This is a genomic window from Achromobacter aloeverae, assembly GCF_004121055.1.
GTDB classification, from domain to species: domain Bacteria; phylum Pseudomonadota; class Gammaproteobacteria; order Burkholderiales; family Burkholderiaceae_B; genus Bordetella_C; species Bordetella_C aloeverae.
The window spans coordinates 169035-280801 of sequence record NZ_PYAL01000003.1; the positions used below are offsets into that span (position 1 = coordinate 169035).

Annotated in this window: 108 protein-coding genes (2 of these 108 cut by a window edge); 50 read left to right on the top strand and 58 right to left on the bottom strand. The window is 66.3% G+C overall.

The features are described from left to right. On the bottom strand, window positions 1–445 hold the 5' portion of the coding sequence (locus C7R54_RS11830; RefSeq protein ID WP_129150643.1) for an Lrp/AsnC family transcriptional regulator. Its footprint begins 50 nt before the window's first position; the window shows 445 of its 495 coding nt (coding positions 1–445); its start codon is at window positions 443–445; its stop codon lies beyond the left edge, outside the window. 158 nt (window positions 446–603) lie between these two features. On the opposite strand from C7R54_RS11830, the gene glmS reads away from it, so the two are divergent. Next, on the top strand, window positions 604–2436 hold the full coding sequence (gene glmS / locus C7R54_RS11835; RefSeq protein WP_129150644.1) for a glutamine--fructose-6-phosphate transaminase (isomerizing): 1833 nt from the start codon (window positions 604–606) through the stop codon (window positions 2434–2436). A gap of 237 nt (window positions 2437–2673) precedes the next feature. On the opposite strand, the gene C7R54_RS11840 is transcribed toward glmS, so the two are convergent. Next, on the bottom strand, window positions 2674–3075 hold the full coding sequence (locus tag C7R54_RS11840) for a GFA family protein (protein ID WP_129150645.1): 402 nt from the start codon (window positions 3073–3075) through the stop codon (window positions 2674–2676). A 344-nt stretch (window positions 3076–3419) separates the two neighbouring features. Between C7R54_RS11840 and C7R54_RS11845 the strand changes: the two genes are divergently transcribed. Then, window positions 3420–3737 carry a helix-turn-helix domain-containing protein gene (locus C7R54_RS11845; RefSeq protein ID WP_129150646.1) on the top strand — a complete coding sequence of 106 codons (318 nt, stop codon included), beginning with the start codon at window positions 3420–3422 and terminating at the stop codon, window positions 3735–3737. Continuing rightward, window positions 3730–4989, top strand: a complete 1260-nt coding sequence (locus C7R54_RS11850) for a type II toxin-antitoxin system HipA family toxin (RefSeq protein WP_129150647.1) — start codon at window positions 3730–3732, stop codon at window positions 4987–4989. The genes C7R54_RS11845 and C7R54_RS11850 overlap by 8 nt, the downstream gene beginning before the upstream one ends. A 123-nt stretch (window positions 4990–5112) precedes the next feature. Here C7R54_RS11850 and C7R54_RS11855 read toward each other — a convergent pair whose 3' ends face one another. Continuing rightward, window positions 5113–6060 (bottom strand): LysR substrate-binding domain-containing protein, encoded by a 948-nt coding sequence (locus C7R54_RS11855; RefSeq protein ID WP_338026158.1) that lies wholly within the window; start codon window positions 6058–6060, stop codon window positions 5113–5115. Between the two features lie 213 nt (window positions 6061–6273). On the opposite strand from C7R54_RS11855, the gene C7R54_RS11860 reads away from it, so the two are divergent. The 3 genes from C7R54_RS11860 (at window position 6274) to C7R54_RS11870 (ending at window position 9307) form a co-directional block, all read left to right on the top strand. Continuing rightward, window positions 6274–7080, top strand: coding sequence for a citryl-CoA lyase (locus C7R54_RS11860; protein ID WP_129150648.1), 807 nt, complete (start codon window positions 6274–6276; stop codon window positions 7078–7080). 25 nt (window positions 7081–7105) lie between these two features. After that, window positions 7106–8257 (top strand): CaiB/BaiF CoA transferase family protein, encoded by a 1152-nt coding sequence (locus tag C7R54_RS11865; RefSeq protein ID WP_129150649.1) that lies wholly within the window; start codon window positions 7106–7108, stop codon window positions 8255–8257. 66 nt (window positions 8258–8323) lie between these two features. Beyond that, window positions 8324–9307, top strand: a complete 984-nt coding sequence (locus C7R54_RS11870) for a Bug family tripartite tricarboxylate transporter substrate binding protein (RefSeq protein WP_129150650.1) — start codon at window positions 8324–8326, stop codon at window positions 9305–9307. Window positions 9308–9359: 52 nt separating this feature from the next. On the opposite strand, the gene puuE is transcribed toward C7R54_RS11870, so the two are convergent. The 4 genes from puuE to C7R54_RS11890 are packed head-to-tail and all read right to left on the bottom strand — an operon-like array spanning window position 9360 to window position 13024. Next, complete coding sequence (gene puuE, locus C7R54_RS11875) at window positions 9360–10283, bottom strand: allantoinase PuuE (protein WP_129150651.1); 924 nt, start codon at window positions 10281–10283, stop codon at window positions 9360–9362. Continuing rightward, window positions 10280–10993 (bottom strand): aspartate/glutamate racemase family protein, encoded by a 714-nt coding sequence (locus C7R54_RS11880; protein ID WP_129150652.1) that lies wholly within the window; start codon window positions 10991–10993, stop codon window positions 10280–10282. The genes puuE and C7R54_RS11880 overlap by 4 nt, the downstream gene beginning before the upstream one ends. Window positions 10994–10998: 5 nt before the next feature. Further along, the gene (locus C7R54_RS11885) at window positions 10999–12057 is read right to left on the bottom strand and encodes an ABC transporter substrate-binding protein (protein ID WP_129150653.1); all 1059 of its coding nucleotides are present in this window, start codon (window positions 12055–12057) and stop codon (window positions 10999–11001) included. Window positions 12058–12103: 46 nt separating this feature from the next. Next, window positions 12104–13024, bottom strand: coding sequence for a polysaccharide deacetylase family protein (locus tag C7R54_RS11890; protein WP_204524322.1), 921 nt, complete (start codon window positions 13022–13024; stop codon window positions 12104–12106). A 371-nt stretch (window positions 13025–13395) separates the two neighbouring features. Between C7R54_RS11890 and C7R54_RS11895 the strand changes: the two genes are divergently transcribed. From C7R54_RS11895 to C7R54_RS11920, 6 genes are read left to right on the top strand one after another with little or no spacing between them, the layout of a single operon-like run. Beyond that, window positions 13396–14466, top strand: coding sequence for an ABC transporter ATP-binding protein (locus C7R54_RS11895; protein WP_129150654.1), 1071 nt, complete (start codon window positions 13396–13398; stop codon window positions 14464–14466). 11 nt (window positions 14467–14477) lie between these two features. Then, complete coding sequence (locus C7R54_RS11900; RefSeq protein ID WP_204524323.1) at window positions 14478–15341, top strand: ABC transporter permease; 864 nt, start codon at window positions 14478–14480, stop codon at window positions 15339–15341. Continuing rightward, complete coding sequence (locus tag C7R54_RS11905) at window positions 15334–16167, top strand: ABC transporter permease (protein ID WP_204524324.1); 834 nt, start codon at window positions 15334–15336, stop codon at window positions 16165–16167. Before C7R54_RS11900 ends, C7R54_RS11905 begins: the two co-directional genes overlap by 8 nt. Further along, window positions 16157–17455 carry a Zn-dependent hydrolase gene (locus tag C7R54_RS11910; RefSeq protein WP_129150655.1) on the top strand — a complete coding sequence of 433 codons (1299 nt, stop codon included), beginning with the start codon at window positions 16157–16159 and terminating at the stop codon, window positions 17453–17455. The genes C7R54_RS11905 and C7R54_RS11910 overlap by 11 nt, the downstream gene beginning before the upstream one ends. Further along, window positions 17442–18206 (top strand): GntR family transcriptional regulator, encoded by a 765-nt coding sequence (locus tag C7R54_RS11915; RefSeq protein WP_129150656.1) that lies wholly within the window; start codon window positions 17442–17444, stop codon window positions 18204–18206. Before C7R54_RS11910 ends, C7R54_RS11915 begins: the two co-directional genes overlap by 14 nt. 47 nt (window positions 18207–18253) lie before the next feature. After that, window positions 18254–18724, top strand: a complete 471-nt coding sequence (locus C7R54_RS11920) for a RidA family protein (protein ID WP_129150657.1) — start codon at window positions 18254–18256, stop codon at window positions 18722–18724. A 90-nt stretch (window positions 18725–18814) separates the two neighbouring features. Here C7R54_RS11920 and C7R54_RS11925 read toward each other — a convergent pair whose 3' ends face one another. The 5 genes from C7R54_RS11925 to C7R54_RS11945 form a co-directional block, all read right to left on the bottom strand. After that, window positions 18815–19741: a LysR family transcriptional regulator gene (locus C7R54_RS11925; protein ID WP_129150658.1), complete on the bottom strand. Its 927-nt coding sequence runs from the start codon at window positions 19739–19741 to the stop codon at window positions 18815–18817. A gap of 55 nt (window positions 19742–19796) precedes the next feature. Next, window positions 19797–20624 (bottom strand): IclR family transcriptional regulator, encoded by an 828-nt coding sequence (locus C7R54_RS11930; RefSeq protein WP_192903644.1) that lies wholly within the window; start codon window positions 20622–20624, stop codon window positions 19797–19799. A gap of 181 nt (window positions 20625–20805) precedes the next feature. Beyond that, complete coding sequence (locus C7R54_RS11935; RefSeq protein ID WP_129150660.1) at window positions 20806–22029, bottom strand: MFS transporter; 1224 nt, start codon at window positions 22027–22029, stop codon at window positions 20806–20808. A gap of 239 nt (window positions 22030–22268) precedes the next feature. Next, a complete protein-coding gene (locus C7R54_RS11940) occupies window positions 22269–23519 on the bottom strand; it encodes a flavin-containing monooxygenase (protein WP_129150661.1) in 1251 nt (416 codons plus the stop codon). 141 nt (window positions 23520–23660) lie between these two features. Beyond that, complete coding sequence (locus C7R54_RS11945; protein WP_129150662.1) at window positions 23661–24014, bottom strand: hypothetical protein; 354 nt, start codon at window positions 24012–24014, stop codon at window positions 23661–23663. On the opposite strand from C7R54_RS11945, the gene C7R54_RS11950 reads away from it, so the two are divergent. The 5 genes from C7R54_RS11950 to C7R54_RS11975 all read left to right on the top strand — a co-directional run bounded on the left by C7R54_RS11950 (window position 24013) and on the right by C7R54_RS11975 (window position 28369). After that, window positions 24013–25134: an ABC transporter ATP-binding protein gene (locus C7R54_RS11950; protein ID WP_129150663.1), complete on the top strand. Its 1122-nt coding sequence runs from the start codon at window positions 24013–24015 to the stop codon at window positions 25132–25134. The two genes, C7R54_RS11945 and C7R54_RS11950, sit on opposite strands and share 2 nt — an antisense overlap. Before the next feature lie 52 nt (window positions 25135–25186). Next, window positions 25187–26185 carry an NAD(P)H-quinone oxidoreductase gene (locus tag C7R54_RS11955; RefSeq protein WP_240039494.1) on the top strand — a complete coding sequence of 333 codons (999 nt, stop codon included), beginning with the start codon at window positions 25187–25189 and terminating at the stop codon, window positions 26183–26185. Between the two features lie 63 nt (window positions 26186–26248). Beyond that, the gene (locus C7R54_RS11960) at window positions 26249–26866 is read left to right on the top strand and encodes a glutathione S-transferase (protein WP_129151041.1); all 618 of its coding nucleotides are present in this window, start codon (window positions 26249–26251) and stop codon (window positions 26864–26866) included. Between the two features lie 12 nt (window positions 26867–26878). Continuing rightward, a complete protein-coding gene (locus tag C7R54_RS11965) occupies window positions 26879–27382 on the top strand; it encodes a type II 3-dehydroquinate dehydratase (protein WP_129150664.1) in 504 nt (167 codons plus the stop codon). A gap of 15 nt (window positions 27383–27397) precedes the next feature. Next, a complete protein-coding gene (locus C7R54_RS11975; RefSeq protein ID WP_129150665.1) occupies window positions 27398–28369 on the top strand; it encodes a 2-hydroxyacid dehydrogenase in 972 nt (323 codons plus the stop codon). Between the two features lie 37 nt (window positions 28370–28406). On the opposite strand, the gene C7R54_RS11980 is transcribed toward C7R54_RS11975, so the two are convergent. The 8 genes from C7R54_RS11980 to C7R54_RS12015 all read right to left on the bottom strand — a co-directional run bounded on the left by C7R54_RS11980 (window position 28407) and on the right by C7R54_RS12015 (window position 35236). Beyond that, window positions 28407–29228: an ABC transporter permease gene (locus tag C7R54_RS11980; protein ID WP_129150666.1), complete on the bottom strand. Its 822-nt coding sequence runs from the start codon at window positions 29226–29228 to the stop codon at window positions 28407–28409. A 1-nt stretch (window position 29229) separates the two neighbouring features. Beyond that, window positions 29230–30084 carry an ABC transporter permease gene (locus C7R54_RS11985; RefSeq protein WP_129150667.1) on the bottom strand — a complete coding sequence of 285 codons (855 nt, stop codon included), beginning with the start codon at window positions 30082–30084 and terminating at the stop codon, window positions 29230–29232. Window positions 30085–30177: 93 nt separating this feature from the next. Further along, window positions 30178–31203, bottom strand: coding sequence for an ABC transporter substrate-binding protein (locus C7R54_RS11990; RefSeq protein ID WP_129150668.1), 1026 nt, complete (start codon window positions 31201–31203; stop codon window positions 30178–30180). 132 nt (window positions 31204–31335) lie between these two features. Further along, the gene (locus tag C7R54_RS11995) at window positions 31336–32121 is read right to left on the bottom strand and encodes an amino acid ABC transporter ATP-binding protein (RefSeq protein WP_129150669.1); all 786 of its coding nucleotides are present in this window, start codon (window positions 32119–32121) and stop codon (window positions 31336–31338) included. Window positions 32122–32163: 42 nt separating this feature from the next. After that, window positions 32164–32853: an ABC transporter permease gene (locus C7R54_RS12000; RefSeq protein WP_129150670.1), complete on the bottom strand. Its 690-nt coding sequence runs from the start codon at window positions 32851–32853 to the stop codon at window positions 32164–32166. Beyond that, window positions 32843–33556: an ABC transporter permease gene (locus C7R54_RS12005; RefSeq protein WP_129150671.1), complete on the bottom strand. Its 714-nt coding sequence runs from the start codon at window positions 33554–33556 to the stop codon at window positions 32843–32845. The genes C7R54_RS12000 and C7R54_RS12005 overlap by 11 nt, the downstream gene beginning before the upstream one ends. 23 nt (window positions 33557–33579) lie before the next feature. Then, window positions 33580–34377, bottom strand: a complete 798-nt coding sequence (locus C7R54_RS12010; RefSeq protein ID WP_129150672.1) for a transporter substrate-binding domain-containing protein — start codon at window positions 34375–34377, stop codon at window positions 33580–33582. 55 nt (window positions 34378–34432) lie between these two features. Then, window positions 34433–35236, bottom strand: a complete 804-nt coding sequence (locus tag C7R54_RS12015) for a maleate cis-trans isomerase family protein (RefSeq protein WP_129150673.1) — start codon at window positions 35234–35236, stop codon at window positions 34433–34435. Window positions 35237–35584: 348 nt separating this feature from the next. Between C7R54_RS12015 and C7R54_RS12020 the strand changes: the two genes are divergently transcribed. The 4 genes from C7R54_RS12020 to argE all read left to right on the top strand — a co-directional run bounded on the left by C7R54_RS12020 (window position 35585) and on the right by argE (window position 39051). After that, window positions 35585–35998 (top strand): RidA family protein, encoded by a 414-nt coding sequence (locus C7R54_RS12020; protein ID WP_129150674.1) that lies wholly within the window; start codon window positions 35585–35587, stop codon window positions 35996–35998. 20 nt (window positions 35999–36018) lie between these two features. Then, the gene (locus tag C7R54_RS12025; protein WP_129150675.1) at window positions 36019–36690 is read left to right on the top strand and encodes a DUF1028 domain-containing protein; all 672 of its coding nucleotides are present in this window, start codon (window positions 36019–36021) and stop codon (window positions 36688–36690) included. Between the two features lie 194 nt (window positions 36691–36884). Further along, window positions 36885–37865, top strand: coding sequence for a LysR substrate-binding domain-containing protein (locus C7R54_RS12030; protein WP_129150676.1), 981 nt, complete (start codon window positions 36885–36887; stop codon window positions 37863–37865). Between the two features lies 1 nt (window position 37866). Then, window positions 37867–39051 carry an acetylornithine deacetylase gene (gene argE, locus C7R54_RS12035; RefSeq protein ID WP_129150677.1) on the top strand — a complete coding sequence of 395 codons (1185 nt, stop codon included), beginning with the start codon at window positions 37867–37869 and terminating at the stop codon, window positions 39049–39051. Window positions 39052–39148: 97 nt separating this feature from the next. Here argE and C7R54_RS12040 read toward each other — a convergent pair whose 3' ends face one another. The 3 genes from C7R54_RS12040 to C7R54_RS12050 are packed head-to-tail and all read right to left on the bottom strand — an operon-like array spanning window position 39149 to window position 41399. Beyond that, window positions 39149–39931 carry an amino acid ABC transporter ATP-binding protein gene (locus C7R54_RS12040; RefSeq protein ID WP_129150678.1) on the bottom strand — a complete coding sequence of 261 codons (783 nt, stop codon included), beginning with the start codon at window positions 39929–39931 and terminating at the stop codon, window positions 39149–39151. Further along, the gene (locus C7R54_RS12045; protein ID WP_129150679.1) at window positions 39928–40608 is read right to left on the bottom strand and encodes an amino acid ABC transporter permease; all 681 of its coding nucleotides are present in this window, start codon (window positions 40606–40608) and stop codon (window positions 39928–39930) included. The genes C7R54_RS12040 and C7R54_RS12045 overlap by 4 nt, the downstream gene beginning before the upstream one ends. An 11-nt stretch (window positions 40609–40619) precedes the next feature. Then, window positions 40620–41399, bottom strand: coding sequence for an amino acid ABC transporter substrate-binding protein (locus C7R54_RS12050; RefSeq protein ID WP_129150680.1), 780 nt, complete (start codon window positions 41397–41399; stop codon window positions 40620–40622). Between the two features lie 159 nt (window positions 41400–41558). Here C7R54_RS12050 and C7R54_RS12055 point away from each other — a divergent pair, with 159 nt between their 5' ends. After that, window positions 41559–42143: a YceI family protein gene (locus C7R54_RS12055; RefSeq protein WP_129150681.1), complete on the top strand. Its 585-nt coding sequence runs from the start codon at window positions 41559–41561 to the stop codon at window positions 42141–42143. Between the two features lie 32 nt (window positions 42144–42175). Next, window positions 42176–43126: a LysR family transcriptional regulator gene (locus C7R54_RS12060; RefSeq protein WP_129150682.1), complete on the top strand. Its 951-nt coding sequence runs from the start codon at window positions 42176–42178 to the stop codon at window positions 43124–43126. Here C7R54_RS12060 and C7R54_RS12065 read toward each other — a convergent pair. From C7R54_RS12065 to C7R54_RS12085, 5 genes are all read right to left on the bottom strand, one after another. After that, window positions 43095–44768 (bottom strand): thiamine pyrophosphate-binding protein, encoded by a 1674-nt coding sequence (locus C7R54_RS12065; protein ID WP_129150683.1) that lies wholly within the window; start codon window positions 44766–44768, stop codon window positions 43095–43097. The genes C7R54_RS12060 and C7R54_RS12065 overlap by 32 nt on opposite strands. A gap of 84 nt (window positions 44769–44852) precedes the next feature. Continuing rightward, window positions 44853–45851: a Bug family tripartite tricarboxylate transporter substrate binding protein gene (locus C7R54_RS12070; protein ID WP_129150684.1), complete on the bottom strand. Its 999-nt coding sequence runs from the start codon at window positions 45849–45851 to the stop codon at window positions 44853–44855. A gap of 184 nt (window positions 45852–46035) precedes the next feature. Next, window positions 46036–47049, bottom strand: a complete 1014-nt coding sequence (locus C7R54_RS12075; RefSeq protein WP_158021194.1) for a D-2-hydroxyacid dehydrogenase — start codon at window positions 47047–47049, stop codon at window positions 46036–46038. A 103-nt stretch (window positions 47050–47152) separates the two neighbouring features. Beyond that, entirely contained in the window at window positions 47153–47959 is an 807-nt protein-coding gene (locus C7R54_RS12080) for a class II aldolase/adducin family protein (RefSeq protein WP_240039495.1), read from the bottom strand. A gap of 32 nt (window positions 47960–47991) precedes the next feature. Continuing rightward, window positions 47992–48957 carry a Bug family tripartite tricarboxylate transporter substrate binding protein gene (locus C7R54_RS12085; RefSeq protein WP_129150686.1) on the bottom strand — a complete coding sequence of 322 codons (966 nt, stop codon included), beginning with the start codon at window positions 48955–48957 and terminating at the stop codon, window positions 47992–47994. Between the two features lie 377 nt (window positions 48958–49334). Here C7R54_RS12085 and C7R54_RS12090 point away from each other — a divergent pair, with 377 nt between their 5' ends. Both C7R54_RS12090 and C7R54_RS12095 read left to right on the top strand, forming a co-directional pair. Further along, a complete protein-coding gene (locus C7R54_RS12090; protein ID WP_129150687.1) occupies window positions 49335–50501 on the top strand; it encodes a GGDEF domain-containing protein in 1167 nt (388 codons plus the stop codon). 196 nt (window positions 50502–50697) lie between these two features. Beyond that, window positions 50698–52344: an ArnT family glycosyltransferase gene (locus tag C7R54_RS12095; protein ID WP_129151043.1), complete on the top strand. Its 1647-nt coding sequence runs from the start codon at window positions 50698–50700 to the stop codon at window positions 52342–52344. Here C7R54_RS12095 and pdxR read toward each other — a convergent pair. Further along, window positions 52298–53899, bottom strand: coding sequence for a MocR-like pyridoxine biosynthesis transcription factor PdxR (gene pdxR, locus C7R54_RS12100; RefSeq protein ID WP_129150688.1), 1602 nt, complete (start codon window positions 53897–53899; stop codon window positions 52298–52300). The genes C7R54_RS12095 and pdxR overlap by 47 nt on opposite strands. 110 nt (window positions 53900–54009) lie before the next feature. On the opposite strand from pdxR, the gene C7R54_RS12105 reads away from it, so the two are divergent. After that, entirely contained in the window at window positions 54010–54666 is a 657-nt protein-coding gene (locus C7R54_RS12105) for an FMN-binding negative transcriptional regulator (protein ID WP_129150689.1), read from the top strand. Between the two features lie 55 nt (window positions 54667–54721). Here C7R54_RS12105 and C7R54_RS12110 read toward each other — a convergent pair whose 3' ends face one another. The 4 genes from C7R54_RS12110 to metC form a co-directional block, all read right to left on the bottom strand. Then, window positions 54722–55585, bottom strand: a complete 864-nt coding sequence (locus tag C7R54_RS12110) for an ABC transporter substrate-binding protein (RefSeq protein WP_129150690.1) — start codon at window positions 55583–55585, stop codon at window positions 54722–54724. Between the two features lie 83 nt (window positions 55586–55668). Then, window positions 55669–56436, bottom strand: a complete 768-nt coding sequence (locus C7R54_RS12115; RefSeq protein WP_129150691.1) for an amino acid ABC transporter ATP-binding protein — start codon at window positions 56434–56436, stop codon at window positions 55669–55671. Next, a complete protein-coding gene (locus C7R54_RS12120) occupies window positions 56433–57083 on the bottom strand; it encodes an amino acid ABC transporter permease (protein ID WP_129150692.1) in 651 nt (216 codons plus the stop codon). Before C7R54_RS12120 ends, C7R54_RS12115 begins: the two co-directional genes overlap by 4 nt. Window positions 57084–57162: 79 nt before the next feature. Continuing rightward, a complete protein-coding gene (gene metC / locus C7R54_RS12125) occupies window positions 57163–58311 on the bottom strand; it encodes a cystathionine beta-lyase (protein ID WP_129150693.1) in 1149 nt (382 codons plus the stop codon). Between the two features lie 107 nt (window positions 58312–58418). Between metC and C7R54_RS12130 the strand changes: the two genes are divergently transcribed. Next, window positions 58419–59339, top strand: coding sequence for a LysR substrate-binding domain-containing protein (locus C7R54_RS12130; RefSeq protein ID WP_129150694.1), 921 nt, complete (start codon window positions 58419–58421; stop codon window positions 59337–59339). Window positions 59340–59350: 11 nt separating this feature from the next. Here C7R54_RS12130 and C7R54_RS12135 read toward each other — a convergent pair whose 3' ends face one another. Genes C7R54_RS12135 through C7R54_RS12145 form a run of 3 tightly spaced genes read right to left on the bottom strand, consistent with a single transcriptional unit; the run spans window position 59351 to window position 61770 of the window. Beyond that, window positions 59351–59635, bottom strand: a complete 285-nt coding sequence (locus tag C7R54_RS12135; RefSeq protein ID WP_129150695.1) for a DUF6587 family protein — start codon at window positions 59633–59635, stop codon at window positions 59351–59353. A gap of 37 nt (window positions 59636–59672) precedes the next feature. Continuing rightward, window positions 59673–61496, bottom strand: coding sequence for a ferrous iron transporter B (feoB, locus tag C7R54_RS12140; RefSeq protein WP_129150696.1), 1824 nt, complete (start codon window positions 61494–61496; stop codon window positions 59673–59675). Beyond that, window positions 61489–61770 carry a FeoA family protein gene (locus C7R54_RS12145; RefSeq protein ID WP_129150697.1) on the bottom strand — a complete coding sequence of 94 codons (282 nt, stop codon included), beginning with the start codon at window positions 61768–61770 and terminating at the stop codon, window positions 61489–61491. The genes feoB and C7R54_RS12145 overlap by 8 nt, the downstream gene beginning before the upstream one ends. A 261-nt stretch (window positions 61771–62031) precedes the next feature. On the opposite strand from C7R54_RS12145, the gene C7R54_RS12150 reads away from it, so the two are divergent. The 3 genes from C7R54_RS12150 to C7R54_RS12160 are packed head-to-tail and all read left to right on the top strand — an operon-like array spanning window position 62032 to window position 64628. Further along, on the top strand, window positions 62032–63444 hold the full coding sequence (locus C7R54_RS12150) for a cytochrome ubiquinol oxidase subunit I (RefSeq protein WP_129150698.1): 1413 nt from the start codon (window positions 62032–62034) through the stop codon (window positions 63442–63444). A gap of 60 nt (window positions 63445–63504) precedes the next feature. Further along, window positions 63505–64509: a cytochrome d ubiquinol oxidase subunit II gene (gene cydB, locus C7R54_RS12155; protein WP_129150699.1), complete on the top strand. Its 1005-nt coding sequence runs from the start codon at window positions 63505–63507 to the stop codon at window positions 64507–64509. Beyond that, a complete protein-coding gene (locus C7R54_RS12160; protein ID WP_129150700.1) occupies window positions 64509–64628 on the top strand; it encodes a DUF2474 family protein in 120 nt (39 codons plus the stop codon). Before cydB (C7R54_RS12155) ends, C7R54_RS12160 begins: the two co-directional genes overlap by 1 nt. A 31-nt stretch (window positions 64629–64659) precedes the next feature. On the opposite strand, the gene C7R54_RS12165 is transcribed toward C7R54_RS12160, so the two are convergent. Continuing rightward, complete coding sequence (locus tag C7R54_RS12165; protein ID WP_240039521.1) at window positions 64660–65859, bottom strand: Zn-dependent hydrolase; 1200 nt, start codon at window positions 65857–65859, stop codon at window positions 64660–64662. Between the two features lie 240 nt (window positions 65860–66099). On the opposite strand from C7R54_RS12165, the gene C7R54_RS12170 reads away from it, so the two are divergent. From C7R54_RS12170 to C7R54_RS12190, 5 genes are all read left to right on the top strand, one after another. After that, window positions 66100–67098: an SDR family oxidoreductase gene (locus C7R54_RS12170; RefSeq protein WP_129150702.1), complete on the top strand. Its 999-nt coding sequence runs from the start codon at window positions 66100–66102 to the stop codon at window positions 67096–67098. Between the two features lie 80 nt (window positions 67099–67178). Next, complete coding sequence (locus C7R54_RS12175) at window positions 67179–67649, top strand: BON domain-containing protein (protein WP_158021195.1); 471 nt, start codon at window positions 67179–67181, stop codon at window positions 67647–67649. 166 nt (window positions 67650–67815) lie between these two features. Continuing rightward, window positions 67816–69930, top strand: a complete 2115-nt coding sequence (locus tag C7R54_RS12180) for a hydantoinase/oxoprolinase family protein (protein WP_129150704.1) — start codon at window positions 67816–67818, stop codon at window positions 69928–69930. Further along, window positions 69927–71576, top strand: coding sequence for a hydantoinase B/oxoprolinase family protein (locus tag C7R54_RS12185; RefSeq protein WP_129150705.1), 1650 nt, complete (start codon window positions 69927–69929; stop codon window positions 71574–71576). Before C7R54_RS12180 ends, C7R54_RS12185 begins: the two co-directional genes overlap by 4 nt. A 78-nt stretch (window positions 71577–71654) precedes the next feature. Next, window positions 71655–72638, top strand: coding sequence for a Bug family tripartite tricarboxylate transporter substrate binding protein (locus C7R54_RS12190; protein WP_129150706.1), 984 nt, complete (start codon window positions 71655–71657; stop codon window positions 72636–72638). Here C7R54_RS12190 and C7R54_RS12195 read toward each other — a convergent pair. After that, window positions 72625–73587, bottom strand: a complete 963-nt coding sequence (locus C7R54_RS12195) for a LysR family transcriptional regulator (RefSeq protein WP_129150707.1) — start codon at window positions 73585–73587, stop codon at window positions 72625–72627. The genes C7R54_RS12190 and C7R54_RS12195 overlap by 14 nt on opposite strands. Before the next feature lie 121 nt (window positions 73588–73708). Between C7R54_RS12195 and C7R54_RS12200 the strand changes: the two genes are divergently transcribed. Beyond that, window positions 73709–74914, top strand: a complete 1206-nt coding sequence (locus C7R54_RS12200) for an aminotransferase class I/II-fold pyridoxal phosphate-dependent enzyme (protein ID WP_129150708.1) — start codon at window positions 73709–73711, stop codon at window positions 74912–74914. Window positions 74915–74976: 62 nt separating this feature from the next. Here C7R54_RS12200 and C7R54_RS12205 read toward each other — a convergent pair whose 3' ends face one another. Together C7R54_RS12205 and C7R54_RS12210 are read right to left on the bottom strand one after the other, a co-directional pair. Next, window positions 74977–75738, bottom strand: a complete 762-nt coding sequence (locus C7R54_RS12205; protein ID WP_129150709.1) for a 3-oxoacyl-ACP reductase — start codon at window positions 75736–75738, stop codon at window positions 74977–74979. Then, a complete protein-coding gene (locus C7R54_RS12210; RefSeq protein ID WP_129150710.1) occupies window positions 75725–76420 on the bottom strand; it encodes a GntR family transcriptional regulator in 696 nt (231 codons plus the stop codon). Before C7R54_RS12210 ends, C7R54_RS12205 begins: the two co-directional genes overlap by 14 nt. 129 nt (window positions 76421–76549) lie before the next feature. On the opposite strand from C7R54_RS12210, the gene C7R54_RS12215 reads away from it, so the two are divergent. From C7R54_RS12215 to serB, 3 genes are all read left to right on the top strand, one after another. After that, window positions 76550–77815 (top strand): glucarate dehydratase family protein, encoded by a 1266-nt coding sequence (locus C7R54_RS12215; RefSeq protein ID WP_129150711.1) that lies wholly within the window; start codon window positions 76550–76552, stop codon window positions 77813–77815. A 58-nt stretch (window positions 77816–77873) separates the two neighbouring features. Continuing rightward, window positions 77874–78944 carry a Bug family tripartite tricarboxylate transporter substrate binding protein gene (locus C7R54_RS12220; RefSeq protein ID WP_129150712.1) on the top strand — a complete coding sequence of 357 codons (1071 nt, stop codon included), beginning with the start codon at window positions 77874–77876 and terminating at the stop codon, window positions 78942–78944. Between the two features lie 79 nt (window positions 78945–79023). Then, on the top strand, window positions 79024–79926 hold the full coding sequence (gene serB / locus C7R54_RS12225) for a phosphoserine phosphatase SerB (RefSeq protein WP_129150713.1): 903 nt from the start codon (window positions 79024–79026) through the stop codon (window positions 79924–79926). 54 nt (window positions 79927–79980) lie between these two features. Here serB and C7R54_RS12230 read toward each other — a convergent pair whose 3' ends face one another. From C7R54_RS12230 to C7R54_RS12290, 13 genes are all read right to left on the bottom strand, one after another. After that, complete coding sequence (locus C7R54_RS12230; protein WP_129150714.1) at window positions 79981–80973, bottom strand: LacI family DNA-binding transcriptional regulator; 993 nt, start codon at window positions 80971–80973, stop codon at window positions 79981–79983. Further along, entirely contained in the window at window positions 80970–83207 is a 2238-nt protein-coding gene (locus C7R54_RS12235; RefSeq protein WP_129150715.1) for a N,N-dimethylformamidase beta subunit family domain-containing protein, read from the bottom strand. The genes C7R54_RS12230 and C7R54_RS12235 overlap by 4 nt, the downstream gene beginning before the upstream one ends. Window positions 83208–83218: 11 nt before the next feature. Next, window positions 83219–83920: an ABC transporter ATP-binding protein gene (locus tag C7R54_RS12240; RefSeq protein WP_129150716.1), complete on the bottom strand. Its 702-nt coding sequence runs from the start codon at window positions 83918–83920 to the stop codon at window positions 83219–83221. Further along, window positions 83917–84732, bottom strand: a complete 816-nt coding sequence (locus C7R54_RS12245; protein WP_158021196.1) for an ABC transporter ATP-binding protein — start codon at window positions 84730–84732, stop codon at window positions 83917–83919. The genes C7R54_RS12240 and C7R54_RS12245 overlap by 4 nt, the downstream gene beginning before the upstream one ends. Further along, window positions 84729–85709 (bottom strand): branched-chain amino acid ABC transporter permease, encoded by a 981-nt coding sequence (locus C7R54_RS12250; RefSeq protein WP_129150717.1) that lies wholly within the window; start codon window positions 85707–85709, stop codon window positions 84729–84731. Before C7R54_RS12250 ends, C7R54_RS12245 begins: the two co-directional genes overlap by 4 nt. Next, the gene (locus C7R54_RS12255) at window positions 85709–86569 is read right to left on the bottom strand and encodes a branched-chain amino acid ABC transporter permease (protein ID WP_129150718.1); all 861 of its coding nucleotides are present in this window, start codon (window positions 86567–86569) and stop codon (window positions 85709–85711) included. The genes C7R54_RS12250 and C7R54_RS12255 overlap by 1 nt, the downstream gene beginning before the upstream one ends. Before the next feature lie 19 nt (window positions 86570–86588). Further along, window positions 86589–87809, bottom strand: a complete 1221-nt coding sequence (locus tag C7R54_RS12260) for an ABC transporter substrate-binding protein (RefSeq protein WP_129150719.1) — start codon at window positions 87807–87809, stop codon at window positions 86589–86591. Window positions 87810–87955: 146 nt separating this feature from the next. Next, a complete protein-coding gene (locus C7R54_RS12265) occupies window positions 87956–89329 on the bottom strand; it encodes an aminotransferase family protein (protein ID WP_129150720.1) in 1374 nt (457 codons plus the stop codon). Window positions 89330–89565: 236 nt separating this feature from the next. Then, complete coding sequence (locus C7R54_RS12270) at window positions 89566–90558, bottom strand: LacI family DNA-binding transcriptional regulator (RefSeq protein ID WP_129150721.1); 993 nt, start codon at window positions 90556–90558, stop codon at window positions 89566–89568. A gap of 188 nt (window positions 90559–90746) precedes the next feature. Further along, window positions 90747–91742, bottom strand: a complete 996-nt coding sequence (locus C7R54_RS12275) for a D-2-hydroxyacid dehydrogenase family protein (RefSeq protein WP_129150722.1) — start codon at window positions 91740–91742, stop codon at window positions 90747–90749. A 71-nt stretch (window positions 91743–91813) separates the two neighbouring features. Beyond that, window positions 91814–93193: an MmgE/PrpD family protein gene (locus C7R54_RS12280; RefSeq protein WP_129150723.1), complete on the bottom strand. Its 1380-nt coding sequence runs from the start codon at window positions 93191–93193 to the stop codon at window positions 91814–91816. A 46-nt stretch (window positions 93194–93239) separates the two neighbouring features. After that, the gene (locus tag C7R54_RS12285; protein ID WP_129150724.1) at window positions 93240–94220 is read right to left on the bottom strand and encodes a Bug family tripartite tricarboxylate transporter substrate binding protein; all 981 of its coding nucleotides are present in this window, start codon (window positions 94218–94220) and stop codon (window positions 93240–93242) included. 93 nt (window positions 94221–94313) lie between these two features. Beyond that, window positions 94314–95012: a GntR family transcriptional regulator gene (locus tag C7R54_RS12290; protein WP_129150725.1), complete on the bottom strand. Its 699-nt coding sequence runs from the start codon at window positions 95010–95012 to the stop codon at window positions 94314–94316. A 323-nt stretch (window positions 95013–95335) separates the two neighbouring features. On the opposite strand from C7R54_RS12290, the gene C7R54_RS12295 reads away from it, so the two are divergent. From C7R54_RS12295 to cydX, 10 genes are all read left to right on the top strand, one after another. Next, on the top strand, window positions 95336–96178 hold the full coding sequence (locus tag C7R54_RS12295; protein ID WP_129150726.1) for an IclR family transcriptional regulator: 843 nt from the start codon (window positions 95336–95338) through the stop codon (window positions 96176–96178). A gap of 87 nt (window positions 96179–96265) precedes the next feature. Further along, window positions 96266–97207 (top strand): dihydrodipicolinate synthase family protein, encoded by a 942-nt coding sequence (locus C7R54_RS12300; protein ID WP_129150727.1) that lies wholly within the window; start codon window positions 96266–96268, stop codon window positions 97205–97207. Window positions 97208–97282: 75 nt separating this feature from the next. Continuing rightward, window positions 97283–98104, top strand: a complete 822-nt coding sequence (locus tag C7R54_RS12305) for an ABC transporter ATP-binding protein (RefSeq protein WP_129150728.1) — start codon at window positions 97283–97285, stop codon at window positions 98102–98104. Continuing rightward, window positions 98101–99060: an ABC transporter permease gene (locus C7R54_RS12310; protein ID WP_204524325.1), complete on the top strand. Its 960-nt coding sequence runs from the start codon at window positions 98101–98103 to the stop codon at window positions 99058–99060. The genes C7R54_RS12305 and C7R54_RS12310 overlap by 4 nt, the downstream gene beginning before the upstream one ends. 119 nt (window positions 99061–99179) lie before the next feature. Next, window positions 99180–100265: an ABC transporter substrate-binding protein gene (locus C7R54_RS12315; RefSeq protein WP_204524326.1), complete on the top strand. Its 1086-nt coding sequence runs from the start codon at window positions 99180–99182 to the stop codon at window positions 100263–100265. Then, window positions 100265–101026, top strand: coding sequence for an SDR family NAD(P)-dependent oxidoreductase (locus C7R54_RS12320; protein WP_129150729.1), 762 nt, complete (start codon window positions 100265–100267; stop codon window positions 101024–101026). Before C7R54_RS12315 ends, C7R54_RS12320 begins: the two co-directional genes overlap by 1 nt. 316 nt (window positions 101027–101342) lie before the next feature. Next, on the top strand, window positions 101343–101576 hold the full coding sequence (gene cydP, locus C7R54_RS12325) for a cytochrome oxidase putative small subunit CydP (protein ID WP_129150730.1): 234 nt from the start codon (window positions 101343–101345) through the stop codon (window positions 101574–101576). Continuing rightward, window positions 101566–103143 carry a cytochrome ubiquinol oxidase subunit I gene (locus tag C7R54_RS12330; protein WP_129150731.1) on the top strand — a complete coding sequence of 526 codons (1578 nt, stop codon included), beginning with the start codon at window positions 101566–101568 and terminating at the stop codon, window positions 103141–103143. The genes cydP and C7R54_RS12330 overlap by 11 nt, the downstream gene beginning before the upstream one ends. A 13-nt stretch (window positions 103144–103156) precedes the next feature. Further along, window positions 103157–104260: a cytochrome d ubiquinol oxidase subunit II gene (gene cydB, locus C7R54_RS12335; protein WP_129151047.1), complete on the top strand. Its 1104-nt coding sequence runs from the start codon at window positions 103157–103159 to the stop codon at window positions 104258–104260. A gap of 22 nt (window positions 104261–104282) precedes the next feature. Then, a complete protein-coding gene (gene cydX, locus C7R54_RS12340; RefSeq protein WP_129150732.1) occupies window positions 104283–104381 on the top strand; it encodes a cytochrome bd-I oxidase subunit CydX in 99 nt (32 codons plus the stop codon). A gap of 31 nt (window positions 104382–104412) precedes the next feature. Here cydX and C7R54_RS12345 read toward each other — a convergent pair whose 3' ends face one another. From C7R54_RS12345 to hemF, 3 genes are read right to left on the bottom strand one after another with little or no spacing between them, the layout of a single operon-like run. Beyond that, window positions 104413–105465, bottom strand: a complete 1053-nt coding sequence (locus tag C7R54_RS12345; protein WP_129150733.1) for an Ldh family oxidoreductase — start codon at window positions 105463–105465, stop codon at window positions 104413–104415. Between the two features lie 10 nt (window positions 105466–105475). Then, window positions 105476–106969 carry a DASS family sodium-coupled anion symporter gene (locus C7R54_RS12350; protein ID WP_129150734.1) on the bottom strand — a complete coding sequence of 498 codons (1494 nt, stop codon included), beginning with the start codon at window positions 106967–106969 and terminating at the stop codon, window positions 105476–105478. 41 nt (window positions 106970–107010) lie between these two features. After that, window positions 107011–108081 (bottom strand): oxygen-dependent coproporphyrinogen oxidase, encoded by a 1071-nt coding sequence (gene hemF / locus C7R54_RS12355; RefSeq protein WP_129150735.1) that lies wholly within the window; start codon window positions 108079–108081, stop codon window positions 107011–107013. A gap of 295 nt (window positions 108082–108376) precedes the next feature. Between hemF and C7R54_RS12360 the strand changes: the two genes are divergently transcribed. Next, entirely contained in the window at window positions 108377–110014 is a 1638-nt protein-coding gene (locus C7R54_RS12360) for an OpgD/OpgG family glucan biosynthesis protein (protein ID WP_129150736.1), read from the top strand. Window positions 110015–110055: 41 nt separating this feature from the next. Here C7R54_RS12360 and C7R54_RS12365 read toward each other — a convergent pair whose 3' ends face one another. Together C7R54_RS12365 and C7R54_RS12370 are read right to left on the bottom strand one after the other, a co-directional pair. Beyond that, on the bottom strand, window positions 110056–111660 hold the full coding sequence (locus C7R54_RS12365; protein WP_129150737.1) for an ATP-binding cassette domain-containing protein: 1605 nt from the start codon (window positions 111658–111660) through the stop codon (window positions 110056–110058). After that, window positions 111657–111767, bottom strand: the final stretch of a protein-coding gene (locus C7R54_RS12370) for an ABC transporter permease (protein ID WP_129150738.1). It continues 1803 nt past the right edge of the window; 111 of the gene's 1914 nt are visible here — the last part of the coding sequence; the start codon falls outside the window, past its right edge; its stop codon occupies window positions 111657–111659. The genes C7R54_RS12365 and C7R54_RS12370 overlap by 4 nt, the downstream gene beginning before the upstream one ends.

Sequence of the window (111767 nt, forward strand, 5' to 3'; positions counted from 1 at the left end):
GCACGGAAAAGAACGTCCGCACGTTGCGCACATTGGCCTGCGCCGTGAATGCCCGATGCACCAGCGCATGGTAGGCGGGCATGTCGCTAACCTGCGCGATCAAGACGAAGTCGGGACCCGGCGAGACCCGGTAGCACTGCAGGATGGCCGCTTCGTCCTGCATCCTGGCTTCGAATTCCGTCATCTTTTCCGCGGCCTGGATGTCCAGCGTGATTTCCACGATCGCCGTCAGGGTGCTGCCCAGGCGGGCGGGGTCCAGGATGGCCACCTGCTTTTCGATCACACCGGTTTCCACCAGCCGTCGCACGCGGCGCAGGCAGGTGGGCGGCGACGCGTGGACCTTCTCGGCCAGCTCCTGGTTGGTGAGGGAGGCGTCGTCCTGCAACTGGGCCAGGATGCGACGGTCGAGGTCATCGAACGGGATCAACGGGGGCGTATCACTCATCGGAAGATAGAAAATTCCATAATTCCCAACGTTTATCGAATAAATTTCGACATAAATTTGTCATTAAATATTAGTTCATCTTTGGCGGAATAAAGAAATCTTATTTCTCGCTCGTCCACCCACAATGGCGCTTGTCTTCAATCTTCCCGGAGCCTGCCATGTGCGGAATCGTCGGTGCCGTCGCCCAGCGCGACATTACTCCTGTCCTGGTCGAGGGCCTGCGCCGTCTTGAATACCGGGGCTACGACTCCTGCGGCGTGGCGGTCTACGCGGATGGCGAACTGCGGCGCACCCGCAGCACCGAGCGCGTTTCCGAACTGGCCGCGCTGATCGACCAGGAACACCTGACAGGCTACACCGGGATTTCCCATACGCGCTGGGCCACCCATGGCGCGCCCGCCACGCACAACGCGCACCCGCATTTCTCGGCCCATGGCCACGACAAGCCGCGCATTGCGCTGGTCCATAACGGCATCATCGAAAACCACGACGAGTTGCGCGCGGAGTTGCAGGCGGCCGGCTATGTTTTCGAAAGCCAGACCGACACCGAGGTCATCGCGCACCTGGTCAACCATCTGTATTCCGGCGATCTGCTAGAAGCCGTGCAGCAGGCCGTGCGGCGCTTGCAGGGCGCGTATGCCATCGCCGTGTTCTGCCGCGACGAGCCGCATCGCGTGGTCGGCGCGCGCCAGGGGTCGCCCCTGGTTGTCGGGCTGGGCAAGAACGAGAACTTCCTGGCGTCGGACGCGCTGGCGCTGGCGGGTACCACGGACCAGATCATCTATCTGGAAGATGGCGACGTAGTGGACCTGCAGTTGTCGCGCGTGTGGATCACCGATCACCAGGGCCGTGCCGTCGAACGCAAGGTCAATACCGTGCAGGTCCACAGCGGCGCCGCCGAGCTGGGGCCCTATCGCCATTTCATGCAGAAGGAAATCTTCGAGCAGCCGCGCGCCGTGGGCGATACCTTGCAGGATATCGAGACCATCACGCCGGAGTTGTTCGGCGACGGCGCCTACAAGATATTCAAGGAGGCGGATTCCCTCTTGATCCTGGCTTGCGGCACCAGCTACTACGCGGGGCTGACGGCCAAGTACTGGATTGAATCGATTGCCAAGATACCGGTGGCGGTGGAGATCGCCAGCGAATATCGCTATCGGGACAGCGTGCCCAATCCGCGTTCGCTGGTGGTGACGATTTCGCAGTCGGGCGAAACGGCCGACACCCTGGCCGCGCTCAAGCATGCGCGCAGTTTGGGCATGACCCATACCCTTACCATCTGCAATGTGGCGACCAGCGCCATGGTGCGGGAGTGCCAGCTGGCCTTCATCACGCGCGCCGGCGTGGAGATAGGCGTGGCTTCGACCAAGGCCTTCACCACCCAGCTGGCGGCGCTGTTCATGTTGACACTGGCGTTGGCGCAGGTACATGGCCGTCTTACCGACGAGGAAGAGGCCGAGCACCTGAAGGCCTTGCGCCACTTGCCCGCCGCCATCAGTTCCGTGCTGGCGCTGGAGCCGCAGATCATCTCTTGGGCCGAGCGTTTCGCGTCCAAGGAAAACGCCCTGTTCCTGGGACGCGGGATGCACTATCCGGTCGCACTGGAAGGTGCGCTGAAGCTGAAGGAAATCAGCTACATCCACGCGGAGGCCTACCCGGCCGGCGAACTCAAGCACGGGCCGCTGGCCCTGGTCACGGACCAGATGCCCGTGGTCACCATTGCCCCCAAGGACGCCTTGCTGGAGAAACTGAAGTCCAACATGCAGGAAGTGCGCGCGCGCGGCGGCGAACTGTATGTCTTCGCGGACGCGGACAGCCAGATCGTGCGCGACCCCGGCATGCATGTGATCCGCATGCCGGAGCACTACGGCAAGCTGTCGCCCATCCTGCATACGGTGCCGCTGCAATTGCTGGCGTACCACACCGCGTGCGCGCGGGGCACGGATGTGGACAAGCCGCGGAACCTGGCGAAGAGCGTGACGGTGGAGTGAGGGGCAAGGCGGCGCGAAAGCGATAAATAAAGTCGGTCGCGCTCCGAAGGCCGAACGTCGCTCGCCAACGTCAGTCAGGTTTCTCCAATATCAGTTTGCCCCTGGGGAGGCCGCATTTTCTGCGGCCGTCTTCGTCTCGGTCTTACGCTGTGTGACCGACAACGCTTCGGCGGCACTTCGTGTGTCCAGGCGTCTGTGCGGAACCGCACACGCCCGCTTGCGGCCCGATGCGGCCACTTACTCGAATTCGTCGTATTGCGGCAGATCGTCAGTTATGGAATACCACGGAGCTTTGGACCCTACAAAGATATGGGCACTGGGACGCATGCTGGGCGTGTCGGCTAGCGTTCCCAACGTTACGTGAACGTATTCGCCGCTCCGGACTACTGAAAAAAGAAGGCTTCCACATTTCCTGCAGCGCAGGTCGTGTGACGCATGCTCATCGCCGAAAATTGACACGTCGTCGTCGCCCCGTGTTATGCGCAATTTGTTGCGCTCTATTCCCGCGAAGGGTTTGAATGCCGAGCCAGTAGAGCGGCGGCAATTCGAGCAGTGGCAGTTCAACGCATAGACGAATTCGTTTTTTACCGAGTATTGGACAGCGCCACACAGGCATCCGCCAGCAAGTAACGGGTTCATGTCGATTTCCTGGACAGAAAGCACATTCGGGAGTTGCGCAGCCTCTAGTGTGTTGCAACGACCGGTTGAATGCACACGCGGCCGACGTGTGGCGTTGAGCTTCCTGACTTTGAAAGTCTCGTAGGTTAAAGAGGGATTGCACTGATCGTCCCCACCCGACTTATCTTCCTTTCAAGAGGACCTGCACACGCAAACCTGAGATAGATAAATCCATTCTATTGTGGATAAATCCCATAAATCCCGAGTTAAACTATGAAATCTCGGAATTAAGTTCTCGACTTGCTAGAAGGGATATTCTATAATCCCTGGCACGACCACGCTTCAAGCTTGGGTAGGTATCCACTATGTTGGACTTAAATTTCAGCAAACCGAGCGAGGTCGTCAAACGACTCTGCCATCGCTTGCGCGCAGAGCGCTTGGCGCTGAACATGACGCAAGCCGACTTGGCAGGGCGTGCCGGCGTTGGCGTCAACACCGTGTCCAACCTGGAAGCCGGGCGCAATGTCGGCTTCGAGAATGTGGTTCGCGTGGCGATGGCCCTCGGCCGAACGAAAGAGCTCGAGGGCCTGTTCCTGCCAAAGCTGGACAGCATCGAGGACATTCGGCGCTATGAAAACAGCGCCAACCGCTTCCGTACAAAGAGAAAGCCCGGTGATGCCTGAGCAAGTGAACGTCTTCTATGAGGGCTGGGGCGAGCGATGGCATTGGGGCACGCTGGTTTCCACGACCGCTCTGACCGGTCGCCCGCTGATCGTGTTTGAGTACAGCAATGAAGCCCGACAAAGGGGCTTGGAACTGTCCTCCTACACGCTGCCGTTGGAAGGGCCCTCGTTACGCCGGGATTTTCCACGCCACCAATTGGGCTTGCCAGGCCCTGTCTACGACGCCTTGCCGGACGGCTGGGGCATGTTGCTGATGGATCGCATGTTCCGGCGCCACAGGCTCTCCCCGGCGCGCATCGGTCCACTGGACCGGCTGGCCTACGTCGGCAGCAATGCGATGGGCGCCATGACCTTTGAACCCGTGGCGCCCGAAGGGCGGGAGCCGGAAGTTCACATCCCGCTGGAACAGCTTGCCGCTGAAGTCCAGGAGGTGCTTCAGGGAGAAGGTGGTGCGTTCCTGCAGACCTTGCTGCTGGTGGGCGGCTCGCCTCAAGGTGCAAGGCCCAAGGCCCTGGTTTATCGCGATCCCGCAAGCGGCGCGTTCACCACCGCCGTCACGCCGGGCTTTGAGGCCTGGCTGGTCAAGTTCCCCGCTGGACAAGAGCATGCCGAGGTGTGCGCCATCGAAATGGCATACGCCCAGTGTTTGCGCATGTGCGGTATCGAGACCCCGGACACGCAGTACTTCAGTCTGCCGAATGGGGCAGCGGCGTTTGCAAGCAAGCGCTTTGACCGCCAGGATGGCCTGCGCATACCCATGCAAAGTCTGGCTGCCTTTACGGGCGCCGATTACCGGTCTCCAGGAGTGTTGGACTACGTCAACTTCTTGCGGGCGACGCAGATGTGTACCAACGATGTGCGACAGATGGCCGTAGCCTACGAGCGCGCGGTTTTCAATGTGGCGTTCAACAACAGGGACGATCACCCCAAGAACTTTGCCTACATCATGTCGCAAGAGGGTCAGTGGAGGCTGGCACCCGCTTACGACGTCACGTTCTGCGAGGGGCCAGGTGGATATCACCAGATGGACGTGATAGGGGAAGCGCTGGCGATTTCGCGGACGCAGATGCTTCGGCTTGCCGAGGAAGCCGAGGTGACGCAGGACGTCGCCGCGAGAATGATAGACCGAATTTGCGATGTGGCCAGCCAGTTTGCAACCATCGCCAATAGCCTACACCCCCAAGCTATTACTCCCGACACCTTGGGCATGATCCAAGGCTGCATTGACCAGAACGTTGCACGACTACGCTGAGGATGCCAGGAGCCTGCGGCCATCGATGAAATTCGACCCTGGTCTTCGTGCATTACAACGAAGCGACTCGGGAAATGCATTGAAGTATCGCTTCATCCCGAGAGACCGGGGCATGTCAGTCAGCTACGGCCCATCCACTTTCCCCTTCGCGACGGCGCGCCGTATCACCGTCGCAAAGTATTTCACGCTCATCGAGCGCGGAATGCCCCGTTGCCACAGCAAGCCAGGCGTGCGTTGCGGCGTGGGATCTTCCAGCGGGAGGAATCGCAGCCCGCTATCCCCCGTGTCCGCACTGGCGCCGATGATCACCGCGATATCCGTACAGCGCGCCAGTTCCAGCATGGCATTGATCGAATTCAACTCGGCGATGATGATGGGTTCGGCACCGGCGGCTTGCAGGCAGTCATCGATCAACTGGCGCGTGGAGAACTGCCGGGAGAAGACCGCGATGCGCGCCCCGTGGAGTTCCGTCATCCTTATCCGGCGCCGATGGGCCAAGGGGTGGTTCGCGCTTACGACCAGACGCATTTCCTCGGTGTAGAGCTGTTCAAACCACAAGTCATGCGCGGGCGCGTCGGGCCGATAGGAAATGCCGAGATCCAGGCTGCCGGCCTGCAGTTGCTCAATGATTTGCAATGCCGGTAGTTCCTCCACCGCCAGCCGCACGGACGGATAGCGCGCCAGGAATTCGGCTATGCAGTTCGGCACCAGGCGAATATTGAAGCTCTGCGTCGTGCCGATACGTATTTCGCCCGAAACGGCCTGCGTCGAATCCCGGATCGCGTGGACCGCCGCGTCGACCTGGCGCAGCGCAGGTCCGATATTCAGCAACAGCGTCTCGCCCGCTTCGGTCATGGATACGCGCTTGCCGATCCGGTCAAACAGCGCCTGCCCCAGTTCCTCTTCCAACTGGCGGATCTGATGCGAGAGCGTGGATTGCGTGACATGCACGCGCTCGGCCGCCTTGGTGAAGCTGAGCGTCTGTGCCAACGCCTCGAAATAGCGCAGATGGCGTAGCTCCATCGCCCCCTCCTGGAAGTTCTGCGATCGATGGAAATCGGCGATAAGCATTGATGGCATCGATCGTTTCCACAGAAATTTACCACTGTTTATTGGGCCAGCGCGTCTCTAGACTGTGCCACCACAGGCGCCGCGTTGCGTGCTTACGCCGAGCCGGCAAGTCCGGGAGAAAAGGATGTTCGAACAGCCTTGCCACGACTTTCGCGCAATGCCGGCGATCGCTGAAGCGATCCGCGCTTCCGTCTACCTTCGCAGGGAGCCCTCATGATCATAGGCAAGGAAACCGTACCCCGCACGGCCATCAGCACGTCCAACTCGGAAACCATCGTGGTTCGAGGCAAGGACCTGAGCAAGGATCTCATCGGCAAGCTGTCCTTCACCGAGTATTTCTACTTCCTCGTGACCGGCCGGCGCCCGAGCGCCGCCCAGACCGCGGTCGTCGACGCCACGCTGGTGGCGATCGCCGATCACGGCCTGGTGCCCAGCGTCCAGGCCAGCCGGATGACGCTCGCCGCGGCGCCCGATGCCATGCAAGGGGCAGTGGCCGCCGGCATCCTGGGCTGCGGCTCCGTCATTCTCGGCGCGTCCGAGAACGCCGGACGCATGCTGGCCGAAATCCGCGGACAGGTGGAACAAGGACGTTCCGACGAGGAAGCGGCCACGGCGGTGGTCCGTGCGTATCGCGAGGCCGGCCGCGCCATTCCCGGCTACGGCCATCCGCAACACAAGGCCCGTGACCCGCGCGTGCAAGCCTTGTTCGAGGTGGCGGCCGCGCAGGGCGCCGATCTGACCTACATCCGGCTGGCCGATGCGGTCGAGCGGATCATTCCCGAGGTCACCGGCAAGCAGCTCAAGCTCAACGTCTCCGCGGCCATTCCCGCTGTGCTGATGGGCGTAGGGTTTCCGTTGGAAGGGTTGCGAGGCGTACCGATCCTGGCGCGCACGGGCGGCCTGATCGCTCATTTGTGCGAGGAGCTGGCGCACGGCATCGGTTTCGCCCTGTCCTACCAGGCGACACGCGAACTGGTCTATACCGGCGAGGTGCCCGATGGGTTCAAGGTCGGGCAGTAAGGCGCCGGCCGTCAGGGAGAGTGGCATGATCGAAGTATTGAAGGGCGTGACGGTGATCGAGCAGGGCACGTTCATTACCGGGCCCGCCGCGGGCATGATGCTGGCGGACCTGGGCGCCGATGTCATCAAGGTGGAGCAGCCCGAAACCGGGGACCCCTTCCGGGCTTTCCGCGGCGGGCTCTATAGCCCCCATTTCCAAACCTACAACCGCAACAAGCGTAGCGTCACGCTCAACCCGAAGCAGCCCGACGATCTCGAATTGTTCGACGACCTGATCCGCGGCGCCGATGTCTACATACAGAATTTCCGTCCCGGCGCGGCCGAACGGCTGGGCGCGGGCGAAGCACGCTTGCGCGAAATCAATCCGCGCCTGATCTATTGCGCGATCAGCGGCTTCGGCGCGACCGGGCCCGCCGCAAGGCGCCCCGCCTACGACACGGTCGCCCAGGCGGCCAGCGGATTCCTCGGCCTGTTGATCAACCCCGGCAATCCGCGCGTGGTCGGGCCCGCCATCGCCGATGCCTTGACGGGGTACTACGCGGCCTACGGCATCCTGGGCGCGCTCTATGAGCGCGAGCGCACGGGCATCGGCCGCAAGGTCGAGGTCTCCATGCTGGAAGCCATGAGCCATTTCAACCTGGATGCGTTCACCCATTACTTCGCGGAAGGCGAGGTCATGGGGCCCTATAGCCGGCCCAGCGTGTCGCAGTCCTACGTGGTGGCCTGCGCCGACGGCAAGTGGATAGCGCTGCACATGTCTTCGCCGGAGAAGTTCTGGCAGGGACTGGCCGACGCCATCGGCTTGCCGGACATGCTGAGGGACGCGCGCTACGCCACCCGGGAAGCGCGCATCCAGAACCAGGAAAACATCATGACCTTGCTCGCGGAGCGCTTCAAGGCGTACCCCCGCGATGAGTGGTGCCGGCGCCTGGAAGCCGAAGACGTTCCCCATGCACCGATGTACGACCCCAGCGAAGCCCTGGAAGATCCCCAGGCCAGGCACCTGCAGATCGCGGTAAAGGGCTCGCACCCGGTGCTGGGCGAATTCACGACCGTTCGCAACCCCGTGTCATTCGATGGCCAGCGACCGTTGAATGTCAGCGCCCCGCCTTTGCTGGGCGAACACAACGAAGTCATCCGTCAGGAACTGGCGGCCCGAGGTTCTCACGTCCGTTAGCCAGACCCGTCGCGGTACGTGCCGGCGTGCCTCGGCGCGGAATAAAAAAGACAACAGGAGACAAACATGAATAAAGCATTCCGGGCGCTGATCGCGCTTATCGTTGCGCTTCATGGTGCCGCACCGGGCCTGGCTCATGCCGCGGGCGACTATCCCGATCATCCGATACGGCTCATCGTCCCCTTTGCAGGGGGCACGTCCACCGATCTCGTGGCCCGCGTCATGGGCGAGGCGATGTCCAGGAAGCTGGGACAACCTGTCATCGTGGAAAATCGACCCGGCGCGGGCGGCAGCATCGGCACGGACTACGTGGCCAAGTCCAGGAAGGATGGTTATGTGCTGAGCCTGGGAACGGTGGGTACGCTGTCGATCAACCCGGCGTTGTACCCCACGCTCTCCTACTCGCCGGCGCGGGACTTCTCCTACCTTGCCATGGCCGGCTATACGCCCACGCTGCTGGTGGTGCGAGCGGACGCGCCGTACAAGACGCTGGCCGATCTGGTCGCCTATGCCAAGGCGCATCCCGACAAGCTGTCATTTGGTTCCGCGGGCAACGGCACTTCCGGCCATCTGGCCGGCGAGCTGCTCAAATCGATGGCCTCGGTCCGGATGACCCATATTCCGTTCAAGGAGGGCGGCCAGGCGCTGGCGGCCGTGTTGGGCGGCCAGGTGGACTTCATGTTCTACCATCCCGCCGCGGTGCTGCCTTATATCAGTAGCGGCAAGATGCGGGCCCTGGCCGCGAGCAGCGCCAGGCGCTCGGAGGCCGCCCCCACCGTCCCGACCCTGGCCGAATCCGGCTATCCCGGCTTCGACCTGACCGCATGGTTCATGCTGGCGGGGCCCGATGGCCTGGACGCCGGAGTCAGGCAAAAGCTGCTCGACACCGCCGCGGACGTGCTCCAGGAAGCCGGGGTGCGCAAGCAGCTGACGGCGCTGGGCCTGGAAGGGACGGGAAGCCTGGGCCCTGGGCAGTTGCAGGGCTTCGTGGACACGGAAACCGCCAAGTGGTCCAAGGTCGTCAAGGATGCGAATGCGCGCGTCGATTGAAGCGAGTCCCGGGCGCAGGCCGGGACGTATGCCCGCAAGCACCGCAGCGCGACTATGCCGCGGGATGCCGTGCCGCCCAGTGGCGCGCGATATCGATGCGGCGGCATATCCATACGCGATCGTGCCGCTGCACGTGATCCAGGAAGCGTTGTAGCGCCAGGAAGCGCCCCGGCCGCCCCAGCAGGCGGCAGTGCATGCCTATGGACATCATCCGGGGCGTTTCGACGCCCTCGGCGTACAGGACATCGAAACTGTCGCGCAGATATTCGTAGAAGTGCGACGCGGTATTGAACCCCTGGGGCGTGGCAAAACGCATGTCGTTGGCGTCCAGCGTGTAGGGCACGATCAGGTGCGGCAAGGAGACGCCGTCGGCGGGCGCCACTCGCGTCCAGAACGGCAAGTCGTCGCCGTAATAATCGCTGTCGTACTCGTAGCCGCCCTGTTCGATCAGCAGGCGCCGCGTGTTGGGGCTGTCGCGGCCGGTGTACCAGCCGAGGGGCCACAGGCCGCCCGTCAGTTCCCGCACGGCAGCCGTACCCAGCCTCATGTGTTCCCGCTCCGTGGCGATGTCGATGTTCTGGTAATGCAGCCAGCGCCAGCCGTGGCAGGCGATTTCGTGGTCCAGTTCGACGCAGGCCCGTGCGACATCGGGGTTGCGTTGCAACGCCAGCGCGACGCCGAAGACCGTCAGCGGCAGGCCGCGCCGCTCGAACTCGCGGAGGATGCGCCACACGCCCACGCGCGAGCCGTATTCGTACAGCGACTCCATGCTCAGGTGGCGCGCGGGATAGCTTTCGGCGCCGACGATTTCGGAGAGAAAGCGCTCCGACCCCGCATCGCCGTCCAGGATCGAACTCTCCGCCCCTTCTTCGTAGTTGAGGACGAACTGCACGGCGACGCGGGCGCCGCCGGGCCAATCCGCCCGCGGCGGCCTGGCGCCGTGGCCTATCAGGTCGCGCGGGTAGGCATCTTTCATCGAGGGGACTCCCGCTCCAGCAGTTCGCGCGCAACCCGCAGCGCGCTTGCGACGCTGTCCAGCACCGTGACCTTGCGATGTCCGGCCACGTTGGCGGGCGCCAGGCCCCCCAGTCCGGCGCCACCGACGATGACGACATCGGCGCCGTCTTCATCCGCGCAAAGTCGCGCCAGCCGGGCGACTTCGCCGCGCATGCGGTTCGGGTCGCCGGCGATGGCGGGATCCTGGGTTTCGAAGGTACGCACGGCGACCAGTTCGCCCTGCGCCGCGTCGCCGCGCAGGGCGTCTTCTTGCGTCGGCCGTGTCCTGATGGCGGCGCGAAACATGTCCGGCAGCAAGCGCTGCCATCCGCCGCCCGCGGTGACCACCGCCCAGCGCCGACCTGCCCGCGCGGCCAGCGTGACGGACGCGCCCAGCAGGTTGACGACCGGCCGGCGCGCCAGCGCCTGCAAGCCGGCGGTATCCAGGTCGGCGAAGCATCCCAGCACCACCGCGTCGAATGCGTCGCCCGCGGCCATGGCGCCTTGCAGGCTCGCCCGCGCGGCCCGCGCGCCGATGGCCATGGCCGCGGCGTCGCCGATATACGGCAGCCCGGTCCGCGCGGTCTCGACAGTCAACCGGTCCGCCGGTCGCAGGCCGGCCGCCGCCACCTCGCGCAGCCGTTCGCTGACGGCGGTGGATGTATTGGGGTTGAGGACGAGCAGGCGCATCGGCATCAGGCGCGGCGGAATTCGCGGTTGAAGCGGTCGATCAGTTCGCGCCGTTGCGCCGCGATCGGCGCCCAGTTCATGCTGCGCGACTTCAGCAGTTCCTCCAGGCTGGGCGCGACTTGCGCGAGGATGCCCGAGAACGGTACATCGCGATTGCTCGGCACGTTGTAGTAAGGCTCCCTGGCCAGTTGGGCCTGCACGTGAGCATCGACCTGGGTGTTGATATAGGCGGCGGCCAGCGCCTTGTTCTTCGACCCCTTCACCAGGTGCGCGATGTTGCTGACGATGCCCCAGCCTTCCTTCGGCCGGGCGATGGCGATGTCGACGCCTCGCGCGCGCAAAGGCTCGACCACGCTCAGGAAGCCTACCGCGATATCGGCCTGGCCCTGCTGGAACAGCGGCCCCACGGCGCCCGGATTGGGCGGTATGGTGGCAAGGTTGGGCTTCAGCGCTTCCATGGCCTTCCAGGCCGGCTCCAGGTCCGTCTCGCTACCGCCATGCATCTTGGCCAGTGCCACCATCCAGGTCGCGCCTATGGTGGTGTCGGGGCCGTTGATCAGGACGCGGCCCTTGTATTCGGGACGCCACAGGTCTTCCCACGACGTGGGCGGCGTCTTCACCGTACGGGGGTTGTACGCAATGCCGAAGACCTGCAGCGCCGCCATGGCGCCGTACCCGTCCTTGCCAACCAGGCCGGGTGGCAGCTTCTGCAGATTCGGCATTTGCGCCACAGGCAGCGGTTCGAGCAGGTCCTGGGCGCGCGCCACGATCTCGGCGGGTTCGTCGATCAGGATGACGTCATAGGGCGGCGCGTTCTTGGCCGCAACCACGCGTGCCAGGGCGTCCACGGCCAATACCGGGCTGATCGTGACGTCGCCCTTGGCTGCCTTCGCGTAGGCGGGGACGATGACGCTGCGCGCGGCTTGCTCCCATGTGCCAGGAAACGTCTGCACCACGATGCGGGTGTCGGACTGCGCGCGCGCCAAACCGGGCAGCGCGCCATAGAGGGCCAGGCCGGACAGACCGGCCATGACGTGACGGCGGGACAAATCGATGTCGTTCATGAGAGCGTTTCCTTGCAATGAGAGGGACTGACGCCAAGGGGGCGCGTTAGCGCGGGGGGAAATGTTCCTGCCAGTAGCGGGCCAGGTCGATGCGGCGCGGCGTCCAGATCCGGTCGCCGTAGCTGTCGAGCATGTCGAGGATGCGGGCAAGGGCGGCGAAGCGGCCGGGACGGCCGACGATGCGCAAGTGCAGGCCGATGTTCAGCAGCTTGGGCGTGCCGCGCCGGCCTTCTTCCAGCAGCACTTCGATGGCGTCGCGCACATAGCCGACCATGTCATCGGCGCGCACGAAGCCATTGGGATGGAAGAACTTCATGTCGTTGCTGTCGAAGGCATAGGGGATGACCAGCAAGGGGCGATCGGCCGCGGGATCCGCCCAATAGGGCAGGTCGTCGTCCAGGCCATTGCTGGTGTACGCGAAGTTTTCGCCGCGCAGCAGTTCACGCGTCCAGGGGCTTTCGCTGCCACGGCAGAAGAAGCCGGCCGGCGCCTGGCCGGTGACCTCCCGCAGCACGGCGACGCAGCGGCGCAGGTCTGCCTGTTCGGCTTCGCGGCTGTCATAGTCCGCGTGCGGCCGCCACCGCCAGCCATGGCAGGCGGCCTCGTGCCCGGCCTGCACGATGCGACGCGCGATGTCCGGCGAACGTTCGACGGCGCGTCCGCACATATAGAAAGTGGCCAGCCGCTTGTGCCGCTCCAAGGCATCCAGGACCCGCCAGATACCGGCGCGCATGCCATAGGCGAACTGCTGCTCCGTGCCCTGGTCCCAGCGGCCGGCGGGCACGACGCTATGGATCTCCGCCACGCGCTCGGCCGCGGCGTCGCCGTCCGCCACGGCCCATTCGGCGCCTTCCTCGAAATTCACGGCCAGCGATACCGCGAGGGCGGCATCGTTGGGAAACCGCGCTCGCGGCGGGTTGCCGCCATAGCCATGCAGGTCGCGATCCATCTCGCGCTTGATCATCATGTGGTCCCAGGTAACTAGAAAGCGCCTATCGCGCGCCGCGCTGCATCCGCGCGGCGGACCGGCGAGCACTTTGTATGCAATACCTATGCCAATTTCGGATCGGGAAAACCCGGCCCAGGCTATCCCTTGATTGGCCCGGCTAAAGGGGGAAAAGAGGGGTCCTAGGCCGGCTAGGCGGTACCGCCGCGGAAAATGCCATGCACATCTGAGTCGCATATGTGCACATTTCCGTGAGCAATGTGCACGATTTCGTGCGTGTGCGAGCCATGATGCGAGCCCTCCGCCGGGAGACGGAGGCCGCTAGAAATGGCATGGATATTGCATTGACTCCCCGCATACGCCCGTCATGGGCCGCACACAAGGACGCACGCATGGTCACCGACCGCGCCTTTCTTCTCCTCGACGACATCCAGGTCCGCTACGGCGATGCGATCGCGGTGGATCGCATCGACCTGGCGATCAACGCCGGCGAATTCGTCGCCCTGTTGGGCCCCAGCGGCTGCGGCAAGACCACCTTGCTGCGGGTGATCGCCGGCTTCATCCGCGCCAATGGCGGCGCCGTCATGCTGGATGGGGTGGACATTTCTACGCTCAGCCCTGAAGACCGGCGCATCGGCATGGTGTTCCAGAACTACGCGCTGTTCCCGCACATGACCGTCGCGGAGAACATCGCCTACGGCCTGCGCTCGCATCGTGCCCCGAAGGCCCTCATCGCATCCAAGGTGCAGGAGATGCTGGAGGTGGTGCGCATGGCCGGTTTCGACAAACGGCTCCCGCGTGCATTGTCCGGGGGCCAGCAGCAACGTGTGGCCCTGGCCCGGGCCCTGGCCATCTCCCCGCGCCTGCTGTTGCTGGACGAGCCGCTGGGCGCGTTGGACAAGAACCTGCGCGAGGAAATGCAGGCCGAGCTTTTGCGTATCCAGCGTGAACTGGGCATTACCACCATCATGGTCACGCACGACCAGGAAGAGGCCATGAGCATGGCGGACCGCATCGCCATCCTCAATCGCGGCCAGGTCGTCCAGTTCGGCACCGCCACCGAAATCTACGACGCACCCAGCACGGCGTTCGTCAGCGGCTTCGTCGGCAACTCGACATTCCTGGATGGGCTGCTGGGGCGGGGCGACGGCGATCAGTGGACGCTGCGCACGTCCGGCGGGGTGGAGCTGCGCTTCCTGTCCGCCGGCCCTTGCAGGCGCGCGGGGGCCGCCCGCATCGCGCTGCGTCCGGAACAGATGGAGCTATGCGATGACGGCGTCGCCGCCGTCGTGCGCTACGCCAGGCCCATGGGCCCCAGCACGCGCGTGGGCGTCAGCCTGGAGGACGGCACCGAACTGCAGTTGTCCGCGCCGCGCGATCACGGCGCGGACAGCCTGCCGGCGGGCGCCCGCGTGCGCGTGCGCATCAAACCGCAAGCACATTGCCCGGTATTCCTGCCATGACGAGCGCTGCCATGTCCATGCCGTCCCACGCGGCCAGGCGCGTTCGCCCGGATACGGGCGTCATGCTGGCCTTGCCCCTGCTTCTGTACTTCGTTGTCTTCGTGCTGGCGCCGCAGGTAGTGCTGCTGGTGATGAGCGTGCGCGGCCAGGACGGCGTGCTGACAGCGGCGAACTTCATGCGCGCATTGTCCGATCCCATGACCTATGGCGTGTTGTTCGGCACGCTGCGGCTGGGCGCCTATGCCACGGCGGCGACGGTCCTGACGGGATTCCCCTACGCCCTCGCCATGGCAATGGCAGGGCCCCGCCTGCGTTCGGGCATGCTGCTGCTCGTCATCCTGCCGCTGCTGGTCAGCGCCGTCGTACGCACCTTCGGATGGCTGGTGACCCTGGGCAACCAAGGGCCGGTCAATGCGCTGCTTCTGTCGCTGGGCGTGATCGATCATCCGATACGGATCCTGTTTACCGAGTACGCGGTGGTGATCGGCCTGACCCAGATAGAGCTGCCCATGATGGTGCTCGCGCTGTACACCGTGCTATCGCGCGTCGATCCCAGCCTGATGCTGGCTTCGCGGTCCCTGGGCGCTGGCCACTGGCGCACCTTCCTGCGCGTCCTGCTGCCGCTCAGCGTACCCGGACTGATCGGCGGTTCGGCATTGGTGTTCGCCTCGGCCGTGGGCGCCTTCGTCTCCCAGACCATCCTGGGGGGAGGTGGCTTGTTGTATATGCCCATGTATATCTACCAGCAGTCCATTCTGTCCCAGGATTGGGGATACGCGGCGGCGCTGGCCGTCATCCTGATGGTCACGGTAAGCGCCATCATCTTCGCTGGCACGGTGCTCGCGCGGCGGTCGCAAGGATACATCCATGGCTGAAATCACCAACGGGATGCGCCTGCGTCGCCGCATCGACGCAGGCACCTGGCGGCTGACCTTCGGCGCCACGGTGGCGCTGGCCCTGCTGTTGCTGCTGGTGCCGACCTTCATTGCGCTGGCCGCATCGTTCAATGGGGGAGAATCGCTGCGCTTCCCGCCGCGCGACCTGTCATTGCGCTGGTACCAGGCCCTGTGGAACGAATCCGACGATATCTGGACCGCGTTCGGGATCAGCTTGCGGGTGTCGTCCCTGGCCACGCTGGGCGCCACGCTGCTGGCGACGCCGGCCGCGCTTTACCTCGCGCGCCAGCAGACGGCGCGGGCGCGCGCCTTGGAAACGCTGTTCCAGTCGCCGATGATGCTGCCCGGGATCAGCCTGGGGCTGGCGATGCTGGTGTGGCTGCAGATGATAGGCGTGCCGCTCTCCTACTGGAGCCTGGTGATCGGCCATATGGCAATCGCCACCCCATACATCGTCCGCACCGCGCTGATAGGCTTCGGGCAGATCGATCCCAGCCTGCTGGAAGCCTCGCGCAGCCTAGGAGCCGGCGGCCTGCGGACGTTCGTGCGAGTCACGCTGCCGCTGGCCTTGCCCGCGGTGCTGGCGGGCGGGTTCATCGCCTTCATGTTCTCGTTCGACAATGTGCCGATATCGCTGTTCCTGTCCGACGCGCGCAGCGAGGTATTGCCCATCCGCTTGTGGAACCTGATAGAGAACCTGCTGGACGTGCGCGCCGCCGCTGTCGCCGGCGCCCTGATCGTCTTCACCATAGTCTTCGCCCTAGTGATGGAACGGGTGCTTGGAGTGTCACGCTATGTCCGTTGAATCCGCCGATCCGCTACATGCGGACCTGGAAGCAGAAACCGCGCTCGCCGCGCAATTGTTCGATGCCTTGCGCGCCGGCTCGCGCAGCAGCCTCGGCGTGACGCGAGCCTCGTACGGCGAGGGAGAGCAGATGGCGCATGACCTGATGCGTGCGCTGGGCCGGCGCCTTGAGCTGGAGGAGCGCATCGACGCCGCCGGCAATCTTTACCTTACCCTGCCGGGCGCGGACCGCGGCCTGCCTGCCATCATGACCGGATCGCACCTCGACTCCGTGCCGGACGGCGGTAATTACGATGGCGCGGCGGGCGTGGTCGCCGGCATGGCCATGCTGGCGCGATGGCGCCGCGCGGGGCGCCGTCCCCGGCGTGACCTTACGGTGATGGGAGTGCGCGCCGAGGAGTTGTCGTGGTTTCCCGCGCCGTATATCGGTAGCCGGGCGGCCTGGGGCCTGCTCGATGCCGAGGCCCTGGACACGTGCGTGCGGCCCGACACCGGCCGCACGCTGGCGCGGCATATGGCCGAGGCCGGCTTCGACCCCGACAGCGTTCGCCGTGGCGTGCCGCAGCTATGCGCCGCCGATATCGAATGCTTCCTCGAACTGCACATCGAACAGGGGCCCTTGCTGGTGCAAGAGCGGATTCCCGTGGGCGTGGTGACAGGCATCCGCGGCAATCTTCGCTACAAGAATTGCCATGTGCGGGGACAATACGGTCATGCGGGCGCCGAGCCGCGCCGGTCCAGGCGCGACGCGGTGCTGGCGGCCGCCGAATTCCTTGGCCGGCTGGAAGCGATGTGGCTGGACCATGAATCGCGCGGCCTGGACCTGGTCTGCACCGTGGGGCAGTGCTACACGGACGCCAAGGTGCACACGATGACCAAGATCCCCGGCGAGTTGTGGTTCACCATGGACATCCGCAGCCAGGACAACGACCTGCTGATGCAAGTGGATCGGGCCCTGCGTGAAATTGCGCGCGACATCGGCGACCGGCGCGGCGTGCAAATCGACCTGGGCGCGTATACCAATGCGCTTCCCGGCCCGATCGCGCCCGCGCACCGCGAGCGCCTGGCCCGGCTCGCGCGCGAGTGCGGCATTGCGCATGTGCAAATGGCCAGCGGCGCGGGCCACGATTCGGCGGTCTTCGGCATCAGCGGGGTGCCGACGGCCATGATATTCGTGCGTAACGAAAATGGCAGTCATAATCCGGACGAGGCCATGGATATCGCGGACTTCGCGCAAGGCCTGAAGCTGCTGGTCGCGGCCGTGGAGGATATCGATGCAAGTCACTGAAGGCCCCAAATCCGGGGCCGGCGACACCGACGAGGCTGTCTACAACCTGATCCGGCGGGCTATTTTTTCCGGCTTGTTGCGTCCAGGGCTGAAGTTGCAGGAGCCCGCCATTGCGCGCTTGCTCAACGTCAGCCGCGAACGCGTGCGCAAGGCCTTGCAACGCCTGACCCACGAGAAGTGGCTGGACGCCGTGCCCAATCGCGGCACGTTCATTCCGGTGCCCACCGTCGAGGAGCTGCATGCCATCTACGATGCACGCAAGATCCTGGAACTGGGCGTCACGCGCCAGGTTGCCACGCGCAGCCGCATGCTGGCGGTGGACCGCCTGGCCGCGCATGTCGCGCGAGAGCAGGAGGCCGCCCGGCGCGACGATCGCAGCCTGGCGTTCAGGCTCTCGGCCGAATTCCATTTCCTGCTGGTCGAACTGACAGGCAATGCCTACCTGGTCGACATGCATCGCGGGTTGATGCAGCGATCGTCGCTGCACTTTTCGCTGTTCGCGCCGGCCGCGCTGCATGAGTGCACTTCGCACAATTGCGCGGGACCGCATGAGCACGCGCGCATCATGCAGGCCATCGTCGACGGCAATGCCGCGCGCGCCGAGAAATTGATGATTCGTCATCTGGATGAACTGGAGACCCTGCTGGCGCTGCGCCGCCAGAAATTCGACTTCCTCGAGATCGACGAGGCGTTCGCGCGCCTGATGCAACAGGACCGTGAGCGCGACGCACAGCTACTCGCCGGCGCCTAGCAGGGGCCGGTTTCGTTCCTCTCCCCACCTCCTTGCCCATCAATGCCATGACCCTGTCCATCGCCGAACGCATGCGTGAACTCGCCATCGAATTACCGGACCTGCCCAAGCCTGGTGGCAGCTATGTGCCCTTCCGCCGCCATGGCGACCTCGTGTACCTTGCGGGACAGACCAGCTCGCGCGACGGCAAGGCGGTCTACAGCGGTCCCCTTCAGGGGCCGGATGACATCGAACGCGGTTATGCCGCCGCGCGCTTGTGCGCGGTGAACTTGCTGGCCGCCCTGGCGCAGGCGTGCGAAGGCAACCTGGATCGCGTCGATGGGTGCCTGAAGGTCAATGGCTACGTGCTGGCGGCTCCCGGCTTCGACGCCGTGCCGGCCGTGGTCAACGGGGCCTCGGACCTGTTGGTCGAGCTTTTCGGAGACGCGGGGCGACATGCGCGAACGGCGGTGGGCGTGGCGGTGCTTCCGCGCAACACAACGGTCGAGGTCGAGGCGATCTTCACGCTGAAGCGTTGAAGCGTTGGAGCGTTGGAGCATTGGAGCGCTAAAGCGTTGGGCGCCGGAGTGGGCGCGGAGGCCGGGTCGGCCCATCTGGTACGGCGGGCGTCATGCCGACCGATCGCCAAACTTTCTCACGCTTATGGCGCTTCCGCGCCGTGGGCGGCGCGGAGCCGGGACCAGTTCGGAGAGAAATTCGATGAACGCGCGCACCTTCGCGGCATGCCAGCGCTGCTTGGACGTCGCCAGGTAGAAGGGCCTGGCCGGCAGCGACCAATCCGGATAGGCCTGCACCAAGGTCCCCGACGCCAGGTCCTGGCGTGCGAAGATGTCCAGGACATAGCCCAGGCCGGCGCCTTGCCGGGCAGCGATCAGCACGGCTTCGCTGCTGTTGAAATGCAGTGGCCCCCGAGGTTGGATCTCCAGCGCCTCCGTGCCTTTTCGCAGTTGCCATGCGTAAGACGACCGGCGGTCCTTGGGCAAGGTTCCCAGGCACAACGCGGGGTCCACGTCTCGGGGATGAGACGGAAGGGCACGCGCGGTCTGCCTGGTGCAGCAAATGATGTGATTCGCTTCGAAGTAGGGCCGCGCGATCAGCGTTTCGTTCTCGACCTGTTCCATGCGAATGGCGACATCGATGCCCCGTTCGGCCAGGTCGTGCGGTTCGTTGGTCAGCGTGAGCACGACTTCGATGTTCGGGTATCGCTTCGAGAATAGCGGCAAGGCCGGAGCCAGCACCACATGGCCGAAGGTGATGGGCGACTCGACATGCAGCGGACCCGCAAGGGCGCCGACACGATGCCGCACCTCGTCTTCCGCGGCCATATGCGCGGCGAGCAGCGCCTTGCTCCGTATGAGATAGAGCTCGCCCTCTTCCGTCAGCCGCAATTTCCTTGTGCCCCGGACGATGAGTGGAACGCCCAGGTACTTTTCCAGGTTCCTGACGCTGATGGTCACCGTCGCATTGGCCAGGTTCAGCGACTCCGCGCCCCGGGAAAAACTGCCGCACTCCGCCACCCGCACAAAAACCTGCATTGCCGCCAGCGTATCGATCTCACACCCCGCGTGGATTTTCCTTAAGCCCGCCAGCTCAGGCGGCCGGCGGATAGTCGCCGGCGTATCCGAGCAGGCGAGACAACTCGCCGCCGGCCTGGCGGACGAGCGATTCGTATTCTTCCGCGTGGTCCGCCGCGTGCGCCTCGGGCGCCGAGACGGAAATGCCCGCGCACACCGTGGCGCTGGCGTCGACGACGGGCGCGGCGACCGAATACACGCCTTGGTCCATGCCGTTGACGCTGACGGCGATTCCCGTCTTGCGGATTTTCCTGAGCGCCTTGTCCAGATGCTCGCGGGTCATGATGGTGCCCGTCGCATGGCGGGTGTAGACCACTTCCGCGTAGAACTTTTCCAGCGCCTTGGCTTGCATGAAGGCAAGCAGCACCTGCCCGCTGGCCGAGCACTGCAGCGGTTTCGCCGCGCCGGCATTGATCGTGAAGCGCAGCGGATTGACCCCCTCGATGACCGACGAGTAGATCACGTCGGCGCCGTTGGGCGCGAGCGTGCCCAGGATGACGGTCTGCCCGCATTTGGACGCCAGCCATTGCAGGGTCTGGTGCGCACGTCCGCCGAAATCGTAGTTCAGCATGATGGCCTTGCCCAGCTCGCGGGCCGCCGGGCCCAGCTGGTAGGCGCCCTTGACGACCTCGACGTAGCCGCAGAGCTCCAGGGAACGCAGCAGCCGGAAGACGCTGGTCTTGGGCAGGCGCAGGTCCGCGGCCAGCGCGGCCAATGTCGCGCCGCTGGCCGTGGAGGCCAGCGTGTGCAGGAGCTGGACCGTGCGCACGGGCGAGCGCGTGGCGCCGGCCGCGGCCAGGTCGGCTGGGTCGATGGAGGCGCTGTCGGAGGCAAGGTTGTTCACGCGGTTTCTCGACTCGCTTCGGGAAGAGGAAAGTCCGGCATAGGGGCTGTGCGTATTATCCAATAATCCCCGGCGGGGAATGCGACGCTCCAGGGGACCCTGCGAAGCCAGGATAATGCGATAGCGCCCGCGCGGACCGGCCATGCGCCATCATCGCCGTCGCAAGGCCAGCCTGGATTCTTCAGCCGCGATTCTCCTTGAACAGCCACGCCACCATGGCCAGCACGCCGAACAGCGCGGCGCTGAGGAAAACGATGGGCCGGTAGCCCAGCGTGGGAAGCAGCGCGCCCGCCAGCAGCGGCGGAAAGAACGAGAGTCCCCGCCCCACCTGCAAGGCGGACGAAACGCCGGTCGCGCGTACCGCCACCGGAAACGATTCGCTGAACAGGACACCGAAGACCGCGGCCCCGTTCGATCCGGCAAAGAGAATGAAGAACGGTACCCACACATTCCAGCCGCCCAGCAGCAGGCTGTCCCAGTTCGCGGCCAGCCACACGCCGCCCACGCAGGCGCATGTCGCCAGGAGGGACAATGTGAAGCGTCGTCCCACGCGATCGCTCAGGCAGGCGCCCACGGCGCAGCCAAAGGCGCCCGCGATGGCGGTGAATACCAGCCAGGTGGATGCGCCGGCGATGGTGGACCCCTTGCTGACCAGGTAGGTCGGGAGAAAGCTCGCGACACCGTAGTAGGCGAAGAACTGGAGACCGGCCGCAAGGACGCACAGCAGCCACGTCTTGATCAACTTGTCCTTGAACAGGGTGTCGACCATCGTTGCGGCTCGTTCGTCGCGGACGCCCTGCCGGGCCAGCCACGCCTCCGATTCCGGCGTATGCCGCCGCACCCAAAGCGCGAACAACACCGGCAGGCCTGAGAGGAAGAAGGTCCACCGCCAGCCGATGTGCGGCATCAGGTGGCCGCCCACGAGCGCGCCCAGCAGTATTCCCACGTAGATGCCGCCATACAGGAAGGCGCTATAGAAGCCGCGATGGGCCTTGTCTATCGTTTCGGTGACCAAGGTCTGGCCCACGCCATACTCCCCGCCGATGCCGAAGCCGGATATCGCGGTGAGGACCAGCATCACTTCGTAGTTCGGCGCCAGCGACCGCGCCATCGTGCCCAGGGAGAAGAGCAGGATGGTGTACATCAGCACCCGCTTGCGTCCTATCTTGTCCGCCAGGTAGCCAAAGAACACCCCGCCCGCCGCCAGGAAGCCGAGCTGAACCGAGAACAGCAAGCCGACCTGCGCGGAGCTCAGCTGGAAGTCCTTGGCCAGCGGCACGACCAGGATGGTCATGAGGAAGACTTCGTAGTAATCGAAGATCCACCCTATCAGCGCCCCAAGGAAAGCCCCCCGTTGCGACGCGTTCAGGCGCCGCGGCGGCGCACCCGCGATGGCGTGGCTCATCGTCTTGCCCCCGCGGACAGGGCAGCGACGATGCCGCCCTTCACTGGACGCGCCGCGCTTGCGCTGCTCGCGTCGCGAGACCTGCCTGGACCTGGCACCATCGATGTCTCCTCCTCGTTCCTATATTGGAATGTGATTCCTATAATGGAATAAACGATAGAGGTCTTTGGCCAGGGATACAACCAGTGGTTTACCCCTAGCCGGCCCGGGCCGGCATGGCGGCGCGCGCTAGCGAGGCATCATTCCTTCCGGTACGCCAGGTAGTCCAGGTGGATGCCGATGTGGTCGGCGATGTACCTGGCGTCATGCCATACGCCCCAGATGAAGGACGAGGACCGGTTGGTGAGGTTGGGCAGGCCCAGGAAATAAATGCCTTTCTCGGCGGAAATTCCCCGCTTGTGTATCGGATAGCCCTTGTCGTCGAAGGTGTCGGCTTCTATCCAGCTGAAGTCGACCTTGAAGCCCGTCGCCCACAGGATGGTCTTGACGCCGGCCTTGGCGAGATCGAGCTCCAGGATGGGGTGCGTGAGGCATTCCGGATCGTCCAGCAGCTTCCACGCATCGGGCTCGGGCGGCAGGTCCAGGCTGTTCTGTTCGATATAGGCATCGGCCTCGCGCAGGACTTCGAAATAGTCCTCGTCGCCTTGCTTGATGTCGCGCGCCAGGTTGTCCTCGAAGCGCATCGCGCCGTTTTCATAGGACTTGGTGATGCCGACCAGGATGATGCCCTCATGGGCGAGGCGCCTGAAGTCCACGGTCTTGCCGTTGTCGTATCCGCTTACGGCGAAGGCCACGTGTTCCCGCTTCGGTTTCTTCTTGACCTCGTCCCACATGCCCAGCGTGCCCAGCCACCAGCAATAGTCGCGCTGGCGGTAGGCGCGCGGCGGGCGGTAGTGTTCGCCGACGGACAGATAGACCTTGCGGCCCGCCTGGCGCAGTTCCTCCGCGATCTGCGAGCCGGACGCGCCGGCGCCGACCACCAGCACCGCGCCGTCCGCCAACTGGCCGGGATTCTTGTAGGCGGAGGAATGCAGTTGCTGGATGCCGGCGCTTTCCGGGACGACCCTCGGATAGCTGGGCACCTGGAAGGGGCCCGTGGCCGCCACCACATGCAAGGCTTCGATGGCGCCGGCGGACGTCGTGATCGTGAAGCCTGGGCGCTTGTGGTTGCGCTTGACCCGCAGGACTTCGACGCCAGTCCGGACCGGGGCCTTGATCAGCTTCGCATAATCCTCGAAATACCGGGCCATGCGCTCCTTCGGCGGAAAGACGTCGGGGCCGACATCGTCGAACTTCAGTCCAGGAAAGCGATCATGCCAGGCCGGGCCATTGGCCACCAGCGAGTCCCAGCGCTCCGAACGCCAACGTTCGGCGATGCGCTTGCGCTCCAGCACGATATGCGGGATCCCCATCGCGCCGAGGTGTTCGCTCATGGCGATGCCGGCCTGGCCGGCGCCGATCACCAAGGTATTGGTCTTTTCAATTGACATTTCAAGATCCTGAAGAGTATGGGGGCCTGACGTGTCCCGAGCCCGACGTGAAGCATCGCAATGGATGAAGTGGATAGGCATAGAGACCGTAAGCACCATCCAGGCGCATGGCGCTTGCGATGCCACGCAGTGTGCGGCAGTTCATGCGATTTGATAACTTCGTTTTTCGGACGGCTGACTTAGGAAAAAGTAAATGGCCTGAAGGCCGGCGCCAGGCCGATGCAGGCGCCGCGTGAGACGGGCTGAATGCCACGACGGCGCGGTATCGAGGGCACGGTGTCGACGGCGGTATCCGCTTTCGTTTTTCCGATGGCCGGCATCGGGATCGACAACGCACCGCATCCGGGCCTTTGCCTTATTCTTGACGGCATCCATCGCGGATGAGGCGCGCCGCAGCGGCGCTTCATCACCTTGGCCTGTCTTGCCGGTCGTCGGAGCATGCATGCCGAAAACAGGCATACGGGAAAACTGCAACCCGTCGAGTCCAACAGCCATGCGGAATCACCCTTACTCGTCCGAGCGCTCCAGCGCCGTCAGCCTGGAGCGCGTGGTAAAGAGATATCGTGATCTCACCGTCCTGCACGAGGTGTCCCTCAAGGTCGAACAGGGCGAATTCCTGACCTTGCTGGGACCATCGGGCTGCGGCAAGACCACCTTGCTGAATCTCATCGCCGGTTTCGCCGACGCGGACCAGGGCGAAATTTTCATAGACGGCAAGCCGGTCACCACGCTGCCCCCGTACCAGCGCCAGATCGGCATCGTCTTCCAGAACTACGCGCTGTTTCCCCACATGACCGTGGAGCGCAATATCGGCTACGGCTTGCGCATGCGCCGGGTGCCCGCCGCAGAAATCGCGCAGCGCGTCAAGGACGCGATGGCCCTGGTGAAGCTGGACGGCCTGGGCGATCGCAAGCCCCGCGAACTGTCCGGCGGCCAGCAGCAGCGCGTCGCCCTCGCCCGCGCCCTCGTCATCCGGCCCAAGGTCCTGCTGCTGGACGAGCCTTTTTCCGCGCTGGACAAGGGCCTGCGCGGCGCCATGCAGGTCGAGATCCGCGAGATCCAGCGTGATCTGGGCGTGACCACCATCTTCGTCACGCACGACCAGGGCGAGGCCCTGAGCATGTCGGACCGCATCGCGGTGATGAACCACGGCGTCATCAAGCAGATCGCCACGCCCGACATCCTCTATCGCAATCCGCAAGATCCCTTCGTGGCTTCATTCCTGGGCGACGTCAACATCCTGCCGGGCTATTACCACGGCTCCGATTCGGAAACCCTGCAATTGCGCCTGGGGGCCGGCCTGATGAGCGTGCCCCGCGACCGCCTGGTCGGGGGATCGCACGAAGGCCGCCGGCTGGACGTCTATGTGCGGCCGGAACACATCAGGCTGGAAAACCTGCACAGTGCGTCCGTGTTGAGCGGCACGGTGGTCAATCATGTGTTCCAGGGCGACCATGTGGATCTGTACGTCGACGTCCACATCCCCGTCGCCGGCAAGCAGCGCGTGATGGTTCGGGCGGCCGGCCTCGGGTGCCTGCGGGACTGGCCGGTCGGGGCCGTCGCGGGCCTGGCTTTTCCCGATCACGGCGTCAGCGTTTTCAACGCCCCGTCGTAGCCGCCCGATTATCGGGCCGGGCTATCCCCCACGAACGCAACCTTCGAAGACCATGACCCATCCACCTACCGACATGCAGGCGATCATCGCGCGTGAACCCGGCGATGCGACGGTCCTGACGCTGGCCACGCGGCCCGTACCCGCTCCCGGCCCGGGCGAAGTCCTGCTGCGCGTACGCGCCGGCGGCATCAACCGCCCGGACATCATGCAGCGCCAGGGGCTGGCCAAGCCCGCGCCGGGCGCGACCGATGTGCTGGGACTGGAGGCCTGCGGGGAAGTGGTCGCCTGCGGTCCGGGCGTGCCGGCGTCGCTGCGCGGGCAGCGCCTGATGAGCCTGCTTGCCGGCGGCGGTTATGCGCCCTGGTGCCTGGCGCGCGTCGACCACTCGCTGCCGGTGCCGGAGAACCTGGATGACACCGAGGCCGCCGCCCTGCCGGAAGGCTTGTTCACGGTATGGCACAACCTTTTCGAACTGGGCCGCCTGCGCATGGGCGAGACCGTCCTCATCCACGGCGGCGGCGGTGGCATCGGCACGTTGGCGATACAGATGGCGCATGCCGCCGGCGCCAGGGTGATCGTGACGGACGGCGAGCGCGATCGCCTGCCAGCGCTGCGCGCGCTCGGCGCGTCCGAGGCGATTTGTTTCCACGACACCGATTTCGTCGAAGCCTGCGCCGCCTACACCCGGGGCAAGGGCGTGAACGTCGTACTGGACATCGTCGGCGGCGATTATGTGCGGCGCAATCTCCAGGTCCTGGGCTTCGGCGGACGTCATGTGAGCCTGTCCTTTCTCCAGGGCTCCGCCGTCAACGTCGAATTGCTCACCTTGATGCAGAAGCAGTTGAGCCTGCACTCGTCGACCATGCGCCCGCAGACGGACGCCGAGAAGGCCCGCATGGCCGCCGCACTGTCGCGCCACGTGCTGCCGCTGGTGACGGACGGCCGCATACGCCCGAAGATGCATCGCAGCCTGCCCCTGGCGCAAGCGGTGCAGGCCCATCAGCTGCTGGAAAGCGGCAAGGTATTCGGCAAGCTGGTCCTGGTTCCCTAGGCCACGATAGGCCGACACGGAAAGGAGCGCGTCTTGGAGCTGCCCGAGTTGAAAGCATCCGCACTGAAGCTGCTTTATGCCCCGACGTCTCCCTTCGTCCGCAAGGTCATGGTCTGCGCCTTGCTCGCCGGCCTGGCCGACAGGATCCAATGGCTGGACAGCGCGGCGCATCCGATCCGGCGCGACGCGCGCATCGCCGCGCACAATCCCTTGGCCAAAGTGCCGACGCTGATCCTGCCGGATGCCCAGGCCCTCTACGACAGCCGTGTCATTTGCGAGTACCTGGCCCACCTGGCCGGCAACAGCCATCTGTTCCCGGCCCCGGCGCCGGCGCGCTGGACGGCGCTGACCCGGCAGGCGCTGGGCGACGGCCTGCTCGACGCCGCCCTGCTGGCGCGCTATGAGCACACGGCGCGGCCGGACGACAAGCAATGGGCCGACTGGCGCCAGGCGCAGCTGGTCAAGGTCCACGCCGCCCTGGCCGAGATCGAGGCCCAGGCCGGGGAGTTCAGGGTGACTGATCCGTCCATCGGCGAGATCGCCCTGGGATGCGCCCTGGGCTACCTGGACTTCCGCTATCCTGAACTCGATTGGCGCGTCCATCATCCCCGTGCGGCGGCCTGGTTCGCCGCCTTCAACGCCCTGCCTGCCATGCAGGCAACCCTGCCCCACGAAGCCTGAGGCCACCGCGTCATGAATTCTTCTTCCGAACAGCATGCCCCCGGCGACGCCGCGCACGTAGCCGCCGGGACGGATCCTACGGTCTGGTTCCTCAACGGACCGAATGCCAACCTGTATGGGCTCGACGCCAACAAGACCTACGGGTCCGAAAGCTTCCCCATGTTGCAGGCACGCTGCGAGAAGAAGGCGGCCGCGCTGGCGCTGAAGCTGAACTTCGTCCAGTCCAACCACGAGGGCCAGCTGGTCGACTGGATCCAGCAGGCGCGCGGCGACGCGGCGGGCGTCATCATCAATGCGGCCGGCCTGACGTATTCGTCGGTGCCCATCCTGGACGCCTTGCTGGCCTTTCCCGGACGCATTATCGAGGTCCACATGAGCAATATCTGGCGCCGCGAGAGCTTCCGCCATCATTCATACATTTCCAAGGCGGCGGATGGGGTGATCGCCGGCCTGGGCGCGGAAGGCTACGAACTGGCCATCGAGGCGATGGCGCGGCTGATCCGCCGCGCGGCCTGACGGAGGACGGAGGACATGAGCGCCGTCCCGGGTTCCAGCTCCAATTCCGGCGCGGCGGGCGCCCTGGTCTTCTACAGCGAGTTCGACGATTTCGCCGCCTGGCGCGAAGCCCTGCGGGCGCGCCTGCCGAGCCTGGACATACGCCACGCAAGCGAAATCGCGAACCCGGCGGACATCCGCTATGCGCTGGCCTGGAAGCCCCCGGCGGGGTTCTTCGACAGCATGGCCAACTTGCGCCTGATCATCAACCTGGGCGCCGGCGTCGATTCCCTGGTCGGCCGTACGGACCTGCCCGCCGGCATACCCATCACGCGCATTACCGACCCGCACATGGCGCGCATGATGGCCGGCTACGTCCTGTTCGCCACGCTGCGCTATGCCCGCGACATCCCATCGTTCGAACAGGCGCAAAGGCGTGGCGCGTGGGCCTACCGCCATCCCCGGGCGCCGGAGGACGTGCGCGTCGCCGTCCTGGGACTGGGCGAGCTGGGCGCCTTTGCCGCCCGCGAGCTGCGCCGCCAGGGCTTGACCGTCCTGGGCTGGTCACGCAGCCCGCGCCAGATCGACGGTATCCAGTGCTACGCAGGCATGGAGACCCTGGATGCCGTGCTGGCCCAGGCCGACATCCTGGTGCTGATGCTGCCGCTCACGCCGCAAACGCGCGGGCTGATCGGTCGCGAACGCTTGTTGCGCCTGCCGCGCGGCGCGGCGTTGATCAATGTCGCCCGCGGCGCCCTGGTGGACCAGCGCGCCATGACCGACTTGCTGCAGGCCGGGCATCTCGGCGGCGCCACGCTCGATGTGTTCGAGCGCGAACCGCTGCCGCCGGACGACCCGCTGTGGCGGATGGAGAACGTGCTGATCACGCCGCACCTGGCATCCGTCGCCATTCCGTCCTCGGCCGCCGCGCAGATCGCGGACAATATTTCGCGGGTGGACCGTGGAGAGCCCCCCTTGAACGTCGTCGACCCCGGTCGGGGCTATTGACTGGCCTCGACCGGCATGGCTCGATGCGACGCGGCTGCTAGTGCGTCTCCTCGATGTTGAGGATGCGCCCCAATCCCAGGAAGCGGTTGGCGAAGATCAGCAAGACGGCGGTGAGCACGATATACACCACCGATAGCGCCGCCAGGGTGGGGTCGGCGAATTCACGCACATAGTTGTACATGGACACCGGCAAGGTCTGCGTGCGCTGCGTGGTGACGAAGAGCGACGCCGTGAATTCGCTGAAGGACATGATGGCGGCGAACAGCCAGCCCCCGAACAGGCCGGGCGCGAGCAGCGGCACCGTAATCGTGAACAGCACGCGCACGGGGGATGCGCCCAGGCTGGCGGCGCTTTGCTCCAGGCGCTCGTCCAGGTTCTCCATCGACACATAGACGCTGCGCAGGACGAAGGGCAGGACCAGCATCACGTGGCAAAGGATCACGATGCCGTAGCCGCGCTCGATGCCGAACTGCGCGACCAGGATCAGCAGGCCCAGGCCGACGGTGAAGTGGGGAATCACCAGGGGCGACAGCAGGATGGCCTGCAGGATGTGCTTCCCCGGAAAACGCATGCGCTTGACCGCGACCGCCAGGCCCGTGCCGATGACCAGGGCCAGCAGGGACGCCCACAACGTGACGATCATGCTGGCATGGAAGCCGTCCCGGAAGTCGGCGTAGGTGAAGACCCTCTCGAACCAGCGCCACGACCAGGATTGCGGCGGAAAGGTCAGCAAGGCCTTTTCGTTGAAGGCCGCCAGGGTGACCACGACCACGGGCAGCAGCACGAACGCCAGGAGCAGGGTGACCAGGACGGGTGCGCCGATGCGCAGCCACAGGGGGGCGGAACTGCGTATGCGCATTTCAGTGGCCTCCTATCGTCTTCAAGCGGCGGGTTACCTGGCCGAGGAACATCAATGCGACGGCTGTCAGGGCCAGGCCGACGACGCTCAGGCTGGCCGCCAGGGGAAAGTTCATGGACGAGAAGCCCAACTGGTAGACCAGGGTGGATACGGTGGGGACGCGCCCGCCTCCTATCATCTGGGGCGTAGCGAAGGCGCTGAAGGTCCAGGCGAAGGACGTCGTCACGCTGGCCAGTATGCCGGGCATGGACAAGGGCAGGGTGACGGTGATGAAGGTACGTATCGGTCCGGCGCCCAGGCTTTCCGCGGCCTTTTCGTAGTCGCGGTCGATATGGGATATCGCCGTCGCCAGCATCAGCACCACGACGGGTATGGTCACGTGCACCAGGGCCACGAGCACACCCAGGTGACTGAACATCAGGGGCAGGGGTTGTTCTATGAGACCCATCTTGCGCAGCATCGTGTTGATGAAGCCATTGTTGCCCAGCACGATGATCCACGAGTAGGTGCGCACGATTTCGCCGAGGAACAAGGGCGTGATCGACACGATGAGTATGAAGGACTTGACGAGACGCCTGCGCACGCGCACCAGCGCATAGGCCAGGGGATAGGCGACCAGTATCGAGAACACGGTCGTTTCCACGCTCAGGCGCAGCGTGTTGGCGAAAGCCTCCAGGTATATCGGCTTGCCCAGGCCCGAGAAGTTGGCCAGGGTCAGCCCGCCGACGTCCAGCGAGCCTGGTATGAACTGGCGCAGGCTGTATTGCAGCACGGTCGCCAACGCCACGCATATGCACAGCGCGATGAAGCTTGCCGGGGATATCAGCCATCCCCTGAGATTGGAGCGCGCGTCCATGGGTGATCCATCCATCGTCTACGGTGACTGCGAAATGGCGCCGGCATCTGGGCCAGGCTGGCCGGGACGCCGGTGCGACGAAAAGCCAGGCACTTAGTTCATGATGTTCTCGGTGAACCACTTGCGCCACTCAGCCGTCTTCTCGGCGCGCAGCTTATCGTCGATCACGATGGCCTGGGTGTCCCATTGCTGCCGGGTGGTGAAGACGCCGGGCAAGGCGGCGTCCTCGGCCGATACCTTGGCATCGTCGATGACGGGACTGGCCTTCTTCGCGGCGACGATCCTGGCCTGCACCTCGGGCGACAGCGCGATGTCGATGAACTTGTACGCGAGGTCGGCACGCGGGCTGCCCTTCATGATGGCCATGGTGTCCACGCCCAGCACCGCGCCTTCCTTGGGCATGGCAACCTTGATGGGCACCCCTTGTCCTATCATGTAGTAGGCATTCATGGACAACAACACCTGCACCGGCGTTTCCCCCGACGCTATCAGCTGCTGGCTGTTGGCGTCGTTGGTGTAGAAGGCCTTGAAATTCGGCTTCAGGGCCTTCAGCTTTTCCTCGCCTTTCTGCCAGGTGGCGGCGTCGCCGCCGGAAAGCAGCGCGGCGACATCGATGATGTGGCTGGGGTCGAAGTCCGGCGCCGACAATTTTCCCTTCAGCGCCGGATTCCACAAGTCGTTCCAGCTATCGAACTTGATGCCGGGCGGGACCAGGTCGGGGCGATAGCCTATCGTGTACACGTAGGCCCAGCTGCCCACGTGGTAGGGGCTGATCTTCGCCCGGTCGACCAGGTGCGCGTAGTTGGGAATCCTGCTGGTGTCGAGTTTCTCGTAGAGGCCGGAATTCACGTAAAGCCAGCCGATGTGCGACGTGGTGAACGTGATGTCGCTTTCCGGCTTGCCGGCGAGCTTGGCCTTGTTCAGGCGGTCTATCGTTCCACCGGTGATGTATTTCACCGGCACGCCGGTCTGTTTCGTGAATTCCTTGCTTATGGTCTCGTCGATGAGGTCCCGGAAACTGCCGCCCCAGGTGCTGACGACCAGGGCATCCTCCGCCTGGACCGCCGTGGAGAACAAGACGCCGGCAAGCATGCCGACCGAGAGTAGCTTTCTGATCATCACAAACCCCTTGTCAAATCGAATGGTGATTGAAGTACGTTCAGCTGTCGGGAATCGGTCCTGGACCTGCCTGTGTTTTTATTGGAGGCCGCGCCTGCGCTGGCGTGGCTTCCCGTCTCCTCCCATCGGGGCCTACAAGACCTTGTCGAGAAAATGCCTCAAGCGTTCACTGGCCGGCGCGGCGAAGAAGTCTCGCGCCGGCGCCGTTTCGACGATCTCTCCGCGTTCCATGAAGACGCAACGGTCGGCCACCCGCCGCGCGAACCCCATTTCATGGGTGACGCAGATCATCGTTATGCCCGTGCGCGCCAGGTTCTCCATGATGCGCAGGACGGATCCGACCGACTCCGGATCCAGCGCCGAGGTCGGTTCGTCGAAAAGCATGATGCGCGGCCGCAGGCAAAGCGCCCGCGCGATCGCCACGCGCTGTTGTTGTCCGCCGGACAACTGGATGGGGTATTTGTCCGCCTGCTCGACGATATTCACCTTCTCCAGGTATTCGCGCGCGATTTCCCCTGCTTCCTTTTCCTTCAGGTTCATCGCCAGCTTGAGCGCGAAGGTGCAGTTCGCCAGCACGGTCATATGCGGAAAGAGATTGAAGTTCTGGAACACCATGCCGAGTTCGCGGCGGATTTTTTCCACGTCCTCCTGGCGTCGCGTCAGCCTGATGCCGCTGACGTGTATCTGGCCGGAGTCATGCTGTTCCAGGTGATTGATGCAGCGGATGAGCGTGGATTTCCCCGAACCCGAGGGACCGCACAAGACGACGATCTCGCCGCGGGATACTTCGAGGTCGATGTCCCGCAGGGCGTGAAACGTCCCGTAGAACTTGTTCAAGCCGGCAATCGATACCGCGGCCGCGCGCGTGTCCGCCGGGATGTCGTGCGCCGTGGACATGGTGGAGGGAATTGCGGTCATGGTGTGGGACTCTGCTCGGGTGGGTCATCCGTCTGGCGGCGGTCAGCTTCTTGCGAGATAGCGATTGAACTTGCGGTCCGCGGCGGAGAAAGCGAGCCGTATGCCGTTGGTGATGCACCAGTAGATCGCGGCGGCCGTGATCAGGGGTGTGAACGGGTCGTAGGTGTAGTCGAAGACGGTATTGGCGGCGGCAGTCAGGTCCACCAGGGTGATCGCGCTGACCGCCGCGGTGCTCTTCACCATGATCAGCAGTTCATTCTGGTATGCCCGCAACACATAGCGCGCGGCCAGCGGCAGGCGCAGCCGGAACAGGATCTGGCGCGGCTTCAGGCCCAGCGTCGCGGCCGCCTCTATCGCGCCCCGCGGCACCGCCGCCAGGCCGCCGCGCAGGATTTCCGCCATGAAGCCGGAGTGCGTCAGCGCCAGGCCTATCCATGCGCAGACGTAGGCGTTGGAGAACAGGTTCCAGAGGAAGGTCTCGCGCACGATGGGGAATTGCGGCAACCCGCTGTAGATGAGGTAAAGCAGCACCAGGCTGGGCACCCCGCGGAAGAAGCCGATATAGGCGGCGGCGAGGACGGAGCGCGGACCGGGCTTGAAGCGCGCCAGCGCGATGGGCAGGGCCAGCAGCAGCCCGAACACGAGCACCGGCAGCAGCACCGCGAACGTCGTGGCGGTGCCCGCCAGCAGCTTGGGCAGGCTGTCCCACGCAACCTGTGGATCAAATTGCATGGGAGGCCCCCTTGGCCACGACAGGATGGAAGCCCCTGCCCGTCCACTGTTCCACGTGCCGGGCCACGTAATAGGTCAGCCATGTCATCGCCAGGAAGAAGGCGGACGCCAGCATGTAGTAGATGAAGGGCTCCTTGGTGACGCCGGACGCCAGCTTGGCGTAGGCCATGATTTCCTTCAGGCCGATCAGGGAGACCAGGGCCGTGTCCTTCAGGACCACGATCCACATATTGGTCATGCCCGGCAGCGCCAGGCGCAGCATCTGGGGAAGAATGATGCGCAGCCAGATCGTCGACCGGGGGATGAGCAATACCCGCGCCGCCTCGAATTGCCCGTGCGGAACGTTCTGGATGGCGCTGCGAATCAGGTCCGCGAGATACGCGCCGTACACCATGCCCAGGGCGGCGACCGCCGCCATGAAGGGCGTGACCTCGATACGCCTGCCGACACCGAAAGGCGCAAGGACGCTGTCCAGCATCGCCGATCCGCCGTAATAGAAAAGAAAGGCGACGAGCAGCGACGGCACGCCGGTGAATATGGACGCATAGGGCACCCAGACGAGCCTGGCCAGCAGGCGCGGACGCAGCGTGGCCAAGGCAAAGGCGGTGCCGATCGCGAGCGCCAACAGGTAGGCGCACACGGCGACCTGTATCGTCGTGAGGGCGCCCATTCCCAGTTGCTGCACGAATCCCATCGAAGGCATGGTGGCAGTCCTCGTGGCCCGCCTTACTTGCAGGCGGCTTCTTCCGGCAGCAGCGCCACGGTCATGTACTTCGTGCGCAGCCTGGTGAAGGTGCAATCTCGTATGAGGGTGTCCAGCGCCGCATTCATGCGGTTCAACAGGTCCGCGCTGTCCTTGCGCGCGATCCAGCTCGATCCCGCTTCGCCGCCGCCTGTCCACAGGTCGCCGCCGGCGAACTTCCAGCCCTTGCCCTCGGGCTTGGAAAGGAACTCGTTGGTCCAGCTGATTTTCGGTCCCAGGCTCATGTCCAGGCGGCCGTTGGCCAAGTCCAGCCGGATCTGGTCCGGGTTGTCATAGAACACGATCTGGACGGCATCCCCGAACTGCTCCGCCACATACTTGGCTTGCGCGGACCCGCGTTGCAGGCCGATGCGCACGCCTTTCAGGCCCGCCTTCGTGAATTCATAGCTCTTGCCGGCCGGGATGACGTAGGAGTCGGGGTTGAACAGCACGGGCCGGCCGAAGAGTACTTTCTCCTTGCGCTCCGGCAGCGGCTTGGTCTGGCTGACCACGGCGTCCAGCTTCTTCTGCAACAGGGCGGGTATCAGCCCCTTGAAGTCCATTACGACGATCTCGCAGTCGGCATTCATCCGTTTGCACATTTCCCGCGCCAGGTCGGGTTCGAAACCGGTAAGGCGGCCTGACGGATCAACCATGCTGAATGGCGGATAGCTGCCCTCGTTGCCGAGCACCAGCTTTTCGGCGTGCGCCGGCGCGAGGCCGCCACCCAGGAGCGCGGCGCCCGCGAGCGCAACGGTCGAAACGGCATGTTGGATCTTCATTTTTTATTCCCCTTGCCTTGTGTAGCGGTCATCGATGTACGGTGACCTGCCGTGCTCACGCCATCGCGGCGGTCGACAGCCTGCCATTGAAAAGTTCGCCATAGCCCGGCTTGGCGCCTGCCGCGCCGGTCAGTTCCAGGCAGTGCCAGAACGAGGCCTGGATCGCGGAGATGACCGGTTTGCCGAGCGCCCTTTCCAGGGCCTCGATCGCGCCCACGGTCCTGAAGTTGGTGCATGAGACGAAGATGGCGGTCGCATCCGGGTGGTCGACGGACAGGACGTGGTCGTAGACCTGTTCCAGGGAGACCTCGGCCAGGGCGTGGTCGTCGGAAATGCCCAGGTGGGCACTCTTGACGACCTCGTGGCCGTTCTCTTCCAGGAAGCGTATCGCACGCTCATGGATTTCAGGAAGGTAGGGCGTGGCCAGCGCCACCTTGCCGGCCCCTACCTTTTTCAGCGCCGCCAGCGTCGCCGTGGACGCCGTGGTGATCATGGGACCCGGCACCCATTGCCGGAGCTTGTCGATGAGGGCATGGTCGTAGGCCGTGCCATGCAGGAAGGACGCGCTGGTGCCGCCAAAAAGCAGGACATCGATGGGCGCCGCGCCGGCCAGTCGTGCCGCCTGTTCCAGCTCGGGGGCATTCATCATTTCCTCGATGCCCTGGACCGTCACCTTGGGCAGCTTGATGCGCGCCGTGTGGGTCGAGACGCCAGGCGCCGACATGGCCCACATTTCTTCCTCCATGACCACGCTGGAGGCGATGTAGATCAGGCCGATGCGCGCCAGGTCGCCGGAGCCGTCATAACGAAACTTTGGATAAGGCTTGCCCGCGGGCGAGGGACTCGATAGGGTGTTCACGCAGCGGCTCCATAGGATGGGGGTCTGGCTTGCGGGCTGCCTTGCCTTGAGGTGCGATAGTTTCTCCACGCCAAGGAGGCTGCGTCAACGCAAGCCAATGATGAGAGAGTCCACCTAAGGCACCAAGTCGCCTTTTCCTTATGGGTGGATAGAATTTCCTGATGGCTGGGGCATGGCGACGCGCGGCGCCGATCGCCTCGGAATTTCCGAGACAGGACACCGGAAAAAACAAATAGGCGCGCGCGGGGCTTGGCCCGACCATCAGTGGGCGTTCAGCGGGCCTTGGTCACGCCACGACATGTCACGCGGACTTGGGCCTCCGGATAAACCCTAGTTTTTCGACGAGCCATGAAACACACCCGCATACGCACCTTCAATACCAAAGTGACCTACCCCGAGCAGAACCTGGACAACGACCTGTGCCAGGCGGTGGTCGCCCGCGGTCGCACCGTCTTTCTCCGCGGCCAGATAGGCCAGAACCTGGATACCTCCGAGAGCGTCTGCATCGGCGACGTGGCGGGGCAGACGGAGCAGGCCATGAAGAACATCGCCACCCTGCTCCAGGAAGCCGGCGGCGAACTGGAGCATGTCTGCAAGATCACGATCTACATCATCGATCCCCGTTACCGCGAGCCGGTGTACCGCGTGGTCGGCAAATGGCTCAAGGGTGTTTTCCCCGTCTCCACGGGGATCGTAGTCTCGGCGCTGGCGCGCCCGGAGTGGCTGGTGGAGATCGATGCGACTGCGGTTATTCCTGATTGACTTGATCCGAGGCCTTGGTAATGACCTTCTCCATCATTGCGCGTTGCCCGGCGTCGGGGCAGTTCGGCGCGGCGGTATCGTCCTCCTCCCCGGCCGTCGCCGCGCGTTGCATACGCGCCCGTGCGCGCGTCGGCGCCGCGGTCAGCCAGAACATCACCGACCCGGCCCTGGGGCCGGCCATCCTGGATGCGATGGCGGCTGGCCGGACGCCGGCGCAGGCGCTGGCGTCCCTGTCGGATCGTCCCCACATCAGCTATCGGCAGCTGATGGCGCTGGATGCCAGCCATGCGCCGGCGGTATTCACCGGATCGGATGCCTTGGGCCGTCTGGCCAGCGCGCAAGGAGAGCATGCCAGCTGCGCCGGCAACATGCTGGCCACCCTGGATGTGCCCGCGGCGATGTTGTCCGCCTTCGAACGGGCGCAAGGGTCGCTGGCCGAGCGCCTGATGCAAGCGCTGCTGGCCGGCCAGGCGGCGGGCGGCGAGGAGGGGCCGGTGCACTCCGCCGGCCTGCTGGTGTATGGCGACCTGGACTGGCCCATCGTCGACCTGCGCATGGACTGGGTGGAGTCCTGCCCGGTGGAAACCCTGTACGAGGCGTGGAAGGTCTACGAGCCCCAGGTCCAGGACTACATCACGCGCGCGGCCGATCCCAGGGCGGCGCCCAGCTTCGGCGTGCCCGGCAATCCGTGACTGCCGGGCGCCGGTCCGACGTGAGAGAAAACCCGGGGAGCGCGGCGCCCCATGGGGCGTCCATAGTGGATACACTTTTGCACCATGACGCCGGCGAAAAAGGCCGCCGGCGCCAGGCTACGACGGAGATTTCCGCAAGGGATCGCCCTCGGTCCACCGGCGCCCTGCAAGATACTGTTTCCTCCTCCCGGACTATGCTTAATCGCATCTCGCTGCGACAGATGGAGTACTTCGTCGCCACGGCCAAGCACGGCAGTATCGCCGCCGCCTCCGCCCAGATCCACATATCGGCGCCTTCGATCTCGGCGGCCATCGCCCACGTCGAGACCGAGCTCGACGTGCAGTTGTTCGTGCGCCATCCGTCCAAGGGTCTCGCGCTGACGGTCCTGGGGCAGCAGGTGATGCGGGAGTGCGAGGACCTGCTGGAGCGGGCGTCGCGGCTCTATGAGATCGCGTCGCTGTCCAGCAATACCATCCAGGGCACGCTGCGCGTCGGCTGCTTTCAATCGCTCGCGGCGATGATCGCGCCGGAAGTCATCTTCGGCTTTTCGCGCGCGTTCGAGAAGATCGACCTCCATATGGTGGAGGGCGACCAGCAGCTGCTCATCGAGAAGCTGCATACCCTGGATATCGACATCGCCCTGACGTACGACCTGCGTCTGGGCGACGAGATCGAGTTCGAAACGCTGGCGCGCCTGCCGCCCCACGTGATCGTCAGCGAGCTGCACCCCTTGTCCCAGCAGATCGCCGTGACCCTGGAAGAACTGGCCAAGCTGCCGATGGTGCTGCTCGACCTGCCATTGAGCCGGGACTATTTCATGTCCCTGTTCGCGAAGCACGGCCTGGAGCCGAACATCGTCGCCCGCTCCCGTTCCGAGGACGTGGTTCGTTCCATGGTCGCCAACGGCATAGGCTACGCCCTGTTCAACGTGCGCCCCAAGTCGACGCAATCGCTGGACGGCAAGCGGCTGGTGCGCTTGCGCCTGGTGGGCGAGCATCGGCCCATGCTGCTGGGGCTCACCACCTACAAGCCCATGAAGCCCTCGCGGCTGACGGAAGTCTTCATGCAGCGTTGCCGCGCGTATATTTCGGATCAGTACATACCTGGCATGAGCGCGGGCAGCTTTTTCGATCCTTATGTGCCCGCGGACGACGCGGCCAACCCACCCGGATAACATGTCTTCATCGCTACCCGACAACAGTCTTTCCCTGTTGCGCGAGCTGCTCGCGTTTCCCTCCGTCACGCTGACGCCCAACAAGGGCCTGATAGACCGCGTGCAGGCCATCCTGGCGGAGGCCGGCATCGAGTCCATGGTCGTCGCCGACCCCGAGGACGAACGCCGCTGCAATCTGTTCGCGACGGTCGGACCCCAGGGCATTCCCGGCATCGTGCTTTCGGGCCATACGGATGTCGTGCCGGTCGAGGGCCAGCCATGGACGGTCCCTCCTTTCGCCGCGACCGAGCGCGACGGCCGCATCTACGGACGCGGCAGCGCGGACATGAAAGGCTACGTCGCCTGCGCCGTCATGGCCATGGTCCGCGCCAGCCGCCTGCCCCTGCGGCGGCCGCTGCACCTGGCCTTGTCCTTCGACGAGGAAATCGGCTGCGTGGGCGTGCGGCACCTCATCCACGCGTTGGCGCAGCTGCGGCCCGCGCCCATGCTGTGCGTGGTGGGCGAACCCACGCTGATGAAGATCGGCACCGGCCACAAGGGGAAGGCCGCCTATCGCGCGCTGTGTTGCGGGCAGGCCGGGCATTCCGGGCTGGCGCCGCGCTTCGTCAATGCGATACACACGGCCGCCGACCTGGTATCGGCCTTGCGCGATGCGCAGCGGGAGCTGGCCGGCCACGGTCCTCGCGAGGAAGGCTATGCGGTGCCCTACACGACGGTGCATGCCGGGACGATCAAGGGCGGCAGCGCGCTGAACATCGTGCCGGCGCAATGCGAGGTCGATTTCGAGATACGCAATGTCGCGCAGGACGATCCGGCGCGCATCCTGGACAGGGTGCTGGAACTCACGCGGGCGCGCATGCGCGAGTCCCAGGCCCTGCCGGATGCCGAGGCGCCCAGCGTTTCCCTGGTCAATGCCTATCCCGGCCTGGCGACCGCGGACGACGCGCCCGGCGTTCGCCTGCTTGCGTCGTGGCTGCCCGCGGGCACCGGCTTGACCAAGGTCGCCTTCGGTACGGAAGGCGGATTGTTCCAGCGGCAATGGAAGGAAACCGCCGTCCTGGTCTGCGGCCCCGGTAGCATCGAGGTCGCGCACAAGGCCGACGAATATGTGGAGATTTCCCAGATCGACGCTTGCGACGCGATGCTCGAAAAGCTGACCGCCTACCTGACGCTCGCCGCGCAATAGCGCAATAGCGCAATAGGGCAATAGGGCAATAGGGCGATGACAGGGCGGCTGGTCCCGGCCCGACGGCGCTTGCACGCCGGGTCAGCGGAGGAGCGGCTTACGAGGCGATGCGTGAGGACGCCCAGGCCTGGGGCAGGCCCTCGGTCAACGTGGCGACGAATTTCCGGGTGCGCGTGTCCGCCGGCTGCGTGAAGATGGCGGCGGCGGAGTTCGCTTCGACCACCACGCCGTTCTCCAGGAAGACCACGCGCTGCGCGATGCTGGCGGCCAGCCGCAGGTCGTGGGTGGCCATGAGCATGGTCATGCCTTCGGCGGCAAGCCGGCGCAGGACGTCGACGACCTCGGCGGCCAGGCCCGGGTCCAGGGCCGAAGTGGGTTCGTCGCACAGCAGCACGCGGGGCGAAGGGGCCAGCGCGCGGGCGATCGCTACGCGCTGCTGCTGGCCGCCCGACAGCGTCGCCGGCCAGGCGTCGGCTTTCTGCAGCATGCCGACCTTGTCCAGCAGTTCGCGGGCACGTTCAGCGGCCCGCTCGCGTGGCCAGCGCTGCACCGTGACCAGGCCTTCCATCACGTTTTCCAGGACATTGCGATGCGGAAACAGCTGGAAGTTCTGGAAGACCATGCCGGTCTGCCGGCGGACGCGCTGGATGTCGTCGAAGGGCACGCGGGCGCCGGGCGCGAACGACAGCCGCGCGTCGCCCAGCTCCAGGTCGCCCGATTCCGGAATCTCCAGCAGGTTCACGCAGCGCAGCAGCGTGCTCTTGCCGCTACCCGACGGCCCGATCAGCGCCGTGACGCTGCCTTCGGGCGCATCGACGCTGACGTCCTTCAGTACGTGCAGCGTGCCGAAATGCTTGCCGATGTGGGACAGGCGGATCATTGCGTCTTCCCGGCGAACGCGGCGTGGCGGCCGAAACGCTTCTCCAGCCGCACCTGCGCTGACGAGAGCACGCTGCTGAAGGCCAGGTAGATCAAGGCGGCCTCGGTATAGAGAATCAGCGGCTCGTACGTAACCGCGGCGATCCGTTGCGCCGCCTGGAAGATCTCCGGCACGGTCAGCACGGCCGCCAGGGACGTGTCCTTGACCAGCGCGATGAAGGAATTGGAAAGCGGCGGCACCGATACCCGCGCGGCCTGGGGCAGGATCGTCCGGCGGATGGCCTGCCAGCGCGTCATGCTCAGCGAATAAGCCGCTTCCCACTGGCCCTTGGGGAGGGATTCAATCGCGCCGCGGATGACTTCGGAGTTATAGGCGCCGACATTCAGCGTGAAGCCGATCAGCGCGGCGGGCAGGGGATCCAGCACGATGCCCGCATTGGGAAGCCCATAGAAAATCACGAACAGCTGCACCAGCAGGGGCGTGCCACGGATCAGCCATACGTAGAAGCGGACGATAGCGACCGCGGGCGCGGGCCCGAACAGGCGTATCAACGCCACGACGAAGGCCAGCAGCAGGCCCGCGGCGAACGAGATCAGCGCCAAGGGGACCGTGAATTCCAGCCCCGCCAGCAGCAGGGGCCAGAACGAGTCCGCCATCAGGTGCAGCCAGGCCGGCACGCGCGGACTCCCTATTGCGTCGAAACGTCGGTGCCGAAATACTGCACGGAAATTTTCTTGTACGTCCCGTCCGCCTTGATGTCGGCGAGCGCCTTGTCGATGGCGGCCACCAGCTCGGGATTACCCTTGCGCACCAGCACGCCCGACTCGCTGAATTCCGCCGTCTTGTCGCTTGCCACGATCTTCACCGGGGCGTTCGGCTTCTGCTTCTTGAAATCCAGGAAGGACAGGTTGTCGTTGATGGTGGCGTCGACGCGGCCGGACAGCAGCAGGTCGATGGACTCGTTGAAGCCTTGCACGGGGACCACCTGCGCGCCGTACTTCTGGGCGAGCTTGCCGAAATTGCTGGTCAGCGTATTCGCCGAACGCTTGCCCTTCAGGTCATCGAACGATTTGATGGACGTGTTGCTGTCCCGGACGATCAGCACCGCCTGCGACGCGATATACGGGCGGGAGAAATCGTACTTCGCCTTGCGCGCGTCGGTGATGCCGACCTGGTTGATGACCGCGTCGTAGCGCCCCACGTCCAGGCCGGCGATCAGCCCGTCCCATTTGCCTTCGACAAACTCGGCCTTCACGCCCAGCCGTTGCGCGATGGCCCGCCCGATATCCACATCGAATCCCGTCAGTCCCGAGGCGCCGTGGAAGCTGAAGGGCGCATACGTGCCCTCGGTGCCGATGCGCATGACGCCGGTCGACTTGATCTTGGCCAGGTCGTCCTGGGCGTGCGCCACGCCGGTCCCCATGCCGCCCAGCAGGCCGGCCAGCACTATCGCAAGAATGCGCTTCATCAGAGTCTCCCCAGGGAAATGAAAACAGGGACGGTAAGATATGCCGGAAATCGCAACCTATTCTGAGCAGTCGAGCTATTTTTCCACAAAGCATAGGGCGGCGTAACAATATGCCGGCCGTTCATAGACGCATCCTAACCCCAACTTGCCGAGGACTCCATGCACATCCCGAAATTGCCGATGGCCGCCGCAATCGCCGCGTTGTCCCTGTCCGGCGCCGCCCTGGCCGAGCCCGTGACGTACCAGCTGGATCCCGATCACACCTATCCCAGCTTCGAAGCGGACCATTTCGGCGGGGCGTCGATCTGGCGCGGCAAGTTCGACAAAACCCGCGGCACGGTCGTGCTCGATGCGCAGGCGGGCACGGGTAGCGTCGAGGTGACCGTGGACCTGTCGTCCGTGAACACCGGCCATGCCAAGCTGGACGAGGAGCTGCGCAGCGGCCAGTTCTTCGACGTGCGGAAATATCCCGTCGCCACCTATAAAAGCACCCAGGTGCATTTCAAGGACGGCAAGCCCGTGCAGGTGGACGGCGCGTTTACCCTGCACGGCGTGACGCGGCCGTTGACCCTGCAACTGCTGTCGTTCAAGTGCTACCAGAATCCCATCGCCAAGAAAGAGGTGTGCGGCACGGAGGCGACCGCCACGTTCGACCGGGATGACTACGGCGTGTCGTCCGGCAAGGAGTACGGGTTTTTCATGAAGACGACGCTGCATATCCAGGCTGAAGGCGTCCGCCAGTAGGCGGGGACGGGCGGGTAGCGTAGCCAAGCGCCATGAATTCCGACGACCTGGCGGTCTTTGCCCTCGTCGCCGAGACGGGCAGTTTTTCCAGCGCCGCGCTGGCGTGGGGCGTGGACGCGTCCAGCGTCAGCCGGCGCATGACCCAGCTGGAAAAGACGCTGGGCGTGCGGCTGTTCCACCGCACCGGCCGGGGCGTATCGGTCACGGCCCAGGGCGCGGCCCTGCAGACCTATGCGGTGCAGGTCAGGGACACGCTGGCGGCCGCGCAGGCGGCCATATCGGCCCATGCCGGCCTGGGGCCGCCGCGCATCAACATCGCGGCGCAGCCCACCATCGCCCGCACGGTGTTCGGCGACCTGTACCACGTCCTGCGCAAGCGCTTCCCGCACAGCCGGCTGCACTTCACCGAGGGCTTGGCCAGCGCGCTGCTGGCGGACCTGCAGGCGGGCGTTTCCGACGTTGCCGTCCTCTACCGGCCGGAGCACGCCGGCAGCATGCTCTACGAGCCCCTGCTGCACGAAAGACTGTATCTGGTGACGCCGGTCAACTATCCGATGACCCAGGCCCGCGTTGACGAGCACGGCCTGGATGGCGTGCCCATGATCCTGCCCAGCACGCACCATGGCCTGCGCATGTTCGTCGAGGCCATGGCCGCGCGGCGGGGCTACAAGGTCCAGCTGGCCCTGGAAAGCGACAGTTCCACGGCCATCACCGCCACGCTGGTGCACAAGGGCTGCGGCTGCACGGTACTGCCGCTGGCGTCCGTGGCGGACGATATCGCCCTGGGACGCCTGCGGGGCTTCCCCCTGCCCGGCGACGACGCGGAACGCTGCATCTGCCTGGTGCTGGGCCGTACGGAACAGGAACCGTCGACCTTGTGGTCATTCAGCAGCGCCATCCGCGAGGTCGTGACCGGGCTGGTGGCCAGCGGGGCCTGGCCCGGCGCGCGCCTCAGCCCTGGGCCAGGCGGGCCGTCGGCGTGATCTGCAGCGGATCGGTGACCAGTTCCAGCAGGGCCGGGCGGCCCGAGGCGCGGGCCCGCTCGAAGGCGGCGGGAAACTCGCTTTCGTGCTCGATGCGCTCCGCATAGGCGCCGAAGGACTGGGCGAAGACCTGGAAGTCCGGATTTTGCAGGGCCGTGCCGGAGATGCGGCCGGGGTACTCGCGCTCCTGGTGCATGCGTATGGTGCCCAGCATGCCGTTGTTCACCACCACCACGATGACGGCCGCGCCGAACTGCGCCGCGGTGGCGAGTTCCTGCGGGTACATCATGAAGCAGCCATCGCCCGCGAAACAGACGACCGTGCTGTCGGGGCGCGCCAGCTTGGCGGCGATGGCGGCCGGCAGGCCGTAGCCCATCGCGCCGTTGGTGGGCGCCAGCTCCGTGCCCAACTGCTTGTAGCGGAAGTAGCGGTGTACCCACACCGTATAGTTGCCCGCGCCGTTGGTGACGATGGCGTCGTCGGGCAGCGTGTCGGACAGGTGCGCGACCACGGACGACAGTTCGACGCCCCGCTGCTCGGCGCCGCGGGAGAGCGGGGCGTTGTGCGCTTCGTACGCCGCGCGGGCGGCTACCGTCCAGGCATCCCAGGCCCGCGCGCCCGGGGCCGCCGGCAGCGCGGCGAAAGCCGCTGCCGCTTGCGCGACGGCGGCGTTGACCGGCAGGTCCGCGCGGTAGACACGGCCCAGCTCTTCCGGATCCGCGTGCACGTGCACCAGCCGCTGTGCCGGCTGCGGGCTGCGCACGAGTTCATAGGCGCCCGACGTGACCTCGGACAACCGGCTGCCCAGTACGATCAGCAGGTCGGCCTCGTCTACCGTCTTCGCCAGCGCGGGCGAGATGCCCAGTCCCAACTGGCCCACGTAGTGTCCGTCGCGGTTGTCCAGCACGTCCTGGCGGCGGAACGAGGCCGCCACGGGCAGGTTGTGCGCCGTGGCGAAGCGGCGCAGATCGGCCTGCGCCTGCGCCGTCCATCCGGTGCCGCCCACGATGACCAGCGGTCGCTGCGCCTGCGCCAGCAGCGTTGCCAGTTCCTGGGCGGCATGCGGCTCGGGCGCGGCCTCGGCGACCCGTACCGGGGCGACGTCGGCCACGTCGGCGGTGCCGAACAGGACATCTTCCGGCAGGGCCACCACGACCGGGCCCTTGCGCCCGGACATGGCCACGGCGAACGCCCGGCTGACGATTTCCGGAATGCGCTCGATGTGCTCGATTTCGGTGGCCCATTTGGCCAGGCCGCCGAACATCTGGCGGTAATCGACTTCCTGGAAGCCTTCGCGTTCCTTGGCCTCGGATGCCACCTGGCCGACGAACAGGATCATGGGCGTCGAATCCTGGCGCGCGGTGTGCACGCCATTGGCGGCATGGGTGGCGCCGGGGCCGCGCGTGACGAAGGCGATGCCGGGGCGGCCGGTCACCTTGCCATGGGCGTCCGCCATGTTCGACGCCGCGCCTTCGTGGCGCGTGACGATGGTGCGTATGCTGTCATGGCCCGCCAGGGCGTCCAGCACGGGCAGGTAGCTTTCGCCCGGCACGCAGTAGACGGTATCCACCTGGTTGCGGCGCAGGGCTTCGACGAGGATCTGGCCGCCGTTGCGGGCAGCCGGTTTTTCGGTAGGGGTCATGGAGGGCTCTGGAAACTCGCACGCCGCGCGGAGCGCGCGGCGTGCAGGGCTGGGTATGGCGCGATGGCGCGGGCCGGGTGCGGCTTAGTCCAGCGTCAGGTTCAGGCTGGGCGCCAGCTTGGACCAGCGGCTGGATTCTTCATCGATGAAGGACGCGAACGTGGCCGGATCGGTGCCGACGAATTCCGAACCGGTCTCTTCCATGATGCGCTTGAAATCGGGCGTCTTCATGAAGTCCAGGGTGGTCTTGTTCAGCTTTTCGGCGATGTCGGACGGCAGGTTGGCGGGCGCGAACAGGCCATACCACGCATAGGATTCGAAGCCCTTGTAGCCCGACTCGTCAACGGTAGGCACGTCCGGCAACTGCGGCGAGCGATGCTTGCCGGTGACCGCGATGGCCTTGGCCTTGCCGCTCTTGATCATGGGCACGACGGCGATGGTGCTGTCGACCAGCATGGCGACATGGCCGCCCACGAGATCGGTGATGGCCGGCGCCGAGCCCTTGTAGGGAATATGGACCATCCGCAGGTCGGCGGTGCGCTTGAACAGCTCGCCGGTCATGTGCTGCGTGGTGCCGTTGCCGGCCGACGCCCAGGAGAAGTTGCCCTTCTGGTCGTGGATGTAGTCCACCAGCTCCTTCAGGTTGTTCACCGGCACCGACGGATTGACCACGATCACCTGAGGCACGCGCAGCAGGTTGGTGATGGGCATCAGGTCCTTCCTGGCGTCGAAGGGCATGTTCTTGAACAGGTACTGGTTGATGACCAGCGGGCCGCTGGCCGTGATCAGCAGGGTATTGCCGTCCGGCTTGGCGCGCGCCACCATGCCCGTGCCGATATTGCCACTGGCGCCCGCCCGGTTATCGATGACGAAGGCCTGGTTCAGGGTTTCGGACAGGTACTTGGACAGCGGCCGCGCCGCGATGTCCGAAGGGCCGCCGGCGGGCCACGGAACGATGACGGTGACTGGCTTGTCGGGCCAGGCCTGGGCCGGGGCGGGCAAGGCGCCCATCGCGGCGGCGCCGAGAATGGCGGCGCAGGCGCTCCATTGCCGCAGCCGTGCCGATATCGTTGAAATTGCCATGCTTGCTGGTCTCCTGATGCAGCGGAGTGGAATACTCCGGTGGTCCCGGCGGATCTTGGGAATAATTATTCTGGGTAATTATTTTTAAGCGCCGAAGTATCTCAGACCGACCGTGCGCCCGGCAGGAACCGGGCGCAGACCTGCTTTTCGCTAAACGCATGGCAGCGGGCCGGCGCCCGCCGTTTCAACCCGCGATGTCCGCGCGGTTCAATAGCGGCCTGTCCTCGATCCAGCGATCCAGGTTGGACAGGAATATTTCCGCGATGCGGGCGTGGCGGCCCCGGGTGTCGCCGGCGCTATGCGGGGATAGCAGGACATTGGGCAGGTCCCAAAGGGGGGAGTCCTTGGGCAGGGGCTCGACCTCGAACACGTCCAGGTACGCCGCCTCGATGCGGCCTTGCCGCAGCGCGTCGATCAGGTCCCCTTCGTTCGCGACGCCGCCGCGCGCGACGTTGATGAAGGAGGCATGGGGCTGGAAGCGCGCGAACAGGCTGGCGTTGAAGATTCCCCGGGTTTGGGCGGTCAGCGGGCAGGTGGCCACCACCCAGTCCGCCGTGCCCACGGCCGCCTCCAGGTCCTGGATGGTGCCCATTTCATCGTAGGGGTCCGCGCAGGCCGTGACCTGGCGACGCAGGCCATGCGTGCGCATGCCCAGGCCCTTGCACATGCGCGCCAGGTGCGTGCCGATCTGGCCGGCGCCGACGATCAATACCTTTTCGCCCCGCAACTCGCGGGGCTCGGGGTCGCCGGACCGCAGGTTCAGCCAGGCATGGTCGTGCTTTCCCTGCACCCACAGCGGCAGGCGGCGCGAGAGGGCCAGCAGCCCGGTCAATGCCGTCAGCGCCACGGTTTCGCCGGCCGCCCCCGTCGCCGTGGTCAGCACCACGCCGCGCCTTGCCAGTTCCTGGTAGATGGGGCGGTCGACGCCGGACGACGGCACCTGCAGCCATGCCAGGTTGCCGGCGCGCCGCAAGACCTCGCAAAACAGCGCCATGGCCGGATCGTGCCGGTCGACGGTCGAACCGCCCAGCACGTCGCTGGACAGGAACGCGATGCGTATGTCGTCAAGCTCGGCGGCGGGCGCGTGGGCCATTTCGTCGAGGTGCCTGATCCGCCAGGGCGGTTGGAACCATGGTCGCGCCTCTATCGCCTTCCGATAGGTCTCGGCCACGTGCTTCGACGTAAGAATGGTCGTCATCTGGCTCTTCGCTATTCGTTGTTCGTGGTGGGGATGCCCCCGGAGACCCTGGCGATCCACGGTACTGCCGTGGAGCAGGCGTCCTGTTGGCCATCCCCGGCCCTCAATCGCGGAAGGATGGATCGATCCGGTCCAGCATGCGCAACAGCGCCGGCCACTCCAGGATGCCATAGGGCTTTTGCTTGCCCGGCGCGTCGGCGCTCGGTTGCAGGCGCAACTGGTCGTTGGTCTTCTGTATGACGGCCTTTTGCGGGATGATAAGCGGGCTGTTGCAGGACATGGCCTTGATCTGCGTGCGGCACGCGCGTTCGATGCGATAAATGTTGTTGAACGCCTGTTGCACGGTCCGTCCTATGGCCAGCAGCCCGTGGTTGCGCAATATCATGACCTCGGCGTCGCCGAGATCGCGCACCAGGCGCTCGCGCTCGTCTTCGTCGACCGCCACGCCTTCGTAGTCGTGGTAGGCCACCTTGCCGAAACGCATGGCGGTTTGCGTGATCGGCAGCAGGCCGCATTCCAGGGCCGATACCGCCATGCCGTCGGGCGTATGCGTGTGCAGGACGCAATCCACGTCATGCAGCGCGCCGTGGATGGCGCTATGGATCACGTAGCCGGCCCGGTTGATGGAGTATTCCTCCCACGGGTTGTAGAGGATGTTGCCGTCGATATCCACCTTGAGCAGCGACGAGGCGGTGATCTCCGAATACATCATGCCGAAGGGATTGATGAGGAAGGTGCCCTCTTCGTCCGGAACGCGCAGGGAAATATGGTTGTAGACCATATCGCACATATCGTAGTGGTCGACGAGGCGATAGCAGGCAGCCAGGTTCACGCGCGCGGCCCATTCCTTTTCGCTGAACTGGGCGGGTCTTTGCGCGGATTTGCCGGCGGGCATGGTGGTTGGTCGCATGGCGGTAGTCTCCTGTTGGATGGGCGTCGCGGTCACTCGACCTGGGCGCCGGATATGCGGACGATTTCCGCCCACTTCGTCTTTTCCGCCGCCAGCAGGGCCTTCATTTCCGCGGGGCTGTTGGGCGCGGGCACGGATCCTTGCTCATGCAGCGCTTTCTGGACGCGTTCGGAAGCGATGGCCTTGCGCGCGGCCCGGTTCAAGACCTCGATGCGGTCGGCGGGCGTGCCCGCCGGGGCAAGAATGCCGTTCCAGAGTGAGATTTCGAAACCCGGATAGAGCTCGGCCAGCGCGGGCACCTGCGGCAGCGCGAATGACCGTTCCGGGGTGGTGACCGCCAATGCCTTCAGGCGGCCCGCCTTGATCAGGCTGATGACCTCCACCAGGGGCGCGAACATGGCGTCGACCCGCCCACCCATCAGGTCCGTCTGGGCCGGCGCGCCGCCCTTGTAGGGGATGTGGGTCATTTCGATGCCGGTCTTGTTGGAGAACAGGGCGCCGGCCAGGTGCTGCCCTGTCCCTGGCCCGGCGGACGCATAAGTCATCGGCGGCTTGGCCTGGCGCGCCTGGTCGATGAATGCCTTGAGCGTATCGGCCTTGCTGTCGCTGCTGACGACCAGCACATTGGGAATGCGGGCGATGCGGGAAACCGGCGCGAAGTCCTTGATCAAGTCGTAAGGCAGGTTCTTGTAGAGGGCCATGTTGGCGATCAGGCCGCTCGGCGCCATCAGCAAGGTGTAGCCGTCCGCGGCGGCGCGCGCCGCGTAATTGGCCCCGATGTTCCCGGCCGCGCCGGCCCGGTTTTCGACGACGATGGCCTGGCCCAGTTCCTTGCCCATTTCGTCCGCGACCAGGCGGGCGGTCGCATCCGTGCTGCCTCCCGGTGGATAGGGGACGACGAGCGTCATCTGCCGGTCGGGGAAAGTCGTGGCGGCCTGTGCGCACGGGACGAGCATCGACGCGCTGGCCGCGAAGGCCAGCAATAGCTTGGTGAACATGGTGTCTCCCTTATGGTGTTCTGCCAGTCAGAACAAATGTTCTATTTTTATTTAGAATAATGGAGGGATCCGCGATATGTCAACGCTCTGCCGGTGGGTGACGCGTTACGGGGACGCACGGTACGTACCGTCTTTTGCCGTCAACCATTAAGTCAAGCGCGGCGCTGCCGTTATGACGTAACGACGTAATGAAGCGATGAACGCTACCGCGGCGAGGTGATACGGCGAAACGAGGCGCCGGTCCGATCCGCGCGCGTCCAGTCTTTAACGGCAGCGTCGGAGAGAAAGGGTATGCTTTCGGCTCGCCATCCTTTAACTACGTAGAATGCGCCCGCCCGCCGCCGCGCGATCCCGGCAGTAGCGCCCTCACGTCCGCGATGTACGTCGATCTTCTAACCCTCTATTTCCTAGCCATCGGAACGCTCCTGGCCAGCGCCGGACTGACGATCTGGGAGAGCAAGACCCATCCCACGCGCCGCAGGGAGTTACGTATCCTCGCGGCGGGATACACCACGCTCGCCCTCGGCTGCGTGGCCGTGATGTTTCGCCGCGACCTGCCCGGCATCAGCGGCGGGGCGATCTGCAATCTCATTTTCCTGAGCGGCTACCTGCTCATCCTCAACGGGGTGGCCGCCCTGGGCGGCAAGCAGTACCGCGCCTTTTCGCTGGGGCTGCTGGCCCTCATGGCGCTGGTCTGGGTGGGTGGCGGCACGCGTTGGCAGGACGTGGTCTGGAACTATGTCAGCGCCTTTCCCATCGCGGTCGTCAGCGGTTTGACGGCGCGCGAAATGTTACGGTGCGAGGGGATGGAGGCGCTGCACTCCCGCCGCATCGTCGTGGCGGTGACGGGGATACACGCGCTGCTGTACCTCTTCAGGGCGATCATCCTGCCCTGGCTGGTCCTGGCCTATGGGCCGGTGGTGCAGACGGTCTCCAGCAAGTTCACGCTCTACGAGGGCGTCCTGTATTCCGTGATCCTTCCGATGACGCTGCTGAAGCTGATCCGCGAGGAGAGCCATGGCCATCTCTTGCGGGAATCGCGGACCGATTACCTGACGCGGCTGGGCAACCGCCGATGGTTCTTCGAGGAGGGCGGACGCGTCATCGCCCGCCGCGGCGGCCAGGGGCCCGTCGCCGTGCTGGCGTTCGATCTCGACCAGTTCAAGGGAATCAACGACCTGTACGGGCACAAGACCGGCGACCATGTGCTGAAGTCGTTCGCCGAGATCGCGCAGAGCGTGCTGGGGCACCGGATCGTGCTGGCGCGCATAGGCGGGGAGGAGTTCGCCGCCCTGCTGGTGGGCCATGACGCGCTGCGCGCGGAATCCCTGGGCGATACGGTCGGCAAGTATTTCGCCGAGGTCATCGCCACCGGCACCGCCGGCATCGCCTTGCGCGCCACCGTCAGTGTCGGGCTGGCGCGCTACGAGAACAAGGTTCCGGACCTGGGGGATATCCTGGCTGCCGCCGACCAGGCCTTGTACAGCGCGAAATCGTTGGGCGGAAACCGGGTGGAAGTCGCCCGGCCGGGCAAGGTCGCCTAGGTCGAGCGGCTTGCCCCGGTTGCCCGGCGCCACAGGGGAACCGGCGCGTCACCCCGTGTCACCACGCGGCACCATATTTGATAGAAATTTGACAGGAACGCGACGATACTGGCGGTCTTCGACACCGAGCGGCGTCGCCCATGACGCGCCCCGAACTCCAGGAATCAGTTTGCCCGCCTCCTTGCCTGCCACTTCAATGCCTGCCGGCCAGCAATCCGGCCTTCGGCGCTGGATCGCATCGCCTTCGAACCTCGTCATCTATCTGGGGACCGGCGTCTGGCTGCTGTTCCTGATATGGATGCGGCCGCTGACCCTGCCCGACGAAGGCCGCTACGGCGGCGTGGCCTGGGAAATGCTGAAGTCCGGCGCCCATCTGGTCCCCACGCTCGACGGCATGCCCTTTTTCCACAAACCGCCCCTGTATTACTGGATGGCCGAGGGGGCGTACGCGATTTTTGGCCCGCATGTCTGGGCGGCGCGGCTGCCCTCGTGGCTGGCCGCCTGGGCCGTGGCCATGGGGCTGTACACATTCCTGCGCCGCTGGCGCGGCAACACCGTGGCGGTAGTGGGCCTGCTGGCCCTGGTCACGCAGCCCTTTTTCTTCGGGGCCGCGCAATTCGCCAACCTGGACATGCTGGTGGCCGGCCTGATCGGCGTGACCACGCTGGCCGCGGCGTCGGTGGTGATGCGTGCATACGCGGGCAAGCCCTATCGCGCGCTGTCCTTGCTGGTGGGCCTGCTGGCGGGTCTGGGCGTCCTGGCCAAGGGCTTGATCGGCCTGGTCCTGCCCGGCGCCATCCTGGTGCTCTGGATCGTCCTGCGCCGCCGCTGGCGCGGCTTCGCGGCGCTGTTGTGGCCGCCGGCGCTGGCGGTGTTCCTGGCCGTCACCCTGCCCTGGTTCTGGGTGATGCAGACGCGCTTTCCCGACTTCCTGCACTACTTCTTCATCTACCAGCAGTTCGAGCGTTTCGCGGCCACGGGCTTCAACAACGTGCAGCCCTTCTGGTTCTACGTGCCGGTGGTGGCGGCCATGGCCCTGCCCTGGACCCTGTGGCTGGGCGGCGTCATACGCAAGGATTTCTGGCGCCAGGCGGCGCCGGAAACCGCCACGGCGGCCGCGACGCCGGACGCCGTGGCCGCGGCTGATGTCCGCTGGCTCATGATCTGCTGGGTGGGCGTCATCCTGCTGTTCTTTTCCCTGCCAGCCTCCAAGTTGATCGGCTATATCCTGCCCTTGCTGCCCGCCGTGGCGGCGCTGGCGGCCGAAGTCATCGGCGCGGGACTGGGCGACGCCGGCAAGAACCCCGGCAGGTCGAGCAAGAACCTGTCGCTGTCGCTGTCGATTGCCGTCCTCTTTTGTGTCGCCGGTACCGTCGTCGCCACCTACAAGGCCAAGCCGAATTCGGTGGACCTGGGACGCAGCGCGCGCGTGGAGATGGACCCGACCGACACGCTGATCGCACTGCATTCGTATCCCTATGACTTGCCCATGGCGCTGCGCCTGACGTCCCCGATGTGGGTGGTCGACGATTGGACCCAGCCCGACATTCCCTTGCGGGACAACTGGCGCAAGGAGCTCTACGACGCCGGCCAGTTCGATGGCGATGCCATGCAGCGCAACCTGATCTCCGAGCACGAAATGACCCGCCGCCTGTGCGCGTCCACCGTCGACGATACGTACTGGGTCTGGGGCGAGCCTGCCAATGACTCCGCGCGCTACGCCATCTTGCAGGGGCGGGCGCCGGCCTATGCCGACACCCGGCGCGCGCTATGGCGCATCGATGTCAACGCCGACTTCAGGCAGTCGCATTGCGCGAGCGTGCAGAGCCTGGCGCGGAATTGACGCCGGCCGTGCGCGTCCGTTGCCCCAGCCGCGCGATGATCGCGGCCAGGTCCGTGACGGCTCGGGCCAGGTCCGCTTCCGCATAGCCTCCGAAGCCCAGTATCAGCCCCTGCCGCACGGGGGCGACGTCACCGGCGTAGGTGGGCGAAAGCGCCCGTGCGGCGATGCCTAGTTCCGCGGCCTGGCGCACGATCTCCACGTCGCTCAGGCCGTCGGCCAGCCACACCACCAGATGCATGCCCTGGTCGCCGGGCTGTAGCGATGCCAGGCCCGGCGGCAGGTGCCGCGCCAGCAGCGCCATCAGGAGGGCGCGGTTCTCGGCGTAGGCGCTGCGCACGCGCCGGATGTGCCGGTCGAGATGTCCCTCGTTGATGAAGGCGGCGAGCACGTGTTGCTCCGTGTTGGGCGCGAACCGGTCCATCAGGATGCGGGCGCCGCAGAAGGCCGGCACCAGGTCGTGCGGGGCGATCAGGTAGCCCAGCCGCAGGGACGGGAAGAGGATCTTGCTGAACGTGCCCAGATAGACGACGCGGTCGCAGTCCAGTCCCTGGAGCGCCGGGAACGGATGTCCCGCGTAGCGCATCTCGCTGTCGTAGTCGTCCTCCACGATCCATGCGTTGCGCGCCCGCGCCCATTGCAGCAGCGCCTCCCGCCGCGGCATGCTCATCGGCATGCCCAGCGGATATTGATGCGATGGCGTGACGAAGGCCACGCGCGCCTTGGGCGCCCTGCGCAGCCCTTCATCGATCCTCATCCCATCCTCGTCCACGGGGACGCGCACCATGCGCTCGGCGGGACCGGTTGCCGCCAGGATGGACGTGATGCCGAGATAGCCGGGGTCCTCGACCCAGGCCTGGTCGGACGCATCCAGCAGCACCTGGCAGGCGAGGTGCAGGCCTTGCTGCGTGCCGGCGGTGATGATGACCTGGTCGGCGTCGCAGCGCACCGAGCGCGACCGGCGGACGTAGTCCGCGATGGCCACGCGCAGCGACCGCAAGCCCTGAGGTTCCAGGTACCCCGCCGGCGCGCCGATGCGCGAGGCGCGCACGCGGTTGCCTATCTTGCGCCAGGTGTCATCCGGCGCGATGGCGCCGAGGGGAACCGAGACGGCGAAGGGCACATTGGGCGCCGCGTGCATGGTGCGCGTTATCGCGGCATAACGGAGGGCCGGCGCGGGAAGTGGCCGATCCTCCATCCGCGCCACGGCAGGCCGGGTGTCCGTGCCTGCCCGCGCGCTGTCCGCCCGGTTCGTGCCGGCCTTGTCACCGCGTCGCGCGGGGTCGGCGAGGCCCATGGACACGACCGTGCCCGCGCCGCCACGCGCGTCCAGGAAACCCTCCGCGATGAGTTGCTCGAACGCCTCGACCACCGTGCCCCGCGCGACGCCGATGGCCGAGGCCAGCAGGCGCGTCGAAGGCAGCGGTTCGCCTGGCCGCAGCGTGCCCTTGCGTATGGCGTCGCGTAGCTGTTGGGCCAACTGCCGGCCCAGCTGTCCGGCGGCCCGGTCCAGCGGCGCCAGTGCCGGCAGTTCGACGGTCTTGGCCGTTCTTCCCATAATGGTCCAGAGAAATATACGCTTAGCGGTCCTACATGATAGTCCGCTTTCATGGGACGATGGTCGCGGCATCCCTACCATTACTTCTGCTACTCCTGTCGGATCCGCGCATGTACATCCCCCAAGAATTCGCCCTGGAAGACCCCTCGGCCCTGCACGACCTGATACGCCAGCACGCGCTGGGCGCGCTCGTCACCCACGGCGCGGGAGGCCTGGATGCCAACCACATCCCCTTCGAGCTGGACGTGGCGGCCGACGGCAAGGTCCGGTTGCTGGCCCATGTGGCGCGCAAGAATCCCGTGTGGCAGGGCGTCAAGGACGGCGACGACGTGCTGGTGGTCTTTCGCGCCGAGCACGCCTATATCTCGCCGAACTGGTATCCGAGCAAGCATGAAGCGCACCGGCAGGTGCCGACGTGGAACTACGCGGTCGTGCACGCGCATGGCCGGATAAGCGTCCGCGACGACGAGCGCTTCGTGCGCGGCGTGCTGGCCCGGCTGACGCGCGCGCACGAGAAGCCGCAACCCAAGCCCTGGAAAATGACCGACAGCGCGCCCGAATACATCGACGCCATGTTGCAGGCCATCGTCGGCATCCAGGTGGAGGTGACCCGCCTGGTCGGCAAGGCCAAGCTCAGCCAGAACAAGGACCGTCGGGACTTCGATGGCGTGGTCCAGGCGCTGCGGGCGCAGGGCGATACGGCGATCAGCGAGCGCATGCTGGCCTGTGCGGCGGCCCGGCCGGGAGCCGGGCCGGAAGCCGCGTGAGAGATCCGGCCGTGAGATGTCCGGCTGTGAGAGGTCCGGCTGTGACGGATCCCTTCTACTTGGCCGCGGCCTTGGCTTCCGCCTCGGCGCGCGCGATGTGGCCGACCATGTCGTAATCCTTGCCCACCCATTTGCGGCCCAGTTGCTCTATGGTGCCGTCGGCCTTCATGTCGGCGATGGCCTTGTCCACCGCCGCGCGCAGCGCGGGCTCGTCCTTGCGCATGGCCGCGGCCGACAACTGGTAGGTGAGCGGCTCGCCCACTTCCTTGATCGGCAGCTTGCGTTCCGTTGCGTAGCGCAGGCCCCCGAAGTGCGAAATGATGACCGCGTCGATGCGGCCGATGCCGAGGTCGGCGAAGATCAGGCTGCCGTTCTCATAGGTCTGTATCAAGGCCTGGGGCAGATGCGCGCGCGACCACGATTCGTTGGACGATCCCGTGGTGACGCCGATGCGCTTGCCGGCCAGGTCCTTGTCGCCATGAATGTCCTTGTTGTCCTGGCGCACGAAAATGCGGAAGTCCTCGACGCCGTAGGGCGCCGAGAAGTCCACCTGCAGCATGCGCTCGGCGGTGGGCGTCAGATCGTTCATCACCAGGTCATACTTGTCGGTCTTCAGGCCGGCGACGAAGTTCTTGAACGAATCGGCCACGAACTCGACCTTGGGGATGCCCATGCGGCGGGCGACTTCCTGGGCCATATCGACGTCGTAGCCGGCCGGCTTGTTCTGTTCGTTCAGGAAGGACCACGGCGGCGAACTCTGGGTGTTGGCGATGCGGATGACGCCGTTGGCGCGTATGCGGTCCAGCGCGTCGGCGGCGTTTGCCGCATGGGGAGCCAGCGCCGCGGCAAGCGCCACGGTAAACGCTACGCAGGCAGCGGCATGGAAGGAGGAGAACGGCAGGCGGATCTTCGGCAGCATGATGGATTTCCCTTGAGAAGTTCCCGCTCCTTGGCCGCGCCATGCGCGACGGGGGCGGTTGTGGCTGGATAGCATGACCCGGGTCAATCGCCGAGGCGACCCAGGAACTGGCGGCAGCGTTCGCTGGCCTGGTCGCCGAAGAATTCTTCGGGCGGGCAATTGGCGAGGATGTGACCTCCTTCCATGAAGACGATGCGGTCCGCGGCGTCGCGGGCGAAGCGGGTTTCGTGCGTCACGACCAGCATGGTCATGCCTTCGGCGGCCAGCTCGCGCATGACATGCAGCACGTCGTCGCGCAGCTCGGGGTCCAGGGCCGAGGTGGGCTCGTCGAAGAAGATGACTTCGGGCGCCATCGCCAGGGCCCGGGCGATCGCCACGCGCTGTTTCTGTCCGCCGGACAGCTTGCCGGGATACTGGGCCGCCTTTTCGCTCAGGCCGACGCGATCGAGCAGCCGCATGCCGGTCTGGATGGCGGCATCGCGCGCCACGCCCTTGGCAAGCAGGCCTTCGATGACGTTCTGCAAGGCCGTCATGTGCGGGAACAGGTTGAAGGACTGGAACACCATGGCCGTGCGGCGGCGGATGTGCTGGATCGCCTGGCGGGTGGCGCGATCGCCGGTTCCGCCGGCGCAGGCCACGCCTATCCCGCAGATTTCGACATGTCCGTCATCGGGCGTTTCCAGGAAATTGAGGGACCGTATCAGTGTGGTCTTGCCGGATCCCGAGGGACCCATGATGACGACGACCTCGCCCTGGCGTACCTCCAGGTCGACCCCGCGCAGTACCTGGTTGGCGCCGAAGGCTTTCTTCAAGCCGCGCACGCGCACGGTATGGGAGTGGCCGCCGTTCATTGGTAACGCCTCGACAGGTGGGTTTCGAGCAGGGTCTGGAGTATGGTCAGGATCTGGTTGATCAGCCAGTAGATGGCGCCGACCATGACGAACATTTCCATGTAGCGGAAGGTCGTGGCGCCGATCTGGTCGGCCACGCGCGTCAGTTCGACGACGGTGATGGTGGACGCCAGCGACGTGTCCTTCATCAACGCGATCAGGCGGCTGCCCAGCGGCGGAATGGCGATGCGCAGCGCCTGGGGCAGGACGATGCGGCGCAGCGTGCGCGCGTAGCCCATGCCCATGGACCAGGCCGCTTCCCATTGGCCCCGGTCCACGGCGGAAATGCCGGAACGGAAGTTTTCGCTGAGATAGGCCGCCGAGAACAACGTCAACGCCACCAGGGCGGCGGCCACGGGACCCACCACGATGCCGTAGGTGGGCAGGCCGAAGTAGACCAGCAAGATCTGTATCAGCAGGGGCGTGCCGCGGAAAATGGACACGTAGGCGAAGGCGAACCAGCGTAGCGGCCGGATGCTGGAGATGCGCGCCAGGGCGATCAGCATGCCGATGACGCAGCCGCCGATGAACGAGCTGATCCCCAGGAACAGGGTCATGAGCAGCGCCGGCCCCAGCAGGGGCGCGGCGCGCTGAAAGAGTTCCCACATGGATTTTTTCCCCTTGTCGTGTGGGTTGCGGTGTCATGGGCCGGCGCCCCGGTCCGCGTGGGCGCCGGCCTTGCGTGCGTCATGCGTGCTTGCCGTAGGCCTCCAGCGCGCCGCGCAGGTCCTCGCGCAGCAGTTCGCGATTTTCCAGGCCGATGGACAGCCGGATCACCGGCTGGTCGGTGCGCGCATACAGGCGGTCGGCCTGCAGTGGCGCGGGATAGTAGGCCGCCAGGCTGTGCGTGCCGCCCCAGCTGGCGCCGATGGAAAAATGCGCCAGCGCATCGAAGAATGCATGATGCGCTCGCTCGCTCGCGGGTTGCAGGATCATGGAGAACAGGCAGCCGTTGGTGCGCATGTCGCGCTTCCACAAGGCATGGCCGGGATCCGATTCCAGCGGGGGATAGAGCAGCTCGCGCACCAGCGCCTGCCCGGCCAGCCAGCGGGCGATGTCCAGCGTGGCGTCGCTTTGCGCGGCCAGGCGCACTTCCAGCGTTTCCATGCCGCGCATCACCAGGAAGGCGTCATCGGGGCTGACCTGCAGGCCCATGATGCTCTGGGTTTCGCGCAGCACTTCGTAGTGGCCGCGGTCGTTCATGCTGATCGCGCCAACCAGCAGGTCGGAATGGCCGCCGAGGAACTTGGTGGCCGCTTCCACGCAGAAGTCCACGCCATGCTCCAAGGGGCGGAAGCCCAGCGGACTGGCCCAGGTGTTGTCCACCATGGTCAGCACGCCATGCCGGCGGGCGACGGCGGCGATGGCCGGCACGTCCAGCATTTCCATCGTCACGGTGCCGGGGGACTCCATGCAGATCATGCGGGTGTTGGGCTTGATCAGGGGCTCGATGTCCGCGCCGATGTCCGGCCGGTAGAACTCCACGTCCACGCCCATGCGCGCCAGGTAGTTCCGGGCATAGGTCTTCAGCGCGCCATAGCAGGCCGCGGAAACCAGCAGATGGTCGCCGCCCCGCACGAAACCCATCACGCAACCCATCAGCGCCGCCTGGCCGCTGGGCGTCACGACGCAGTGCTTGCCGTGCTCCAGCGCGGCGATGCGGCGCTCCAGTTCGCGGGCGGTCGGCGTGCCCGTGATGCCGTAGCTGTAGCCATCGGGCTGGCGGGTCTTGCGGTTGGCGAAATCCTGGAAGTTGTCGAATACCACCGTCGACCCGCGCATCACGGGAGGCGACAGGCTACGATAGGGCTCATTAGGCGTGGTTATAGGTTTCATGGTTTCTATTGGCGAAGCCGCGGTTGGGCGATCGAACAAAGTTTCAGTCATTTCCGTCTATTCGTTCAAGATGGCAATTCGTTTAGGTCAATAAGCGGGACTTATAGATGGATATGCGCGAAATCCAGGTGTTCCGGGCGGTCATGCGCGCCGGGACCACCAGCAAGGCGGCCCACCTGCTGGGTATCTCGCAACCTGCGGTGAGCCAGGCCATACGGCGGCTGGAAACGGCGGCGGAGTTGCGCCTGTTCGAACGGGTGCGCGGACGGCTGGTGCCCACGCAGGAAGCCACTGCCTTGATCGAGGAGGTGGACCGCTGCTTTTCCGGTTTCGAGATGATCGAGCACCGGATACGCAGCTTGAAGTCGTTCGGCCTGGGCAGGCTGGCGGTGGGAGCGCTGCCGGCCCTGGGCACTGGTTTCATGCCGCGGGCCATCGCGCATTTCGAACTGGCCACCCGACGGGTCCAGCTGTCGTTCCAGATCCTGAGCTCGCGCGAGGTCTACCAGCGGGTCCTGGCGGGGCAGCTGGACTTCGGATTGATGGCCGACGAGCTCGATGTCTCAGGGTTGGAGCATTCCGAATTCCTGCGCGTGCCGGGGGTCGTGGCCATGGCGGCGACGCACCCCCTGGCGCGCAAGCCCGTGATCGAGCCGGCCGATCTGGGCGACCATCCCTTCATCGCGCTCAACCCCGAGGACGCCAGCCGCCGCCGCCTGGAGGCGATGCTGCACGAACAAGGGTTCGAGCTCAGCCCGATACTGGAGACGCCCTATTCCAACACCATCTGCGAACTGGCGATGCGCGGGCTGGGCATGGGGCTGGTGCACCCGGTGATGGGCCTGGACTACCTGCAACGGGGAGTCGTGCTGCGGCCGTTCGCGCTGGAGGTTTTCTTCTGCACCCTGCTGGTGTTCCGTCCCGGCAATCCGCTGTCGGAGAACGCCAAGGCCTTCCTGCGCAGCATGCGCATCCAGTTGAACATGGACCTGGCGCAGCTGGCGCCGGTGTTGAAGGCGGCGGGATGAAGGCGGCCGGCCTACGGCTTGCGCCGGCGCGTGGCCGGCATGGCGACCGTCGCGATGGCGCGCGGCGGGGCGCCCTGGTTGTCGCAGCCGGCGCAGCCGCCGCGCGGGCCGTCGTCCAGGCGTCGCGCCGCGCGGCGCACGACACCCGGCAGGCGACGATGCGACAGCAGCTTGCCCAACAGGCCGCGCGCCCGTCCGTGCAGCCGCGGAAAGAGATGGAGCAACACGCCCGTGACGGCGAACGCCAGCACGATGGCCACCACGGTGTATTGCCACGAGATCGCGGTCGCGTTCATTGACTACCCTCCTGTCGCTGCGCGGCCTCCGGCGGGCTCACAGCACCCACCCCGCCAGCCGGTAGGTGACGAAGGACGCCACGTAGGCCAACACGAACATGTAGCCGAAAGACAGCCACACCATGCGCCGGCTGCCGGTCTCGCGCTTGATGATGGCGAGGGTCGACATGCATTGCGGCGCGAAGGCGAACCACACCATCAGCGCCAGCGCCGTGGCGATGGAGAAATTACCGGCCAGCATGCTGCCCAGGGCGGCGTCCTGTCCTTCGGCGACGCTGTACACGGTGCCCAGCGTCGCCACCGCCGATTCGCGGGCGGCGAACGCCGGAATCAGGGCCAGGGTGATCTGCCAGTTGAAGCCCAGCGGCGCGAACAGCGGTTGTATCCACTGGCCGATGATGCCGGCCAGGCTGTACTCGATCGCCGGCTCGGTGGCATTGGCCGGCGCGCCCGGAAACGTGGCGATGAACCACATGATGATGGTGAGCGCCAGCATGACGCCCGTCAGCCGCCTGAGGAAGATCCAGGCGCGCGACCAGAGGCCGATGCCGATATCGCGCCATTTCGGCAAGCGGTAGGTGGGCAGCTCCATGATCAGCGCGGACTCGTGGTGGCGGCGGCGCAGCCGCTTGCCCACGTACGCCACGCCCAGCGCGGCCGCGACGCCGCTGGCGTAGAGCGCGAACAACACGGCGCCCTGCAGGTTGAAAATGCCCAGCACGGGCCGCATCGGTACGAAAGCGCCGATCAGCAGCGCATAGACCGGCAGCCGCGCGGAGCAGGTCATCAAGGGCGCGACCAGTATGGTCACCAGCCGGTCGCGCCGGTCGGGAATGCTGCGCGTCCCGATGATGCTGGGGATGGCGCAGGCGAAGCTGGACAGCAGCGGGATGAAGGCGCGGCCGGTGAGCCCGACGGACAGCATGACGCGATCCAGCAGGAACGCCGCGCGCGGCAGGTACCCGGATTCCTCCAGGACCAGGATGAAGAAGAACAGCGTCAGGATCTGCGGCAGGAAGCCGAGTACCGTGCCGAGCCCGCCGAACAGGCCTTCGCGCAGCAGGCCCTTGAGCGGCCCGTCGCCCAGGCCGGCCGTCAGCGTGTCGCCCAGCCAGCCCATGCCGTCGGCGATGGCGTCGGTCAGGGGCTTGCCGATGGCGTAGACCGCCTGGAACGTGAGGAACATGACCAGGGCCAGCACCAGGTACCCGATCACGGGATGCAGCGCCCAGCGATCGATGCGGTCGGTCAAGGTGACGGACGTCGCCGGCAGCCGCACGGTGTCGGCCAGCAGCGCGCGCACGTCGGCGTGCAGGTCGCCGCTGTCCTCGATGGCGGCGGACTCGGGCAGGTCGTCGTCCAGCCTCGCCACCAGCGCCTGCACGCCGTCGCGGCGCACGGCGACGGTTTCGACGACCGGCATGCCCAGCCGAGCGGACAGCCGCGCGACATCGATGCGAATACCGCGCCGCCTGGCCTCGTCCGCCATGTTGAGCGCGACGATCACGGGCAGGCCCAGCCGCCGCGCCTCCAGCAACAGGCGCAGGTGCAGGCGCAGGTTGGTGGCGTCCGCGACGAAGACGATGGCGTCGGGCCGTCGCTCTCCGGGATAGTCGCCGCGCAGCACCGATGTGGTGATGCGCTCGTCGATGCTGGCCGTGGCGAAGCTATAGGTGCCGGGCAGGTCCAGCACGCGTATCGGGCGTCCACCTGGCGTGGTGAAGCGCCCTTCCTTGCGGTCCACCGTCACGCCGGCATAATTCGCCACCTTCTGGCGCCCGCCCGTCAGGCGATTGAACAAGGCCGTCTTGCCGGCGTTCGGGTTGCCGACCAGCGCCAGCCGGAGCGCAGCGTCATGCATGGTGGGCCTCACATTCGACCGCCGGGACGACCGCCCGGACGACCACGACCCGCTCGGCTTCGTTGCGCCGCAATGCGAAGCGCGTGGTGCCGATGGCGACCAGCAGCGGGTCGCCGCCGAACGGCCCCCTGGCCGCGAGCCGCACGGGCTCCCCCGGCACGAAGCCCAGGTCGCGCAGGCGGGCGGCCACGGGGTCGGGCGCGCTGATATCGAGCACCTGTTCGACCACGGCGTGATCGTGCGTGGCCAGTTGAGAAAGGCGGAGGGAGGACATGCGGGAAGCCAGGGGGGAAAACGAGATCTGAAAGCCAGATGCGGATGAGAATCTTTTCTAGCATACACCCGCCGCGTCGAAATCGTGTCATGTCTTGCGCCAGGTCAATGCGGCGGCCGGCCCCGCGTGGTGGGACAAAGTGTCCAATGACAATCTGTCCAATGGTGCGTATGCGGCGCGGCAACATAGAATTTTCATCAGCCCGCGGAAACGGCGCTCCCGCCGTTTTCCTTGCACGAGCGCTATACGAGCTCCGCTGTCATGACGTTCTCCCCTTCCGCTCTCGACCTCGCGCGTTTCCAGTTCGCGTTCACGGTTTCCTTCCACATCGTTTTTCCCGCCATCAGCATCGGGCTCGCCAGCTTTCTCGCGGTGCTGGAGGGCGCATGGCTCAAGACCCGGCGCGAGGTCTACCGCGAGATGTACTTTTTCTGGTCCAAGGTCTTCGCCTTGTCCTTCGGGCTGGGCGTGGTGTCCGGCGTGGTGATGAGCTATCAGTTCGGCACCAACTGGGCGGGCTTCGCGGACTTCGCCGGCGCCGTTACCGGGCCGCTGCTGACCTACGAGGTATTGACGGCGTTCTTCCTGGAGGCCGGCTTCCTGGGCATCATGCTGTTCGGCTGGCGCAAGGTGAGCCCCAAGGCGCATTTCGGCGCGACGCTCATGGTGGCGGTGGGAACCCTGATCTCCATGTTCTGGATCCTGTCCTCGAATAGCTGGATGCAGACGCCGCAAGGCGTGCGCATCGAGGACGGACGCATCGTGCCCGAGGACTGGTGGCAGATCGTCTTCAATCCCTCCTTCCCCTACCGGCTGGCGCACATGGGCTTGGCGGCCTTCCTGGTCGCCGCGTTGATCGTCTGCGCGGCCTCGGCCTGGCAACTGCTGCGCAAGGGCGCGCGCGAGTCGACGCGCCGGGCCTTGTCGCTGTCGTTGTGGATGATCCTGGTTCTGGCCCCCTTGCAGATCGTCGTGGGCGACGCGCACGGATTGAATACCCTGAAGCACCAGCCGGCCAAGATCGCCGCGATAGAAGGCTTGTGGGACACCCATGAAAACGGCACCCCGCTGAACCTGTTCGGCATTCCCGACATGAAGCGCGAGGAAACCCGCCATGCGCTGGAGGTGCCGCGCCTGGGCAGCCTGATCCTGACCCATAGCTGGGACGGCAAGATCGCGGGGCTGAAGTCCTTCGCGCCGGAGGACAGGCCCAACGCCACCATCGTGTTCTGGAGCTTCCGCGTCATGGTGGGACTGGGCATGCTGATGTTGCTGCTCGGCGTGCTGGGGGCCCTGCTGCGGCGCGGCAAGCGCCTGTACGAATCGCGCGCGTTCCTGCGCTTCGCCGTGGCGATGGGGCCGTCGGGTCTGGTCGCGCTGCTGGCGGGCTGGGTCACCACTGAAGTGGGACGCCAGCCCTGGGTGGTCTATGGCCTGATGCGCACGGCGCAGGGCGTGGGCCCCGTCAGCGCGCAACAGCTGGGCACGTCGCTGCTGTTGTTCGTGGTGGTCTATTTCGCCGTCTTCGGCGGCGGCATCTATTACATGCTCAAGCTGCTGGGCAAGGGGCCCCAGCCGGTGGCCCACCATGATGGGCGGCCGAGTTCCGCCGTGCCGCCCGCGCTGGAGCACGATGCGCTGGCCGCCGCCCTGGGCAATACGGCGGCCCGTTGAACCCGCTGAACCCGCTGAACCCGCTGAACCCGCTGAGCCAGCATCTGGAATCCAAGCATCATGGTTATCGATCTGCCTACCGTCTGGGCCGCCGTCATCGCGCTCGGCGTTCTCATCTATGTCGTCCTCGATGGCTTCGACCTTGGGATCGGCCTGTTGTACCCGCTCTTTCCGCGCGAACATGAGCGCCAGCTCATGATGCATAGCGTCGCCCCCGTGTGGGACGGCAACGAAACGTGGATGGTGCTGGGCGGCGCGGGCCTTTATGCGGCCTTTCCCGCGGTCTATGGCGGCCTGTTGTCGGCGACCTACCTGCCGCTGGTCCTGATGCTGTGCGGCCTGATCTTTCGCGGCGCGGCCTTCGAACTGCGGGCGAAGGCCCAGCGCACTCGCCATGCCTGGGACCTGGCCTTCATGGGCGGGTCCACGCTGGCCACCTTCTGCCAGGGCACGGTGTTGGGTACCCTGCTGCAAGGCATCCCCATGAGCGACGGACGCTATGCCGGCAACGGCATGGAGTGGTTGTCCCCTTTCAGCTTCTTTTGCGGACTGGGGTTGTGCGTTACCTACGCCTGCCTGGGTTGCGGCTGGCTGATCGGCAAAACCGAGGGCGACCTGCAGCGCAAGCTGCAAGCGGTGATGCGGCCCTTGTCCCTGCTGCTGCTGGCGGTCATCGCCGTGGTCAGCGCCTGGACGATGCTGGCGCAGCCGCGGGTGGCGCAGCGCTGGTTCGATGCGGACAATTTCCTCTATTTCGCGCCGGTGCCGGTCCTGCTGCTGGTGGCCATCGCGGCGATTTTCCGCGCGACCCGCCGCGGCGACGATCGCCAGCCTTTCGCCTGGGCAATCGGCATCGTGTTCCTGGGCTTCAGCGGCCTGGTGCTCAGCATCTTCCCCTATATCCTGCCGGGGGCGCTGGATATCTGGCAGGCGTCGTCGCCCCGTTCCAGCCAGGGCTTCGCCCTGGTAGGCGTGATCGTCGTCCTGCCGGTCATCCTTGCCTATACCGCCTTGTCCTACTGGGTATTTCGCGGCAAGGTGGCTGGCGACGCGGGGTATCACTGATGGCGGCGCGCTGGCGCAATGCCGCGTGGATGGTGGCGCTGTGGGCGGCGGGCGTCGCCACCGCCGGCGCCGTCGCCTTCCTCTTCAAGCTGCTGATGCTGGGCGCCGTGCGAGCCTGACATGACACCGCGCGCCAGGCCCGCGCGGGCGTCACTTCCCGGCGTGCGCCAGCATGGCGCCCAGCAGCACGTTGGCACCCGCCTCCAGGTGCACGGGATCGGCGTCCTCGATTTCGTTGTGGCTGATACCGTCCTTGCAGGGAACGAAGATCATCGACGTGGGCAGCATGCCGGCGATGTTGACGGCGTCGTGGCCGGCGCCGGTCACGATGTCCATGGCGCTGTAGCCGCGTAGCGTCGCCTGTTCGCGCACGGTTGCCACCATGTCGGCGGCGAAGGGCGTGGGCGGGAAGAACGCCGTTTTCTTGACGTCCACCGGCATCGCGTGGCCCGTGGTCCTGCCTTCGGCCACGTCGCGGATGACGCCCTGCACGCGGGCATCCATCTCGGCCAGCCTGGCCGCGTCCTCATGGCGGATGTCGATGCTGAACATCACCGATCCGGGGATGACGTTGCGCGAGTTCGGGCGCACCTGCACCAGCCCCACCGTGCCGCGACCATGCGGCGCATACTCATTGGCGATCTCGATGACCTGCTGCATGATGAATGTCGACGCATACAGGGCATCGCGGCGCAGCGGCATGGGCGTGGGACCCGCATGGGCCTCGATGCCGGAAACCGTGACGTCGTACCAGTGCATGCCCAGCGAGCCGGAGACCACGCCGATCACGGTGTCCTCGGCTTCCAGGATGGGGCCTTGCTCGATATGCGCCTCGAAATAGCGGCCGAACGACCGGCGCGTAACCGGCGCGGTGCCTGCATAACCGATGCGCCGCAACTCGTCGCCGACGCGCAGGCCTTCGAGATCGGGCGTATCCAGCGCGGTGTCGAGCGGCAGCTTGCCGCAATACACGGCCGACCCCATCATGAACGGCACGAAACGGCTGCCTTCCTCGTTGGTCCAGATGACCAGCTCCAACGGCGCTTCGGTGACGATGCCCTGCTCCTGCAAGGTACGCATGACCTCCAGGCCCGCCATCACGCCGTAGCAGCCGTCGAAGCGGCCGCCGGTAGGCTGGGTATCGATATGGCTGCCGGTGGCGATGGCGGGAAGGCCGGGGTTGCGGCCGGCGCGGCGGCCGAAGATGTTGCCGATCTGGTCGATCGTGACTTCCAGGCCCGCGTCGCGCATCCATCCCGCCACCAGGTCGCGGCCTTCCCGGTCCAGGTCGGTCAGGGCCAGGCGGCAGTTGCCGCCCTTGGGCGTGGCGCCTATCCTGGCCAGGTCCATCAGGGATTGCCAAAGGCGCTTGCCGTTGATTCGTACGTCTTGCGGGTCAGTCACGTGATCACTCTCGATGTGCTTGCGATGGAAGGGACGCGGCCAGGATAGCAGGATAGCCCCGGGGGGCGCCCGCGGTACGGTAATTGCAGCCGGCATCGCCGTTTTTCGCCGCGCGCACCGTGCTTCGGAAGTAGGTGGCCGCCCGCGGTGTCCCTGGTGCATGGGCCGGCCGCATTGGAGAATTTTATGCTTCATACCCGCCATCATCCCCGCGTCGTCGTGATCACCGGCGCCAGCGCGGGCGTGGGACGCGCGACGGCGCTGGCCTTCGCGCGCCATGGCGCCAGCGTGGCCTTGCTGGCGCGCGACCCTCAGGCACTGGAAGACGTTGCGGAACAGGCGCGGCGCGCCGGCGTCCGCGCCTTGCCGCTTGCCGTGGACGTAAGCGACGCCGATGCGGTGGAGGACGCGGCGGCGCGTGTGGAAGCGGAGCTGGGGCCGATCGATGTGTGGGTCAACAATGCGATGCTGACGACGTTCTCGCCGCTGGAGCTCATCCACCCCGCCGACTACGCCCGCATCACGGACGTGACGTATCTCGGCTATGTTTACGGCACCATGGCCGCCCTGCGACGCATGCGGGAACGCCGGCGCGGTTGCATCGTACAGGTGGGTTCGGCCCTGGCCTATCGGTCCATACCGCTGCAATCGGCTTATTGCGGCGCCAAGCATGCGATACGCGGTTTCACCGATGCGGTGCGCTGCGAACTGCTGCACGACCGCGTGCCGGTGCATCTGACGATGGTGCAGATGCCGGCGCTTAACACGCCCCAGTTCGATTGGGCGCAATGCCACATGGCGGGCGAACCGCAGCCGGTCGCGCCCATCTACCAGCCGGAGGTGGCGGCCCATGCCATCGTGTGGGCCGCCACGCACCGGCGCCGCGAGGTCTACGTGGGCCTGTCCACGGTGCAGGCCATCGTCGCCAACAAGTTCTTCCCCGGCCTGCTGGACCGCTATCTGGGCCGCGTGGGGTACCGGATGCAGCAGCGCGCGACGCGGGTCCCGCCGGGACGGCCCGACAATCTGCGCGAACCCGTGCGCAGGCTGCACCGCAGCCATGGGTCCTTCGATGCCCAGGCCCGGCCGTATAGCCGCACCTTGTGGCTGGATACGCACCGGGGCTGGCTGGCGGGCGCCGGCGTCCTTGCCGCCTGCCTATGGTTGAGCAAACGCCGGCGCTGACCGGGCGCCGGCGTTGGAACGTTGCTTGCTGGATGTCGCGCGGATTGCCACCCCTACCCACGCAAGGACGCGAGACCGATATGAAAGACCTCATCCATTGCATAAAAGCGGCCGCCCTGGGCGCCGTCGCGATGTATTACCTGGACCCGGATTCGGGCAGGCGCCGCCGGGCGCACCTGAACGACCGCTTGCGCTCGGCGTGCAGCGACCTCAGCCATTGCCTGCAAGGCGAAGCCAGGCATGTCGCGGACCGGCTGCACGGGGCGGCGGCGGAGCGCCACGCCAGCACGGCCGCCGGCGCGGTCGACGACGAGATATTGGTGGAGCGCATACGCGCCGCGCTGGGGCACGTCGTCAGCAGTCGCGGCGCCATCGATGTGTCCGTCAATGATGGCATAGCCAGCCTGGCCGGCCAGGTCCTGGCCGCGGAGCATGAGTCGGTCCTCGGCACGGTGAAGGCCGTGCCGGGCGTACGCGCGGTGGCGGATCATCTCACCGTGCATGACGAGCCGGGGGCCGTGCCCGGCTTGCAAGGCGGCTCTCCTTCCTGACGAAGCGGGGCGGTCGCATTTCGGCTTGATGGCTGCCGCAGCCACTCAGGGTAATCCTGTATTTTTATAAAAAAACGAATAATCCTTCGAGAATTTTCGTTGGATTGCCGGAAACCCATTCCCTATCATCTGCGCCATATCCCACACGGAATCAAGGAGCGGCGCGGTGTCAGCTTGGGCTATCGGTATCGATATCGGGGGCACGTTCACGGACGTGGTGGCCCTGAACTACAAGGGTGGCGGCCTGCGCACGCTCAAGGTCTTGACCACCCACGGCGACCCCGCGCAGGGCGTGGCCGATGGCGTGCGGACGTTGATCGGGCAATGCGGCATCGTGCCTGGCGACGTCCGTCGCATCGTGCACGCCACCACCCTGTTCACCAACGCGCTGATCGAGCGGCGCGGCGAGCCGACGGGTCTGTTGACCACGCGCGGCTTCCGCGACGTGCTGGAAATCGGCAACGAACGCAAATACGACCTGTACGACCTGCATATCGAGGCGGCGCCGGCCCTGGTGCAGCGGCGTTGGCGCGCGGAGATCGGCGCGCGCATGGATGCCGGTGGCGGGGAACTCGCCCCGGTCGACGCGGACGACGTGTGCCGCGCGGTGCAGCCGCTGGTCGACGAGGGCGTCCGGTCGCTGGCGGTATGCCTGCTGCATGCCTACGTCGATCCGCGTCACGAGGTCGCGGCGCGGGACATCCTGGCGCGCCATTTCCCCGGGCTGGAGATTACGCTGTCCAGCGATGTCGCGCCGGTGATCCGTGAGTTCGAACGGATGTCCACCACTTGCGCCAATGCCTACATCAAGCCGCTGGCTTCTCGCTACCTGACCTCGCTGCAGGAGCGCCTGGGCAAGCAGGGCCTGCCCACCGACGTGCTGATGATGCTGTCCAATGGCGGCCTGTGCCACGTCGACGAGGCTCGTCGCACGCCTATCGAACTGCTGGAATCCGGCCCGGCCGCCGGCGCCATCTCCGCATCGCACTACAGCTTGCGCGATTCGCTGTCCAACCTGCTCGCGTTCGACATGGGCGGCACGACGGCCAAGCTGTGCCTGGTCGAGAACGGCAATCCCGCCATCGCCTACGGCTTCGAGGCGGCGCGCCAGAAACGTTTCGCCGAGGGCAGCGGCCTGCCTATACGCATCACCACCGTCGACCTGATCGAGATCGGCGCGGGAGGCGGCAGCATCGCCCATCGCGACGCGCTGGGCCTGCTGAAGGTCGGCCCGCAGAGCGCGGGTTCCGAACCTGGCCCGGCCTGCTATGGCCGCGGCGGCGCCGACGCCACCGTGACCGACGCCAATCTGCTGCTCGGCTACTTGAATCCGGACTACTTCGCCGGCGGCACCATGTCCATCGACCTGGACCAGGCGCGGCGCGAACTGGCGCGCGTGGGCGACTCGGTTGGCCGCGACGTGGTCGGCGCCGCATGGGGTATCCATGACATCGTTGCCGAGAATATGGCCGGCGCCGCCCGCGTGCACGTGGCCGAGCGCGGCCGCGACCCGCGCGATTTCGTGCTGTTGTGCACCGGCGGCGGCGGTCCGCTGCACGGCTACTACGTGGCTCAGAAAATAGGCGTGCGCACCCTCGTGTGCCCGCCCGCGGCAGGCGTGGCGTCGGCCTACGGCCTGCTGGTGGCGCCCGCGCGCGCCGACCGGTCCCGCACGGTCAGCGTGAGGCCCGGCAGCGATTCGCTGGGCGTGCTGGAAAACGCCTATACCGACCTGGAGGCCCAGGTGCTGCAATCCTTGCAGGCCCTGGAAGCGACCTTCGGGCCGGTGCGCTTGTCGCGATATGCCGACGGCCGTTTCGTCGGACAGGGCTTCACCCTGACGGTGCCTTTGCCGCCTGGCCCCTATGGCTCCGAGGGGGGCAGCGGCGCGGGGGACGAGGAGGCGGTCCGCAAGGCCCTGCTCGCCGCGTTCGAGGACGCCTACCGCGAAAAGTTCGGCCGCACGCCGCCCGATGTGCCGATCGAACTGCTCAACCTGCGCGTCTCCGGCGAGGCGCCGCCGCGCGAGGTGCCCCGCGACGAGGGCGTCGCCGCCGGCGCGGCGCCCGCGCCCAAGGCACGGCGTCCGGTCTATTTCCGCGAGAGCGGTGACTACGTGGATACCCCGGTCTTCGACCGCGGCGCCCTGCGCGCCGGCTTCCGGGCCGACGGGCCGCTGCTGGTCGAGGACGAAGGCTCCACCCTGGTGGTGGGGCCGCGCGGGCGCGTCACCCAATCCGCCACCGGCAACCTGATCGTCGAAATCCTGGAGCAGGCATGAAGCAGCAAACCCAACCGGCCGGTCTGGCCGACCTGGCGGACTTGGCCGAGGATCCCATCTTCCTCGAAGTGTTCTGGGCGCGCATCCGGTCCATCGTCAACGAAGCCGCCAAGATGATCGTGCGCACGTCGTTCTCGACGCTGTCGACCGAGGCCAACGACTTCGCCGTGGTGTTGACGGACTCGCGGGGCCGTTCGCTGTCGGAGAACAGTGGCAGCATCCCGTCCTTCATCGGCACGCTGCCTCGTACCGCGCAGGCCGTCATCGCACGCTTCGGCGCGGAGAACATGCGGCCGGGCGATGTATTCATCACCAACAACCCGTGGATAGGCACCGGTCACCTCAATGACGTGACGATGATCAAGCCCCTGTTCCACCAGGGCCGGCTGGTGGCGTTCGCGGCTTCCACGGCGCACGTGCCCGACATCGGCGGCAAGATACGGTCCGTCGATACCCGCGAGCTGTTCGAGGAAGGCTTCCACATGCCCTTGATGTATTTCCTGCGCCAGGGCAAGGACGATCCCACCTTGCTGGAGCTGCTGCGCACCAACGTGCGCACGCCGGAACAGACCGTGGGCGACATATGGGCCCAGGTCGGCGCGCTTGAGCTGATCGGGCGGCGCCTGGACGCCCTGCTTGGCGAATATGGCATGGACGGGATAGACCCGCTGGCGCACGCGCTGTTCGAGCGCAGCGAGGCGGCGATGCGCGCCGCCATCCAGGCGCTGCCCGATGGCAAGTACCGCTACGAAATGCAGACCGACGGCTTCGAGGAGCCGTTCCGCTACGCCATCGAACTGCGCATCGAGGGCGACACCATCACTTGCGACTATACGGGCACGTCGCCGCAGCAGCCGCGCGGCATCAATTGCGTGATGGCCTATACGATGGCCATGTCCGCCTATGCCATCAAGGCCTTGCTGCTGCCCGACCTGCCCAACAACGATGGCCTGTTCCGTCCCATCGCGGTCACCGCGCCGGAAGGTTCGCTGCTCAATCCGCGGCAGCCAGCGCCGGTGGGCGGCCGTTCCTGCACCGGCCACTACGTGCCCACGGTCGTGTTCGGCGCCATGGTCCAGGTGCTGCCGGAGGCCGTCATCGGCGGCGCGGGTTCGCCCCTGTGGGTCGCCAACTTCAGCGGTACCCGGGAGAACGGCAAGCCCTTCGCCACGGTGCTGTTCTACAACGGCGGCATGGGGGGATCGGCGCGCAAGGACGGCGCTTCGGTGATGGCGTGGCCCAGCAACATCTCGCCCACGCCGGTGGAGGTCGCCGAGCGCGAGGCGCCGCTGCTCTTCAAGTACAAGGCCTTGCGGGGAGACTCCGGCGGGGCGGGCCGGCATCGTGGCGGGCTGGGGGAGGAAGTGTGCTTCGTCAGCCGCCATGCCACGCCGATGTCGGTAATCTTCATGACCGAACGGACCCGGATTCCGGCGCCCGGCATCGCGGGCGGCGGCGAGGGAGCGTGCGGGGAGGTACTGATCAACGGCGAGACTATCGACAACCGCAAGACCCATTGGGTGAAGCCGGGAGACGAGATCATCCTGCGCACGCCCGGCGGCGGCGGATACGGACCGCCGCGGGAACGGGATGACCGCCATGCCGAACACGACGTCCGGCAAGGGTATGCAGGCCGGCAGGCTTGATGCAGGAGGGGCGCGCGAATCTTCGCGCGCCTTTTTTTGTTCAATACGTTTGTTCAATACATAACGCAAGGGGAAATCATGAAGCAATCCGCGGTCCGGCAGTTTTTCGCGCGCGGCGCGTTCGCGCTATCGACCTTTTTCTGTGCGGTGTCGGCGCAAGCGGCCTATCCCGACCAACCCATCCGCATCATCGTGCCTTACCCGGCTGGCGGCTCCACCGACCTGACGGCCCGCCTGCTGGGCCAGAAGGTCGGTGAACAACTGGGGCAGACCGTCATCGTCGAAAACCGTCCTGGCGCCGGCAGCAATATCGGAACCGGCTATGTCGTGAAATCCAAGCCGGATGGCTACACGCTGATCCTGGCGACATCAACCGCGCTGGCGGTCAATCCCAGCCTCTATTCCAACCTGCCCTTCGATCCGCGCAAGGACCTGACACCCATCATCATGACCAGCACCATGCCCAACGTGATCGTGGTTGGCAATGGCAGCAAGGCGCATACGCTCAAGGAACTGAATGCGATCCTGAAGGGACCCGGCGGCCCCTTCAGCTTCGCCTCCGCGGGCAGCGGCACCCCCTCGCACCTGGGCGGCGAGCTCTACAAGCGCGCCCTGGGCCTTCCCCTGGTCCACGTTCCCTACAAGGGCGGAGCGCCCGCGCTGACCGACCTTATCGGTGGCCAGACCACATTCATGATCGCGGTGATGCCGGAGGCGATGCCGCTGGTGAAGGACGGCAAGCTGCGTGCGTTGGCGGTGACGACAAGGAACCGCCTGCCCGGCTATCCCGACCTGCCCACGGTCGCCGAGGATGCGATACCCGGCTACGAGCTGGTGGCGTGGTACGGCATCCTGGCGCCGGCCGGCACGCCGCCGGCCATCGTCGGCACCTTGAACAAGGCCTTCGACAAGGCCCTGAAGGACCCGGACGTGGTGAGCAAGATGCGGGACATGGGCTTCGATATCACCGGTGGCGCGCCCGACGTGCTGGCCCGGCGCATGGAGACGGAGACGCCCATCTGGAGGGACGTCATCCAGAAGACCGGCATCAAGATGGATTGACCTTGTCGGCGGACGCCGCGCCCGCGATACGCGCATGAGGCGGCACGGGCGTGTCGCGCATCACCTGGCGCAGTATGGCCAGGAAGGCTTCCGCGCCGGGCGACAGCGAACGCAGGCGGCGCGAGATCAGGCAGACCTCGCGCATGAGCTGCGGCGACTTCAGCGGTCGGAAATGCAGCTTGTGCGCATAGCCATGCTGCGCCGTCAGCGCCGGCACCACGGAGTAGTTGCCCGGGGTTTTCAACAGCGAGAACAGCGATGTGGTGCTGGACGCTTCATTGCGATGGCCTTCGCGTTGCTTGAAGCCCCGCGCGTGCTTGCGCAGGAAGGAATCGATCCCGGTGTCGGCGCTGAAGCCCACATAGTTGGCGGGATCGAGATCGGTCCATGCCATCGGCGCCCTCGACCGCGCCAGTGGGTCGCTGGCGGCGGCGATGACGCCGTAGCGGTCTGTCAGCAGGGGCGTATAGAGCAGGTCTTCCAGGCCGCGATGGCGCGAGGCCACGGCGAAATCGATGGCGCCTTCGGCGACCAGCTGCTCGACCTGCTGCGCGCCGGCGTCTCGTATCGATACGGTGATCTGCGGAAATTGCGTGCGAAAGAGTTCGATGACCTTGTAGAGGTAGTAGTCGATCATGGATGCCGCGGCGGCGATGTGCAGGTGTCCGCGCTGCACGCTGGCAAAGGCCTTCAGGTCGGCGATGGAGGCATCGAAGCGCTTGATCATCTGCTCGGCCTCGGCCAGGTAGCGTTCCGCCTCTTCCGTCATCGATACGCGCCGCGTGCTGCGGTCGAACAGCTTGACGCCGATCCCTTCCTCGAACTGCTGGATCACGTGCGTCAGCGAGGACTGCGTCATGTACAGCCGGGCTGCCGCCGCGGTGAAGGAACCGCTGCGGGCGACCGCCACGAAGCAGCGCAAATGGCGCAGGGAAACGTGGTTGGACATGGTCCGTCCTTTATTCGTGTTTTACGAAAGAAAGCCATAAATTATTCAATGGAAAGGATACAGGCGCGGGCGTAAGCTTCAAAGGCTTTCCTTCCGCCCACGTGCTTCTTCCCCGAAAAAAATGTCACTCCATCTGGCGCAACGCACGCATCGCATCAAACCCTCTCCCAGTTCCATGGCCGGCCAGCGCGCCCGGGAACTGATGGCGCAAGGCCGCGACATCGTCAGCCTGTCGGCCGGCGAACCGGACTTCGATACGCCGGAGAACGTCGTGGAGGCCGCGATACGCGCGATGCGGGCCTCGCGGACGAAGTACACCGATATCGGCGGAACGCCGGAGCTGAAGGCAGCCATCCGCGACAAGTTCCGCCGCGAAAATGGGTTGGAATATGGCAGCCAGGAAGTGATCGCGGGAACGGGCGCCAAGCAGGTCATCTTCAACGCGCTGATGTGCACGGTCGAGGAAGGCTGCGAGGTCATCATTCCCGCGCCTTACTGGGTGTCCTATCCGGATATCGTGCTGCTGGCCGGCGGCAAGCCCGTTTTCGTGCAGGGCTCGCCCCGGCACGGCCTGAAGCTGCAAGCCGATGCGCTGGAGCGGGCCATCACGCCGAATACGCGCTGGCTGATCCTCAACGCGCCCGGCAATCCGGCGGGCTGCGTCTATTCCGAGGACGAGCTGCGGGAGCTGGCCCGTGTGTTGTTGCGTCATCCGCACGTCTGGATACTCACGGATGATATGTCTGAGCACATCCTCTTCGACGACCGGAAATTCAAGACCATCGCCCAGGTCGAACCTCGCCTGTACGACCGCACGCTGACGGTGAACGGCGTGTCCAAGGCCTATGCGATGACGGGGTGGCGCATCGGCTACGCCGGTGGGCCGCGCGACCTGGTCTACGCGATGACCAAAATGCAGTCGCACAGCACCTCCAACCCCAGCTCCATCAGCCAGGCCGCGGCGGCCGAGGCGTTGATGGGCCCGCAGCACTTCATCAAGGAACGCGCCGCCATTTTCCAGCAGCGCCGCGACCGTGTCGTGGCCTTGCTCAATGCATGTCCCGGCGTGACCTGCGCCTTGCCGGAAGGCGCTTTCTACGTGTATCCCTCCTGCGCGGCGCTGCTGGGCCGCAGCACGCCTGGCGGCAAGGTGCTGGAGACGGATGAGGATGTGATCCTCTACCTGCTGGACGAGGAGAACCTTGCCGTGCTGCAAGGCGCCGCGTACGGCACGTCGCCGCATTTCCGCATTTCCATCGCGTCGTCCATGGAAACGCTGGAGGAAGGCTGCGCGCGCGTACGCCGTGCCTGCGAGAAGCTGGCGTAAGCCGGGCGTCGACACGCCGGCGGGGCGGGGCGCACCGCCCCCTCACCCGTGGCCAACGCCCTTCAACCCTTGACCAGCCCGCCATCCACGATCAGGTTCTGGCCCGTCACCGCGCGGGCCCAGGGCGAGAGGAAGAAGGCGACGACGTCGGCCAGTTCTTCCGGCGTGGTGACGCTGCGCAGCGGCGTCAGTCCCGCGACCAGGTCGAAGACCGCCTCCGGCGTGGCGGCGCTGGCATCGGTGACGCGCAGCAGGCCGCCGGACACCATGTTGACGGTGATACCGTCCGGTCCCAGGTCGTTGGCCGCCGTGCGCGTCAAGGACAGCAGCGCGGCCTTGGCGGCGGTGTAGTCGTGATAGGGCACCACCGGGTTCTGGAAAAGATTCGTGCCGATGTTGACGATGCGTCCATGGCCCAGGGCCCGCATGGCGGGGACGGCGGCCTGCAGCGTGTTGACGCAGCCCTTCAGCGCGCTGTCGATTTGCTGCTGGAACCGCCCCCAGGCGATCTCGTCGATCCTGGGACGGGCGTCGCCGTCGAAACGGAAATCGGCCAGCGCGTTGTTGACCACGGCCACGATGGGCCGCCCGAATTGCGCCAGGGCCTGGTCGAACAGCGCGCCGACGGAATGGGCGTCGGTGACATCGGCCTGCAGGGCGATCACGCGCGGTCCAAGCTCACGGGCCAACGCCTGGGCGGCCGCCTCGCTGCGATAGTAGTTGATGACTACCTGGGCGCCTTCGCGCGCCAGCGCGCGCGTGATGGCCGCCCCCAGTCCGCGCGCGCCGCCGGTGACCAGGACGCACTGTTCATTGAGCTTCATTGCGGGGTTCCTTGATCTCGTTCACCGCCACCTTGCGCACGAATTCATACACGCCATGCAGGTGTTCGCGCATGCAGGCGACGGCGGTATCGGCATCCCCGGCCGCCAAGGCGGCGCAGATGCGTCGATGTTGCTCCAGCACCAGCGAGGCCTTGAGTTTCTGCTTCAGGGCCAGCCGCCGCACGCGGTCCACATGGATCTTCGATTGCTGGATGACGCGCCAGACGCGCGGTTTGCCGGCGATCTCGGCGATGCGGGCATGCATGGCTTCGTCGGCCTGGTAGAAGCGCACCATGTCGCCCGCTTCCTTGGCGATTTCCTGCTCGCGCAGGATCGCCGCCAGGGCGTCGATGCCGGCCTGGTCCATCTTGCCGGCCGCCTCGCGGACCAGCGCGCATTCCAGGTTTTCGCGGATGAAGGCGGCCTGCATCACTTCGTCGATGCGTATGGGGGCGATAAAGGTGCCCACCTGCGGGAAGACATCCACCAGCCCCTGCTCGCCCAGCTTGATCAGCACTTCCCGGATCGGCGTGCGGCTGACCTCGAACATGGCGCCGACCTCCGCTTCCGAAATGCTGGCGCCTGGCGCAAGCTCGCCGGACAGGATGCGTTCCAGCACCTGGTCGTAGAGAAGGTCCGAGAGGGGGCGCCGGGAGGCGCGCTGGTTGCGGATGGATTTCATGGGACGCTCGGTTGCCGGGTGGGTATTGTACGGTCCGTCGCCTTTACGTACACTAGTATACTAGTATTCCAATAATACCCTGGCCCCTCGGGCGGCCGGGATTCCCGACAGAGAGACAGGCAGCAGCCCATGAAAATCACGGACGTCCGCGTCACCCCGGTCGCCTTTCGCGATCCCCCGGTTCTCAATGCTTCCGGCCTGCACGTGCCCTACGCGCTGCGCGCCATCATCGAGGTGGAAACCGACACCGGCCACGTCGGGCTGGGCGAGACCTATGGCGACCTGCCCATCCTGCAGAACCTGGAGAAAGTCCGCGCGGCGCTGGTCGGCCTGAGTCCCTTCGACCTCAATGGCCTGCGGCGCGCCGTTCAGCCCCATATCAAGACCGACCTGAGCCAGGGCTTCGCCAACCTGAACCCCGGCACCCATGCGGCCAAGGCCGGCACCAACGTGTTCGGCGCGTATGAAGTCGCCTTCCTGGATGCGCAGGCCCAGGCCGTCGGCCTGCCGCTGGTCGACCTGCTGGGAGGCCGCTGCCGCGATGAAGTGGCGTACAGCGCCTATCTGTTCTTCAAGCAGGAAAAGCACCTGGACGACCCGTATCCTCCCGACGACTGGGGGCCCATCCTGACCGCCGAGCAACTGGTGGCCAGCGCGCGGCGCATGGTCCGGGACTACGGCTTCAAGAGCATCAAGCTGAAGGCCGGCGCGCTGGATCCGGACTACGAAGCCGAATGCATCCTGGCGTTGCGAAGGGCCTTTCCCGATTATCCGCTGCGCATCGATCCCAATGCCAACTGGTGCCTGGACACCGGCCGCCGCATCGCGGCCACGCTCAAGGGCGTGCTGGAGTACTACGAGGATCCGGTGCCGGGCCTGGCCCAGATGGCGCAGCTGCACCAGGAAACGGGCGTGAAGATGGCGACCAACATGGTCGTCACCAGCATGGACGAATTCCGCGAGAACGTGCAATTGAACGGCGCGCAGGTCATCCTGTCCGACCATCACTTCTGGGGCGGCCTGCTGGCCACGCGCCAGCTGGCGCAGATGTGCGAGACGTTCGGCTACGAGTTGTCCATGCACTCGAACAGCCATCTGGGCATCAGCCTGATGGCGATGACGCACGTGGCCGCGTCCATTCCCAACCTGCACTTCGCCTGCGATACCCACTATCCCTGGAAGACGGAAGACCTGGTCGAAGGCGGCCCCGTGCCTTTCGTGGATGGCTGCGTGCGGCTCACCGACGCGCCCGGCCTGGGCGTGAAGCTGGACCGCGCGAAGCTGGCGGAGCTGCACCGGCAGTATCTCGATTGCGGGCTGCGCGTGACGTCCGAACAGGGCGCCTATATGCGCCGCTACGATCCCTCCTTCCCCCTGGACAAGCCGCGCTTCTGAGGCGCGGCGCCGCGCGCTGTCGATAACCATACCTATACCCCTCTTCATGGAGACAATCATGAATCTGACGTCCAAGCACCTCTCGCGCGACGCTGCCGGCAGCACTGCCGGCCAGGCTCGCCGCCGTGTCCTGTCCGCGCTGGGCGAATGCGGGCTGGCCACGCTCACGGCCGCGCTGACCGCCTATTCGGCGCTGGGCGCGGCGCCGGCCCATGCCGCCGATGCGGCGGTGGGCAATTGGCCCGAAAAGCCCGTGCGCCTGATCGTGCCCTATCCGGCGGGCGGCGCCTCCGACGTGGTGGCGCGCTTGATGGCCAAGGAATTGAACGCCGTCTGGAAGCAACCCGTCGTGGTGGAGAACCGCTCGGGCGCCAACGGCAACATCGGCGCCGCGATGACGGCCAAGGCGACGCCGGACGGCTATACGCTGCTGCTGATGGACCTGAGCAGCCTGACGAACTCGCCGGCGCTCTATCCGGACCTGAACTACAGCCCGACGAAGGACCTGGCGCCCATCACCATCGTCGAATACTCGCCGCATCTGCTGGTGGTGCGCAAGGACCTGCCGGCCAACAACCTCGACGAACTGATCGCCTACGCCAAGGCGCATCCCGGCAAGCTGAACTTCGGCGAGACGCAAGGCTCGATCACGCACCTGGGCGGCATCGTGCTGGCCAAGCAGGCCGGCATCGACATCAACTTCATCGGCTACAAGGGCGGCGCCCAGATCGCCACCGACCTGGTCGGCGGCCAGATCGACATGACGCTGAACAGCTACCTGGCCACGCATGCGCTGGTCGAGGGCGGCAAGGTGAAGATGCTGGCGGTGGCCAGCCCGGGCAAGTTCCCGCCCATCCCCGACACGCCGGTGCTGAAGGACCGCTTCCCCGACTTCGTGACGGGCAGCTGGCAGGGCCTGTTGACCACGGGCGGTACGCCGCCGGCGATCGTGGACAAGATCTACAAGGATGTCGCGGCCATCGTCGCCAAGCCGGACATGCAGGCGAAGTTCGCGGAACTGGGCGCCGTGCCGGTGCCCAGCACGCCGGCCGAATTCCAGAAATTCCTGGTGGAAAAGACCGACTTTTGGAGTAAGGTGATCAAGGAGAACCACATTTCCGTCAACTGATCGGGCACCGATCCGGCAACCGATCCGGCAACCGATCGGACAACCGATCGGGCAACCGATTCGCCAACTGATCTCCCACATGCAACTCATCGTCCTGGGCGCCGCGCCGCTGTCTTCTTCCCAACTCGACGCCCTGGCGCGGCGCCTGCGAACCCCGCCGCCGCGCCGCGTCGGCGAGACGGCGGCGGCATTCGCGCTGGACGATGGACTGCACGACGGGTCCGGCAATGGGGCGGACCACGGGTCGAGCCACGAACACCCGCGCGAATGGCTGCACGCCCAGTGCCAGGCCCTAGGCCTGGACAGTGCCCTCATCACCCGCCCGCGCCCCTTGTCCGACTACCGCTTGATGGTGTTCGACATGGACTCGACCCTGATCAATATCGAGTGCATCGACGAACTGGCCGACCTGGTCGGCAAGAAGCGGGAGGTGGCCGAGCTGACCGAACAGGCCATGCAATCCGGTTCGGTCGACTACGACACCAGCCTGCGCCTGCGCACACGCCTGCTGGCGGGGTTGTCCACGGACGCCTTCGCTGAGCTGTATGACTCGCGCGTGCGCTTTTCCCCCGGTGCGCGAGCACTGGTCGATGCCGCACGGCAGGCGGGCCTGAAGACCGCCATCGTCTCCGGCGGCTTCGACTACTTCACCGGACGCGTCCGCGCGGAACTGGGCGTGGACGAGGACTATTCCAACCGCCTGGCGGTGGAGAACGGTCGCCTGACGGGCGAGATCGAAGGCACGCTGATCAACGCCGACGTCAAGGCCGCGCATGTGCGCCGCCTTTGCGAGGACCTGGGCGTGCCGCCCACCGACGCCATCGTGGTGGGCGACGGATCGAACGACCGTAAGATGATGGCGCTGGCGGGCCTGTCCGTGGGCTTTCGCCCCAAGCCGGTACTGCGTCCGCAACTGGACGTGGTGCTCGACCACCTGGGCCTGGATGCGCTGCCGCGAGTCCTGGAGAGCGCGCGGGCATGAGCCATGGCCATGGGCAGTGCCGCGCCGGCGTGTCCTCGCCAGCGCGGCGCCCGCCTATCGTTCCGGCGTCGACTTGCGGTAGATGAGCTGGCCGGGCAGCAGGCGATGCTCGTTGCCGCCGCCGTCGCGCAGCAGCAGTTCGATGGCTGCCGCGATCATGTCTTCCACCGGCTGGCGTATCGTCGTCATGTCGTAGGCCGCGTTGGACGCCACCGGGTGGTCGTCGAAGCCGAAGACGCGCACGTCCTCCGGCACGCGCCGTCCCAGGGCATGGCGCAGCGCATCGATGGCGCCGGATGCGATCTCGTCATCGGCGCAGAACAGTCCGTCGATCTCCGGATGCCGGGCCAGCAGCATCTGCGTGGCCTCGTATCCCCAGCCGTAGGTGAATTCCTTTTCCAGCGCGGGCACGTTGTCCATGCCCAGCTCGGCCAGCCGCGCCATGAAGCCATCGCGGCGGTCGCGATTGGTCGATACGGTGGGCATGCCGCCGAGAAAGCCCAGGCGGCGGCTGCCGGCGCGCAACAGGGCATCGGCCGCCATGCGTCCGCCGCCGGTGTTGTCGGTGGACACCGAATGGCCCTTGGCGACCGCGGAATAGCGGTTGAACATGACCACCGGCACGCCCTGGCGCACGCACAGGTCGGCGCCGGAGGAGTTCAAGGAAGCGGTGGTGATGATGACGCCGCGCACGCGGTATTGCAGGACCAGCGGCATGAGATCGTCCACGGTCTGCGGCGGGGTGGCATTGAACAGCAGGGCCTGCAGCCCGATACGGTGCAATTCCCGCGTGATCAGTTCCAGCACCACGGGATACCAGGGATTGGTGATGTTCGCCATCACGATGGCGATGATGTCGAACTTGCCGCTGCTCAGGCCGCGCGCCAGGGGATCGGGCTGGTAGTTGACCAGGTCGATCACCTTCAGGATCTTCTCGCGCACTTCGTCGGAGATGGCCCCCTTGCCGGAAACGAAGCGCGAAACGGCCGCCTGCGAGACCCCCGCGAACCTGGCGACGTCTTTCTGTGTGGGCGTTTTCTTTTTCACTCTGCTATGTTCGATGTAGCCCGCTGTCCTCGATCACGCCGTGCGTCGCTGGCGCGGAGGAAGCGGCGCAGGCAGTTCTCGACGATGCGCGATATGTCATTGTCGTATCCGTTCTTCCACAGGCTGCCCAGGAAAGTAATGGATCCGGCGGCGAAAAGGCCGCCGCCGTTTTCGGCCAGACCGACGGCCATATGCGCCCGCACGCCTTCGTACTTGCGCGGTAGGGAGGCCGCGATGGTCCAGGTCAGGATTTCTTCGGGCACGATTTTAAAGCTAGGACCGTGGCCCTCCGAGACGCCCACGATCTTCAGCCATGACGGCGAACCGAGTTCGGTCACCACCTGGTCCAGTTCGAAGCCGGCCGCGCCGCCGCCCGACAGGCCATGGTCGCCGTAGCGTTCCCCCTGCACGCCGTCGAAAAGCCAGGCCACGTCGGCGTCGTACGATTCCGGCGTGCGCCTGTAGCCGACGCCCTCGAAGCCGCCCTGCACCGCGAAGCCGACGCCGCCGGTCGCCTGGGGCGGAATGCCGTTGCGCCGCCACATGCCGCCATAGCCGCCGTCGAACTGGTGGTAGTACTCTCCCGGCTCGGCCGCCCATGCCCGGATGCCGCCTTCGGCGCGGCGGATCTCCAGCATATGGGGCGCCGACGCGGGGCGCGCCACCTTCCAGTAGAAGCCGTTGGCGCCGAAATACATCAGGTGGCCGCCGTTTTCCCGATAGGCGATCAGGGCTTCGATCATGCCGCGCGTGTGGTACTCGGGATGCGATCCGGTCAGGACCACGTCGTAGGGGGCCAGCGCGGCCAACCCCTGGTCGTCCAGGTCTTCGTCCGTGATGACGTCGTAGGCGATGCCCCGGTCTTGCAGCCAGCTGGTCAGGTGCGAGTCGGCGGGGAAATGCCGCAGTCCCGATCCGCGCGGGTCGGGGAAGGTCAGGTAGCCGGGCCGCATGGTGAGCATGGGCCGCAGGCGCGAGGACAGGCAGATGCCGGCCAGGTCCCGATGGCGGTTATAGGTCGAGGCCCCGAACTGCGTGACGATGTCCGGATTGTGGGGATAGGCATCCCAGGCGGCGATGCGCTCGGCCAGTTCGCCCGCGTAGTTGCCGCGCGCATGGTTGGCGTAGGCCTGGTAGGTAAGCGTCGAGGCCAGGAAAAGCACGCGCGCGCGCGGCCCGTCCTTGGCCGGGGTGACGTAGAAGGGTATGGTGTCGGCGCCGTCGGCGTTCCGGATTTCCAGGCCGTAGACGCCGGAAGCCAGCCCGGGCGGAATGCGAAGCTTCAGGGCTTCGCGCCAGCCGCAGTCGGCCAGCGCATCGGCATGAAACCAGATGGCCGCGTATTCGTCCGGCGCCTGTTTCCAATCCAGTTGCCGGCCGGTCCACGCGGACGACCGCACCGCGCGCACCGGCATGTTTTCCAGCACCAGCGTCGGCATGCCGGCGTGGGCGGCTGCGATGCATTGCGCCTGCATGTCCCGGGCAAGATGCCATTCCGCTATCAGGGTATCCGTGCCGTCGGGCCGCCGTGCATGCAGCCGCGGCCCTTCGACCAGTCCGTTATAGCCCTGCGCCGGATGCCCTTGCCACAAGGCGCCCAGGCATAGATGCGTGGGGACCGCCAGGACCGCGTCGGCATCGACCTGGGCATGGCGGGTCGGCAGGGCGGGGCCGGCGCCGGGCACGCCCATGGGCACGGTTTCCACGGTGAGGGACAGCTTGCCCGTGTCCAGGACCACGTCCAGGGTGATGGCTTGCCAGCGGTCCTGCGTGGCCGGCACGCCGCTGCGCAGGGTGCGCGCCGCGCCGTCGGGCGTCGTGCGTACCACCAGGACGAACTCGCCCTTGTCGATGGCCAGCGCCACGCCCAGTCGGGCGGTGGCGTCCTGCAGGCTGGCCAATACCTGCATCGGGTCGCTGGCCAGGGTAGGACGCGCACGCAGGCGCAGCACAAGACGGTGGGCGTCGACGGAGCCCAGCGCGGCCCAGGCGCAGGCGCCGGGATGGACGGCCTGCTCCTGCCCGGGATAGCGCGCCTGCAGCGGCAGGTCGACCGCCTCCATCCGCATGCCCGGTCCGGCGGGGTTGGGGTCCGCGCAATGGATGCGGACGACCCGCGCCGTGAAGGGCTGGTCGCCCGTGGAGCTGATGCGAAAGGAAAGGTCCTGCCCGGGCGCCGCGCTCAGCGGCGTGACGTAACCGATGATGGGGGGCTGGGATACCGGAGGCTTCATCGTGGCGTCCTTCAATGCACGGCGAGATATTGTTCGAGGCGGGCGGGTTCGGCGCGGCCGGTGGCGCTGTCGAAGGTATCGGCGACGGCGCCGTTCTCCATGACCACCACGCGGTCGGCGATGTCCAGGGCCATGTTCAGGTTCTGCTCCACCAGCAGGATGGTCAGCCCGTCGCCCTTGAGTTGCTTGAGCACGCTGGCGACCGCCTTGACCATGATGGGCGCCAGGCCTTGCGACGGCTCGTCCAGCAGCAGCAATCTGGGTCCCATGGCCAGCCCGCGCGCCATGACCATCATCTGCTGCTGGCCGCCCGATAGCTCCCCGCCCTTCTTCTTGAGCAATTCCCGCAGCAGGGGGAACAGGTCCATCAGGCGGTCCAGCGTGTAGGGCGAGCCTGGCCGATAGCCCAGCATGATGTTCTCGCGCACGGTCAGCAGCACGAAGGGATCGCGCGTCTCCGGCACCAGCGTCAGGCCCAGGCGCGCGATAGCCTGCGGGCTCATGCGGGTGATGTCCCGGTCCCCATACCGGATGCGGCCACTGGCCGCGCCGTTCAAGCCCATGATGGAACGCAGCGTGGTGCTCTTGCCAGCGCCGTTGCGGCCCAGCAGGGCCACGACCTCGCTTTGCGCGACGCCGAAGGAGACATCGTGGATGGCCTGGCTGGGACCGTAGAAGGTATTGATGGCATCGACTTCCAGCAGCATCTTCATAGTCCGAAGTACGCGGCGTGCACCGCCTGGTTGCGGGAGATCTCTTCCGCGGTGCCGGCGGCGATGAGGGCGCCCCGGTTCATCACGTGTATGCGGTCTGAAATCTCCATGACGACGTTCATCTTGTGCTCGATCATGATGATGGTGTAGTCCGGCTTGATGGCGGCGATGAAATCCTTCACGCGTTCGGTTTCCCGCTGCGACAAGCCTGCGGTGGGCTCGTCCAGCAGCAGGATGGCGGGCCGCGTGGCCAGGGTGACGGCGATCTCCAGCAGGCGCTGGTCGCCATAGGACACCGCCGAGGCGGGCGTGTTTTCGTACTGGCCCAGCCCCAGCTTGCGCAGCAGCTCCCCCGCTTCACGCCGCAGCTCGCCGTAGCTGGCCACGCGGCGCCACCACCCCATGCGACCGCCGTGGCAAGCCCGGTACGCGGCCAGCCAGACGTTTTCCAGGAACGTCAGTTCCAGGTACACGCTGGAGATCTGGTAGGAACGCCCCACGCCGCGCCGGGCGATCTGGTGCGGCTTCAGATGGGTGACCGGCACGCCGTTGAGCAGGATCTCGCCCGCGCTGACGGGAAGGTCGCGCGTCAGGAGATTGAACAACGTGGTCTTGCCCGCGCCATTGGGGCCCAGGATGCTGTGCAGCATGCCGGGCTCGAAGCCTATGCTCAGGTCTTCGATGACCACGTTGGCGCCGAACTTCTTGGCGACGCCGCGCGCTTCGTAGGCGTAGGCGGCCGCGCCGGCCGCCCCGTCGGCGCGGCCGGCCTGGATGCGGGCGGCGGGGGATGTCAGCGTGGCGGCGTTCATGCGGCGCTCCCCGGCGTGCGTTTTTGCGTGGACCCGCCCAGCAGCCGCCGCGCGCGTTCGAACAATTCCATGACCCCGCCCTTGAGGAACAGCACGACCAGGATGATGAAGACACCGAAAAGCAGCGGCCAGCGGGCCCATATCAGGCTGAAGAAGCCCTGGAGCCAGATGAAGACGGCCGCGCCGATCACCGGTCCGAAGACGGACGACATGCCGCCGATGATGACCATGAAGACGGCGGTGCCGGAGTTGGTCCAGGAAATCGCGTCTATGGGCATGATGCGATAGAGCATGGCGAACAGCGCGCCGGCCACGCCCGATGCCGCGCCGGCGATGACGAAGGCCAGCAGCTGCGCCCGGTAGACCGAATAGCCCAGCGAAGCCGTGCGCCGCGGGTTCTGGCGGGCGGCGTTGAGGATCAGGCCGAGGGGGCTGTGCATCAGCTGGTACAGGGCCGCGAACGTGGCGACGAACAGGACGGCCGTAAGGATGTAGAAGTGCAGGTGCTGCGACAGGTCCAGCGTGCCGATGCCCGGCAGCGTGATGTCCGGCCGGCGGATGCCGCCCAGGCCATCCTCGCCGCCGGTCGCGTCGCGCCAGCTGTAGGCCAGGTAATAGATCATCTGGTTGAAGGCGAACGTGAGCATCATGAAATAGATGCCCGTGCGCTTGATGCTCATCATGCCGACGACCAGCGCCACCGCGGCGCTGCCCGCCGCGGCCAGCAGCAAGCCCGCCGACAGAGGCAGGCCGGTATGTATGAAGACATAGCCGGCGACGTAGCCGCCGACGCCGAAGAAGGCGGCCTGGCCGAAGGAATACAGACCCGCGACGCCGACCAGCAGGTACGTCGCCAGCGCGAAGATGCCGTAGATGGCGATCTCGGTGGCGATATTGACCGGCATGCACAACGGGGCGGCGATGGCCGCTAGCACGGCCACGGCCGCGACGACATAGGTGGAGGTGACGTGGCGCATCAGCGTTCCCCGAACAAGCCTTGCGGCCGTATCATCAGCGTGGCGACCATGGCGACATAGATCAGCACCGTGCTGGCCGCGGGCGCGAAGACCGACGACACGCTCTGGATCAGGCCCACCAGCACGCCGGCGGCCAGCGCCCCGTACAGCGAACCCAGGCCGCCGATGACCAGCACGACAAAGGCAATGGACAGCATCTCCGCGCCCATGGTGGCGTTGGCGCCCAGCAGCGGCAGCACCAGTCCGCCGGACAGGCCCGCCAGGCCGGCGCCCAGGGCGAAGCCGGCCGTCACCAGGCGCGACACGTCGATGCCCAGGCATTGCGCCATTTCCCGCTTGTCGATGCCGGCGCGGATTTGCGAGCCCAGGCGGGTGCGCTCGATCAGCAGCCAGACAGCCGCGATGGTCACGGCCGCCATGCCGCCGTTGAAGACGAGGTATTTGGGCAGGTAGGTGAAGCCGAGGTCGAAAGCCCCTTGCAGCCACTCCGGCGCCGTCGCGCTCAGGCCCGACGTGCCCCAGACGATGATGATCAGCTGCTCCAGCACCAGCGCCACGCCGAACAGGAACAGCAGCTGGTACAGGTAGGGCCCGCGCATCAGGCGCGCAACGCCCAGTTTCTCCACGATGGCGCCGACCAGGGCCGGGACCAGGAACGCGGCGACCAGCGCCACGGCGAAAGGCAGGCCGGACTGCAATGCCGCGAAGCCGACATACGCCCCCAGCGCATAGAAGGCGCCGTGGGCGAAGTTCGGGACGTTGAGCAGCCCTTTGATGATGGACAGGCCGAACGCCGTCAGCGCGTAGATCATGCCTATCGCCAGCCCGTTCAGCAGCTGTGCGGCTAACAAGGAAATCATGCTTGGCCCCGTGTCGTGGTCAAACCGTGCGCTTGCACTCGTTCAGCTCGGCTGGCTGCGGCTTGTCGCCTTGCGCGACGATGGTCGCCAGGTCGAATTCATTCTTCATGGCGTCGGGCGCCTTGCACTGTACGACGTAGTAGGGCCGCACGGTCTGGTGCGTGCGGGCGTCTATGGTGGTGGGGCCGAATATGCTGTCGAAGCGCATGCCTTCGAGCGCCTTGAGCACCGCCGGGACCTCCACGCTGCCGGCCTTGTCCATGGCGAGGAACAGGGTGCGCGTGGCGTCGTAGCCATAGGCGGCGGCATAGGACGGCACGTTCTTGTAGGCCTTCATATAGCGTTCGACGAAGGACTTGTTCACAGGCGTGTCGATGTCCTGGTAGTAGTTCAGGCCCAGTATCATGCCGCTGCGCATGGCGGGGGACAGCTCGCGCAGCTGTTCCACTTCCAGGGTCCAGGGACCGACGATCTGCACGTTCTTCACGCCGAAGCTGCTGAACTGGCGTACGGCGGTGACCGCGTCCGCCCCGGCGGTCAGCAGGCAGATGATGTCCGGCCGAGTCGACAGCGCCTTGGTGAAGTACTGGGTGAACTGGCGTTCTCCCGAGGGATGGTTGTCGTTGCCGACCAGTTGCAGGCCCAGCTCCTTCGCCGCCACCTGGGTGTAGTGCAGCAGGGATTGCCCGAACGCATAGTCGGCGGTGATCGTATAGATTTTCTTCTTGTCCGGCAGGGTCTTGCTGACGTATTCGAGCGTGGCGCGCAGGGCGGTGTAGGCATGCGCCGACCATTGGAAGGTGTAGGGACTGCAACGCGAGCCGGTAAAGTCCTCCGAGCCGCCCGCGGCATACTGCAGAACCTGCTCCTGGCGCGCCACTTCCAGTTCGGCCAGGCCGACGGCGCTGGAGAAGTTGCCCAGGAAATAGCGCAGCTTGTCCGAGCCGATGGCTTCCGTCAGGCGGCGCACGCCCACGGCGGGCTTGCCTTCGTCATCGCGCACCAGCAGGTTGATTTTCTTGCCCAGCACCGATCCCTGGCGCTCCTCGATGGCCAACTGGGTGCCCTTGAGGACGAGGTCGCCGGCATAGGCGAATGTGCCCGTCTGCTGCGACAGCACCCCCATGGTCAGCGCGCCGCCGCCGGACTGTGCCCACGAGATGCCCGTCAACGAAGAGCCCAATGCGGCCACGCCGGCCTTCAGGACGGTGCGGCGGTCGATTTTCTTGCCAGTAGTCATGATGTTTCCCCTTGGAATCGCCGGTCGCGCGGACGCGGCGTGTTGCATGAATGGCAGCGGGCCGGTGCTGCGCGGCTGCGCCGAGGTACTCCTTGCTGCATGTCCCGATAAGCGTTCGAGGCCAGACCCGGGCCCCGGGATACTGGTCAGCCGGCGGCGTATCCCATGGCGTATCCCATCTCCGCGCCGAATGAGAGCAGCCCCTTTTCCAGCCGCGCCAGCAGGTCGTCCATTTCCATTTCGGTGATGACCAGCGGCGGGGCGATCAAGGTGGCGTTGTTCAAGGGCGCGATACCCGCGGTGTAGACGATCAGGCCGGCGCGCATGCAATGGGCGGTGAAGCGCACGTTGGCGTTCAGCGCCGGGTCGGGCGGCGTTTTCTTTTCCGGATCCGTGACGAATTCGAAGCCCCATAACAGGCCGCGGCCCCGCACGTCCGCCATCCAGGGCAGGCGCGCCGCCAGGCGGCGCAGGCCGGCTTCCAGTTGCGCGGCGCGGGGGGCGACGTTGTCCAGCACCTTGTGGTCGCGCATGTAGTTGACGACGGCCAGGCAGGTGGCGGCGCTCAGCGGGTTGGCGCTGAAGGTATGGCCGAAGGGGACCGTCTTGCCGTTGTCGCCGAAGGCCTGGATGATGCGTTCATGGAACAGGACCGCGCCCATGGGCGTATAGCCGGAGGTCATGCCCTTGCCGGTGGCGATCATGTCCGGCGCGATGCCGTCCTGCGCGCAGGCGAACCAGGTGCCGGTGCGGCCCATGCCGGTGATCACTTCATCCGAGATCAGGAGCACGTCATGGCGGTCGCAGATTTCGCGCAGGGCGCGCAGGTAGCCCACGGGCGGCGCGAGGGCGCCGCCCGCCGCGCCCACGACCGGCTCCACGATGATGGCGGCGACCTTGTCCGCGCCGTACTCGCGCAGGATGCGGTCCCACACCATGGCGCCATGTCCTTCGGCATCCGCGCCGGACAGCGGAAAGCGGTAGGGATAAGGCGGCGGCGCCACCGCGAAGGTGTGGAGCAGGTTGCCGTAGTCGGCGCGGCGCGCGTCATGGCCGGACATGGACAGGGCGCCCATGGTCATGCCGTGGTAGCTGATCGCGCGGCCCAGTACATGGGTCTTGCCGGGCCGTCCGCGGTCGCGCCAATACTGTTGCGCCGTGCGCAGCGCCAGTTCGGTCGCCTCGGAACCGCTGTTGACGAAGAAGGCGTGGGTCAGCCCTTCCGGCGCCAGGTCCACCAGCGCCTGGGCCAGGGCCTCGGCGGCGTCGCTGGTGAAGTGGGAGCGATAAGTGAAGCAGACGCGCTCGGCCTGCGCCCGCATGGCGTCCAATACCTCGCGCACTCCGTGTCCGATCGACACGGTCATGGCGCCGCCCGATCCGTCCAGGTAATCGCGACCGTCCTTCGCATGGATATAGACGCCTTTCGCATGGTCCACGACAGGGAGCTTGGCCCCGAGCGGCTGCTTGATCAGTACGTCGGTGGTCCGAGGATTGAATACGTATTCAGTCGTAGGCATGATAGTTGGCCCGGTTGGTTTGCGTCGAGGCGTAAGTACCAGGAATCTAGGGTTTGTACGGGGATGTGGCGCGAGGCGGGATATGCGCCGATGAAGCTGGCGGCTGTGAATACGGATTCTTGTCCAAGTGGCCGGCGCGCTCCATCGGGGTTTTCCCAGGCGTCCGTCGGTAGCTGTCCGGCTGGCAGTCCGGCAAGCGGGCGGCCCGGACTGGGTCCGCGCCCGGCGGTGCCGGCTTACCCCCGCGGCGTGGAGTCGCGATAGATCAACTGTCCTTGCAGCAACCGGTGTTCATTGCCGCGGTCCGCGTCCAGCAGCAGGCCCATGGCGGTTTCTATCATTTCTTCTATGGGTTGCCTGATGGTGGTGATGCCGTACGCCGCCTGCGACGCCACCGGGTGGTCGTCGAAACCGAATACGCGCACGTCTTCAGGCACGCGCTTGCGCAAGGCGTAGCGCAGCGCGTCGATGGCGCCCGCGGCGATCTCGTCGTCCGCGCAGAACAGGCCGTCGATGTCCGGATGCGCGTGCAGCAGCTGCCGCGCGGCGTCGTAGCCCCAGCGATAGGTGAACTCGCGTTCCAGCATCGGCGGCGACGCCACGCCCATTTCCGCCAGCCTGCGCGCATAGCCGCCCCGTCGATCCCGGTTGGTGGAAGCCGTGGGCACGCCACCCAGGAAGGCCGGCCGGCGGCAGCCGGTGCGTAGCAGGGCATCGGCCGCCATGCGTCCGCCGCCGACGTTGTCGGTGGAGACGGAGTGTCCGTTGGCGACCTGGGAATAGCGGTTGAACATGACCACCGGCACGCCGTGCCGCAAGCAGCGCTCGGCGGCGGCGGAGTGCAGCGTCGCCGTGGTGATGAGGACGCCGCGCACGCGGTATTGCAGCACCAGCGGTATCAGGTCGTCGACGGTCTGCGGCGGCGTGGCGTTGAACAACAGGGTTTGCAGGCCCAGGTGGTGGAGTTCGCGCGTGATCAGCTCCAGCACCACCGGGTACCACGGGTTGGTGATGCTGGCCATGACGATGGCGATGATGTTCGATCTGCCGCTGCTCAACACGCGCGCCAGTGGATCGGGCTGGTAGTTGACCTGGTCTATCACCTTGACGATGCGTTGGCGCGTCGCCTCGGAAACGGCGCCCCTACCCGAGACGAAACGCGAGACGGCGGCTTGCGAGACGCCCGCGTACCGGGCCACGTCCTTCTGGGTGGGGGGCTTGTCCTTCATGCCTGCCCGGGTTGGCCATGGAGATGGCGGGCAGCAGGGCGTTGCTCGGGTTCGCATCGTCATTCCCGCGGATTTCCATTGGACGAAATCCTCTAGGTAGACATGCGGGGATTCTGGTTCCGTGCACGGGCCCCTGCACCGCTCCCTGCACCGGCCCGGCGGCCATGGCGCGAGCCGCCGGCGCCGGATCAGGCTGCCTGCGCAAGCGTGTTGGGTACGTCCACGCCGTCGAGCCAGGCTTGGAGGTTGCGCTGGACGCCGCGCGCGAACTCGGCGTAGACCTGCCGGCTGAGAAAGCCGTAGTGCGGCGTCAGCAGCACATTGGGCAGGCCCAGCAGGGGATGGCCGTCAGGCAGCGGCTCGTCGTCGAACACATCGAAGGCGCCGAAGCCCGGCCGGCCAGCCCGCAAGGCCTCGACCAGGGCGTCGGTGTCCACGAGTTCCGCGCGCGAGGTGTTCACCAGCAGGCTGTCCGGTTGCATCAGCGCCAGGCGCTCGCGATTGAGCAGGCGGCGCGTGCCGGCGGCCGGCACCAGGTGCAGGCTGACGACGTGCGAGCTGGACAGGAGCTCGTCCAGGTCGACCGACCGCGCGCCGTGTTCGCGGGCGCGGTCGGGCGTCATGTTCGGGCTCCAGGCCTGGACTTCCATGCCCAGCGCGCGGCCGACCGCGGCGACCCGCTGGCCGATCTGTCCCAGGCCGATGAGGCCCAGTCGCTGGCCGTGCAGTACGCCCGGCAGGAAGGCCGTAACCTTGGGGTCGCGCCAGACGTTGCGCGCGGGCGTGAGCATGAGTTGCGGCAGGCGCCGCGTGGCGGCCAGGATCAGCGACCAGGTCATTTCGCAGGTGCTGGCCTTCGAGGGTCCCCACTCCGTGTGGCTGACCAGGATGCCCGCTTTTTGCGCGGCCGCGGCGTCCAGCGTCTTGTTGCGCGTGCCGGTGAACACGATGTGGCGCAGGCGCGGCAGCTTGCGCAGCAGGTCCGCGTCGACCGGCGTGCGGTCGCGCAGCAGCACCACGCAGTCGGCGCGCGCGAGGGCGGCCTCCAGCGCGGCGCCGCGCAACGCGACGTTGTGCACCGTCACGTCGGCGACGGCCCGGATGGCCTGCCAGTCCACGCCGTCGCGCAAGCCGTTCTCCCAGTCGTCGAGGACGACGATGGAGCGGGCATGTTCGGTGATCATTGGACGGCCCTCCTGTCGCTGCGCGACCGCCTCCCCGAGGGAGGATTCGCGCTTGGGGCGGCCCGGCGCGCTCATTGCCCACCCTTGCGCGCCAGCGCCGTCAGGCCGCGTGCATCTTGCGCCTTGGCCAGGTTCCAGCAGGCGTCCATGAGCTTGCGCACCTGTTCGGCGCCCAGGATGGGATCGGCCTGGCTGCTGAACTTGGCCTCCAGGTCCTTGTCGGACATGGGACGTTGCAGCGAACCGATGGCGTGCTCGACGAAGACATGCACCTTGCGGCCGTCCTTCAACGTGGCGACCGCGTCCACCGCGGCTTCGTCGATGGTGTCGTCGACGGTGGCGACCACCTTGCGGCGCACACCCACGACGTCTTCCCGCGTGACGATGTCGTCGGCGTATTCGCTCTCGGACGCACGGCCGAAGATCAGGCCGGCGGCGCAGCCGTGGTAGACGCTGAACTTGCCCTGCAGGCCGTCGGCGGGTTCCTTTTTGCCGGTCAGCTCCAGCACCAGCGAATGCACGCGCAAGTCGATGCGTTCGAGGTTTTCCGGCGTCACGCCCTGTTCGCGCAGCTGCACGCAGGCGTCGATGCTGGGATGGATCACGATGCCGCAGGCGAAGGGCTTGTACGTGTTGAAGGAAATTTCGAAGCGCTTGCCCAGTTCGTCGGTGATCTCGTTCCAGTCGAACTTGGTCGACAACACCTGGGCGAAGCCGCGCGGCGCCTCGATGGCGCGCTTGCTGGCGGTATAGCCTTCGCGCGCCAGCAGGGCCGACATCAGGCCGGCGGATGCCGCGCCGCCCGGATGGAAGGGCTTGGTCATCGTGCCGAACTGCTCGCGCAGGCCGACCGGCTGCGAGGCCGCGATGCCCAGCGCCATCTGTGTCTTGTCCGCATCCAGGCCCAGCAGGCGGGCGCAGGCGGCCGCGGCGCCGAAGCTGCCGGTGGAGCCGGTGATGTGCCAGCCGCGGTCATAGTGGTGCGGATAGATCATGTTGCCGATGCGGCACGATACGTCGATGCCGATGACGATGGCGTCGATGATCTGGCGGCCGCTGGCGCCCGTCAGTTCGGCCAGCGCCAGCACCGCCGAGCAGACCGGGCCAGCGGGGTGGATGATGGTCTTGAGGTGGGTGTCGTCGAAGTCGAACGTGTGTGACGTAATGCCGTTGATCAACGCGGCGCTGGCGATGTCCACGCGCTCGCCGCGGCCCAGCACGGTGGCCTGGGCCGAGGGCTGGAGCACCTGCACGGCGCGCAGCGCGGCTTCCCCCGCTTCGTGCTCGGCGGCGCCGACGGCGCAACCCAGCCAGTTCATGAAGGTGCGGTGCGCCTCGTGCTCCGCGGCGTCGTCCCATCCGCGCGACGGATGGTTGACGATGTATTCGGCCAGGATGCGGGTGACGGGCGGGGCGTTGTGATCGGCATCGATCTTGGTGTTCAGAGCCATGTGTCTCTCTCGGGGTGCAACGAAAAGGGGAAAGCCGGCGCCTGCATCAGGCGTCGAGATGGATATTTTGCGCCTTCGCCAGCTTGGACCAACGCTCGTAGTCCTTGCTGACGTAGGCGGCGAACTGCGCGGGCGACATCGGCATGGGCACGATGGCTTCGGTGTCCAGCGCCTTGGTCAGGCTGGGGTCCCTCAGGACCTTGTTCAAGGCAGTGTTCAGGGTCTGCACCACGCCATCGTCCATGCCCGCCGGACCGGACACGCCGTACCATTGCAGCACGTCGTCGAAGCCGGCCAGGCCCAGTTCCTTGAACGTCGGCACATCGGGGAAGGCCTTGTTGCGTGCCTCGCCGGACAGGGCGATGGCGCGCACGGTGCCGGCGCGCAGGTGCGGCACGGCGGCGGCCAGGCCCGGGAACATGAACTGGGTCTGCTGCGACAGCAGGTCGGTGAAGGCCGGAGCGATACCCTTGTAGGCGATGTGGACCATGTGCGTGCCGGCCTGCTGCTGCAGCAGTTCCATCAGCAGGTGGGTCAGCGAACCGGCGCCGGCTGAGCCGTAGTTCACGTTGCTCTGCGACTTGGCATAGGCGATGAATTCCTTCAGGTTGTGCACCGGCAGCTTGGAATTGACCACCAGCACATTGGGCGTGCCGCCGATCATGCCCACCGCGGTGAAGTCCTTCACGGGATCGTAGGGCACCGTGCGGGTGGCGGGGCTGGTGCCCAGCGTGGCGACGTAGCCCTGCATCAGGGTGTAGCCATCGGGCTTGGACCGCATGGTCTTCTGGCACGCGATCACGCCGCCGCCGCCGCTCTGGTTTTCCACGATGAAGGTGGTGCCCAGTTCCTTGCCGACGGCATTGGCCGTGGCGCGGCCGACATAGTCGCTGCCGCCGCCGGGGGCCACCGGGACGATGTAGGTCACGGGGCGGTCGGGGTAGGCGCCGGCGGCGAAGGACGGCATGGCATAGGGCAGGCCGATGGCGGTCGCGCCGGCGCCGAGCAGGAAGGAACGTCGATTCATGGGGTTGTCTCCTCGTTGAATGGTTCTAGGTATGGGTGGGACGCCGTCCCGTGGGCAAGGACGTGGGTCCCCGGGCGGGGGGCTGGTGGAACTTCACATTACCGACAGCCGGTCATGGGCGTTGATGACGTGCTTCGCCAGCAGCGCCGCGTATTCGTCCGCGTGCCCGGCCGACGTCACCTTGCGCAGTGCTTCGACGATCTGCCGATGCTCGGCGTTGGAGCGCAGGCGGTGCTCCTCGTTGGACAGGTTCTTCAGGCGCGCCAAGTGCAGCTTCTGGATGATGTCGCGGTACGCCTTGGCGATTTCGCGATTACCCGCGTATTCGATGAACAGCCAGTGGAATTCCAGGTTGAGGCTGTAGTAGGCCTGGGCGTTGCCTTCGCGGATCGCCGTATCCATGGCGCTGACGCAATGGTCCAGTTCGCGCACCAACTCGTCGCGCTCGTCGTCGGGCAGTTGCGCGGCCATGCGGCCGGCGTGGCCGTCCAGCAGGGAGCGGAATTGATAGAGGTCCTTGACCTCCTCGTCGCTGAGCTCGCGCACATACACGCCGGAATGCTTGCGCGACACCACCAGGCCCGCGCTTTCGAGCTCGCGCAGGGCTTCGCGGACAGGCACGCGCGAGACCTTCAACTGCTCGACCAGTTCCGATTCGCGCAAGGCCTGGCCGGGCGCATAGGCGCCGGAAAGGATGCCATTGAGCAGTTGGTCGCGCACCAGCTTGCCGAGCGACGTGTTCTTGATGTCCTCGAACGTCACCTGGCCGGTTTGGGAGGCGAGCCATTTCATGGAAAAACTCCTACAGTGTGCTTTGTAGAATCGTATACGATTAGACGACTTGGCGGCGGTGCCTGTCAATCGCACTACGGGAAAACCTTGAGTGTATTTTTGGCCCGCGTCTGTTGCGGACCCTCGTCCGCCGCGTTAGCCTATAAAAAACAACGAACTAAAGTTCGCATTCCGAATTCACGCGGATTTTTTGGACGCTTCGTGCGAATACGGGCGTCGGCTGGTGCGTCACGGTGGAGACAAGGATATGAAGCGCAACGCGCTTTTTTTGCGGCCGCTTTGTCGAATTAAAATTCGCATTCCGAACTCATAGGAAAGCGACGATGAAAGACGCCACGACCAAAGCCGCTGACAAGGCCGGCAAGAACACCGTCCAGTCCCTCGCCAAGGGTTTCCGGATCCTGGAGGCCTTCACCGCGCGCGAGCCGGAGCTGACCATGGCGGACATCGCCCGCCGTTGCGGGATGGACAACGCCACCGCCTTCCGTTTCCTCAACACGCTGGTCGATATCGGCTATGTGCAGCGGGTGCCGGACAGCCGTCTCTTCCGCCTGTCGTTCAAGGTGCTGGACCTGGGCTTCAACGCCATCGCCCGTTCGGACCTGCGCACGCGGGCGCGCCCTATCCTGCGCCAGCTGGTGGGCGAAGTGAACGAGGCCGCCTCCGTGGGCGTGCTGGAGGGTGCCGATGTCATCTACGCCGAACGCATCCAGGCGGGCCTGACGCGCCTGGGCGTGGACATCCGCATCGGCAGCCGCGTGCCCGCGTACTCGACCGCCGTTGGCCATGCCATCCTGGCCTGGCTGCCGCGCGAAACGCAAATACAGGTGCTGGAAGCACAACCACGCGAGCGCCTGACCGACACCACCATCACCGAACTGCCCGCCATCCTCGAGCGGCTGGCCGCCGTGCGCCAGTGCGGCTACGCGCTATCGAACCAGGAAACGGTATCGGGCCTGTTCGTCATCGCCGCGCCCGTGCTGGACCCGGACGGCGTGCCGCTGGCCGCCCTCAGCGTCGCGGCGCCGGCGCTGCATACCTCGCTGTCCTCGTTCGAGGCAGCCACGGCCGCGCCGCTGGTCGCCGCGGCAGCCGAATTGTCCAAGGCCTTGCAGACCACCGGCGGCTTCATGTCGCCCACCGTGGCATCGCCGCGTATCACCTAGCGCATTTTCCCCAACCTTGATCCCAGGCCGAGCGTCCACGCACCAGCCCTACGCCAGAGACGCGGCCACGCACACCAGGAGACAGCAGTGTCCAGCATCGATTTCAACGGCATCATCCCGGCCATCGCCGTGCCCTTCAACCAGGACTACAGCATCGACGAACCGGAGTTGCGGCGGTTCTCGCGCTGGCTGGCCGGGCAGCCGGGCATCCATGCCCTGATGACCAACGGCCATACCGGCGAGGTCTTCTCGCTGACGCCGCGAGAGCGCGCGCACGTCACGCGGCTGACCGTCGAGGCCGTCGGCGACATCTGCCCGGTGATCTCGTCCATCGTCTGCGAAGGCATCAACGATGCGGTGGAACAGGCGGCCATGGCCAAGGAGGCGGGCGCGCGCGGCCTGGACATCATGCCGCCGCACCATTGGCTGCGCTTCGGCTTCAAGCCCGAGCACTGCATCGACTACTTCACCGCCATCGGCAAGGCCAGCGGCCTGCCGCTGGTGGTGCACGTCTATCCGGCCTGGACCCGTGCATCCTTTTCCTGCGAACTGCTGGCCGAACTGGCGCGGTCGCCCCATGTCGCGGCCTTCAAGATCGGCACGCGTGAAATGAACAAGTACGCGCGCGACCTGAAGGCCATCCGCGAGGCCGATCCGACCAAGGCCCTGCTGACCTGCCATGATGAATACCTGCTTGCGTCCATGGTCCAGGGCATCGATGGCGCGCTGGTGGGCTTCGCGTCCCTGGTGCCGGGCCTGATCCACGAACTGCTGGAGGCCGTGCGGGCCGGCGACCTGAAGCAGGCGATGGCGGTGCAGGCCCGCATCACGCCGTTGAAGGACGCGGTCTATGGCGGGGGCGAACCGACCGGCGAGGCCCACGGCCGCATGAAGGCCGCCATGGCGCGCGCCGGCATCATCCGCAGCGCCACCGTGCGCCCGCCCACGCACGCGCCCAGCGACAAGGAATTGCGCGCCATCGACGAGGCCTTGCTGGCGGCCGGATTGACGGTGCAGGCGGCCGCCTGAGGCGCCGGCTGCCTGGTGGCAAGTTGATGACGAGGCGACGCAAGGACGGCGCCCGCCGGACCAGGAGACAGAACGATGTGGAGCAATACGCAACCCCGGCTGCATAGCGTGGACGCCCCGGCGCCACGGCCGCCGCTGATCGGCATACGCGCGGCCGCCAAGACCTACGAGACGCAGACGGGCGCGGTGCGCGCGCTGGACGGCGTCGACCTGGATATCGCCGATGGCGAGTTCGTCAGCATCGTCGGCCCTTCCGGCTGCGGCAAGAGCACGCTGCTGCGCATGCTGGCGGGACTCGATCCTTGCGAGGAAGGCGAGCTGACCCTGGAAGGGCGGCGCATCGATGGCCCTTCGCGCGATGTCGGCGTGGTCTTCCAGGCGGCGAACCTGCTGCCCTGGCTGACGGTGCGCCAGAACATCGAGCTGCCGGCCCGCGTGGGCGGCCGCCAGGGGCGCGGCACGGTCCGGGTCGACGACCTGCTGGCGATGACGGGCCTCGCCGATTTCGGCGAACGCTATCCCTACGAACTGTCGGGCGGCATGCAGCAGCGCGCCGGCATCTGCCGCGCCCTGGTGCGCGACCCGCGCACCTTGCTGATGGACGAGCCCTTCGGCGCGCTCGATGCCTTGACGCGCGAGCGCATGAACCTGGAGTTGCAGCGTATCTGGCAGGCCAACGGCAAGACCGTGATCCTGATTACGCACAGTATCTCCGAGGCCATTTTCCTGGCCGATCGCGTCGTGGTCATGTCCGCGCGTCCGGGCCGGGTGCTATGCGACCTGAAGGTGGACATCCCCCGGCCGCGCGGCTTCGACACCATCATCGGCCACCCGGAATACGCCCGCCTGGCGCGCGAGATCCGCGGCCTGCTCAACGCACAGGGAGACATCGAGTGACCACGACCCTGCCTTCGGTGGCCGTTCCATCGGCCACCTCCTCCGTTGCCCCGCCTGCCACCTCGCCCGCCTCGGCCGCCGCGCGGGACGGCCATGACGCCGCGGGCGTTCCTGGCGGCCGTCCCACGGACGCGCCGCGTCCACCGGCGGCGCGCGGACCGCGCCGGCGCGCATCGCGCGATGGCGTCAACACGTCCTGGATCACCCTGGCGGGACTGGCGGCGCTGATCGCCGCCTGGTGGTTCAGCGTTCGCCTGCTGCACGTACCGTCCTATATCCTGCCTGATCCGCTGGCGGTCGTGCGCGCGCTGTGGTCCGGCCTGGCGGTATCGCCGGCCAGCGCCACCGGCTATTACCTGCCGCTGTGGAGCACGTTCTGCAATGCGGCCATCGGTTTCGCCATCGGCACCGGCGCGGGGCTGGTGCTGGGGTCGCTGATGGCCGAGAGCCGCACGATAGAGCGGCTGGTCATGCCGTACGCCTTCGCTCTGCAAAGCCTGCCGAAAGTGGCCATTGCGCCGCTCATCGTCATCTGGCTGGGCTTTGGCGACGGGTCGAAGATCGCCATCGCCGCCCTGCTGTCCTTCTTCCCCATCCTGATCAACAGCTTCACCGGCCTGCGCGCGGTCGAACCGGAGCGCATCGACCTGATGCGCTCGCTGTCGGCCAGCCGTTTCGAGACGTACCGCATCGTCAAGCTGCCCAACGCCGCGCCCTATATCTTCGCGGGCCTGGACATGGCGGTGGTGTATGCGCTGCTTGGCACGATCGTGGCCGAGTTCCTGGGCGCGCAGAGCGGCATGGGCGTGGTCATCACCCAGGCGCAGGCCGTGACGGACGTGGCGGGCGTGTTCGCGGCGCTGGTCATCCTGGGCGCCATGGGCATCCTGTTGCACGCGGTGGTGCGCAGGCTGGAGAAGCGGGTCGTGCATTGGGCGGACCGCAACAAGCGGTAGGCCGGACCGCGCGCGCTGAGGCCACGGGCACGAGCGGCGCGCGGGGACCGGGGAAGGGTCGCGCGAAGATCGCGCATGAAAACAGAAAACGAAAAAAGAAAACGACGGTGGAGAACGACATGACGGAGAACAACATGCGTATGGATCGGAGACACTTTCTTTTCACGGCCGGCGCGGTGGGCGCGGCCCTGGCGGCGCGGCCGCGCGGCGCCTTCGCGGCGGACCTGCGCCCCGTCAAGCTGGGCGTCGGGCTGAAGGCGATGAGCCCGATCGTCATCAACCTGGCCATCGGCGAGGTGCTGGGCTACGCGAAGGAGGAAGGGCTGGCGTTCAATGTGCTGGCGCTGGGCACCAATGGCAATGTGCAGGTGGCGGTGGACCGCGGGGACGTGGACGTGGGCGTGGGCGTGCCCTCCTTCGGCCTGCCCCTGCTGGCCAAGGGCGAATGGAAGACGTCGAAGAATTTCTATCAATACACCTATCCCTACAAGTGGGACATCGCCGTGCCGCCGGATGCCGCGGTGACCGGCTATGAGCAGCTCAAGGGCAAGCGCATCGGCGTGTCGGACTTCGGCGCCACCGATTATCCCGTGACGCGCAATGTGATGCGCTCGCTGGGGCTGGATCCGGACAAGGACTTCAAGTGGATCGCGGTGGGCAACGGCGTGCCGGCCGGGGTGGCCTTGCAACGCGGCGCCATCGACGCCCTGGCGTACTACGACACGGGTTTCGGGCAGATCGAAGCGGCCGGTATCCCGTTCAAGCTGGTGCCGCGGCCGGCCAGGCTGCCGCTGGTGGGCGGCCAGTTCCTGGAAACGCCGGTGCAGACCCTGGAAAGCCAGCGCGCCGTGATGGTGGGCGTCGGCCGCACGGTGTGCAAGGCTTCGCGATTCATCCTGGCCAACCCCAAGGCAGGCGCGCAGGCCTTCCTTCGCATGTATCCCGAAACCGCGCCGCGCGGCAGTACCGAGGAAGCCGCCGTGGCCGCGGTGCTGCAGGCGATCAGCCGGCGCATCAAGCTGTACGAACCGCCCTACGCGGGGGCCAGGATGGGCAGCATCAACGTCCAGGAACTGAAGACGGAGGCGGCAATGAACGATTTCAAGATCGCCGACTACAGCCCCTTCTATACCAATGCCTTGATCGACGACATCAATAATTTCGACCTGGCCAAGGTGCGGCAGCAGGCCAAGGACTACAAGTGATGGCTGGCATCGCCGGCGCCGGCGGCCCCGCGCCAGCGACCGAGGGCCCGGCCGTCGCCACGGACGGGCCAGACGGCGGGGCGCGCGAGCCGGCGCGCGTGCTGGTGACCGGAGCGGCGTCGGGCATAGGCGCCGCCATCGCGGCCGCCTTGCGGGACGGCGGCTGGTCGGTGCTGGGGCTGGACCGCAGCCCGGCGCCCGCCGCCGGCACGCTGGAGCACCGCCAGGTCGACCTGACCGACGACGATGCCCTGCGCGCCGCGCTGCGCGCCGCCGGGCGGATCGACGCCATCGTGCATGCGGCAGGCTTCATGCGCACCGCCCCCCTGGGCCGCCTGGACCCCGACGACGGCGAGGCCATGTGGCGCATCCACGTGCGCGCGGCCGAGGTCCTGGTCGACGCGCTGGCGCCCGGCTTGCCGGACGGCGGCCGCGTGGTGCTGGTGGGCAGCCGCACCGCCAACGGCGCGGCCGGCCGCAGCCAGTACGCCGCCACCAAGGCCGCCCTGGTCGGCATGGCGCGCTCGTGGGCCGCCGAACTGGCGCCGCGTGGCATTACGGTCAACGTCATCGCGCCGGGCGCCACCGATACGCCCATGCTGCGCGATCCCGCCCGGGGCGGCACACCGCCCCGGCTGCCGCCCCTGGGCCGCTTCGTGCGTCCCGACGAAATCGGCGCGCTGGCCGCCTTCCTGCTGGGACCGGGCGCGGGCGCGATCACGGGCCAGCAGATCGTGGTGTGCGGCGGGGCTTCCCTGTAACGGCGTCATCCGCCTGCAGGACACCGCCGGCCGGCCGTGAAATTGGCATCGGCGCCACACTTTGGCACGGCGCAATGCCGCTCCGGCCCTACTTCCCTTAGACTCATTGACTTAGATCATGGCGCCCGGGGGCAGGGGCGCGAACAATCGCTCCGTATTCACACGGAGATCGTCCCATGCCCGCAGCCTTGCCGGCCCGCGCTTGCGCTCGCCGGGGCGCAGTTCGAGTTTCGCTTCCTTCTTCTTCTTCTTCGTATCGCCTGCATTCGCTGTACGCCCGTTCCCCTGGCGGTACACGTTTTCGACGAGGTGAGCCGTGAGCAGGAAACGATGTCCGTCCATACGCGCGCGTGCCGAGGCGTTCGGCCGTGCCCATCCCACCGCCCGCGAAGTCGCGCTGGTGGTGGTCGTCAAGCTGACCCTGCTGGTGGTGCTGCAGCTTCTCTTCTTCTCGAATCCGCAGAAGAACGCCTCCTTCGGCCCCAACCAGGTTTCCGCAGCCCTGGTCGGATCCCCCATGCAACCCTCGGAGACCGGCCATGATCGATAGTCATGTCGTCGACCTTTCACGCCTGCAGTTCGCGGTGACCGCGCTGTACCACTTCCTGTTCGTGCCCCTGACCCTGGGGCTGTCCTGGATCCTGGTGATCATGGAGTCCGTCTACGTGATGACGGGCAAGCAGATCTACAAGGACATGACCCGCTTCTGGGGCAAGCTGTTCGGCATCAACTTCGCCATGGGCGTGGCCACCGGCCTGACCATGGAATTCCAGTTCGGCACCAACTGGTCGTACTACTCGCATTACGTGGGCGACATCTTCGGCGTGCCGCTGGCCATCGAGGGCCTGATGGCCTTCTTCCTGGAGTCGACCTTCGTCGGCCTGTTCTTCTTCGGCTGGGACAGGCTGACGCGCGTGCAGCACCTGGTCGTCACGTCACTGGTGGCGCTCGGTTCGAACCTGTCGGCCTTGTGGATCCTGGTCGCCAACGGCTGGATGAACTATCCGGCCGGCGCGCACTTCAACTATGAAACGATGCGCATGGAGCTGACCAACCTGTCGGACGTGCTGTTCAACCCCATCGCGCAGGTCAAGTTCGTGCACACCGTGTCGGCCGGGTACGTGACCGCCGCCATGTTCGTGCTGGGTGTGTCGGCGTGGTACCTGCTGCGCGGGCGGCATGTCGCGTTCGCCAAGCGCTCCTTCGCCATCGCCGCCGGTTTCGGCCTGGCCTCGACCCTGTCGGTCATCGTGCTGGGCGACGAATCGGGCTATACCACCGGCGAAGTGCAGCGAATGAAGCTGGCGGCCATCGAGTCCGAATGGGAAACCCAGCCGGCGCCGGCTTCCTTCACCTTGTTCGGCATTCCGAACCAGGCCGAGCAGCGCACGGACTATGCCGTGCGCATACCCTGGGCCCTGGGCCTGATCGCCACCCGGTCCGTGACCGAGCCGGTGGTGGGCATCAAGGACCTGGTGAAGGAGAACCGCGCGCGCGTCGAGAACGGCATGCTGGCCTACAGCGCGCTGCGCGACCTGCGCTCGGGAGACACGTCCCAACTGACGCGCGAACGCTTCCAGGCGCACCAGGAAGACCTGGGCTATGGCCTGCTGTTGAAGCACTACACCGCCAATGTGGTGGACGCCACGCCGGCGCAGATCGACCGCGCCGCCGCCGATACCGTGCCGCCCGTGGCGCCGGTGTTCTGGTCCTTCCGCATCATGGTCGGCCTGGGCATCCTGTTCCTGGTCACCTTCGTGCTGGCCTTCTGGTTCAGCGCCCGACGCCTGGTGGACCTGCCCCGCTACCGCTGGTTCCTGCGCTGGGCGGTGTGGGCGATTCCCTTGCCGTGGCTGGCGGCCGAGTTCGGCTGGATCGTCGCCGAGGTGGGCCGCCAACCGTGGACCATCGCGGGCATCCTGCCCACGCGCCTGTCGGCCTCCACGTTGCAGCCGAGCGACCTGTACTTCAGCCTGGCCGGCTTCGTCCTGTTCTATACCGGACTGCTCATCGTGGAAATGTTCCTGATGGTGCGCTACGCCCGCCGCGGTCCGGACTACCACCCGGAGCCGGTGCCCGAACAACACCTGTCGCCGCTCGTCGGCAAGTCGGCTTGAGGAGCTTGCCATGATCGATTACACCGTTTTGCAAGTGATCTGGTGGGCGCTGATCGGCACGCTGCTGATCGGCTTCGCCCTCACCGATGGCTTCGACATGGGGGCCTGCGTGCTGCTGCCCTTCGTCGCGCGCAACGATACGGAGCGCCGCGTGGTGGTCAATGCCGTGGGCGCCACCTGGGAAGGCAACCAGGTCTGGTTCGTGACCGCGGGAGGCGCCACGTTCGCGGCGTGGCCGCGCGTGTACGCCACGGCATTCTCCGGCTTCTACATCGCGCTGCTGCTGGTGCTGTTCGCCTTGTTCTTTCGCCCCGTGGGTTTCGACTATCGGGGCAAGGTCTCGGACCCGCGCTGGCGCGGCTTCTGGGACTGGGCGCTGTTCGGCGGCAGCCTGGTGCCGGCGCTGGTGTTCGGCGTGGCGTTCGGCAATCTGCTGCAAGGCGTGCCTTTCGAATTCGATGCCGACCTGCGCTCCACCTACACCGGCAGCTTCTTCGCGTTGTTGAATCCCTTCGCCTTGTTGTGCGGGCTGGTCAGCCTGTGCATGCTGGTGACGCATGGCGCCGCGCTGCTGCAACTGAAGACCGACGGCGCCGTGCGGGCGCGGGCGGCCCGGGCCCAGCGCTGGGCCGGCTTGCTGGGCCTGGTGCTGTTCGTGCTGGCGGGCGTCTGGGTGGCGACGGCGCTGGCTGGCTTCCGCGCGCAGGACAACGGCACGGCCGTGGCCGCGGTGGGCGCCTGGATGGACAACTACGCGCGCTGGCCCGCCATGCTGGTGGCGCCGCTGCTGGGCGTGCTGGGCCTGGCCGGCGCGGCGGCGCTGTCGGGACGCCATTCGGGGACGGCGGGCTTCCTGAGTTCCAGCGCGGGCATCATCGGCATCATCCTGACCGCGGGGTTTTCGATGTTTCCCTTCATCATGCCGTCCTCCACCGATACGGCGCACAGCCTGACGGTGTGGAATTCCACGTCCAGTCCGCTGACATTGGAAATCATGCTGTTCGCCGTGGTCGTGTTCCTGCCCATCATCCTGGCGTACACGAGCTGGGTCTACAAGATCATGTTCGGGCGCGTGACCAGCCAGGCCATCGAAACCGACCGGCATACGCTGTATTGAAACGGATCAACGGGAGAGTGCAATGTGGTATTTCACATGGATATTGGGCCTGGCCGCGGCGGTGTTCTTCGGCATCATGAACGCAATGTGGCTGGAGCCGCGGCTCAACGATGACCAGTAGCGGCGAGGGGCGGCCCGCCGGAGGATCCGCCTCAGCCCGGCAGCGCGTCGGCGACGCCCAGCCGGGTGGCGGCCTCGACCAGGCCGTCCCAGTTCCCGCCTTCGTAGGCCACGCTATCGGCATTCTGGCGGCGGCTGAGCGCTTCGTATTCGCCGGGATACTGCACGGCGTCGACGCCCGGCTGGGGCGGGCAGGTGACCAGGTAGTCGATATAGGCGGCGGTCTCCTGCAGGTACCAGGACGGCTCGACGATGGCCTTCGGGTCCAGTAGCAGGGCGAACAGGTTGTTCGCGGTGGCGCCTTCGCGCGCGGGAATATTGCGCACCGTGCCGCCGCCGGACAGCACGCCGGCCAGCAGTTCGGCCGCCAGGCCCAGGGCATAGCCCTTGTGCGCGCCGAAGGGCAACAGCGCGCCGGGCGGATCGTCGAACATGACGCTGGCGTCCGTGGTGGGATGGCCGTGGCCGTCGATGAGCGCGCCCTCCGGCGCCGGCTGGCCGGTCGCGGCCAGGACCCGGGCCTTGTTCAAGGAGATGGCGCTGGTGGCCATGTCAAGGACGAAGGGCGGACGGTCATCGGGCAGGGGCACCGCGATGCAGATGGGATTGGTGGTCATGCGCGCCGCGCCGCCGCCAAAGGGGGCGACGGTGGGCTTGCGGTTGGTGACGTTGGTAAAGGCCAGCAGCACCAGGCCCGCGGCCACGGCCATTTCGCCGTAATGGCCCAGGCGGCCCAGGTGATGGGTATTGCGCAACGTGAAAATGCATTGCCCATGCCGGCCGGCATGGGCAATGGCCTGCTCGAAGACCGCCTTGCCGACATACTGGCCCAGGCCGTTGTGGCCGTCATAGGCCTGCAACGCATCCTTGCCCTGCACGCGCTCGGGACGGCCATCGCCATTGACCAGGCCCGCTTCCAGCGCCTTGCAGTAGGTGGGCAGGATGGACAGGCCGTGGCTGGCATAGCCGGCCCGGTCGGCGCCCACCAGGTGATCGGCGACGGCCGCGGCGATGTCGGCCGGCACGCCCTGGGCGGCCAGGATGCGCTGGCCCAGTCGCAGCGCCTGGGCAGTCGGAACCCGCATGGCGTTCTCCTCAGATCCAGCCCAGCCAGCGCCAGTAGGTGGCGGCGAGCAGCAGCATCAACACGTAGCCCACGATCGTGAGCACGATGCCCACCTTGGCGAACTGCCTTGCGTTGAAGGTATCCGTACCCAGGCACACCATGTTCTGCGGCGCGTTGATGGGAAGGAGAAAGCCATAGCTGACGGTGAAGCCGAGCAGCATGGTCATGCCGGGCCGGCTAAATTCCCCGGGCAGGGTGGTCAGGACGGAAATCAGGATGGGCAGCATGGCCGAGGTCAGCGCGGTCGCGCTGGCGAAGCCCAGGTGCACCAGGATGAGGAATGCCGCCAGTACGGCGAAGATGCCGATCGCGCCCAGCGCGTCCAGTCCGGTGTGCTGCACCACCTGCTCGCCCAGCCACTTGCCGGCCTGGGTGGTCAACAGGGCCGTGCCCAGGCTGATACCCACGCCGAAGACGATGACCGTGCCCCAGGGGATGCGCGATTGCACGTCCTTCCAGGTCATCACGCCGATACGCGGCAGCATCAGCAGGACCAGGCCCACATAGGTGGTGGTCGTGGTGTCGTAGCGATGCAGGCGGCCTTCGGTGGCCCAGGCCAGCAGCAGCAGGACGGACACGCACAGCAGGCGCTTCTGCTGCCCCGTCATCGGTCCCAGGTCGGCCAGCAGGCGGTCTATGGTTTCGCGGCCTCCCGCGATTTCATTGGCTTCCGGCGGCATCAGCTTGAGGATGGTGAAGACCAGCACCACCGACATGATGATCGCCCACGGCGCGCCGGCGACCAGCCAATCCGACCAGGTGACGCGCTGGCCCAGCATCTTGTCCATGAAGCCCAGGGTCAGCAGGTTCTGCGCGGCGGCCGTCTGGATGCCGACGTTCCAGATGCTGACGGCCTGGGCCACGACGATCATGATGCCGGCGGCGACGTTGGACCGCTTCTCCACCGCGAAGGCCGTGATGATCCCCATCATGATGGGGACCACCGCGGCGCTGCGGGCGGTGGCGCTGGGCACCACCAGGCTCAGGACGATGGTGACGGCGATGCAGCCGACCAGCACGCGCCGTGTGCTGGTGCCTATCCTGGACAGGGTCAGCAGGGCGATGCGGCGGTCCAGCCCGGTATGGGTCATGGCGGCCGCGATGAACAGCGCGCCGGCGACCAGGGCCAGCGCGGGATTGGAAAAACCGGTCAGCGCCATGCCGATCGCGGCGGAGGTGCCGTACTCGACGGCCGGGTTCTGGATATTGGGCGCGGTGCCTATGAGGAGGGCGATGAGCGCCGTGATGATGATGGCGCTGGCTTCATAGGACACCGCCTCGGTGATCCAGACGACGACGGCGAACGCCAGTATGGCCAGCATGCGGTGGCCCGCCACCGGCAAGCCCTGCGGCAGAGGTATCAACAAGACCACGATCAGGGCAATGACGCCGGCCACCAGTCCCAGCGGAATGGCGGTTTTCGTCTTGCTTGCGGGGAGCGCCGAGGGGGCGGACGAAGGCATGACAATCTCCAGTTTCGGTCATCGCCCTGGATCGATGGCGATCAGGACGTATGCCCAGCTGTTGAGCGGCCGAGGTGGGCCATGCGTGACATGCTTGCAGTGCTTGAAGTGCTATTTCCAGCGACAGCGTTCGCCGCGGCGGAAGCGGGCGGTATCTGCGCGACATGGACGGTCTTGGACGTGTCCGCGAGCCAGTCTCGCCGCGACAGGAAGATCTCCGTCAATCGTGCCTCTTCCGTATTCGCCTCCGGCCGCCAATCATACCGCCACTTTGCGACGGGCGGCATGGACATCAGGATCGATTCCGTGCGGCCCCGGCTTTGCAGGCCGAACAAGGTGCCGCGGTCGATGATCAGGTTGAATTCCACGTAGCGGCCGCGCCGGAATTGCTGGAAGTCCCGCTCGCGTTCGCCATAGGATATGTGCTGCCTCACCGTGACGATAGGCATGTAGGCGGCCAGGAAGGCATCGCCGACGGCGCGGGCCAGGGCGAAGTCGCCGTGGAACCCGAATTCGTTGAAATCGTCGAAAAAGATGCCGCCGATGCCGCGCGCCTCCTTGCGATGAGGAAGGTAGAAGTAGTCGTCGCACCAGGTCTTGAAGCTCGGGTAGAGGTCGGCGCCGAACGGCTGTAGCGCGTCCCGGCAGGTCGCGTGGAAATGGCGGGCGTCGTTCTCGTTGCCGTAGACCGGCGTGAGGTCCATGCCCCCGCCGAACCAGTAGACGGGCATGTGGCCCACGTCGCCGCCGGTGGCGACGAACAAGCGCACGTTCATGTGGACCGTGGGGCAATAGGGGTTGCGCGGATGCAGAACCAGCGACACGCCCATGGCCTCGAAGCCGCAACCCTTCAGGGCCGGGCGCTGGTCGACGATGGCCCGCGGCAGGGTGTCGCCTTGCACGTGCGAGAAGTTGACGCCGCCGCGCTCGAAGAAATCTCCCTCCTCGATGACGCAGGTGCGGCCGTGGCCGCGCAGGGCGTCGCCGGCCGGCCGATGCCAGGGATCGACCATGAAGGCCTTGCCATCGAAGGCCTCCAGCGTGGAGACGATGCGGTGCTGCAGTTCCAGGAAGTAGGCTTTGACGCTGTCGATGTCGATGTGCTGATTCATGGCGGCTCCCAGGGCGCGCCCCATGTCCTTGGGGGCCGGGCGGCGCCGGTGAGGCAGGATTGCCCCTGCACGCAGTCTAGGGATGCCCCGCCGCGGCGCATTGACGGAGGTCAAGACGAGGGCACAGGCGTCCGTAAACCGGCCCGTTGACGGGATGTCAGGGTATGTTCGCAAATGAAAACCGCTGAATGTCGTATGCTTGAGCGTACGCACGGATGCCGGCGCCGCCACGAAGAATGACGACGCCGGCATCCGTTTTCATGAAACCGCTTTTCCGGCTCGCCTCGTTTTTTCCATGCACCGTAGAAAACTGCTGAAGGCCTCCCTGGCCTTGACCGCCGCTACCGGCCTGCCCGCCAGTGCGTTTTTCGCCGCCTCGGCCTACGCCGCCGACCCGACCAAGCGGGGGACCGGCGCGAAGTTCGATTTCAAGCAATTGCAGACGCGCGCCCGCGACCTGGCCGGCGAGACTTTCATCGATGGTCGCCAGAAACTGCCCGAGACGTTGTCGAAGATGACGCCGCAGCAGTTCAACGCCATCCAGTACGATCCCGCGCATTCGTTGTGGCATGACGTGCATGGCAAGCTGGACGTGCAGTTCTTCCACGTCGGCATGGATTTCCGCCAGCCCGTGCGCATGCACGCGATCAATCCGAAGACGCGGGAAGTGCGCGAGATTCCCTTCCGGCCGGAACTGTTCAACTACGCCGACAGCGGCGTGGACGTGAGCCAGCTCAAGGGCGACCTGGGCTTTTCGGGCCTGAAGGTGTTCAAGGCGCCGAACATCGCCAAGTACGACATCGTCTCCTTCCTGGGCGCCAGCTATTTCCGCGCGGTGGACAATACCGGCCAGTACGGCCTGTCGGCGCGCGGCATGGCGATCAATACCTATGCCGGCGTGCCGGAGGAATTCCCCCATTTCACGGAATTCTGGTTCGAGACCCCGGCGGCGAACGCGACCCGCTTCGTGCTGTACGCGCTGCTCGATTCGCTCAGCGCCACGGGCGCCTACCGCTTCGACATCGATTGCCTGGCGGACCGCGTGGTGATGGGCATCGATGCCTATATCTACGCGCGGCGGGACATCAAGCAACTGGGCATCGCGCCGATGACCAGCATGTTCAGCTGCGGCGGCTACGAGCGGCGCATGTGCGACACCATCCATCCCAACATCCACGATTCCGACCGGCTGTCGATGTGGCGCGGCGATGGCGAGTGGGTGTGCCGGCCGCTGAACAACCCGGCGCGCATCGCCTTCAGCACCTTCCAGGACGAGAATCCGCGCGGTTTCGGGCTGGTGCAGAGCAACCATGATTTCGCCACATACCAGGACACCGTGGACTGGTACAGCCGCCGCCCCAGCCTGTGGGTGGAACCCACCACGTCCTGGGGCAAGGGCACCGTGGACCTGATGGAACTCCCCACCACGGGAGAAACGCTGGACAACGTCGTCGCGTTCTGGAATCCCCAGGAACCGGTCAAGGCGGGCGCGGAGTTGCGCTTCGGCTACAAGCTGCACTGGGCGGCCCTGCCGCCGGTCAAACCCACGCTGGCGCAAGTGCTGGCCACGCGCTCCGGCATGGGCGGGTTTACCGAGGGCTGGGCGCCCGGCGAGCACTATCCGGACAAGTGGGCGCGTCGTTTCGCCATCGATTTCGTCGGCGGCCCGCTGCAGGGCATGGACAAGAACGAGCGACTGGAGTCCGTGGTGACGGTCAGCCACGGCGAGGTGCGCGACCAGCAGATTTTCGCGCTGCATCCGGCCGTCGAGGGGTTCCGCGCGATGTTCGACTGGTATCCGACCAGCGATAGCGTGGACCCGGTGGAGATGCGCCTGTTCATCCGCCGCATCAAGGACAAGAAGGTCCTGAGCGAAACCTGGCTGTATCAGTATTTCCCGCCGGCGCCGGACAAGCGGAAATATCCGGCGTAGTGTGCACGGCGCGATCCGCGGGGCCGCGGCGCTGTGCCAGCCTAAACGCCCAGCCAGGACCGGCGCGCGGCCATGTCCCCGTTCAGGCTCGACATGGCGCCCGCGTAGCGGATACGGCCTTGGTCCAGTACATACGCGCGGTCCGCGACCAGGGCAGCGAAATGCAGGTTCTGCTCCGACAGCAGGATGCTGGCGCCCTGGCGCTTGAGCGCCAGGATGAGGGCGGCCATCTGCTCGACGATGACGGGGGCGACGCCTTCGGAGGGTTCGTCCAGCAGCACCAGGTAAGGATTGCCCATGAGCGTGCGCGCCACGGCGAGCATCTGCTGTTCGCCGCCGCTCATGCGGCTGCCCACGCGGTCGCGCAATGATGCCAGGTGAGGGAACTGTTCATAGAGCCGGCTGGCGTCCCAGCTTGGACCGGGCGTGCCGTCGGGCCAGTGGCGCGCCGCCTGGCGCGCCACTGCCAGGTTCTGGTCGACGGTGAGGTCCGTGAATATGCGGCGTTCTTCCGGCACATAGCCCAGGCCCAGGCGGGCGATGCGGTGCGCCGGCCAGCCGGTGATATCGCGGCCCATGAAGTCCACGCGGCCCTCGCTGGCGGGCAGCAGGCCCATCAAGGTCTTGATGGTGGTGGATTTGCCGGCGCCGTTGCGGCCCATCAAGGCGACGACCTCGCCACGCCTCACGTCCAGGTCGATATCGAACAGGATGCGCGCGGCGCCATAGCCGCCATGCAGGCCTTGCACGCGCAGCAGCGGTTCTTCCGCGGAGCAGGCATGGAAGCCACCGGCGGCATCGAGGCCGGGAGGGATGTCCGCCGCTGGCCGGACCGGCGCCAATGCGTCATTGCTCGGCCCTTCATGGCGGGCGGGCCGCGCGCCCACGTCCCGGTCCGCGAACGTCGCGCCACTGCCGAAGTACACCGCCTGTACTTGCGCATCATCGCGCACTTGCGCCGGCGTGCCTTGCGCGATGAGTTTGCCGCGCGCCAGCACCAGCAGGCGATCGGCATGGGCGAAAACCACGTCCATGCTGTGCTCGGTGAACAGCACCGCCATGCCGCGTTCGCGCGCCAGGCGCTGGGTCAAAGCCATCAGGGCATGGCGTTCGGCGGGCGCCATGCCGGCGGTGGGTTCGTCCATCAATAGCAGGCGTGGCGCGCCGGCCAGGGCCATGGCCAGTTCCACGCGCTTGACGTCGCCGTAGGCCAGCTCGCTGCACGGGCGTTCCGCCTGCTCCTGCATGCCGACCTGCTCCAGCAAGGCCAGGGCGGCATCGCGCCTGGCGAGCCGCGCCGGGCGCCAGGCGCGGAAAATCTTGCGGTCGTGCGCCAGCAAGGCCATCTGCACGTTTTCCAGCACGGCCAGGCCGGCGAAGGTCGCGGCGACCTGGAAGGTCCGGCCCACGCCCAGCCGCGCGATCGCGCGCGGCGGCAGGCCCGTGATGTCGCGGCCGGCCAGCCGCACCACGCCGGACGAGGGGCGAAGCTGGCCGCCTATCATGTTGAAGGTGGTCGATTTGCCTGCGCCATTGGGGCCGATCAGGGCCAGCATCTCGCCCGCCTCCAGGTCGAAATCGATGGCGTCCACGGCTTGCACGCCGCCAAAGGCGCGCGACAGGTGCCTGACTTCCAGCAAGGTCATGGCGTGGCTCCCGTGCGTTTCGTCGCGCGGTGAAGGCGCGCCAGGCCCGCCAGGCGCGCCGCATAGCCGGCGATGCCTTGCGGGAAGGCCAGCACCAGCAGCAGGAT

Bases quoted from the DNA above. Each gene is read 5' to 3' on its own strand.
- glmS (WP_129150644.1), top strand. From the start codon at position 604: ATGTGCGGAATCGTCGGTGCCGTCGCCCAGCGCGACATTACTCCTGTC.
- C7R54_RS11840 (WP_129150645.1), bottom strand. From the start codon at position 3,075: ATGAACCCGTTACTTGCTGGCGGATGCCTGTGTGGCGCTGTCCAATAC.
- C7R54_RS11845 (WP_129150646.1), top strand. From the start codon at position 3,420: ATGTTGGACTTAAATTTCAGCAAACCGAGCGAGGTCGTCAAACGACTC.
- C7R54_RS11850 (WP_129150647.1), top strand. From the start codon at position 3,730: ATGCCTGAGCAAGTGAACGTCTTCTATGAGGGCTGGGGCGAGCGATGG.
- C7R54_RS11855 (WP_338026158.1), bottom strand. From the start codon at position 6,060: ATGCTTATCGCCGATTTCCATCGATCGCAGAACTTCCAGGAGGGGGCG.
- C7R54_RS11860 (WP_129150648.1), top strand. From the start codon at position 6,274: ATGATCATAGGCAAGGAAACCGTACCCCGCACGGCCATCAGCACGTCC.
- C7R54_RS11865 (WP_129150649.1), top strand. From the start codon at position 7,106: ATGATCGAAGTATTGAAGGGCGTGACGGTGATCGAGCAGGGCACGTTC.
- C7R54_RS11870 (WP_129150650.1), top strand. From the start codon at position 8,324: ATGAATAAAGCATTCCGGGCGCTGATCGCGCTTATCGTTGCGCTTCAT.
- puuE (WP_129150651.1), bottom strand. From the start codon at position 10,283: ATGAAAGATGCCTACCCGCGCGACCTGATAGGCCACGGCGCCAGGCCG.
- C7R54_RS11880 (WP_129150652.1), bottom strand. From the start codon at position 10,993: ATGCGCCTGCTCGTCCTCAACCCCAATACATCCACCGCCGTCAGCGAA.
- C7R54_RS11885 (WP_129150653.1), bottom strand. From the start codon at position 12,057: ATGAACGACATCGATTTGTCCCGCCGTCACGTCATGGCCGGTCTGTCC.
- C7R54_RS11890 (WP_204524322.1), bottom strand. From the start codon at position 13,024: ATGATGATCAAGCGCGAGATGGATCGCGACCTGCATGGCTATGGCGGC.
- C7R54_RS11895 (WP_129150654.1), top strand. From the start codon at position 13,396: ATGGTCACCGACCGCGCCTTTCTTCTCCTCGACGACATCCAGGTCCGC.
- C7R54_RS11900 (WP_204524323.1), top strand. From the start codon at position 14,478: ATGTCCATGCCGTCCCACGCGGCCAGGCGCGTTCGCCCGGATACGGGC.
- C7R54_RS11905 (WP_204524324.1), top strand. From the start codon at position 15,334: ATGGCTGAAATCACCAACGGGATGCGCCTGCGTCGCCGCATCGACGCA.
- C7R54_RS11910 (WP_129150655.1), top strand. From the start codon at position 16,157: ATGTCCGTTGAATCCGCCGATCCGCTACATGCGGACCTGGAAGCAGAA.
- C7R54_RS11915 (WP_129150656.1), top strand. From the start codon at position 17,442: ATGCAAGTCACTGAAGGCCCCAAATCCGGGGCCGGCGACACCGACGAG.
- C7R54_RS11920 (WP_129150657.1), top strand. From the start codon at position 18,254: ATGACCCTGTCCATCGCCGAACGCATGCGTGAACTCGCCATCGAATTA.
- C7R54_RS11925 (WP_129150658.1), bottom strand. From the start codon at position 19,741: ATGCAGGTTTTTGTGCGGGTGGCGGAGTGCGGCAGTTTTTCCCGGGGC.
- C7R54_RS11935 (WP_129150660.1), bottom strand. From the start codon at position 22,029: ATGAGCCACGCCATCGCGGGTGCGCCGCCGCGGCGCCTGAACGCGTCG.
- C7R54_RS11940 (WP_129150661.1), bottom strand. From the start codon at position 23,519: ATGTCAATTGAAAAGACCAATACCTTGGTGATCGGCGCCGGCCAGGCC.
- C7R54_RS11950 (WP_129150663.1), top strand. From the start codon at position 24,013: ATGCGGAATCACCCTTACTCGTCCGAGCGCTCCAGCGCCGTCAGCCTG.
- C7R54_RS11945 (WP_129150662.1), bottom strand. From the start codon at position 24,014: ATGGCTGTTGGACTCGACGGGTTGCAGTTTTCCCGTATGCCTGTTTTC.
- C7R54_RS11955 (WP_240039494.1), top strand. From the start codon at position 25,187: ATGACCCATCCACCTACCGACATGCAGGCGATCATCGCGCGTGAACCC.
- C7R54_RS11965 (WP_129150664.1), top strand. From the start codon at position 26,879: ATGAATTCTTCTTCCGAACAGCATGCCCCCGGCGACGCCGCGCACGTA.
- C7R54_RS11975 (WP_129150665.1), top strand. From the start codon at position 27,398: ATGAGCGCCGTCCCGGGTTCCAGCTCCAATTCCGGCGCGGCGGGCGCC.
- C7R54_RS11980 (WP_129150666.1), bottom strand. From the start codon at position 29,228: ATGCGCATACGCAGTTCCGCCCCCCTGTGGCTGCGCATCGGCGCACCC.
- C7R54_RS11985 (WP_129150667.1), bottom strand. From the start codon at position 30,084: ATGGACGCGCGCTCCAATCTCAGGGGATGGCTGATATCCCCGGCAAGC.
- C7R54_RS11990 (WP_129150668.1), bottom strand. From the start codon at position 31,203: ATGATCAGAAAGCTACTCTCGGTCGGCATGCTTGCCGGCGTCTTGTTC.
- C7R54_RS11995 (WP_129150669.1), bottom strand. From the start codon at position 32,121: ATGACCGCAATTCCCTCCACCATGTCCACGGCGCACGACATCCCGGCG.
- C7R54_RS12000 (WP_129150670.1), bottom strand. From the start codon at position 32,853: ATGCAATTTGATCCACAGGTTGCGTGGGACAGCCTGCCCAAGCTGCTG.
- C7R54_RS12005 (WP_129150671.1), bottom strand. From the start codon at position 33,556: ATGCCTTCGATGGGATTCGTGCAGCAACTGGGAATGGGCGCCCTCACG.
- C7R54_RS12010 (WP_129150672.1), bottom strand. From the start codon at position 34,377: ATGAAGATCCAACATGCCGTTTCGACCGTTGCGCTCGCGGGCGCCGCG.
- C7R54_RS12020 (WP_129150674.1), top strand. From the start codon at position 35,585: ATGAAACACACCCGCATACGCACCTTCAATACCAAAGTGACCTACCCC.
- C7R54_RS12025 (WP_129150675.1), top strand. From the start codon at position 36,019: ATGACCTTCTCCATCATTGCGCGTTGCCCGGCGTCGGGGCAGTTCGGC.
- C7R54_RS12030 (WP_129150676.1), top strand. From the start codon at position 36,885: ATGCTTAATCGCATCTCGCTGCGACAGATGGAGTACTTCGTCGCCACG.
- argE (WP_129150677.1), top strand. From the start codon at position 37,867: ATGTCTTCATCGCTACCCGACAACAGTCTTTCCCTGTTGCGCGAGCTG.
- C7R54_RS12040 (WP_129150678.1), bottom strand. From the start codon at position 39,931: ATGATCCGCCTGTCCCACATCGGCAAGCATTTCGGCACGCTGCACGTA.
- C7R54_RS12050 (WP_129150680.1), bottom strand. From the start codon at position 41,399: ATGAAGCGCATTCTTGCGATAGTGCTGGCCGGCCTGCTGGGCGGCATG.
- C7R54_RS12055 (WP_129150681.1), top strand. From the start codon at position 41,559: ATGCACATCCCGAAATTGCCGATGGCCGCCGCAATCGCCGCGTTGTCC.
- C7R54_RS12060 (WP_129150682.1), top strand. From the start codon at position 42,176: ATGAATTCCGACGACCTGGCGGTCTTTGCCCTCGTCGCCGAGACGGGC.
- C7R54_RS12065 (WP_129150683.1), bottom strand. From the start codon at position 44,768: ATGACCCCTACCGAAAAACCGGCTGCCCGCAACGGCGGCCAGATCCTC.
- C7R54_RS12070 (WP_129150684.1), bottom strand. From the start codon at position 45,851: ATGGCAATTTCAACGATATCGGCACGGCTGCGGCAATGGAGCGCCTGC.
- C7R54_RS12075 (WP_158021194.1), bottom strand. From the start codon at position 47,049: ATGACGACCATTCTTACGTCGAAGCACGTGGCCGAGACCTATCGGAAG.
- C7R54_RS12080 (WP_240039495.1), bottom strand. From the start codon at position 47,959: ATGCGACCAACCACCATGCCCGCCGGCAAATCCGCGCAAAGACCCGCC.
- C7R54_RS12085 (WP_129150686.1), bottom strand. From the start codon at position 48,957: ATGTTCACCAAGCTATTGCTGGCCTTCGCGGCCAGCGCGTCGATGCTC.
- C7R54_RS12090 (WP_129150687.1), top strand. From the start codon at position 49,335: ATGTACGTCGATCTTCTAACCCTCTATTTCCTAGCCATCGGAACGCTC.
- C7R54_RS12095 (WP_129151043.1), top strand. From the start codon at position 50,698: ATGCCTGCCGGCCAGCAATCCGGCCTTCGGCGCTGGATCGCATCGCCT.
- pdxR (WP_129150688.1), bottom strand. From the start codon at position 53,899: ATGGGAAGAACGGCCAAGACCGTCGAACTGCCGGCACTGGCGCCGCTG.
- C7R54_RS12105 (WP_129150689.1), top strand. From the start codon at position 54,010: ATGTACATCCCCCAAGAATTCGCCCTGGAAGACCCCTCGGCCCTGCAC.
- C7R54_RS12110 (WP_129150690.1), bottom strand. From the start codon at position 55,585: ATGCTGCCGAAGATCCGCCTGCCGTTCTCCTCCTTCCATGCCGCTGCC.
- C7R54_RS12115 (WP_129150691.1), bottom strand. From the start codon at position 56,436: ATGAACGGCGGCCACTCCCATACCGTGCGCGTGCGCGGCTTGAAGAAA.
- C7R54_RS12120 (WP_129150692.1), bottom strand. From the start codon at position 57,083: ATGTGGGAACTCTTTCAGCGCGCCGCGCCCCTGCTGGGGCCGGCGCTG.
- metC (WP_129150693.1), bottom strand. From the start codon at position 58,311: ATGAAACCTATAACCACGCCTAATGAGCCCTATCGTAGCCTGTCGCCT.
- C7R54_RS12130 (WP_129150694.1), top strand. From the start codon at position 58,419: ATGGATATGCGCGAAATCCAGGTGTTCCGGGCGGTCATGCGCGCCGGG.
- C7R54_RS12135 (WP_129150695.1), bottom strand. From the start codon at position 59,635: ATGAACGCGACCGCGATCTCGTGGCAATACACCGTGGTGGCCATCGTG.
- feoB (WP_129150696.1), bottom strand. From the start codon at position 61,496: ATGCATGACGCTGCGCTCCGGCTGGCGCTGGTCGGCAACCCGAACGCC.
- C7R54_RS12145 (WP_129150697.1), bottom strand. From the start codon at position 61,770: ATGTCCTCCCTCCGCCTTTCTCAACTGGCCACGCACGATCACGCCGTG.
- C7R54_RS12150 (WP_129150698.1), top strand. From the start codon at position 62,032: ATGACGTTCTCCCCTTCCGCTCTCGACCTCGCGCGTTTCCAGTTCGCG.
- cydB (WP_129150699.1), top strand. From the start codon at position 63,505: ATGGTTATCGATCTGCCTACCGTCTGGGCCGCCGTCATCGCGCTCGGC.
- C7R54_RS12160 (WP_129150700.1), top strand. From the start codon at position 64,509: ATGGCGGCGCGCTGGCGCAATGCCGCGTGGATGGTGGCGCTGTGGGCG.
- C7R54_RS12165 (WP_240039521.1), bottom strand. From the start codon at position 65,859: ATGGACCTGGCCAGGATAGGCGCCACGCCCAAGGGCGGCAACTGCCGC.
- C7R54_RS12170 (WP_129150702.1), top strand. From the start codon at position 66,100: ATGCTTCATACCCGCCATCATCCCCGCGTCGTCGTGATCACCGGCGCC.
- C7R54_RS12175 (WP_158021195.1), top strand. From the start codon at position 67,179: ATGAAAGACCTCATCCATTGCATAAAAGCGGCCGCCCTGGGCGCCGTC.
- C7R54_RS12185 (WP_129150705.1), top strand. From the start codon at position 69,927: ATGAAGCAGCAAACCCAACCGGCCGGTCTGGCCGACCTGGCGGACTTG.
- C7R54_RS12190 (WP_129150706.1), top strand. From the start codon at position 71,655: ATGAAGCAATCCGCGGTCCGGCAGTTTTTCGCGCGCGGCGCGTTCGCG.
- C7R54_RS12195 (WP_129150707.1), bottom strand. From the start codon at position 73,587: ATGTCCAACCACGTTTCCCTGCGCCATTTGCGCTGCTTCGTGGCGGTC.
- C7R54_RS12200 (WP_129150708.1), top strand. From the start codon at position 73,709: ATGTCACTCCATCTGGCGCAACGCACGCATCGCATCAAACCCTCTCCC.
- C7R54_RS12205 (WP_129150709.1), bottom strand. From the start codon at position 75,738: ATGAAGCTCAATGAACAGTGCGTCCTGGTCACCGGCGGCGCGCGCGGA.
- C7R54_RS12210 (WP_129150710.1), bottom strand. From the start codon at position 76,420: ATGAAATCCATCCGCAACCAGCGCGCCTCCCGGCGCCCCCTCTCGGAC.
- C7R54_RS12215 (WP_129150711.1), top strand. From the start codon at position 76,550: ATGAAAATCACGGACGTCCGCGTCACCCCGGTCGCCTTTCGCGATCCC.
- C7R54_RS12220 (WP_129150712.1), top strand. From the start codon at position 77,874: ATGAATCTGACGTCCAAGCACCTCTCGCGCGACGCTGCCGGCAGCACT.
- serB (WP_129150713.1), top strand. From the start codon at position 79,024: ATGCAACTCATCGTCCTGGGCGCCGCGCCGCTGTCTTCTTCCCAACTC.
- C7R54_RS12235 (WP_129150715.1), bottom strand. From the start codon at position 83,207: ATGAAGCCTCCGGTATCCCAGCCCCCCATCATCGGTTACGTCACGCCG.
- C7R54_RS12240 (WP_129150716.1), bottom strand. From the start codon at position 83,920: ATGAAGATGCTGCTGGAAGTCGATGCCATCAATACCTTCTACGGTCCC.
- C7R54_RS12245 (WP_158021196.1), bottom strand. From the start codon at position 84,732: ATGAACGCCGCCACGCTGACATCCCCCGCCGCCCGCATCCAGGCCGGC.
- C7R54_RS12250 (WP_129150717.1), bottom strand. From the start codon at position 85,709: ATGCGCCACGTCACCTCCACCTATGTCGTCGCGGCCGTGGCCGTGCTA.
- C7R54_RS12255 (WP_129150718.1), bottom strand. From the start codon at position 86,569: ATGATTTCCTTGTTAGCCGCACAGCTGCTGAACGGGCTGGCGATAGGC.
- C7R54_RS12260 (WP_129150719.1), bottom strand. From the start codon at position 87,809: ATGACTACTGGCAAGAAAATCGACCGCCGCACCGTCCTGAAGGCCGGC.
- C7R54_RS12265 (WP_129150720.1), bottom strand. From the start codon at position 89,329: ATGCCTACGACTGAATACGTATTCAATCCTCGGACCACCGACGTACTG.
- C7R54_RS12270 (WP_129150721.1), bottom strand. From the start codon at position 90,558: ATGAAGGACAAGCCCCCCACCCAGAAGGACGTGGCCCGGTACGCGGGC.
- C7R54_RS12275 (WP_129150722.1), bottom strand. From the start codon at position 91,742: ATGATCACCGAACATGCCCGCTCCATCGTCGTCCTCGACGACTGGGAG.
- C7R54_RS12280 (WP_129150723.1), bottom strand. From the start codon at position 93,193: ATGGCTCTGAACACCAAGATCGATGCCGATCACAACGCCCCGCCCGTC.
- C7R54_RS12285 (WP_129150724.1), bottom strand. From the start codon at position 94,220: ATGAATCGACGTTCCTTCCTGCTCGGCGCCGGCGCGACCGCCATCGGC.
- C7R54_RS12290 (WP_129150725.1), bottom strand. From the start codon at position 95,012: ATGAAATGGCTCGCCTCCCAAACCGGCCAGGTGACGTTCGAGGACATC.
- C7R54_RS12295 (WP_129150726.1), top strand. From the start codon at position 95,336: ATGAAAGACGCCACGACCAAAGCCGCTGACAAGGCCGGCAAGAACACC.
- C7R54_RS12305 (WP_129150728.1), top strand. From the start codon at position 97,283: ATGTGGAGCAATACGCAACCCCGGCTGCATAGCGTGGACGCCCCGGCG.
- C7R54_RS12315 (WP_204524326.1), top strand. From the start codon at position 99,180: ATGACGGAGAACAACATGCGTATGGATCGGAGACACTTTCTTTTCACG.
- C7R54_RS12320 (WP_129150729.1), top strand. From the start codon at position 100,265: ATGGCTGGCATCGCCGGCGCCGGCGGCCCCGCGCCAGCGACCGAGGGC.
- C7R54_RS12330 (WP_129150731.1), top strand. From the start codon at position 101,566: ATGATCGATAGTCATGTCGTCGACCTTTCACGCCTGCAGTTCGCGGTG.
- cydX (WP_129150732.1), top strand. From the start codon at position 104,283: ATGTGGTATTTCACATGGATATTGGGCCTGGCCGCGGCGGTGTTCTTC.
- C7R54_RS12345 (WP_129150733.1), bottom strand. From the start codon at position 105,465: ATGCGGGTTCCGACTGCCCAGGCGCTGCGACTGGGCCAGCGCATCCTG.
- C7R54_RS12350 (WP_129150734.1), bottom strand. From the start codon at position 106,969: ATGCCTTCGTCCGCCCCCTCGGCGCTCCCCGCAAGCAAGACGAAAACC.
- hemF (WP_129150735.1), bottom strand. From the start codon at position 108,081: ATGAATCAGCACATCGACATCGACAGCGTCAAAGCCTACTTCCTGGAA.
- C7R54_RS12360 (WP_129150736.1), top strand. From the start codon at position 108,377: ATGCACCGTAGAAAACTGCTGAAGGCCTCCCTGGCCTTGACCGCCGCT.
- C7R54_RS12365 (WP_129150737.1), bottom strand. From the start codon at position 111,660: ATGACCTTGCTGGAAGTCAGGCACCTGTCGCGCGCCTTTGGCGGCGTG.